Below are 115,343 nucleotides of genomic sequence, written 5' to 3'. Positions count from 1 at the left end.
CACCTTCTGACTATGTCGACCGTTGGAACAAAACGAGTCCGTTGCGACGAAACTTAACGATCACTGTAATCATTGCACTTTTGCTGATAGGTTTTATTTTGATCACCCCAATGGATTACCAAAATGGGCAATTGAATATGTATTTCAATCAAACATTCTTATTCGGTAATAACTAGCATGGAAAACATCATTTTTTTCATTATTATTATTGTCATTGGCTATATATTCATACGCTATCTAATTAATATTTATAACAACATTATCTTTTTAAAAAATAATTGCTACAAAGCATTTGCCAATATTGATGTATTATTAAAGAAACAAGTTGAATTACTTCCTGTACTGACACGGGTTGCAGATAAAGCGATGGCTCATGAAAAACAACTTTTTAATGAGCTAGTTGCAAGTCGTCAACGCTATTTATCCAGTACTGACATCGAAATAAAAGTCGATACGGCTAACCAATTAGCTCCAAAGATAAAACCGTTAATTGCTCTCGCAGAAAAATACCCAACACTGATCAGTAAAGCAGTATTGTTAGAGCTACAAACTCAAGCAAAAAATGTTGAAGACCAAATTGCAGATAGACGCGAATTTTTCAACCAAACTGTCACACTCTACAATACCGATATTCATATTTTTCCTAATCTTATTTTTACCGCGTTATTCCGCTTTAAAGATATTCCCCTGCTATATGGTAAACAGGAGCATTCACAATGATCAGCATTCCTTTTTCTTGGTTTGGTTTCACTGACTGGCTTATTACACAAGAGGCAGGGCTGATCATCATGTTTGCCACATTTGGCACGCTAATTTTATCCTTCATAATAATCGCCATCCTCGGTGCATTAGGGCTAAAGAAATATGTGGCTTATATTGCTGGTGCTTTATTGTGCTCTATTTTCATTAGCATGATGGTGATGATCCCGCTGTTACTGCTGTTCAATATTGAAAACTCGATCAAACTACAACTTGTCTGGATGGTGATTGTGGCCAGTTGCCTAATTTCATTTTTAAGCAACCGACATTATTTAGATATTTACTTCAATTCCACAAAAACTAAAGAGGATAAAGAAGTCAAAAAACAAAAAACGAAACGTAAAAACAAGAAATAGTGACTGTCTTTTTCATCTTAAGCTTGCTCTGTTTCTAAACGTTGCACATAACGATAGTGAGAAAACGTGACTAACAATGCGACGAATGCAATAGAAGCGCCTAGAATGAATCCGCCAGAATAGCCAACAGCCGCAGTTAACCCCACTAACATCATGGAACTCACTAACTCGCCAATATCCCGCGTACTTTGAACGGCCGTCATATCCGTTCCCGCTTGCTGATAACGAGAAGCAAACTGCATCCCAGCGGTCATAATGGCAACAGATGTGATCCCGGCAGATAATGACCCAAAGGTAATACAAAGTGCCACCATCCCAATTGAAACCCCATTGAATGATTGCAACATCCATAGCAATGAGGACACTAATGCAAACAATAAGCCAAATGAAAATGCACGCCACACACCGATTTTACCAATAAGCCACGCGCCACCCCCACAACCGAGGATCAAGGTCACCATTCCCCCAGCCATCCCCATCTTACCAATTTGCGCTAATGACCACCCTGCATCATTTAAAAACAGTTTTGCCAAACCAAAACCAGACACCGCAGTAACAGCGGAAAGTAAAGTGAGTAGCAATAAGCGGGGGGCTCCACGGCGTTTAAAAGTTTTTAATAAACTCGCTTTATCATTAGCCTGTGAAGCAATCTCCGTTTTTTTCAAAGGGCAAATACTGATAAACAGTAAGCTAAACAAAGGTACACAGGCTAATATGGCGAGCGCTATATGCTGACCTAAGCTTTCGCTCATAATCATCAATCCTGCCCCACCAATAAAAAAACCAGCCATCACCCCTGCAATTTGTACCGCATTAATTTTTGATAACATTGTGCCACTGACTTGCTCCGCAGCCATGCCATCTGTTGCAATATCTTGGGTGGCACTAGCCAGCGAAGCAACAAATAGCAGCACCACACAAGCCAAGGCATTTTCCACGGATAACCCAATCCCACTTAATGCAAACATGGTGACAGTGACGATCACCTGCATTGGAATAATCCAGCTTTTACGACGGCCGAGCTTTTTCCCCCAATGATTATCAACAAATGAAGCCCACAAAAACTTAATCACCCAAGGTAATCCCACCAAAGGCAAAAAAGCTAATACTTTCAATTCACCACCGTCATGACGCAAAAATGTCGGTAATGCATCCATCGCAATCCCCATTGGAATCCCTTGAGCCAGATAAAGTAAGCCTAAAGTTAATGCTAACTGTTTATTTTGTAATAGATCTTTCATTCTCACTCCGTACACGTTTTGGCGTATATGATAATTTTTGACAGCTAAATAAAATGACTAACAAACCCAAACCGCTGCATAGCAAAGCGAGGTCTATACGTGAGAATGGCAAGGAACCAAACCCATAAGTGGTTATGAATGTCGCTAGTAATAAAAGTGCAGATAACAAAGTAAATAGCATTAAACTATGCTGTGCATTTTTCACCGCTCCCCCCAAAATACAGGCGACTCCCCAGAGCATAAAAAAGTGCTCTACCTTTTGTAACAATGCCCACGGCATGGAAGCTAGTAGCACGCTCGTCGCAAATAATAACCCTCCACAACTTCCGACAATCAGTCTTGATGAGAGGCTATTCATTCGTCTCCAGCACCACATCCCAAGCCCCGACGAAACCAATAACAATGCACTAACACCCGCTAAAAAGTGCAGTGTGCTCAATGCAGTATCTAATTTAGGTAACCATTGATATTGACCGTAGTGCAGCGGTTGGATGGCAATAAAAGAACGTGTCCATCCCCCTTTTTCGGCAGAGTTACGCGTTGCGATAATCTGTTTTGTTTCACTATTAAATAGGTATTGCTCAAAGTTTGATGTCGATAACTGCCCCTCTCGCACCCCACCAATCACCCATTTCCCATTCTGAAACATGATAGTTTGGGGAATGAAATTCGTGACGGTTTGCTGCAATGTAGCGAGAGCGGCACTCACTGTTTTAACAGGAACCCTTAACGGGACATCGAGGGACGTAAATTCCCCCATTAATGTATTCATAATCACTTGAGGATCATCAGGGGCGGCTCTTTGCGCTAATGAAACGGTTCCAAGCGCCCCTAAACCAGATAAAGTCCCTGTCACCGCAAATAAGACTAACCACGGAGAGCTCCACAGTCCTAACCAGCTATGCACATCGCGTAAAAAAAGTGTTAAGTGAGTGAGCCGAGGAACACGCATCATCGAACGGAGCCGATGACGTTGGATAAACAATCCCGTTATCAGCAAAACGGCCAAAGCAAAACCAAAAAGGCTGATAAAAATACGCCCCGGAAAATCAAGAAATAAGTTTTTATGTAAGGTAACTAACCACATCACGGGGGACTCTGATACGATAGCCTTGCCTGAAATAGCGCTGTAACTGAGGCCACACTCCCCTCTCCCCCGACAGAAAGTGATCACCGGACTATGTGTCTGAGGTAATTGAATCATCGTTGCATCTGGTTGTAATTCAATAAGCTTTTCTAACGGTAATTGTTCTCCTGAAAGAGGAGCATGCGCCCACCATAGCCTTAGTGCATCACTGCCTAAACTCCAACACCCCGTAAATAAAATCACAAACAAAAAAACACCGAATAGGGCACCTGCACTACGGTGTAATTTATCTAACCGAGAGTTTAATGAGGGCGTTCGTTGGCGGCTCATATCCATCCCCCAACGATCAAAAGCAGCGGGAGTGGCCACCAGCCATAACTACGGAGTATTTTTTGACGCCCATTCACCGCACTTAAGTTATAAACCAATAACCCCATGGTGATCATAACGCTCAGAAATATAGCGCCATATAAGCGGTCAAGAGGGGAATTTGACGGATAAAAACGTGCTATCAACATCGATAGCACGATACCGCCGACCAACGTACCAATGACCGCAAGGCAACTCACTAATTTCATTAGAAATCAGCCTTCAAAGTAAACATCACATTGCGAGGATCACCATACCGGTTATTCCATTGAGGGGAGAACAGCCCCGAGTAGTAACGGCGGTCAAATAGGTTATTCACATTAACCGCAGCCGTCCAAGTTTCATCTATTTGGTAGCCTAAACGCGCATTGAAAATCGCGTACCCTCCTTGGCGTAAGGTAACGTTGCCATTGCTGGTGCTATAAGCACTTTGCGCTTGCATCCCCCCACCAAGGCTCCACTTACGCTCATCCCAAGGTAAGTCATAATTCGACCAAACACGTAGCATATGTCGAGGGGTTAACGTGTTATAGGACTCCCCCTTGTTCTGGTTATCATCACGATATTTGGTATCGGTATAGGTATAGCCTACAGACAAATCCCAAAAAGGGGTGAGATAGCCAATACCTTCCAACTCAAAGCCTTGGCTACGGACTTTACCGCCACTGATGAAGTAATTGTTAAACCCACCCGTCGGGTGTTCTGGGTCGATTTGTGGATTATTTTTAATATCGATTTGATAGATAGCCCCTGATAAATTTAAGCCACCGTTAAATAGCGCCCCTTTGATCCCAGTTTCAAGGGTCTGCCCTTCAACAGGTTTGAGCATTTTTCCACTCCATGTTTTACCTGTTTGTGGCTGATAAACCGTAGAGTAGCTGTTATACCAAGACCAGTGTGGTGAGAAATCCCAAATCACACCGCCATAGGGCGTAATACGACCATTTTCGGTAAAGTTTGCCGATGGCGTTTTCACATCCCACCAGCTATCACGCGCCCCTACAATCACAGTCACAGGCTCAATGACTTTAATTCTCCCCATGCCATACACGCCTTTTTGTGTTGTCTTAGTCGCCCCTGCTGAGCCATAAGCACCAATTTTTGGCTTAGGAACACTGTGTGGGTTCCAACGATACACATTCACAGGCACATTCAAGGCGGGGTCTAAATCGGCACTATATTGCTTTTCACTCGCATGGGAGTAACTTGCCCCCACAATGACATCATGGGTTAGCCCCCAGCCGTCAACCTTGCCATTTAAACTGGTATCTAAACTGGTTTGTTCATTACGGAACTTATAGGCCCCCCCCATCAGCATGGCACCATCACCGGTGACAGGGTCAATATTTCCCCATGCCCCTGCATACAATAAGCGCGCATTAACATGCTGATATTCGGCATTCAGCTTATATTGCCAATGGTCATTAATTTTGTGTTCAATACCGGCGAATGAACGCGATGTATCCCACTTAAAACGATCCCAATCAACATCTAAATAAGTTTTACGAGGTAGATGTAAATCCGTGCCATCTTTACCGAATGGCACACCCGCCATGTTAGTCACCGAATCAATAGTTTGGAACTGGGCTCCCAGACGTAGCAAGGTTTCAGGGGTCACATCAATATCAACGGTGCCATACATCAAACGCGTTTTTTGGTCGGAAACCTTATAAAAGTAATCTTTATCTTCCCACGCCATCACAAATCGCCCACGAACAGAACCGGATTTATTCAACAACCCGCCAACATCCGCTTCACCACGGTAGCGATTCCAACTTCCCGCACTCAGGCTTAATTTCGCCATATTTTCTTTTGGGGCATGCTTGCGCACCATATTCACGGTCGCAGCAGGATTACCCATACCGTGTAATAACCCGTTAGATCCCCGAAGAATTTCAACTCGTTCATAAACAGCCATATCCTGTGGAGAGCTGGCCATATTGCCAAGCAGAGCAGGAACCCCGTCAATTTCAAAGGAATCAATTTGGAAACCACGCACATAATAAGCGGTGGTTAATTTAACGTAAGGGGCACTCGTTACCCCTGTTGCACGTTGCATAACATCATCAAGGGTTTGCAGGTTTTGTTTTTCGATTTGCTCTCTATCTATCACACTCACCGATTGAGCCACTTCCCGCGGCTTGAGTGCCATTTTGCCCAATGTGGTGACACCCGGTGCAACATAGTCATCATCGGTTGCAGATGAAGCTGTCACCTGTAGTACGTCCTGTTTAGGTTGTGCCATTTCAGCGTTAGCCATAACAGACCAACTCGCGGTTGCACATAGCAGTGCACAAGGCGTAAAACGGAAGATCCCGCATGATTTGAGGTTATAGACAGACAGCATTTCCCACCCTAAAAAAGTTAAATGATAATTGTTATCAATTTAGCAATTAATGTGGTGGGTTACTTTCGACTGCCGGAATTTGTTTATAGTTATCCGGCTGAACTGATTTTATTTTTTCAGTTGATTGGGGGAAATGCCAAAGCGCTTACGAAATGCCACCGAAAAATGTGCGGGTGTATAGCCAACCTGATAAGCCACCGTCGAGATATTGGCATTATTCATACTTAATAGCTGGAAAGCGGTTTCTAAGCGGTATTCTTGCAGCCAGCCATAAATACTGTTGCCAAATACTTGGCGAAAACCTTGTGTCAGCTTGCGGGTATTCATCCCTAACCGCTTTGCTAACTCATCTAAACTCGGTGGGGATTCTATTTCTTGGATCAAGATGTCTTTAGCCATATGCAAGTTATCAATATCCCGTTGACGCAATGTCCCTATGAGGGAGGTATCCCGATGAGATAATGAATGATGTAAACACAATGCAGTAATTTCAGACACTTTCGCACCTAAATATAGCTGACGCAATGAAGCATGTGTTGGGCAGCTGAATAACTGGTGAGTCATGGCTAACACACTTGGCGGAATGGTCAGTTGTAGTAATTTCGGGGATTTTGGATGGTAACAGACATCAGGCAAACTTAGCTGTTGTTGCTCTAACCATTCATGAGAAATATCAATCATGGTGTATTTCATGGTTTGCTGACCATAGAACTGATTATTTAGCTGATAACTTTGCTGACCGCTCGATAAAATCAACGAGGGGGAGTTCACTTCCACCTTCTGGCCTGCACTACTACGACAGCCCATCGCCCCTTGATGGATAGCCACAATTTTTAACCCCGCAGTTTGCTGCTCTTCAATCCCTAAATCGCGGTTAATTAAAAACTCACCTCGGCAAATGCGGATAAACTCCCCCACGGACTGCTCTTGGCGAGTAGAATGTGCTTGAGTGAATTTTGCGTCAATAGGCTGCTGCATAGTGGCTCTTTCAAAAATAAACAAATAAACAATTATCTTGGCAAAAAAACACCATAATAACAATAATTATCATTCGCAATAAATGAAAGGAAAATTTACTATCTCAATGCAAAGATTTTACTGTAGCTTTTAGGGTTTAAACGCAAATAAAGCATCAATGTCACTAATACCAGTGCAACATGCATCGCCCACACCCATGTAAAACTTAGACTGACCTGATGCAACCAAGCTGCGGCTAGTGGCCCAAATGCCGCGATAATAAAGCCCCCTGCTTGCATCAATGACGTTAAAGCACCAGCCCAAAGCGGATGTGAAATATGATCCAAAGCGGTAATGATGCTTAAGGCAAAGCACCCCCCCAAGCCAATACCCAATAATGCAATCCATAACAATGGCAAATAACCGGCAAATAACATTAAGCCTGAAAAACCAAACAGCTGGCAGCAAAGCGTGACTATCAACCAAAAACGTCGATCGATATTATGTGAAGCAAGCACAGGGATCATCAATGCCGCCATCGCTTGAAATACGGTCAGTATCGCAACGAAAGAGCCACTTTGTGCCGCACTCATCCCTTGTTCTTGAAAGGAAGGGGCTAACCAAGTCACCACCGTACCATAACCTGCATTAATGAAGCCAAACCCCGCCATTAACAACCATGTTCTCGGCTTATTTAAAAAGTCCATAATGAAATTTTCTGTATTTCTGACGTATTTCTTGTCTTAATATTCGTAAAAATTGCTATCAGTGCCAGCAAGGCTGGCAATGCCAACCATGCCAAAGCGTTTTGCCAATGCCCCGTTAGTTCTGCCAGTATTGGGGTAAGCTGTGCTCCCACCGCCCCCCCCGCCATTAAGGTTGCGGAGTATAAACCCGTCATCATCGCCATTTTGTGTGGAAAATTCACTTTAATAAGCCCAGGAAATACCGACTGGATATAAGCAGCTCCCATACCACATAAAAACGCCGTCAGTAATAACGAGGAACCATCAACAATGAAGTAACGCGCCAATGAGCCAAATAGCAACAATACCATTGTTGCGCTGATCCCCAATCGATCCCCTACCCGTTGATTAATAATAGGGACGATTAACGCCCCTATTCCCATCAATAACATTGGTAATAACGTCAACAATGAAATGCTTTGATAGCTCATTCCTGTGGTTTGAATAATATCATCAATAACAGGCCCCGGGCCGGTCATAAAGGGACGTAAATTCAACCCAACTAAGACGATGGTGAGTAGTAAAGCAAAAGAGGATGAGGCCGTTTTATTCATCAAGACTGCTTTTCCCACCACAGTTGGTACAGTGTGCTGCGTGGTTGATTGTCGGGCCTTAATTGCTCAAAATGCAAACCTGCTTGATGCTCTGGTACAACTCTCAGTGCTTGAGCAATTGTCTCTGTTGATAACCCAAATGGCTGCGCATCTTGGTTTGAATATGCATAAATGACTCGAGAAATCCCCGCCATTCGCATTGCCGCCAAGCACATAGGGCAAGGCTGCCCACTCGCATACACCACACAGTCATCTAACTTAACTCGTTTGAGTGTTTTGCCCGCTTGACGTAATGCCATCAGCTCCGCGTGTGCAGTTGGGTCATTCAATTCCAGCATCTGGTTCACTCCAGTGGCAACCACATGACCATCACACACCACCACGGCACCAAAAGGGCGGCCTCCAGCTTGCACATTTTCTGTTGCTAAATTAATGGCTTGTTGTAAAAATTGTTTATCTGACATTACTTAGCTCCTGAGTTTTCAAGAATTTCAATCAGGTTGCGGTATCCCTTACTTTTCGCTAATGCTAACGGGGATCTCCCCTCAGCATCGCCTAAATTGACATCTGCGCCACCTGCTATCAATAACTTCACAATTTGCGCATACTTATCACTACCGTCACCTAGAATAATGGCTTCAATCAGTGCCGTCCAACCAAGGCGGTTTACATGGTTAACATCTACCCCTGCATCAATCAAAGTACTCACAGTTTGAACATGACCACGCTCCGCAGCAGGGATCAACGCCGTACCACCATAACGGTTTGTGCTTTTTAGATCCGCACCATTTTTGAGAGTCAACACAAGGATCTCTTGTAATCCACGCGCGCCTGAATATAAATAAGGAGAGTCTTGTATGCTATCTTTTGCATTCACATTAGCCCCTTGTTCAATCAGGTAGCGCGCCACATCAACTTGATTACTAAGCGTTGCCGCCATTAATGGCGTGCGTTGAAGAAGGCCACGTTGTTCAATATTCGCACCTTGCTCAACTAAAACTTTTATTCGTTGAAGATCACCTTGCTCTGCAAGTAAAACAAGGGAATCTGACTGCGAATTTGCCATTCCTTTCACCGTAAACATCAAAGAAATCGTAAAAATACCCAGTAAATAAACCAGCCACTTCATACGTAAAAATATCGTTTTCATGATTTATCTCCTCTATGACTCTTTAATCTACCCAAAAAGTATGCTATTTAAAAATTAAATAACTAAATGTCAGGTATTTAAAAAATGAATTCACTTCTTAATTTTGTATTATTAAAAACTTTTGTCACTATCGCTGAAACGGGTAACTTCACCGTCGCTTCGCAGCATTTAAACTCTACACAATCCACATTAAGTCAACAAATACAAAGACTTGAAACCCTTGTTGGGCACCCATTATTTATTCGAGGCCATAGAATACTCACTCTTACCGAAACCGGTGAAATTTTACTCAGTTACGCTAAAAGTATTCTTGCTTTGAACGACACATTCTTTATGAAAATAACGGGAAATGCAGTTATTCATACCATTCGACTGGGTTTCCCTGAAGATTTAGCATCTGGGCAGGTCACCCCGACTCTTGCTACTTTTATGCAAACACACCCAAACGTACGATTAGAAGTCACTAGTGGCTTAAGCCGACAATTACAACAGCGTTACCAACATGGCGAACTTGACTTAATTATTGTGAAACAGAAAAAAGGGGAATTTAAAAGTGATTACCATTGGCCTGAGCCTCTGTGCTGGCTAACCAGTAATCAGCAACAATTCTTGAGTAATGATTCCGTGCCATTAGTGGTTTTTCCTGAAAATGGCCTCTATCGCAATGACATGTTTAAATTATTAGATAACGAACAACGCCCTTGGCACATCACTTACACCTGCTCCAGCCTTGCGGGTATTCAAAGTGCTATCGCTGATGGGCTCGGCGTCAGTCTACTTCCTTTACGAGCAAAGCTCCCCCAACATCGAATTTTAACAGACGAGGAGGGTTTCCCTGCGGCCCAAGAAATGGAAATCGCCATGCATTTCCATGCTAATTCCTCGGATATTATTACACAGCTCGCTGAAAAACTGGCACAACAATTAGGAGAACGCTAAAAATGAATACACTGATTGAATTAGAACAAAAATTACATAACAGTACTGATCGGCACAATCGTGATTTGCTTAAAGAGCTCTTACATGAGGATTTTTTTGAGTTTGGCCGTTCTGGTTTTTCAACTAATAAGCTAGATACCTTAACTTCATTAGTCAATGAAACACCTAAAACCATTTATAGCGAAAATTTTCACTGCGCACAGCTAAGTGATAATACCGTACTGATAACCTATACCAGCTTTGAACAACAAGGTGGGGAAAAAACTAAGCTGACTAACCGCTCATCCATTTGGCTCAAAAATTCAGCAAATCAATGGCAATTAAGGTTTCATCAAGGGACGCCCGCAAACCTATGAGCGCTTTTTAACAACAACATAAACCACGTTACGGTTACGTCTTCCCAGAGTGACTACAATAATAAGCTGATTATCAACAAATTCGTATACTAGACGATAACCTGATGCTTTCAGCTTAACCTTATATAGCGCTGCAATAAATAACTATTCAGATCAACAAGCTTCCAATTTCTCCTCTCATTAACAATTTCAATCAGTTCTTCATCTTCAATTTGTTCCCATAAATGCTCATATACATCCTCTTAAAACACAAAAAATCCCCCAGCAAGTCACCTTACTGAGGGATTTCATCACAAAAAACTTAAAGCGTGTTAATTACAGAACATCAACACAGTTCAATTCTTTAAATGCTTGCTCTAAACGAACAACCATTGAATCTTGTGCTTTACGCAGCCATACACGTGGGTCGTAGTATTTTTTGTTAGGTTTATCAGCACCTTCCGGGTTACCTAACTGACCTTGCAGATAGCCTTCGTTCTTTTTGTAGTACTGTAAAATACCATCCCAAGTAGCCCACTGAGTATCAGTGTCGATGTTCATTTTGATAACACCATAGCTAACAGCTTCTTTGATTTCAGCAGCACTTGAACCTGAACCACCGTGGAATACGAAGTTTAAGCTGTTGTGTGGCAGATTATATTTTTCTGAAACGTAGTCTTGTGAGTTACGCAGAATTTTTGGTGTTAATTGAACATTACCTGGCTTATAAACACCGTGAACGTTACCGAAAGAAGCCGCAATCGTGAAACGAGGGCTCACTGCATTCAGTTTTTCGTACGCGTATGCAACGTCTTCAGGTTGAGTATACAGTTCAGAACTATCCATCCCTGTGTTATCAACACCATCTTCTTCACCACCAGTACAGCCTAATTCGATTTCCAGAGTCATATCGATTTTAGCCATACGCGCTAAATATTTACTACTGATTTCGATGTTTTCTTCCAGTGTTTCTTCTGACAAGTCAATCATGTGAGAAGAGAACAGTGGTTTACCGGTTTTCGCGTAGTGTTTTTCACCTGCGTCTAACAGGCCATCAATCCATGGTAGTAATTTTTTCGCACAGTGGTCAGTGTGCAAAATAACAGGAACACCGTAGTGCTCTGCCATTTGATGCACATGATACGCACCTGAAATTGCGCCTAAAACCGCAGCTTGTTGGCCTTCTGCCTTCAGACCTTTACCTGCGATAAATGCAGCACCACCGTTTGAAAATTGAACAATAACTGGAGCACGAACTTTAGCGGCCGCTTCAAGTACGGCGTTAATTGAATCCGTACCAACACAGTTCACCGCTGGCAATGCAAAGTTATTTTCTTTAGCAACTGCGAAAACTTTCTGTACATCATCACCCGTGAGAACACCCGGTTTAACAAAATCAAAAATTTTAGACATGTGAAAAGGTCCTGTGGTAAACAGGCAGCCTACGCTGCCTGTTGTGTATGAACAATTAATTACGCTTTAGCACGTTCTTCTAGCATCACAACAGCAGGGAGCTTTTTACCCTCAACAAACTCAAGGAAAGCACCGCCACCAGTAGAGATATATGAAATTTTGTCTGCAATATTAAATAAATCGATAGCGGCCAGCGTGTCACCACCACCTGCGATAGAGAATGCATCGCTATCGGCAATCGCTTTCGCAACAATTTCTGTTCCTTTACGGAAATTAGGGAATTCAAATACGCCCACTGGGCCATTCCACAAAATGGTTTTCGCATTTTTCAGGATTTCAGCCAGACGTTGTGCTGATTCATCACCTAAATCCAGAATTTGTTCTTCGTCTTTAATTTCAGTGCTGGCTTTCAATGTTGCTTCTGCAGTTTCAGAGAACTCAGTCGCAACGCGAACATCAGTCGGCACTGGGATTTGACAGTTTGCCAGTAATTTTTTCGCTTCAGGGATTAAGTCAGCCTCATATAATGAGCGACCAACATTATTGCCTTCTGCTGCAATAAAGGTATTTGCGATGCCGCCACCAACAATCAGTTGATCTGCGATTTTAGACAGGGAATCTAATACAGTCAGTTTAGTTGAAACTTTAGAACCACCCACAATCGCAACCATTGGGCGAGCAGGGTTATCTAATGCTTTACCTAATGCTTCTAACTCACCACTTAACAGCGGGCCAGCGCAAGCAACGGGAGAGAACTTAGCAACTCCATGCGTAGATGCTTGTGCACGGTGAGCTGTACCAAATGCATCCATCACATAGACATCACATAATGCAGCATATTGTTTTGACAGAGTTTCATCATCTTTTTTCTCGCCTTTATTAAAGCGAACGTTTTCCAAAACGACTAATTCGCCAGCCTCGATTTCGACACCGTTTAAGTAATCTTTGACTAAACGAACAGGGTAGTCCATTTTGTCGGCTAGGTAGTCAACAACAGGTTGCAGTGAAAACTCTTCGTTGTACTCGCCTTCAGTCGGACGACCAAGGTGAGAAGTGACCATGACTTTTGCGCCTTGCTTAAGAGCAGCTTCAATGGTTGGTAATGAAGCACGAATACGCGCATCAGAAGTAACTTTGCCATCTTTTACAGGAACGTTTAAGTCAGAACGGATGAAAACGCGTTTACCCGCTAAGTCTAAATCGGTCATCTTAATTACAGACATGGTGAATCCTCTTGTTGATTCTCTATAAAGTTTCTATCGATGACTGGGCAGGTACAAATACCCTGCTGTCTGTCAGTCACCAATTAGTTTAAACCTGTTCGTCGAAACCGACGGCAACCATCGCAAGAGTGGTATCTAGCATCCGGTTTGCAAACCCCCATTCGTTATCACACCAGACAAGGGTTTTAATTAAATGTTTGCCGCTAACTCGCGTTTGCGTACCATCAATAATAGCACTGTGTGGATCATGATTAAAATCCATCGACACGAGCGGCAATTCTGTATAGTCCACTATACCACGAAAACAGCCATGCGCAGCATTTCGCAATAATAGGTTAACTGTCTCAACGCAAACATCGTCATGTACGGTAACACTCAAATCAATAGCTGTCACATTCGTCGTCGGTACACGGACGGAAATCGCCTCAAAATGGTCTTTAAATTTCGGGAAAATTCGTGTAATCCCAGCCGCTAATTTAGTATCAACAGGGATAATTGATTGACTCGCAGCCCGAGTTCTACGTAAATCTTTATGATAAGCATCGATAACTGGTTGATCATTCATGGACGCGTGAATAGTTGTCACAGTACCCGATTCAATACCAAATGCTTCATCAAGTAGTTTGATAATCGGAATAATGCAGTTTGTCGTGCAAGACGCATTGGAAACAATGTTATCGCTAGCGGTTAGGCTATCATGATTAACCCCGTACACAATTGTCGCATCAAGGTCATCGGTACCGGGGTGCGAAAACAGCACCTTTTTCGCGCCAGCCGCAATATGTTTCAAACCATCGGCTCTTGAACCATAAACACCACTGCAATCTAGGACAACATCAATACTTAGCTCTTTCCAAGGTAACTCACCGATATCAGGTTGATGAAATAAGCGAATATTGTCATCCCCGACTTGCAATAGATCACCATTAAGCCGTACATCCCATGCAAATCGACCATGGCTGGAGTCATACTTTAGCAAATGAGCGATACCTTCCGGTTCAGCCAGTTCGTTAATCGCAACAACGACTATCTCTGCCCGACGGCTTGATTCATATAATGCTCTTAAAACACTTCGACCGATTCGACCAAAGCCATTTATTGCTATTCTGATAGCCATTACATACCTTGTATCTAAGCAAAATCACACGGTTGCTAAGGATAACTGACTCGCTCACTCTCTACTGCTCATTTTAGCTGTAAAACATCAAAAGTGTGCTCTAACCGACACTTTTTAAATATTTTTTCATTCCCTTTCATTTTACTGAAACGGTTCAGCTAATCTAGAATTAGATTAAGGGATAAAGTCACAGAACGCAATAGAAAATCGACAGCCGGTGCACAAAAAAACAACGCCTAATGATAAGTTAGGCGTTGTTACACAAAATATGATTACGTAGGGCATTCAGCATGTGAACACCCCTAAGTAAAGCTACTTATTTCAAAAGAGATTTTGCTGCATCAACCGCGTTTTCTACAGTGATACCGAACTCTTTATACAGTTCTTCTGCTGGTGCGGATTCACCAAAGGTATGCATACCAATGATAGCGCCATTTAGGCCTGTATATTTGAACCAGTAATCTGCAATACCCGCTTCAATAGCAACACGCGCGCTAACATTTGCAGGTAATACTGCTTCACGGTATGCCGCATCTTGTTTATCAAATGCATCCGTAGAAGGCATTGATACAACACGTACCTTACGACCTTCCGCTGTCAATAGGTCAGCTGCTTTTACCGCCAATTCGACTTCAGAACCTGTCGCAATAAAGATAAGCTCAGGTGTACCTGCGCAATCTTTCAGAATATAAGCGCCTTTCTCGATATTCGCTAATTGCTCCGCGGTGCGAGGTTGTTGCTCTAAGTTCTGGCGAGAGAAAATCAAAGCGCTAGGGCCATCTTTACGCTCAACCGCATATTTCCATGCAACTGCAGATTCGACTTGGTCACACGGACGCCACGTGCTGACGTTTGGCGTCACTCGCAGGCTTGCCAGTTGTTCAACCGGTTGGTGAGTTGGGCCATCTTCACCCAAACCAATAGAGTCGTGAGTATAAACAAAGATGCTGCGAACTTTCATCAATGCCGCCATACGTACCGCATTACGCGCATACTCAACGAACATCAGGAACGTTGCACCGTAAGGAATGAAACCACCATGTAACGCAATACCGTTCATGATAGCTGACATACCAAACTCACGCACACCGTAGTGAATGTAGTTACCTGCAGGGTCAACATTCAATGCTTTCGAACCTGACCACATGGTTAAGTTACTTGGCGCTAAGTCAGCAGAACCGCCCATAAACTCAGGTAATACTTTACCGAATGCTTCTAATGCATTTTGTGATGCTTTACGGCTTGCAATGTTAGCTGGATTTTGTTGCAGAGTTTCAACAAATTTTTTCGCTTCTGCATCAAAGTTTGCGGGTAATTCGCCGTTCATACGACGAGTAAACTCAGCCGCTAACTCAGGGAATTGTGAAGCATAAGCGGCAAATTTTTCATCCCACGCTTTCTGTTTTGCTGCGCCAGCGTTACGTGCATCCCAAGCTTCATAAATATCTTTAGGGATTTCGAACGGAGCGTAATTCCAACCTAATGCTTCGCGTGTTGCTGCGATCTCAGCATCACCTAATGGTGCACCGTGCACAGATTCGGAACCCGCTTTATTTGGTGAACCAAAACCAATAATGGTTTTACACATAATCAGTGTTGGCTTGTCTGATTTTTTCGCTTCATTTACCGCAGCATTGATTTGCGTAGCATCGTGACCATCGATATCACGAATAACATGCCAATTATAAGACTCAAAGCGTGCAGCCGTATCGTCAGTGAACCAGCCTTCAACTTCACCATCGATTGAAATGCCGTTATCATCATAGAATGCGATCAGTTTATTTAATTTAAGTGTACCCGCTAAAGAACATGCCTCATGCGAAATACCTTCCATCATACAACCATCACCCATAAAGACATAAGTATGATGGTTAACAACATCATGCCCAGGACGGTTAAATTGTGCGGCTAATGTACGCTCTGCAATTGCAAAACCGACTGCATTTGCAATACCTTGGCCTAAAGGACCGGTGGTTGTTTCAACACCTGGAGTATAGCCATATTCTGGGTGGCCCGGTGTTTTAGAGTGTAATTGGCGGAAGTTTTTTAACTCTTCGATAGATAAGTCATAACCAGTAAGGTGCAGCAAGCTATAAATCAACATTGAGCCATGACCATTTGACAATACAAAACGGTCACGATCCGCCCAGTGTGGGTTAGCTGGGTTATGATTCATATGGTCACGCCACAGCACTTCAGCAATATCAGCCATGCCCATTGGCGCGCCAGGATGCCCTGATTTTGCTTTTTGAACCGCATCCATACTTAGAAAGCGGATAGCATTAGCAAGGGTTTTACGAGTCGTCATCAGTATACTCCAGGTAGGATAAAAACGTACTTAAACCAATTTTTACAACGCAATATGAATAGTTCTACTTTCATTAGCGTCAACACGCCAATTATTGAATTTTCAATGCGTAACAAACTTGTCAGTCTTACAATATACGTTATACGTTGTATAGAGCAAAAGCCTTAACATCAAAACTCAAAGTATCACGAGCAGAGCGATTGAAAGTAACGCAAATCGATTCATACCGCAATATTTGCTATGTTCATGGCGGCAAATCGATAAAAATTAAAATGCCGCGAAGCTGAATCCATTCCATTGCGCAAAATATCCCTTAAGGCGTATCTTTTTGCGCAATTAACTAACCTTATTAAACCTGAGTTCACTGTCTGGGATCAAGGTGATTTATGCATCTTGAGCAATTAGCTGCTACATTAGTGATAATTGGCAAAGTTTTAAGCAAAAATAACATTAAAAACTTCCGAATCGTTCCGATTGCTTCATAAATCAAAAACAGCCGCCCTTTAAAACAAAAAGTAGAAACGATTTTTTGTTTTAAACCGCATTCTCCGATAAACCCGCTGCACTGACGGCAAAGATATCTTTAATCAAAATGATCAATAGAATGCTTCCAACCTAGCTGATGAGTAAAAGGGAAGTTAGCATGTCTGATATTTTTCAATATCAACGACAAAAACACTTTCACAGTGAATAATTACATAACAACATTTCTAGCGTTCATCCTAACCACAAGAAAAATTTTAAACTATCTTTTACCTTCATCGAAAATATAATGTTTTCTGATATTAATATTATTTTTTAAGATAGTTAATGGAAGTAACGTTTTTCTCTAATGAATAATTTATTTGGATTTATCAATATTTCTTACTAATTTACTTGCGCTATTTTTTGATATTAATTAAAAATCAATTATTGACGCTTGAACAAGCAGTGTAACAGCACTCACAACTGTAGAAAAAAACAGCAATCCATTTAAAGAGTAATAGATTTTTTGCCTATTAAACGCCTTATGTTATTTAATTTAAATAACATATAAAAATTACATAGCATAAAAAACACACGTCTAAATCGTCTAATAGAGAACAAAAAAAACTAACTGAAGCGTAATATTAATTATCGGAATAAAAAAATCACGTCTACAAATCAAAAAATAGTTACCCATTTTATCAAAAAGAAATGGGTAAATTATCAGCATTCGTTATTAATGATGGAGATTAACCAAACTTAATATTGAGAGAAAAAGAAAAAGCCCTGAGTTCAAAACTCAGGGCTTCAATATTTGGCGGAACGGACGGGACTCGAACCCGCGACCCCCTGCGTGACAGGCAGGTATTCTAACCAACTGAACTACCGCTCCGAATGTTCCTCTGTAGGAACGCGATGCATATTACGAATACTTCACAGGACAGTCAATACTTTTTCGTGGAAAAACGTGCAGTTGAACAGTTTTTCGCCTCAACTGACACACTCTGCCGGCTTATTTTCAATATCATTAATATATGTTTAATTATTTAATGTAGATTTTCATTTTCATCAGGTGATTGTCGCCAAAGACATGGCTTACCGCCTTTTTTATCAACAAGATCAAGCCGCGCCTCATGAGCTAAAATTTCATCATCAGTCGCATAGAGTACCTTTAACCCACTAGCAGGGCGCTCAATACGCTGAATTTCATATTCTTGCTCATTATTTGAAGATTCAGCATCCATCGAAAACGATAACGATGTTTGCCCGCCTGTCATCGCCAAATAAACGTCAGACAAAATCTCTGCATCGAGTAAAGCCCCGTGCAAAGTACGTTTTGAATTATCGATTAAATAACGGTCACATAACGCATCTAAGTTATTCCGCTTGCCGGGAAAAAGCTGACGAGCTAACACCAAGCTATCGGTGATAGTACAGAACTCCTGAGTTGGAGGGATACCTTTATTTAGCTTACGAAACTCATAATCCATAAATCCAATATCAAAAGGAGCATTGTGAATAACAAGTTCAGCGCCACGGATAAACTCAAGGAATTCATCTGCAATATCTGCAAGTACAGGTTTATCTTGTAAAAATTCGTCACTGATCCCATGCACTTCAAATGCTTCAGGGTCAACTAAGCGGTCAGGTTTAATGTAGACGTGAAAGTTACGTCCAGTCAAACGGCGGTTAATCACCTCAACCGCACCAATCTCAATAATGTTATGACCTTCATAATGAACCCCAAGCTTATTCATACCTGTGGTTTCAGTATCAAGAACAATTTGTCTGGTTATCACCGTGCTCATAATGTTTTTTTGTGTCAAACTAGAGGTGAATGAATAATATAGAGTGTACCAGAAATGACAAAGCAGGTAGAAATTTTCACGGACGGTTCCTGTTTGGGCAATCCAGGCCCTGGAGGATACGGGGTAGTTCTTCGTTATCAACAACACGAAAAAACATTAAGCGATGGCTATTTTATGACGACAAACAATCGAATGGAACTACTTGCTGCCATTGTCGCCCTTGAATCGTTAAAGCGCCCTTGTGATATTATTTTAACTACGGATAGCCAATACGTACGCCAAGGCATCACACAGTGGATACATAATTGGAAGCGCAAGCAATGGCGCAAAGCCGATAAATCACCGGTGGTCAATGTCGATTTATGGAAACGCTTAGATGAGGCAATTCAAAGGCATACAATTGATTGGCGCTGGGTCAAAGGACATGCAGGCCACCCAGAAAATGAGCAATGTGATGAACTTGCCCGCACAGCTGCGTCTGCTCCCACCAAAGAAGATACTGGCTACCAACCTGCAAAAGACTAACTGTTATGTTTACGTTTACTAAGCTCTTTTGCTGCCCCCAATGCAGTTCCGATCTTAACCTTAGGTTGTTTAAATTTTAATGGTGTCGGCGTGAGAGGGTATGTCCGCTTTCGCGCTACTATCACACTTAATACCCCCACCCCACCACAATTTTTATTAATTTTTCGTTGGGAATTCATCCAAGGAATAACATGGCAATTACGATGATATAAAACCTCATAATTTAACAAACTTAGCCAATCAAATACCCTAACGGATGGGAAAAAACGGCTGCAATAAGGCTGTTTTTTTCGCAAAATAGGAACTAGCTTCGCTAACCCAGCAATACTAAAAGGATTAAAACCAGAAATCACTAGCCAGCCGTCATCAATTAACACACGATCAACTTCTCTCAAAAGCCAATGAGGGTCATGGCTATAAGCTAAGCAATGTGTCAATAAGCATGCATCAATCGATTTTTCTGTAAATGGTAATGCTTCAGGCTGAGCAATAAGATTAAAACGAGGATCATTATCACCCACATTAAATTGATGGGAGATTAAACAGTCTTCAGTATGGATTTCAGTACTTAAATGACCTAACTTAAGTAAATGAAAACCAAACATCTTCGGCCACCAAGGTCGAAGCTGATTTTCTATAGCTTGGCGGTATTGTTCACCAAAAGGAATATCAGACCAACTAACGGGCATTTGAATTTTTTTATCAATACGCGCAGGCTTCATGACATTCCCCTTTTTTAACTAAGTATCGAGGTCACTATGGAGTTAATTCGAGTATCAGCTTTAAACGATAACTACATTTGGGTACTAGCTGATAACCATCAACAATGTATCATCGTCGATCCGGCTGAGGCAGAGCCTGTGCTCGAAACAATTGCGGCACGACATTTAACGCCAGTCGCTATTTTATTGACTCACCACCATAATGACCACACGGGTGGGGTCAAAGGAATTTTAAATAAATTTACAACTCTTCCTGTATTTGGCCCCAAAGAAACCCAAACCAAAGGTGCTACCGAACTCGTTGAAAATGGTGATAAAATTATAATTAACCATTTCAACCTACAAGTCATTTCATTATCAGGCCATACATCAGAACATATTGGTTTTTATCAAGCACCTTATTTATTTTGTGGTGACACTCTCTTTTCAGCAGGCTGCGGTCGTATCTTTGAAGGAACACCTGAACAAATGTTCGAATCTATTCAAAAAATTACCGAACTGCCCGATGACACTCTAATATGTTGTGCTCACGAATATACCTTATCAAATCTTAAGTTTGCTCACCACATTTGGCCTGAAAATAAGCCAATTTTCCAATATTTACAAAAAATAACTCAATTACGTAACAAACATCAACCTACAGTACCTACCACATTAAGAACTGAAAAAAAAATCAATATATTCCTACAGTGTGATAATCCACAATTGCAAAAAAAATTAAAGATTAGTACCCAAAATCCACCTTTAAGGGCTGTTTTTACCCTATTACGTCAATTAAAAGATGAGTATTGAAGTTTAATGATTGTCATCTCGGGGTGGGATAAGTATTATTGTTCGACTTTTAAACATCAAAACAAAGAACAATAGAGAATAATGAAGATAATCGCGACACTTATCGCCATTGTTCTGCTGGCAGGATGCCAAACTGCCCCGAAAAAAATTAAGCAGAACAAACCTTCAGCTAATCATACAATTGAAACAATAGCCCCTCATAACCAAGCAGCCAGTAGGCAACTACCTAAAGCTGATTATGACCTTTGGGGTTACATCAGTGATGAGCTAAAAATGAATATCCCTGACAACGCTCAAATCAGGGAATTGGCTAATAGTTATCAAAATAAACAAAGTTTTGTCTACGATGTGGCATTAAGAGCTGAGCCATACATGTACCTCATCGTAGACGAAATCAATGAACGCAACTTACCAATGGAATTAGCATTAATTCCTATTATTGAAAGCTCATTTAATCCCAAAGCAACCTCTCCGGCACAAGCAGCAGGGTTATGGCAAATTGTTCCAATTACGGCTCGCTCGTATGGCCTAAAGCAAACCCAATGGGTTGATGAACGCCGAGATGTTATTTCATCCACCAACGCAGCATTAGATTTACTTGAAAATCTCAATATTATGTTTGGTCATGATTGGGAGCTAACCCTCGCGGCTTATAATTGTGGCGAAGGCTGCGTACTAAATGCCATTAAAAAGAACGAAGCGGCGGGTTTACCTACCGATTTTTGGTCTCTTTCCTTACCAAAAGAAACCAAACTATATGTACCCAAAATACTAGCTCTTAGTAAGGTTCTAAAGACACCAGAAAGATACCAAGTTAGCCTGCCAAAAAGTAATAAAAGCAGAGCATTAACACAGGTTGATGTCGGTCAACAAATTACATTAACACAAGCGGCTGAATTAGCAGGTCTTACAGTAGAGTCAGTAAAAACATACAACTCAGGCTATACTCGAGGAGTAACATCGCCGACAGGCCCTCATTATATCATGTTGCCGACGGCTAAAGCTGAGCAGTTTAAAACTTCATTATCTGACCAAGATGTACTAGATACAATTCGTCTTGCTGTTGCGCAAAACCAGCAAGCCACAAGCCCTATTGCCAAAGCCCATCAAAACCGAACGAAAGCCTCTACATATAAAGTACGCCGAGGTGAATCGGTCGCCAGTATTGCCAAAAAGTTCAATACTACAGCGAAGACAATTCGCCAGTTAAATGGGCTAAAAACAACCAGTGTCATAAAACCTGGCCAAGTATTAAAAGTTTCAGGTACACAATCAGCGGTAAATAACCGTAAAACTAAAACTTATAAAGTTAGGAAAGGCGATTCCTATTATAGCATTGCCAAACGCCACGGTATAAAGCTCAATGATTTAATGAATTGGAATTCAGGCGTAAAAATGGCGGACTTAAAACCAGGTGTCACCTTAAACCTCTATCTGTAAATTGACTCATCTATAGGAACCTTTGTCATGTACTGACAAAGGTTTTTTCATATTAATGAAGTTGTCTCACGAATAAAGAAAATTTATTTAAATATGCTAACTGAGAAATAATTTTTATAACATTTTTTGTGTAAACATTTCATATTCACTGTACTAAAATAACCAAATAGTTAAATGTAATTTGGATCTTTCATCGAATTGAGTTTAGAAAGAACACACATGACAATCGTTCTAGCCACTTGCTGATAAATTAGAAAAAAATAGTTGATTAGGGGTGACTTATGTAATAATAATGCTATTATTATTTCGCGGCTAACCTAGTCCCAGCTGCCAGTCCGTATCGAATATCACTTATGTATAATATTAATAATCTTCGAAAGCTTAACGTACTAGCAAGAATCTTATATTTTTCAATATATTAGCATGTTATTTTTCTATATTTAACATAGGTGCTTTTAATTAGTTAACGTGACATTATTATTGATATAAAAATACACATAGCAAAAGTTTGATTCGCCTGCGGAGGTGACTATGGATGAATACTCACCCAAAAGACATGATATAGCAGAACTAAAATACTTATGTGGCAGCCTAAATCGAGATGCTATTCTAAGTTTACAAAAAACAAATACACATTGGATTAATGACTTAAGTTCTCCACAGAGTGCAGGCCTCAATGAACTTATTGAACATATCGCGGCTTTTGTATGGCGATTTAAAATCAAATATCCAAAAGAAAATCTTGTTATATCATTAATCGAAGAGTATCTCGATGAAACTTATGATTTATTTGGTAGCCCAGTTATTACCCTAAGTGAAATTAATGATTGGGAAACAATGAATCAAAACCTTGTTGCTGTGCTGGATGATGACCTAAAATGTCTCACCAGCAAAACATGAAGATATTATTTATCTTCGGCTAAACTATAACACCGTATAGTACTAAGTTATTTTCCATAAAAGAAAGGGTATTATGACCAAATCTGATTATCTGATGCGTTTAAGAAAATGCACCACCATTGAAACACTTGAGCGTGTCATTGAAAAAAATAAATATGAGTTATCTGATGATGAGTTAGAGTTATTTTACTCAGCTGCGGATCACCGCCTTGCTGAACTAACAATGAATAAGCTCTACGATAAAATTCCAGCATCTGTTTGGAAGTTTGTTAGATAATTTATTATTAACACGCGCAGATGGTAAATGGTTACAGCCGATAAATACACTTGTTTGTCGGCTAAACTCAATACAGCCTTGTTTCGTTATTAGCACTATCCATGATGCTAAGAGTACTTTTGATTTCTAATTTTCTCACCCTATTTCTTTTGAATCGATAATTAACAATTAATGCGATGCAATTAACTTTCATTTATTTTAAATTCCTATTTTAAAAATAAAAGCCAAATTTAAATTTATAAAGTAATTGAATAGATTATACGTTGTGAGGTAAATAATATTTATATAAGGAAATAAAATATATTTATATTACTTTGATAAATAATAGAAGAGCTAAGTGGGTGGGAGCCCTGCCAGCGACATCCCGGCACACACGACCCCTGCTATGGCTGCTTCCTTCCGGACCTGACCAAGTTAACAAGTTAGTGTTGCGGGAGAACCAACAGAGCCCCCATTGATTGCTTCTTTCAAAGCACGGGCATTATGCTTGATAGCCAATCAAATAGCAAGAAAGCCGCAGCTAAGTGCTGATTTATTACACAAAAAAAACACAAAGTAGCAAAATAGCCAACTGTAGCTTCACTGTATTGTTAGTTCGCAGGCTCCATCAATAACTCAATATTTTTTGTTATACCATTATTAATAACTTCAACGGCTGAATCACTAACATACAGTAATTTTCCACCTGAATTAATTGTTGCACTGACAGTTAATCGACCTTCTGGTCTAACTTCATTCTTATGGTAGGTTAACTCAAATGGAAGAGTTGGCCGATTATTCAATGAATTATAATTTTTTTTCGACAGTATTAATGCTGGCAAGTCCGCAACTGAATTATCCACTAATTTTACTGTGACTATTGCGTCAGGAGGTAAAATAGAATCTTGTAAAATCACAACTCGCCCATCGACTCTTCCCAAATCAACAGTTTGATTATTTTGAGAATTTAGTGCTTTTTCACTTGGGTTAGTACTGTTTCCTTCACAACCAATCAACGCAAAAATCACTAATAAACTAGCGATGTAACGAAGAGACTTCATAGTCATTACCTATAATACAATGTTTATTAAACATATCTAAAAACTAAGTTGACGAATCATTTTTAGATATGAAATTGAGGAAAGTATAACCAATATATATAGAATAACAAATTAATATTTCTAAATGTAACAATCGGTAAACGTCAATATATACAAACACAATCAGCCTACCTATTTTTAGTAAATAGTGGGAAAATACGGATATCTCATTAATGTATAGCTAAATCTAAGGTGACTATGAGCCCTGAATTAAAAAACTTAATTGGCCTGATTGAACTTGAGAAAATTGAGGAAGGTATTTTTCGAGGGCAAAGCGAGGACCTTGGTTTGCCACAAGTTTTTGGTGGTCAGGTTGTGGGTCAAGCGATGTATGCAGCAAAACAAACCACACCAGAAGACAGAGAAATTAACTCCTTTCATAGTTATTTCCTACGCCCAGGTGATAGCTTTCGTCCTATTGTTTACGACGTGGAAATTTTACGCGATGGCGGCAGCTTTAGTACACGACGAGTAAGTGCAATCCAAAACGGTAAGCCGATATTCTTTATGACGGCTTCATTTCAGTCACACGAGGAAGGCTATAGCCATCAGAATCTAATGCCAGATGTTGTAGCTCCTTCACAATTAATCTCGCAAGATGATATTGTGAAACGCTTAGCGGATAAATTGCCAGAGTCTGTCAAGAAATATGCTCTCAGGCCCACGCCATTTGAATTTCGCCCAGTAGAATTCTATAGTCCTTTTGATGCACCTCCTCAAGAGCCTTTCCGTTATATTTGGTTTAAAGCTAAAGGACAACTTCCTGACATCCCATCATTACACCAATATTTGCTTGGCTATGCTTCTGACTATAATTTTCTGCCCGCGGCTTTACAGCCCCATGGTCGAGGTTTTATGGAGCGAGACCTACAAGTAGCAACTATTGATCATTCAATGTGGTTTCATCGCCCATTTAAAATTGATAATTGGTTGTTGTATGCTGTCGAAAGCCCTTCGGCATCAGGTGGAAGAGGTTTTGTGAAAGGGCAAGTCTATACCCCTCAAGGAGAACTGGTTGCAACGGCGGTGCAAGAAGGAGTAATCCGCCATAGGCAACCTCGTTAACCAGTAGAAAGTAAGTAATCACTTACACTTGTAAAGAAAAGGTAATGGCAGTCAATAATAAACTGCCATTATCAATTCGAATTGAACACAGTTTTATCCTGTTTTCTTTGTGGGAAAATAGCAAAAAATTTCTTTAATTATAGGCACTTTCACCATGTGAAGTAATATCTAAGCCTTCTCTTTCTTGTTCAACATTAACTCTTAAACCTGTTGTTTTTTCTGCAACTTTAAAGGCAATAAAAGCAACTGTTGCAGTCCAAACAACACAGACTAAGATACTCACGGCTTGGGCTCCCAATTGTTTCATCATCGTTACCCCATCAGCGTAGCCACTCCCCCCTAATATACGAGAAGTGAAGACTCCCGTTAGCAAACACCCTAAAATGCCACAAACGCCGTGAACACCAAAAACATCACATACATCATCAACTTTTAGCCAGCGTTTTAAAATAACAACCCCCCACAAACCAGCAGCTCCCGAAAGGAGCCCAATAATTAAAGCGCCCCCAACACCAACGGTTCCGGCCGCAGGAGTCACTCCCACTAGCCCAGCCAAACAACCAGAGCAGGCACCTAAAAGTGACGGTTTATCTCTAAAAATCCATTCGGCTAGTGTCCAAGATAAAATTGCTCCCGCGGCAGCCGCGCTAGTATTTACAAAGGCTAAAGCAGCAATACTATCAGCGCTACCCGCTGAGCCTGCATTAAAACCAAACCAGCCAATAAATAGAATTGAAGTTCCCATAAATACCATAGGAAGATTATGGGGCTTAATGGCTTCCTTACCGAGTCCTGTTCGATAGCCAAGTAAGTAAGCACCAACTAAACCAGCAACGGCAGCATTAATATGTACGACTGTCCCCCCCGCAAAATCAAGAGCACCATCCTGTGATAAGATCCCTCCCCCCCATACCATATGAGCCATAGGGAGATAAGAGAATGTTGTCCAAATAAGGGCAAAAACCAATATCGCCGAAAACTTGATACGTTCACCTAACGCACCAACGACTAACGCAACGGTTAAACAAGCAAACGCCCCTTGAAATGCCACATGAACAAATTGAGAAATAGTGCCTGATAAACTTTCAACGTTTATCCCTTTTAGCATAACTTGGTTAAAACCACCGAAAAAAGCATTTCCATTGCTAAACGCTAAGCTATACCCATAAATAATCCAAATAACAGAAACTAACGCTAAAATCACCGTTGTTTGCGCCATTAATGAAAGTACGTTCTTACTCCTTAACAACCCTCCATAAAATAACGCAATACCGGGTACTATCATGAAAATCACGAGTGCTGTCGAAATCATCATAAAAGCATTGTCCGCTTTATCTAATGTCCCTTCTGATGCAAACACCGTCAAAGGAAAACTGACAACTATCAATAGAAGCCATTTACTCATAGCCATTCCCCTAAAGTGCATCATCTTGTTTTTCTCCGGTACGAATTCGCACCGCTTGCTCCAATGGTAAAATAAATATTTTTCCATCCCCCACTTGACCGGTATGAGCCTTTTTTTCAATTGTCCCAATGGCTTGATCGACCAATTCATCAGGAACAGCTATTTCTATTCGCACCTTTGGTAAAAAATCAACTGTGTATTCGGCTCCTCGATACAATTCAGCATGCCCTTTTTGGCGACCAAAACCACGCACTTCTGTAATTGTCATACCTTGAATACCAATCTCCGAGAGTGCCTCACGCACTTCATCTAGCTTAAATGGCTTAATAATTACGATGATATATTTCATTTCCACTCCTTAAGTCATGCAAAATGCATTAACTAAAGAGCAAATCTCATGCCAAAAAATTATTTTCTTTAAGATTCAATAGGAAAGAATAAAATAAAAAACCACTCGATTGAGTGGTTTTGTAGGCTGCATTATAACTGTGCAGAATAATTAACTGGTAATAGGCTCTACTTCAGCATCACAATGTGTATTCAGCGATTCACCAACTTGTTGCAACTGGTACATTTGATAATAACGCCCTTTTTGCTGCAAAAGTTGTTGATGTTTACCTTGCTCTACGATTGCACCACGATGTAGCACGATAACTTTATCTGCATCGACAATAGTTGATAGACGGTGGGCAATCACGACCAGCGTGGTGCGCTCGCGGATCATGCGCAGGGCTTTCTGTATAGCTTGTTCGGTACCTGAATCAATATTCGCCGTTGCTTCATCTAAAATTAAAATTTTAGGTGTGATAACAAGAACTCGAGCCATTGCTAATAACTGCCTTTGACCTACGGACAGTGTATTACCTTGCTCACCAAGTACCGTATCTAACTCATCAGGCAACCCGCGAACTAACTCTGCAAGTTGGACTATTTCAAGTACATCCCAGACTTTCTGCTGGCTAATATCGCGGCCTAATGCAACGTTATCAAAAAATGAAGCGGCAAGAACGACGGGATCTTGCTGCACCATCGCAATACTATTACGCAACACTTGGTGTGACAATGAGCTCAAGTCACGTCCATCTAGTAAAATTTCACCTTTTTGCCATGGGTAATAGCCCATAATTAAATTGGCAATAGTACTTTTCCCACTACCGGTATGTCCCACTAATGCAATAAAATTATTATCTGGCACATGTAAATTGATATCTTTAAGTACTATTTTGTCATCACGATAAGCAAACGAAAGATGATTAATCGTGATAGATCCACCTTGCAATGGAGCCTCATTCGCCCCATAAGCTTGCTGAGGACTATCCATCAGTTCAAATACTCTTTCCCCAGACACTACCGCTTGTTGTAACATGGATTGTTGGGATGTTAGCTCAATTAATGGCTCGTTGAGCCTACCTAAATAATTGATAAACGCATATAAAACTCCAACACCTATCGTTGTGGTTCCTTCAAATCCAAATAATAGCAATAAACCACATAAGACAGAGGCTGAAAGTAAACTGAGCAACGGTCTTAAAAGCAAACCATCGAGTTTGAGCGCCTTCATACGTGCCCAGTAGTGGTCTTGGCTCACAGCCTGCATTTTGGCCCCAAATCTCGCTTGCTGTAAAAATTGCTGGATAACGGTCATTCCATTGATAACCTCATTAAACCCATTATTAATATCAGCAAGATAAGACCTAACACGGCGTACTATTGGTGTACTAAGACGCTGGTAAACAATCATAACCACGAATACAAGAGGAAAAATCATTACCGCAACTGATGCCATACGCCACTCTAATGAGAACATCGCGACTAACATGGCACAAATTAATGCTAAGCTACGAAAAACAGTAGGTACAACCATGACAAATAGGTCTTTAATTACCTCAGTGTCATTCGTAACGCGTGAAATTAGTTGGCCAACAGGTTGCTTATCAAATGCGCTCAAAGGCTGCCTTAATGCCGCATTCATTACGTCAGTCCGCAATGTTTGAACGACGCCAACGGAAGCTTTATTAAATAAAATGATTTGATAATAATGTAGTAGTGCAGCAATAACCTGAAGCAATACAAACCCAATAACCATATACAAGGCCAATGGCATAATAATTTGCTTTTTAGCAACCATATTGTCAATGAAGTAGCTGATCAACAGTGGCCCGCTGACTTCTGCAATCGCAGCTAACCATAGCATCGCAATGGCGATCCCCATGGTGCCACGATATGCTTTTCCATATGATAGTAAGCGCTTTAGTGCTGGCCAAAGCGGTTTTTTCTGGCTCATAACTCACCATCCAAAGCGGCTTCAATTTGTTGATAATGATACATATCTTTATACCAGCCGGACTGACTGATTAAAGCATCATGCTTACCTTGTATAACAGTAGTACCTTGAGATAAGACTAAAATATTATCTGCCTCAACCAGTGCCGATAATCGATGAGCACTGATAATCAGTGTTCTTCCTTGACGCCAACGGCTTAGATTTTGCAAAATTGTAAACTCAGTTTGACCATCTACCGCAGACAAAGCATCATCTAACACCAGTATTTCTGCATTTTGTAAAATTGCTCGAGCAATTGAAATTCGCTGTTTTTGACCTCCAGACAACATCACGCCACGTTCACCTACTTCAGTTTGATACCCTTCAGGTAAACGTAAAATATCATCATGCACACAAGCAATGCGTGCCGCTTGTTCAATATCCTCTGGTGATGCATCTGGCCGCCCGAGCGCAATATTACCCGCTACAGTATCTGAAAATAAAAAAGGTGATTGATTCACTATAGACAACCTTCCACGCCATTCATCTAGCTTTATTTCTGGCAATGGTAGCCCTTGGTAACAAATCGAGCCTTCGGTAATATCAAACTGGCGCTGTAATAGTGTCAATAACGTTGACTTGCCGGCTCCCGTTGGTCCGCAAATCCCTAAAAACTGTCCGGGTTGTAAATCAAACCGGATATTATGTAATGCTGGTCGTGTTGTTTCAGGATAACTAAAATTGAGAATATTAACGTTCAGTGTACTTTTTTCTACTTGCAAAGAGTGGGTGCCATCTTGAATAACTAAAGGTTCATTCAATAAACTCAGGATACGGCTATATGCTGCACTTCCTCGTTCAACAATGTTAAACATCCACGCAAGGGCTAGCATTGGCCAAATCATCAACCCTAAATACATCACAAAACTCGTCAGTTCACCTAATGTTAAGCTTCCATTAAGTACCATCCAACTTCCACCAGCAATTGCGAGTAGGTTTGCCATTCCAATAGCAAGGAAAATAGTTGGATCAAAACGCGCATCAACCTTTGCAACGTGCATATTGCGACGTCCAGCTTCAGTTGCGACTTGTTCAAATTGATTAGATTGGTGGTCTTCAAGCCCAAAGGCCTTGATCATACGAATACTACTTAAACTTTCTTGCGCATGATTATTTAACGATGAAAATGCCCCTTGAGCATGTTTAAAGCGCTGATGAAGCAGGTCCCCATAGCGTTTAATCACTATCGCCATGATAGGCATCGGGATCAGAGCGAGTAAAGTCAGTTGCCAACTAATTTCGACACTCATCATAATAAGCACCGCACACCCCATCACCAACGAGTCGACTAATGTCAAAACCCCTTCGCCCGCAGCAAATACCACACGATCAACATCATTGGTTGTACGTGCAATTAAATCCCCTGTACGATATTTAAGATAAAATGCTTGATTTTGTAGGCTTAATTGCTGATAAAATTTTTGACGTAGCTGAACTGCCAACTTATAGGATGCACCGAACAACCATAAGCGCCAAACATATCGCAAGCCATAAACAATTAATGCGATAAATAACATGACTAAAATATAAATCATGAGCTGGCTTTTAGGCATGGTCTCTTTACTGATCCCATCAACGACAACACCAACAATACGTGGAGGAACCAATTGTAAAATAGCAATGATAATTAAAAAGCAAACTGCCCCAAGATAGCGCCGCCATTCACTCAAAAAATACCAACTTAGTTGTGAAAATAATCGCACGTATTACTGCCTTGAATGATGTTGATTGACTAAAGAATAATTAAAAATTTTTACCCTATCTGGGTTAATCTGGGATCGGTAATACCGTTGTATGCTTGATTTTTTCCATCACAAAGCTAGATGTCACATCAATTAAACCATGAACCCCATTAACCAGTTTTTTATAAAATAAGTCGTAGGACTGCATGTCATGAACTTCTACCTGCATAAGATAATCATATTCTCCAGCCATGCGATAAAACATCAAAACTTCAGGAAGCTGGCTAGCAAACGATACAAATTGTTCATACCACTCACTATTATGGTGTTGAGTTTTGATTGCCACGATAACGGTTAATCCTAAACCTAACTTTTCACCATCCAATAAAGTGACGCGCCCTCGAATATACCCCTCATCTTCAAGACGCTTCAATCTTTTCCAGCACGGAGTTGAAGTTAAATTAACAGCTTCTGCAAGGGTATTCAGGGATAAACTACTGTCGTTTTGTAATAAACAAAGCAGTTTTTTGTCTATTTTATCTAACATAGTTACTCTCTTGGCTTAGATGTAAATACTTTTTAGGCTGTCATTGAATAACAATATTATGCAAAATTGAAAGAGTTAAAAACAATTATAATGTTACTAATTCGTACTATTATAGAATAATTTTACACAAATAGCTCAATAAGAGTATAAATAACACCTTAATCAAGGGTAATTTATAAAAATAAGGCTATTAACTAAATTATTGTATCGCTAACATAATACATAAAATAATATCCACTATTGTTATATCAGCAAGGAGTCTTTATGAAACGTGCAGTTGTGGTCTTTAGCGGGGGCCAAGACTCAACAACCTGCCTTATTCAGGCTTTACAAAACTATGATGAAGTCCATTGTGTAACTTTTGACTATGGCCAACGCCATCGCCAAGAAATCGAAGTCGCACAACAATTAAGTGCATCACTTGGTGCTAGTGCTCATAAGGTTTTAGACGTTACCTTACTTAATGAATTAGCCATCAGTAGCTTAACGCGTGATAATATCCCAGTGCCTGATTTTGCAGAAAGTGAATCGAGCGGTCTGCCTAGCACTTTTGTTCCTGGGCGCAATATTTTATTTCTTACACTTGCAGCAATATACGCCTATCAAGTTCAAGCAGAAGCAGTAATCACAGGCGTATGTGAAACAGATTTTTCTGGCTACCCAGATTGCCGCGATGAATTTGTCAAAGCACTTAATCATGCAATTGACCTTGGTTTAGCTAAAAATATTCGTTTCGAAACGCCACTAATGTGGCTCAATAAAGCACAAACTTGGGCTCTTGCTGACAGTTATGGTCACCTTAATACCATTAGGCAACAAACACTCACTTGCTATAATGGCATTCAAGGGGACGGTTGTGGCGATTGTGCAGCCTGTCATTTAAGAAGCAAAGGTTTAAATGAGTATTTAAATAACCGAGATGCTGTAATGCAATCATTAAAACAGCAATTACAGCAAGCTAAATAAAGGCATCAAATATATTTTCCTACTTAATAGTATGCATATTAAGTAGGTTAGTTTTGAATAAAATCATCAACACCTGTCTTAAATGACTCCAATTTTTCGCGCAATTCATCGTCTATGACAATGGCTTTGTTCTCGATATTATCAATAAATACAAATGTCACATAGGCATCAGATACTACCTCAGATACCCCAGACTTATTACGGATAATTTGTTGATAACATACCGCACTCTTAGAGCCTATTTTATCCATACGTGTTACAACAGTAAGCTCATCACCTAGTAAAACTCCTTGAATATAATTTACGTTAATATTCACCGCAGCCATAGTAAGATTGTTTTTCAGCGCCCAACTTATGAAATTGTGTTTATTCATCCACTGCCAGCGATCAGCTTCATAGAACTCTAAATAGCGGGCATTATTAACATGCTGGAAAACATCAATATGATAACCATGAACTTTAATATGTGTAGTCATAACAACTCCGACCAGTCTATTTTCAAGTAACATAAAAATAACAAATGTACGGAAAATATGCTGAATGAATATCAATAATAAGACTTAGATCGCAAATTATTTTCAATATATTAGTTTATTAGCTTAATAATTAACCACCATCATTTAAACCCCATACAATAGTATGGGGTTCCTTTGGTCACAGAGCTAACTTATCTTTATTTTTTTCTAAGAATGACGGTCCAATCCCCTGAACTTCTAAAAGATTTTCAACAGAATTGAACGCACCGTATTTTTGCCGATATTCAACAATCGCTTTCGCTTTTTGCTTACCGATGCCAATCAGTTTTTGTGCCAGTTCCTCTTCACCTGCTGAGTTAATGTTTACTTTATCTGTTTGTTCATGGTTAATTGTTAGCGGGCTACTGTTTAGCTGCTTGCCTTGAACCACAGCCGTTGTCGTCTTTTCAGGTTCAACTTTCTTTGCAAAAGAAAGAGAAGAAAATGAGCATAATAAAGAAAGAAGCAGAACAATACCCAGTCTGCATTTATTTACTGTATTCCATAACATAATTGTTCTCCTGTGTAGATTGAAGAACAACATTGCCACAGAAAAATACCAAGTACTTTTCAATGGTTTCAAAAATACGAAAGGCCACCCAAAGGTGGCCTTAACTTCTTGAATATTGCAATGCTAGTTGCGAAGTAGCTCGCAGTTATTCCATATTCAGGATTTCAATTTTTGCATTTTCACGCAAGTTGAGCATTAACGCTTCATTAACAGCGGAACTCATCGCACCTTGGTATTCACGAGATAATTGTTTCAATTCGTCTTCTGTTGGTTGTCCTAATGTGACTTTATCCAACTGAATAACAACAAAATTATCTAATTCATCACGCGCCGTTGCATACGTTGGTTTGCCATCAATAGGTTCAGCCATTGCCATAGCCGCATTAATAATTGCAGTTTGTGGCATTAAGCGAGAGACCGTTTGAACATCTGTAAATTTAACACCAGCAGCGTTCAAAGCCTCTTCACCTTTCCCTGCTTTTAACTCAGACAGAAGTTTGTCACCTGCGGCTTTAAGTTCAGCATCCGCTTTCTGACGCTTAACCAACGTTTCGATTGCAGGTTTAACGGTATCAAAAGGCTCAACACTTTCTGGCTTATACTCGGTTACACGTACCACAAATGCACGATCACCTTCCACATTGATTACGTCAGAGTTAATGCCTTTAGTTCCATTTTTATCAACTAAACGATCGCTAAATACTTCATTAACGACTTTAGGGAAATTAAGTGCAGCAGGTGGATTATTACGATCAAACCAATCTGTAGTCACAGCTTTTAAACCTGATGCAGATTCAACAGAAACCAATGATTCCATATCACTGGTTGCAGCTTCACTGACTTTTTGCTGTAAGTCATAGAATTGCTTGATATTCTTATCTTGCAGTAAGCTCGTTTTAATGCTTTCTTCAACTTGCTCAAGTGGTTTAATTGACTCGGGCTTGATGTCATCTAAACGAAAAATAACATAGTTATTTCCCGATTTAATAGGCGCTGAAAGTTGGCCTTTCTCTGTCAATTTTGCATCCGCAATTTCACTCGGAGTCGATGCCGCTTCCATCCAACCAATCAGGCCTTTCTGACCTGCACTGAATTTATCCGTTGATTTTTCAGCTACCAATGTTGCAAAGTCAGCACCTGCTTTCAATTCATTAAGAATATCATTCGCCTCTTTTTCTGACGCCACTTGGAGCATGCTATACTGTTTTTGCTCTGCCTGAGTATAATTTTTCAGGTTTTGCTCATAATACGCTTTTACTTCTTCGTTAGATACTGTTGCACCTGGCATGGATGCAGCATCCATTTCTACATAACTTACCTTCACACTTTCAGGTGAAATAAAGCTGTTTTGGTTAGCATCATAATATGCTTTTAGCTCTTCTTCTGTAGCGGTTTGTTTAGCTTGAAGATCAGCTAAAGATAAGGTTGCAGTACGTATTTCACGCTCTTGCATGAACAATTGTGCATAAGCTTTTACTTCAGATGGCAAAGCGAAGTCAGTGCCCGTAAAAGTTTTACCTAACTGTGCGCGTGTTAAATCTTGGCGAATTTGCGCCGCAAAGTTATCTGCATTGATATTGTAACGATTTAAAATCTCACGATATTTATCACTATCAAACCGGCCATCAGTTTGGAACACAGGCATTGAGAAAATATATTGCTCAATTTGCTGATCACTTGCAGAGAGGTTTAATTCATTAGCATATTGATTAATTAATTCGTTATTAATTAAGTTATCAAGTGCTTGGCGGCGCAACATATTCATACTCTCTTCATTGCTAGCAACCTCTGAGAATTTATCTCCCAAATATTCTTGCAATGATTGGCGCTCCTGCTGGAAAGCCTGCTGGAGCTGCTCTCTACTTATTGGCTGGCCGTTAACCTCAGCGGCATTGTTTACACTATTGCCGCCAATTCCGCCCATCATAACGCCACCCAACACGAATGAAAGGATAATCAGCGCTAGTATTATTTTGAGCACAGGACTATTTGCCTTTGTGCGTAAATTTTCCATCATAAAAAGGCTTAACTCCGCTTTGTTGAATTCAATTTCCTAATAATACGCTAATCTTAACTCAGAAAGAAAAAAAAGCGCACCATTTCCATGATGCGCTCATATATTAGCTGATTAAAGGCATTCCGTCAGTTTGAGTTTTCGCAAAAATGCAAGAAAGACAAACTAAAATACTTAATTAGCTATTAACAGCGTCTTTAAGACCCTTACCTGGACGGAAAGCAGGAACTTTCGCCGCAGCGATTTTAATTTCTTTACCCGTTTGTGGGTTACGGCCTGTACGTGCTGCACGCTCACGAACAGAGAAAGTACCAAAGCCAACTAGAGCAACATCGTCTCCTTTACTTAAAGAACCCGTTACAGTAGCAACGAACGCGTCAACAACACGACCTGCTGCAGCTTTAGAAATATTCGCATCAGAAGCAATTTGATCAATCAGTTGAGCTTTATTCACTCTTATCATCCCCATATTAGTTGGAATATAAATCTCTTAATTAACTATAACTGTTATTAGTATAGTTGATTAATGATGCAGCCGTTATATCAATCCTGATTACCAATGGCAAGAGAACAGATTACATACAAACAAATTATCAGAATCATCGTTAAATTAGCGATGAAAAAAAAGGCTGACAAGCCCTAAATTAGCTGTCAGCCTTAATTTTATACAAACTTCTTGATTTAGCTCACTCTTTTAGCTTTCTTTTTGACAACTTCCGCCCCAAAAGGCGGGTTAACTAAAGCCAAAGAAAGTACTTCATCAATAGTTTTTACAGGATGAATCTCTAAATCAGCAATCACATTTTGAGGAATTTCTTCCAAATCACGTTCGTTTTCTTTAGGGATTAATACCGTTTTAATCCCTCCTCGGTGTGCCGCCAATAATTTCTCTTTTAAGCCACCAATTGGGAAAACAAGTCCTCTCAACGTAATTTCCCCCGTCATAGCAACATCTGCTCTAACTGGGTTCCCCGTTAAACAAGAAACTAGTGCGGTAGACATCGCAATACCAGCACTTGGGCCATCTTTTGGTGTTGCCCCTTCTGGCACGTGAACATGAATGTCACGTTTTTCATAGAAATCGCTGTTAATACCCAGTTTTTCTGCGCGAGCTCTCACAACCGTTAAAGCGGTTTGAATAGACTCTTGCATCACTTCACCTAAAGAACCTGTATAAGTTAGCTTACCCTTACCAGGCACACATGCTGTCTCGATGGTAAGTAAGTCACCACCAACCTCAGTCCATGCTAGACCAGTGACTTGCCCCACTCGGTTTTCAGTGTCAGCTTGGCCATAGTCAAAGCGACGCACCCCTAAGTAATCTTTTAAGTTGTCAGCATTGATTTCAATGTGCTTAAGTTTTTTGTCCATCAATAACGCTTTAACTGCTTTACGGCATAATTTAGAAATTTCACGTTCCAAACTACGCACACCAGCCTCACGAGTATAATAACGAATAATACTCATCAGGGCGCTATCATCGATGGTCAACTCACCTTTTTTCAAGGCGTTACGTTCAATCTGCTTAGACAACAAGTGTTTTTTCGCAATATTCAGTTTTTCATCTTCCGTATAACCAGAAAGGCGAATAACTTCCATACGATCTAACAATGGCGCAGGGATATTCATCGAGTTCGAGGTAGCGACAAACATCACATCAGACAGATCGTAATCAACCTCCAAATAGTGGTCGTTAAATGCGATATTCTGTTCTGGGTCAAGTACCTCTAACAATGCTGAAGCAGGGTCTCCACGCATATCAGACGACATTTTGTCTATCTCATCCAATAAGAATAGTGGGTTTTTTACCCCAACTTTAGCCATTTTCTGGATAAGCTTACCTGGCATCGAACCAATATAGGTACGACGGTGACCACGAATTTCCGCTTCATCACGTACACCACCAAGCGCCATACGGGTATATTCACGACCCGTAGCTTTGGCAATAGACTGCCCCAGAGAGGTTTTACCTACACCTGGAGGCCCGACTAAACACAGGATTGGACCTTTGATTTTACTCACACGGCTTTGTACCGCAAGATATTCAAGAATACGGTCTTTCACACGTTCTAAACCATAATGGTCAGTATCCAAAACCTCTTGTGCTTTGACTAAATCTTTTTTGACTTTACTGCGTTTATGCCACGGTACTTGTACCATCCAGTCAATATAACTGCGCACGACTGTCGCTTCAGCAGACATTGGAGACATCATTTTCAGCTTCTGCAATTCTGCTTCCGCTTTTTCTTGAGCCTCTTTTGGCATTTTCGCTTCTTCGATTTTACGTTTCAGCGATTCATATTCATCTGGTGCATCATCCATTTCACCCAGCTCTTTCTGAATCGCTTTCATTTGCTCGTTCAGATAATACTCACGCTGGCTTTTTTCCATCTGTTTTTTAACACGATTACGGATGCGTTTTTCCACTTGCAGCAACTCAGTTTCTGATTCCATCATGGCCATCAGAAATTCAACACGTTCAGCTATATTTGCCATTTCTAAAACGCGTTGTTTGTCTGCTAATTTCAGCGGCATATGGGATGCAATGGTATCCGCTAATTTATCCAGTTGATCCTGTTCTATCGCATGCAGTGCGGTTAATACTTCTGGTGGGATCTTTTTATTCAGTTTAATATAGCTTTCAAACTGGCTAACGATAGTACGGTATAATACTTCGTTTTCTTTTTCATCAAGTTCACTTGACGGCTGAGAACCCGCAGTTGTTTCATCGTAAACTGCGTTTTCAGCGTGTTTATCTTGCTCTGTCGCTAAATACTCTGCTTGCGCTAAGAAATATTCACCGTTATCAGTCAAACTCGTAATACGTGCGCGTTTTAATCCTTCAACAAGGACTTTTACTGTACCATCAGGTAGTTTTAGCATCTGAATAACCGATGCAACAGTACCTACAGCAAATAAATCATTCACCCCAGGCTCATCAGTCGAGGCTTCTTTTTGCGCAACCAACATTACTTGCTTGTCATGATCCATCGCTGCTTCCAGACTGTGAATGGATTTTTCACGTCCAACAAACAGTGGGATCACCATATGTGGGTATACCACTACATCACGCAGAGGCAATACTGGTATTTCAATGCGTTCGGAACGCTCAGGATTCATAAAGCTCTCTCTTCGTTTAGCTTTCGCTAGTTTAAGGGTTTCTGTCGCTTGCTCTAAACTTATTCATCAAAACTTATTCATTAAAACAAGGAAACCACACCTCAGAATATAAACTATATGGGGACAAGATTTTAGCATTCAATAGCTAGTTAAACATAAAAAACAAAATGAGGGAAAACCCTCATTTTGTTTGATTGATTATTGAACGCTTTTTGATAGATTAGTTATCACCAGATGCTTGTGCATCCGGTTTACTATAAATCAATAGAGGTTCAGACTGTTCGTTAATGACATTTTCATCAACAACAACTTTCTCAACATCACTCATTGATGGAAGATCATACATTGTATTTAGCAACGCAGCTTCAACAATTGAACGTAATCCTCGAGCACCGGTTTTACGTGCCATTGCTTTTTTCGCAATGGCTTTTAACGCGTCTTCACGGAACTCAAGCTCAGTTCCTTCAAGGCTAAATAGTGCTTGGTACTGCTTAGTTAAGGCGTTCTTTGGCTCTTGTAAAATTTGAATCAGTGCTTCTTCACTCAATTCAGTCAAGGTAGCCACGACTGGCAAACGACCGATAAACTCAGGGATTAAACCAAATTTGATTAAATCTTCTGGTTCAGCTTGAGTGAGTAACTCCCCCTCAGTCGCTTTATCTGATTCGCCTTTAACTTCAGCGGCAAAGCCAATTCCAGAGCGAGTGTTCAGACGTTGCCCGATAACTTTGTCAAGCCCTGCAAACGCACCACCACAAATAAACAGAATTTTTGATGTATCTACTTGCAAAAATTCTTGCTGAGGGTGCTTACGCCCCCCTTGAGGTGGAACTGCTGCAACAGTTCCTTCAATTAGTTTCAGAAGTGCTTGCTGCACACCTTCACCCGACACATCTCGAGTAATAGATGGGTTATCTGATTTACGTGAAATCTTGTCAATTTCATCAATGTATACAATACCACGTTGTGCCTTTTCTACATCATAGTCGCACTTTTGCAGTAATTTCTGAATGATATTTTCAACATCTTCACCGACATAACCTGCTTCAGTTAATGTCGTTGCATCTGCCATCGTAAATGGCACATCCAAGTAACGAGCTAAGGTTTCAGCTAATAATGTTTTACCACTCCCCGTAGGGCCAATGAGTAGAATATTACTTTTACCTAATTCAACGCCATCACTGGTTTTATCACCATTGCGTAGACGTTTATAGTGGTTATATACCGCAACAGCTAAGACTTTTTTCGCCTTTTCTTGACCGATAACATAATCATCAAGATGCTGCCTTATTTCATGTGGAGTCGGCAATTCACTGCGCTCGCGATGCGGTGCTAGCTCCTTGATTTCTTCACGGATGATGTCGAGACACAAGTCCACACATTCATCACAAATATAGACTGACGGACCGGCAATCAGCTTGCGGACTTCATGCTGACTTTTCCCGCAGAAAGAACAGTACAGCAATTTTCCCGTCCCCTCTTTGCGTTTTTCTGTCATCAGTTGACCTCACTTTTATTCATATTACTTTGTTTTATTAAGTTAAAAACCCAGAACAAAGCAACGATTTTCTTAAAATAGTTTATGGTATAAATTAATTATACCAAAAGTTAACCTATTAGCGGCTGCTATAAATTTGGTCGACTAAACCATACTCTTTCGCTTCATTTGCTGACAAGAAACGGTCACGTTCTGTGTCACGGCTAATTTCTTCAATTGATTTGCCTGTATGTAAAGCCATTAGCTCATTCATACGAGATTTTACTTTGAGGATCTCTTGAGCATGAATTTCAATATCCGTCGCCTGACCTTGATATCCGCCTAGTGGCTGGTGGATCATCACACGTGAATTTGGTAAGCAAAAACGTTTACCCTTTGTACCCGCTGTTAATAAAAAAGCCCCCATGGAACACGCTTGCCCCATACAAATAGTACTGACATCGGGCTTAATAAATTGCATGGTGTCATAAATTGACATCCCAGCGGTAATCACACCGCCTGGCGAGTTAATATACAGTTGAATATCTTTTTCAGGGTTTTCTGCTTCGAGGAATAACATTTGTGCGACAATTAAGTTCGCCATATGGTCTTCCACTTGACCTGTCAGGAAGATAATACGTTCTTTTAATAGACGTGAGTAAATGTCATATGAGCGCTCACCACGAGAGGTTTGCTCTATGACCATAGGCACAAGGGCCATTTGGGATGCTAGCTGTTCCTGACTGCCAAAATGTGACATCGAAATCTCCTATTAAAAACGTTCTGGTGCTTGCGCCTAATTTGCTGTCTGTCCGCTATATTGAGCAGAGATCGTGCCACAAACAACTGTCTTTAAAAAACTCCCTGTGTCTGCAGGCTGTAGATACCCTCTTATTTTATCTATTCTAGTTGTATTTAACCTAATAATGGATAAACAAGAAAGAAATGCAGCTAAGTTTACCGCAGTAAACAAGACGCTCATTAAATTAGTTTAACACAAGTCTATCTGGTTACACCGATTATCCCATCAGAAAACCATAACCGATTATCAAAAGCTGCGAAATAACCCATTTGGTTGGTATCATCACTTTCTACAATATTAAACTAATTAAACTAGTTCAAAGCACAATTAAAGCTCTCATCATACAGATCACTGTTCATGCTACTTGAAGTATAGAAGTTATAATTAGGGTTCAAATATGATTTTCAAGGCTAACCTAAGTCAAATTTATAAAAGTGATAATTTAAAGACATTAATCGACAAAAAACCCGTAGTAATACACCACGGGTTTCATTGTTTCATACAGCAAAAAGAAAATTAACCAGCTTGAACTTGGTTCATCAGTTCAGTGAAGTTAGTTTCTTTTTCTGTCACTTTAGCTACAGCAAGTATAGTTTCAACCGCTTGTTCTTCTAAAGCTAAGTTACGAACGCTGTTCATCAGCTCTTCGTTTTTGCTATAGTATTCGATGACTTCAGCTGGATCTTCGTATGCAGATGCCATTTCTTCGATCAGCACTTTAACGCGATCTTCGTCAGCTTTCAGTTCATTTTTGTTGATAACTTCGCCTAACAGCAGGCCAATGACAACGCGACGTTTTGCTTGTTCTTCAAACAGTTCACGTGGTAATTCCATAGCTTGTTTTTCGTTGCCACCAAAACGCTGTGCCGCTTGACGACGCAGAACATCGATTTCACCGTCAACAACCGCTGCTGGAACTTCGATGTCATTTGCTTTGATCAAACCATCTAAAACTTGCGCTTTAACACGGTTACGAACTGCATTTTTCAGTTCACGTTCCATGTTTTTACGAACTTCTGCACGCAGACCATCTAAAGAACCATCAGCGATACCAAAACGCTTGATGAATTCTTCAGTGAATTCTGGCAGTTCACGTTGTTCTACTTTCTTCAGAACGATAGCAAATTTTGCAGCTTTACCTTTCAGGTTTTCAGCGTGGTAGTCTTCAGGGAAGTTAACTTCGATGTCGAATTCTTCACCCGCTTTGTGACCAACAATGCCATCTTCAAAACCAGGGATCATACGGCCTTCGCCCATAACTAATGCGAAATCTTCAGCTTTTCCGCCTTCGAATTCTTCACCGTCGATAGAACCTGTAAAGTTGATAGTGATGCGTGAATCTGCAGTTGCAGCTTCTTCAACTTCTTTCCACTGCGCTTGTTGCTTACGCAGAGTTTCTAACATGTTTTCCAGATCTTCATCTTTTACTGAAACAGCGGGTTTTTCCACTTCGATAGTTTCTAAGCCTGCTAATTCGATTTCTGGATAAACTTCGAATTCAACTGAATAAACAAAATCTTTACCATCTTCGAGTTGCTCTGGCTTATAGCTAGGCGCACCTGCTGGATTAATTTTTTGTTCAATGATAGCGTTGATGAAGTTACGTTGCATCACATCGCCCAGAACGTCTTGCATAACAGACGCACCGTAACGTTGTTTAACGATGTTCATTGGTACTTTTCCTTTACGGAAACCATCAACACGTACTTTCTTAGCAACACTAACTAGCTCGCTATTTACTGCTTTTTCAATATCAGTGGCAGGAACGGTGATTGTTACACGACGCCCAAGGCCTTGAGTCGTTTCAACAGAAACTTGCATCTTCTTACCTCAAAATAAATCTTAGTGATCGGTCTACTCCAGAGTTATGCCATTAAATCATAATGGCTGTCTCCCTTCCAGAACCGGGGGCGTTACTTTCATAACGGTCAATCCCTGATATCAGAAGCGTCCCGAAACCTTACTGAAAATTAGACGCAGCATTATACCGATGCATGCGCCCTGAGTCGAGAAAAGCCGAGAAAAGAAGCGATTTTTCCTCTTTATTTGTGACTTTTCTGACTAAAATTCTTATTTTTTCACCCAAATTGAAGAAAAAATACCCACAAATCCCACGATGGGGTATGAGAAAAAACAGCAACTATCGCCTCAACTTATTTATTGAAACTAAAAATTACCGATTAGCACCGCCGACTCCACGACATGCAGGTGATTTTAACGCGGTATCAGCAAGCTCATCCCATTCTGTTTGGGTATAAGTATGCAAAGCAAGGGCGTGGATACCTCCCGATAATTCATCAGCTAAAATAGCATAAATTTCGCGATGGCGAGCAAGCATTCGTTTATTTTCAAAATGATCACTTACTAACACCACTTTAAAATGGCTTTCTGAACCCGGCAACACATTGTGTTGATGGCTTTCATTGATCACATCTAAATATGACGGCGTAAATGCCGCCTGTAATTTTTGGCTCACTCGTGATTGCATACTTTGGGATGCATTAGCGACCATAAAATACTCCTTAATTTAAGGTTATGCTCTAGCATTGCTAAAATCAGTAAACTCTATTGCGCACGATGATTATTGCTATCTTCTTTATTATAAAAATATCCGATATTGACGCGGAATGTTATGATAACGACACACCAAAGCGAATTTTTTCAAAAACTGTTGTCTAATAATTTAAGATAAATAAGCCGCAAAGCTTTATATTGCATGATGGCTACCCGCACCATAACGAAACATTATCAATTAGGAAAGATGAACTGGAAAAAATTATGTTAAAAAAACTGTGTTTTCCACTTTTAGGGTTATTTCTTCTTGCCGGCTGTGCAACCAGCAGCAATACATTATCACTTGAGCCAAAAATAGCTTTGCCTGCGAAAAATCCAACACTAAATGCCACTTCAATTAGTGTCAGTAGTGTCGATAACCGAACCAGTAAATCATTAGCAGAAGTCAACCGTAATGGTAGTTTAGTCGTGCTTAATCCTTCTCGTGACCCTCGCTACTTAATGCAAGAAGCAGTGGAAAAACAAATGGCTGCTCGCGGTTTCATGGTGACATCACCTGCCAATGTGAATTTAGTCGTCCAATTAAATAAATTAGACACTCAAGTTTCTGAAGGTAGCTTCCGTCATAATATTACCGTCAACTCCAGTGTCAGTATCACTGCGACAGCGCCAAATGGGTCAACAAAGACACGGTCGTTTACACGCAATTTTAATACCCAAGAATTGTTGGCCGCCAATAATGATAAAATCGAAGCTGCCATTAATAGTGCATTAGCTGACTTAATTGCAGATATGGCAACAGATCAAGAAATCACCGATTTTATCAGACAAAATTCACGTTATTAATCGAGTCATACAGACTATTACGTATTAAGCTGTCCAAGTTTTAAATGAAATGACTTGGATAGCATAGCGCGGCCAATACCTCTGCGGCGCAATGTATTGCAGCAATATCTCATCAGGTAAGAGGGCACGATGCCACGTTTTACACTACCCAATAATATTACTCTCATTCTTTTAGGCTTTGTCTCAGGTCTACCTTTAGCCTTAACAGCTGGCACATTGCAAGCTTGGTTAACCGTTGAAAATGTGGATATTAAAACCATTGGTTTCTTTTCCTTAGTTGGGCAAGCCTATGTATTAAAATTTCTCTGGTCACCCATGATGGACCGCTATACCCCACCATTTCTGGGTCGTCGCCGTGGCTGGCTGCTAACCACCCAAGTTCTTCTTATTATTAGTATTGCAGCTATGGGTTTCATGAATCCATCAGAACATCTATGGTACCTAGCAACTTTAGCCGTCACAGTTGCATTTTGCTCCGCTTCACAAGATATTGTTTTTGATGCCTATAAAACGGATTTACTCAGTGCCGAAGAACGGGGTATTGGTGCGGCAACATCGGTTATGGGTTATCGAATCAGTATGTTGGTTTCTGGGGGGCTTGCTCTTTGGCTGGCTGATAAATTCTTAACATGGAAGCAACTGTATATTGTCATGGCAGCCCTGATGCTAATCGGTGTAGTTGCTACTTTGCTCGCCAAAGAGCCAGAAGAGAATAGCGCTCCTCCTACCTCACTGAAAAAAGCGATTTATGACCCTCTCGCTGAATTTTTTAGCCGTAATAATGCTTGGTTAATTTTATTATTATTAGTTTTTTATAAGCTTGGTGATGCCTTTGTCATGGCACTCAACACTAACTTTTTATTAAATGCATTAGGGTTTAGCTTAAGTGAAGTAGGTACAGTCAATAAAACAGTGGGTATGTCAGCCACTATTATAGGTGCGTTATTGGGTGGCTATATCATGAAAAACATGAGTTTATTTAGGGCGCTGTTTCTATTTGGATTATTACAAGGCGGCTCAAATATTGGGTATTGGTTCCTTGCTGTCACCCCCCCTCATATCCTAACCATGGGATCAATTATTTTCCTTGAAAATCTTTTTTCCGGTATGGGAACCGCCGCCTTTGTCGCATTACTCATGACATTGTGTAATAAATCATTATCAGCAACCCAGTTTGCTCTACTTTCAGCACTTTCTGCTGTGGGGCGTGTCTATATTGGCCCTGTTGCCAGTATTTTTGTCAGTAACTACGGCTGGCCACTGTTCTATTTGATCTCTATTGGTGTTGCGGTTCCAGGTATATTACTACTGTTAGCCTGCCGTACCTCATTAATTTACACACAAACAACTGGGCTATTCCAGCGCCGTGAGCTGTTTGCTAATGGCTACCGTGTTGCCGTATACGCATTGATCGCCGGCGCAAGCTGCCTTGCTATTTGGCTGCTTTCATTACTCATATTTTCATTTAGTGGAGTGAAAATATATTTGTTCACCGAACAAATTGCGCTTTGGTTAGCTATCCCTAGCTACCAAAACCTTATTTTTAATACGGGTATCAGTATTGGAGCTGTCAGTTTGATCATTGGCGGTAGTTTAGATTTCCTTGCTGTCCGTAAAACTGTTCACCAGTAACCATATTATTAATTCCTTTTATTATCTATCTGACTAATTCCCTAAACTAATAAGTTATATTTAGGGAATTAACTCATTGCATTTCAAAAACCTAAAATAGACAACCTCACTGAAGCCACTACCCATCCGTGATACCGATCACCAAATAGATGTAAAATATTTCTTAATTGCAACTTTAAAGACTAATATATCAAAAGTTACAAATTAGTCAGTTAACACATTAACCAATGGCTTAACACTCAACCTTGTTAATTATTAAGAAAAATTATTCATTATGAGAAAAATAACTTATTTTGCCGCCTTAATTTCTATAGCAGGAACAGCGTATTCTGACGATATTATTGGCTATAAAAATGGCTTTGCTGATATCAATATTAACTATTTAGACTGGTCACACCGCACTGAAACTAAAACTGAAACCACCTCTCACAAAAAAGATTTTGCCTATATTGAGCTTGAAGGCGGTGCAAATTTTAAATGGGGTGAATTATACGGTTTTTTTGATGTAGAAAATCCGCTTCACACTCAGCACACCGATTCTGGGCGTAATCGCCGCTATACCATCAAAACCACCGGTCGCTTCTATTTAGGTGATACAGGTTTCAACCTATACGGTCATGTTTATGGAACTTGGTCACTACCGGGTGCTAAATACGGTGGGAATTTCCATGATGTAAACACTTTATATGGCATCGGTTATAACACGGCCTTTGGTAATTTATGGTTTAAACCGTTTATCGCACTAAATTACACAGACCAAACATTCTATTCAGGAAATAATGGTTACACCGCAGGTTGGGTTGCTGGTTACAATTTCAGCATATTAGAAGAAAATTTCATGATAACTAACTGGCATGAAATGGAGTTCGCAAGAAATAAGCGCTATAACGGAGGTAAGCGCGATGGGATAAATGGTGCCTTGGCTTTTTGGTGGAATGCGACAGAAAACCTTTCAGCTGGTGTCCAATATCGCTATGCTGACAATAAATTAGGCGATACTTTTTATCAAGATGCAATCATTTATACATTAAAATACACCTTCTAATCACTATTAGAAAACTGCATTACTTCTTTAATTATTTTTCTTTTTTATCAGCGAGGTAATCATTTTTCTTTACAATTTTGCCGATAAAGTTGCTAAAACGGCTTTATCGGCAACAAAAATAGTAATTTCCCTTAGCTCATTGCTTATGTTTCATATCAGTTTTGCTGTTTTTTTATTTCTTTTGTATATATTTTCCTTTGAAAAATTACCAAGATAATTTAGTATTAATTGAGTTTTATCAATGCATGCTTACAAATTGCACTAATTTTAACTTTTTCTTTATAAGCTCTTTACATGTGATCATATTAACATAAAGAGCTAACAATTCCGTTTCTTTACCTTACAATCATTTACACTCGCATAACCTTACCGTAAAATGCCCGCACTGATGAAACGACAATTAGATTCTTGTCATTTGGGGTCGTGGATGAGACTTATGAACTACAAAAAAAGCATCGGAGCAATCTCACTAGCTGTAGCAGCCTTATTACTAGGCGGTTGCGATATGGTGTTGATGGATCCAAAAGGCGCCGTTGGCGTCAAACAAAAAGAGCTAATTCTTATTGCAATTGGCTTAATGCTACTTGTTGTTATTCCTGTTATTTTTATGACGATTATCTTCGCTAGAAAATACCGTGAATCCAACACGTCAGCAACTTACCGTCCTAACTGGGCTCACTCGAATAAAATTGAGCTAGTCTGCTGGACAGTTCCTATCATCATTATCATTATTCTAGGTACTATCACTTGGAAGACGACACATGAGCTGGACCCATATCAGCCATTAGTGAGTGATCAGGAACCTATTACCATTGAAGTTATTTCAGCTGACTGGAAATGGATATTTATTTATCCAGAGCAAGGCATTGCAACAGTTAACGAAATCGCATTCCCTACCGGTGTGCCAGTTAACTTCAAAATCACGTCAGATTCGGTGATGAATTCATTCTTCATTCCATCTTTAGGTGGCCAAATCTACGCGATGGCAGGTATGCAAACAAAACTTCACTTAATCGCTAATGAACCTGGTACTTATAAAGGCTTCTCCGCAAGCTATAGCGGCCACGGTTTCTCAGACATGAAGTTCAATGCTATTGCAACACCTGACCGCCAAGGTTTTGATGAGTGGGTACAAAAGGTAAAAGCTTCTCCTAAAACAATGGATACCATGCAGGCATTCGACGAAGTCGCTAAGCCAAGCATGAACGTTCCTGTTACCTACTTCTCAAGCGTGAAACCTAATCTTTATAACGATATCGTTCTGAAGTTTGGTCATGAGCACCATAAAGGTCACGCTCCTGTAGAGTCAAAAGAAGAATCTACAGGTCATTCTATGCATATGAGCCATAACGCTCATGCAGCAGGCGCTGAGGAATAAGGGCATGTTCGGAAAATTAACACTAGATGCAGTTCCGCTCCATGAGCCGATTATCGTTGTTACGCTGATTGCTATCGTCCTAGGTGGACTTTGCTTGGTCGGTGCGATCTCCTACTTCGGTAAGTGGAAATGGCTGTGGAAAGAATGGTTAACCTCTGTTGACCATAAAAAAATTGGTGTCATGTACATCATCGTAGCTATGGTCATGTTGTTCCGTGGCTTTGCAGATGCGATCATGATGCGTGGTCAGCAGGTTCTTGCTTCTGCTGGCCAAGAGGGATTCTTAAACCCTCACCACTACGACCAAATCTTTACCGCACACGGCGTTATCATGATTTTCTTCATGGCAACGCCATTTGTTGTCGGTCTGATGAACCTCGTTGTACCTCTACAAATTGGTGCTCGCGACGTTGCCTTCCCATTCCTTAACTCATTGAGCTTCTGGTTCTTTGTAGTCGGTGTTGTTTTAATCAACATCTCTTTAGGGGTAGGTGAATTCGCGCAAACTGGTTGGTTGGCTTATCCACCATTGTCCGGCTTGGAGTACAATCCTGGAGTTGGGGTCGATTATTGGCTCTGGAGCCTTCAAATATCCGGTATTGGTACGTTATTAACAGGGGTTAACTTTATTGCGACTATTATCCGTATGCGTACGCCGGGTATGTCGATGATGAAAATGCCTGTATTTAGCTGGGCTGCATTATGTACTAACGTACTGATTGTTGCTGCATTCCCTATTTTAACGGTCACACTAACTCTTCTGACGTTAGATCGTTATTTAGGTACCCATTTCTTCACTAATGATATGGGCGGCAATATGATGATGTACATCAACCTGATCTGGGCATGGGGTCACCCTGAGGTATATATCCTTGTTCTGCCAGTGTTCGGTGTATTCTCTGAAGTTGCAGCAACTTTCTCAAGAAAACGTTTGTTCGGTTATACCTCGCTCGTTTGGGCTACAATCGTTATTACCGTAATGTCCTTCATCGTTTGGTTACACCACTTCTTTACGATGGGTTCAGGGGCAAACGTCAACGCTTTCTTCGGTATCGCTACAATGATTATCGCAATCCCTACTGGGGTTAAGATCTTCAACTGGCTGTTTACCATGTACCAAGGCCGTATCGAGTTTAAATCGCCAATGCTGTGGACTATCGGTTTCATCATCACCTTCTCAGTAGGTGGTATGACGGGCGTTCTGTTGGCCGTACCAGGTGCAAACTTCGTTCTTCACAACAGCTTATTCCTGATTGCTCACTTCCATAACGTGATCATCGGTGGTGTTGTATTCGGTTGTTTCGCGGGTATGACTTATTGGTTCCCGAAAGCTTACGGTTTCACACTGAATGAGAAATGGGGTGTTCGTGCCTTCTGGTTCTGGATCACCGGTTTCTTCTTAGCATTCATGCCGTTATACATTCTTGGCTTTATGGGTATGACTCGTCGTTTAAGTCAGAATATTGACCCGACTTATCACACAATGCTAGTGGTTGCAGCGGGCGGTGCAGCATTAATCGCGCTCGGTATTGCATGCCAAGTTATCCAAATCATTGTGAGTATCCGTGACCGTCATGAAAACCGTGATTTAACGGGTGACCCGTGGGGTGGACGTACACTTGAGTGGGCAACATCTTCTCCACCACCATTCTATAACTTTGCGATTGAGCCACATGTTCAAACCCGTGATGCTTGGTGGGATCTGAAAGAAAAAGGTCTTGCTCATAAGAAACCTACTTCATATGAAGAAATTCATATGCCAAAAAATACAGGCGCAGGCGTTATCATCGCTGCATTCAGCTTGATTTTAGGTTTTGCAATGATCTGGCACATCTGGTGGATGGCAATTATTGGTTTCGGTGGAATGATCGTAACTTGGATTGCAAAAAGCTTCGACGAAGATGTTGATTACTACGTACCTGTGGCTGAAATCGAACAAATCGAGAATAAGCACTTTGAAGAATTACGTAAGGCAGGTGTGAACGATGTCAACTAATACAATGACTAACCAAAATATTGCCCATGCAGAGCATGGGCACCACGATGCAGGTGGTACGAAAGTATTCGGTTTCTGGCTCTATATCATGAGCGACTTGATCCTGTTTGCTTGTTTGTTTGCTACCTATGTTGTTTTGGCCGATGGAACTGCTGGCGGTCCCGCTGGTAAAGATATCTTCAGTCTGAAATTCGTATTAGGCGAAACTTTCTTACTTTTAGTAAGTAGTATCACCTACGGTTTCGCAATGATTGCGATGCACAAAGGAAAAATCGGTGCAGTTAACTTATGGCTGTTCGCGACATTCCTGTTAGGTCTTGGCTTCGTTATCATGGAAGTCTACGAGTTCCATGAACTGATTGCTGAGGGCTTTGGCCCTGACCGTAGCGGCTTCTTATCTGGCTTTTTTGCTCTGGTTGCAACCCACGGTCTGCACGTATCTGCGGGTCTGATTTGGATTATTATTATGATGATCCAAGTGACTCGTCGTGGTCTGACTGACGTAAACCAAACACGTTTGAACTGCCTAAGCTTGTTCTGGCACTTCTTAGATGTGGTTTGGATTTGTGTATTTACCGTTGTTTATCTTCTGGGGGCTATTTAAATGAGTCATGCAAAAGATGCTCACACTGGAGCAAGCCACGGTAGCGTTAAGACATACCTGATTGGCTTTATTCTGTCAGTCATCCTAACGGTTATTCCGTTCTGGATGGTGATGGAAGGCACAGCGTCAACTTCAACCATTCTTTGGACTGTTGTTGGCATGGCAGTCGTGCAAATCCTAGTTCACTTAGTATGTTTCTTACATATGAATACCTCATCTGATGAGCGTTGGAACTTGGTTGCATTTCTGTTTACCATGTTAATTATCGGCATTGTTGTTGTCGGCTCGCTGTGGATTATGTACAACCTGAACATCAATATGATGCTCGACTAAAGAGTTGCCGATATGTTTAAGCAATACCTGCAAGTGACCAAACCAGGAATTATATTCGGAAACTTGATTTCTGTGATCGGTGGTTTTCTCTTGGCCTCAAAAGGGTCAATTGATTACCCACTGTTCGTTGCGACTTTACTGGGTGTATCGCTGGTCGTAGCTTCTGGTTGTGTTTTTAACAACTATATCGACCGTGATATCGACCGTATCATGGAAAGAACGAAGAATCGCCCTTTAGTTAAAGGGCTGATTGACCCGAAAGTTAGCCTGATTTACGCTACTGCATTAGGTATTGCTGGCATGGTGCTGCTACTCGTAGCAGCCAATGCCTTGGCAATGCTGCTTGCAGTTATCGGTTTCATTGTTTATGTAGGTATTTATAGCCTATATATGAAACGTAAGTCAGTTTATGGCACGTTGATTGGCAGCCTATCTGGTGCAGCGCCACCGGTTATTGGTTATTGTGCTGTTACAAATGAATTTGATGCAGGTGCTTTGATTCTGTTATTAATTTTCAGCTTGTGGCAGATGCCTCATTCTTATGCCATTGCTATCTTCCGCTTCAAGGATTATAAAGCCGCAAACATTCCTGTTTTACCGGTTATCAAGGGGATATCTGTCGCTAAGACACATATCTTCTTATATATCCTCGCATTCATGGTGGCGACACTCATGTTAGCTATCAGTGGTTATGCGGGCTATAAGTATTTAGTCGTCGGTGCAGCAGTCAGCTTATGGTGGCTCGGTATGGCAATTTCTGGTTTCAAAACCGAAAATGACGACCGTGTCTGGGCAAGAAAATTATTCATTTTCTCAATTGTTGCTATAACCGCATTGAGCGTAATGATGTCTGTTGACCCTACCATTTCAAGTGATACGGTGATAGCACTCGTCAGATAATTTACCTGTTAGCTCTTAAACGGCGGGATTCCCCGCCGTTTTCATTTGTTATTCACTGCGTTAGCAACTCATTTTTACTTATTCTGCCTACCCTTATGAATCAATTTTATGGTTAAATAGCCGCTTACTACCTATAAGCTAGATATTAAATACACCATTAAAGTATTAATCTGCTGATTTAAAAAGATCATAGCAGACGAAACATCTTAGAAAACATACATAAATGTGTGACTAAGAACAAAAGACCAATACCACACCGTTCGAATTATGAAGAATAAAGATGAATGATAACAAAATGACGTCAGCAGAACTTCGCTCAACTTGGGGATTAGGTTCTGTTTTTTCCTTGCGTATGCTTGGCATGTTTATGGTTTTACCCATTTTGACTAGCTATGGAATGCATTTACAAGGCGCCAATGAATTTTTAGTCGGTGTCGCTATTGGTATCTACGGTCTTAGCCAAGCCATTTTTCAAGTCCCTTTTGGTTTGATGTCAGATAAAATTGGACGCAAGCCGTTAATCATTATTGGCTTAGTCACTTTTATCATCGGTAGTATTGTTGCTGCGTTAAGTGACTCGATTTGGGGTATTATCATTGGTCGAGCTCTGCAAGGCGCAGGGGCTATTTCTGCTGCGGTAATGGCATTGCTTTCCGACCTCACCCGTGAGCAAAATCGAACCAAAGCGATGGCATTTTTAGGGATTAGCTTTGGTCTGACATTTGCTATCGCATTAGTTTTAGGTCCAATCATTACCCATATTATTGGTTTAAGTGGCCTATTTTGGGGAATTGCACTTTTGGCAGCCGGAGCTATTGCGCTTACTATTTTTGTAGTCCCAGATACAAATATCCATGTTTTAAATCGTGAGTCTGCATTTGTCCAAGGTAACTTAAAAACGGTATTAGCTCAGCCACAGTTACTTAAATTAAATATTGGCATTTTATGTTTGCATACCTTATTGATGTCGAGTTTTGTCGCGTTGCCATTAATTATGACAGAAGCCGGTTTTTTAGCACCTGATCATTGGAAAGCCTACTTAGTCACAATGCTCATTGCCTTTGTCACTGTTTTGCCTTTTATTATTTACGCTGAAAAGTACCGCAAGATGAAGCAAGTCTTCCTCTTCTGTATCGCATTGCTCGCCGCAGCTGAGGTGACATTATGGCTTTCAGGTAATCACTTATGGGTAATATTCTTAGGTATCCAACTGTTTTTTATCGCTTTTAATATTATGGAAGCCATTTTACCCTCACTGATCAGTAAGGAAGCACCTGCGGGTTATAAAGGAACGGCTATGGGGGTTTACTCCACCAGCCAATTTTTAGGTGTCGCCATCGGCGGTATTGTGGGTGGGTGGCTGTATAACTTTGAGGGCGCGAGTACGGTCTTTATTGGCGGTTTAGTTTTAACTATTATCTGGTTTATCATTAGCCTTACGATGCAACAGCCCCCTTATGTCAGTAGTATTCGTATCGAATTACCTAAACACATTAAAGATACCCGTGCTCTTGAACAGGAGTTACAGGCGCAAAATGGAGTCATGGAAGCATTAGTGATAGACGAAGAATTAAGTGCTTACGTTAAAGTGGATAGAAAAATTATCAATCGAGAACAACTTGAGGCCATCATTAATCAATAAGCCAAAGTTAGCCCGTAAAAACGGGCTAATATTTTCATGATTAATCACGAAAATTATTAAACTGGAAAGGTTGGCCTAAATTACCTCCACGCACTAATGCCATGACAGATTGTAAGTCATCACGCGCTTTCCCCGTTACTCGTACTTGGTCGCCTTGCACTTGGGCTTGAACTTTCAATTTGCTATCTTTGATAAGTTTCACGATTTTCTTAGCAACAGCGGCATCAATACCTTGTTTGAAGGTCACTTCAACACTGTAAGTTTTTCCGCTGTGAACAATATCTTCAGGGACGTTCAATACCGCCCCATCAATACCACGCTTAGCCATTTTTTCTCTTAAAATATCCACTAATTGAAGCACTTGAAAGTCAGATTCACTGGTGATTTTAACCGACTCACTTTTGTCATTTAACTCAAAGCTGGCCTCGACATTTTTAAAATCCCAACGACTCGTTAACTCACGCTGCGCATTTTCTACCGCATTACGAACTTCACTCATTTCAACTTCAGATACAATATCAAATGATGGCATAGCTAAAACCTCTACCAATAAATTTTTAGGTTATGTGCATAATAACGTCTTTACTTACCCCACTTCAAGTTATCGGAGGTATGCGCAGCTTCACTAACTACAATTACGCTCATTAAAAGGTTATACTGAGAAGAAATCACTTACGCCTTACTGAGAATAAGACGTTAGAGATTATTCAAAGGGGAAACAATGAAAATAACCCTAATTGGTTGCGGTGCAATAGGCAAACTATGGCTGGCTTCACTCACTTTGCAAGGGCATGATGCTCAAGGCTGGCTGCGTGTTGCTCAACCTGATTTATTTGTTGATGTGAATAAACCAGATGGTCGTGTTTTTCGAGAATTACTCCCTTGTAATAATATTCAACACTTACAAGCGAGTGAACTCATTATTGTTTGTTTAAAGGCATGGCAAGTTTCTGATGCCCTGTTACCGCTGCTAAGTCATATTCCAGAAAATACCCCTATTTTATTATTGCATAATGGCATGGGGACTATTGAAGAACTGGCTCCATTACGCCATCCCATCTTAGCCGGTGTTACAACCCATGCGGCTTGGCAAGAAAATAACCAAGTATTTCATGTCGCAAATGGGATCACGCATATCGGTGCTATCAATTCCCAAGCACAAGTTTACTACGCTATAGCGGATATCTTACATGAAGCCCTACCTGATGTGGCTTGGCATAACAATATCCTAACCACTTGCTGGCGTAAATTGATTGCCAACTGTGTCATTAATCCGTTAACGGTAGAACATAACTGTAAAAATGGCGATTTAATTCAATATCCCTCTCAGATTTCACAGATTATTGATGAAATCACACAGGTCATGGCTGCTGAAGGGTTACATACGGATAAATCAGAACTGACAGAGTATATTTACGGCATTATTAGTAATACGGCCGATAACTATTCTTCTATGTTGCAAGATATACGGAACAACCGTCGTACGGAGATTGATTACATCACCGGTTTTTTAATCAAACAAGCACGAGCTCATGGGCTCAGCACCCCTGAAAATGATCGTCTTTATCATTTAGTCAAAAATAGAGAGCAACAACATGACGACTTCCGTTCTAATTTGCATCGCACATGGTAGTGAAGAAATTGAAGCAGTAACGACCGCAGATTTACTGGTTAGGGCTGGTATTGATGTCACTTTAGCCAGTGTGACGGATGACGGCTCATTGCACATTACAGCCTCTAGAGGGCTAAAAATAACCGCAGATGTCCCATTGATTAAAGTGGCTGATGAGCCTTTTGACGCTATCGTGTTGCCAGGTGGCGTGGTAGGGGCTGAAACATTTCGTGATAGCCCTCTGGTTGTCGAAAAAGTTCGTCGTATGCATCTGGATGGTAAAATTGTTGCGGCAATCTGTGCTGCACCAGCTCTTGTATTAGAACACCACCAACTATTTCCCCTTGGTAATATGACCTGCTACCCGTCAATGAAAAATAAAATTCCAGCGAGTAAATGGGTTGATCGCCGAGTTTACTTTGATGAACGAGTCAATTTGTTAACTAGCCAAGGGCCCGCGACTTCCTTTGATTTTGCATTAAAATTAGTTGAAATATTAGTCGGTCGTGAAATAGCAGGACAAGTGGCAGCTCAGTTAGTTTTACCGAATGGGATCAACGATTATTTAGAGGATTAAGCGCGAAAATATAACCACAGAAAATGAATGCAATCTTAAGATTAACATATTGAATAAAAAGAAATTAAAAACAAAAATGGCAGTAAAAAAACTTTGAACGCCCCCATTTTTTGCTATTATCAGCGACGGGTGCTTGGATCATTTTGGTTCAAGCATTTGCCAGAGCCAAAAAGACGAAAGCCCCGAATTTAGATGTTAATCTTAATCCGAGGCAGTCTCAAACCCAAACAATTTGATTCTGTCTCCTTTTAGAAAAGGAGTCAAGAGAAATGGCCAAAATTGCCCTGATGGGGTTAGTTACCCTATGTTTAACGGCACTGTGTTTTTCAGGGTTGATGCGTGAAAGGTTGTGCTCTTTCAGCATCAGCAGCGGAAATACGTTGGTCCAAGCGACCTTATCATGCGATAAGTAACCTTGTGTGGGAGACTACTCCCCCACATTTCTCTTTCTGTTGTGGGTTTGTGGTACAAGCACCCTACTTTAATTTATGGGCGATAAACCTTTATATTTTCATAACCTTGCTCTTTTAGATATAGCGCTTGTAAGCGACTCATTACCCCACGGTCACAATATAATAAGTAGGTTTTATCTTTTGGTAGGTCACCAAATTGTGTACTCAGTTTATAGAATGGGATATGTTTGATCTCCATTCCTTCAACAAACAATGGCTTATCTTCAAATTCATCAATTGAGCGAATATCTAAGATCACTTCGTTATCTGCTGACAATTCACTGACCATTTCAACTTCTGCAACTTGCTCACGACTTTCTTGTGCAATTTGGCGAATATCAATGTTTTGTGCTTGTTCAACCACCGACTCTAAGATACCAAAATCAAAATTAGCCTCTTCCGCTTCAATGCGTGCTTTAACGGCTTTCACCGTTGGACTTTTTGAAATGACACCACAATACTCAGGCATCGTTTTCGCAAAATCTTCAGTCCCAATTTGGCGAGCTAATTTAATGATGTGTTCTTTATCGTGAGAAATCAAAGGCCTCAATACTAGCGTATCAGAAGCATTATCAATAAGGCGTAAGTTAGTTAAGGTTTGGCTTGATACCTGACCCAATGCTTCTCCGGTGACAATCGCTTGGACACCATAACGTTCAGCAACTTTAGACGCGGCACGAACCATCATACGTTTCAGTACAACGCCCATTTGACCGTCATCGACCTTTTCTAAAATTTCAGCCACGACAGGTTCAAAGTTAACCGCAATAAACCGGACTTTATGCGAGCTACCGAAACGATTCCATAAATAGTGAGCAATTTGTTTTACCCCGATTTCATGGGCTGCGCCACCTAAATTAAAGAAGCAATAGTGAACACGGCAGCCACGGCGCATCAACATATAGCTAGAAACACCAGAGTCAAACCCACCGGAAATCAAGGATAATACATCTTCTTGTGTGCCAATCGGGAAGCCCCCAATACCTTCAATACGGGCTTTGACTAAAATGAGCTTGTCATCTTCAATTTCTAAATGGACTGTCGTATCAGGATCTTTGAGTTTTACTTTTGCTGAGGCAATATGTTGATTTAGACCACCACCAATATAACGCTCAGCTTCAATAGAAGAGAACTCGTGTTTTCCACGACGTTTTACACGTACACAAAACGTTTTATTTTCTAATGACTCACCGTAAGCTTCGTGAGCCATTTCAAAAATATGATGCAAACTGGTAAACGGTTTTTCTTCCACTTCAAGAATATGATGAATGCCGGGGATACGCCCTAGCATGTCACAAATTTCGTCGTGTTTCGTCTCCCCTTTCACACGCACTTCAATGTTATCCCAATTACGGACAACCGAAATTTCTTCGCCAAGTGGTTTTAGCACGTTACGGATATTACTGGTTAAAATTTTAATGAAACGTAGCCTAACAGTTTGGCTTTTGATTGTAATTTCTGGGAATAACTTAATGATAAACTTCATAATAGCTGCATGTTCATGGTTGTTGGGGCAAACGAGTGTACCTTAACAATGAGACAGATACACGTTACCAATTGTCAATAAAGAGGCGTATTATAACACTATCTTGCGGAGTGAATCTAAAAACACCAATAATAAATTGTAACCGTAGCAAGACTACGTTAGTCTGCTCAATATTTAAAATCCCCCTGAATTAATAGATTTAACATTAGTGGCTAAACAACATGGCTAAAGAAAAATCACAAAAAACTTCGACTGTTAGTTTTGAAAACTCACTTCAAGAGCTAGAGCAAATCGTTGCTCGCTTAGAATCAGGTGAACTTCCTCTAGAAGAGGCACTTAATGAGTTTGAACGTGGCGTTCAAATTGCCAAACAAGGCCAAAAAGTTCTGCAACAAGCAGAACAACGTGTACAAGTCTTGCTTAGCGATGATGAAAATAAACCTCTTGCCGATTTTTCACCTGATACTGAATAAATTATGTCTGAACAACATCTAGATCGTTTTGCGTTGCAACAAAAGCAGGCTTATGACAGGGTCAATCAATATCTTTTGGATGCGTTAAATGCACTGCCTTTTGCAGAGCTTCCCTTAGCTAATGCCATGCGTTATGGCGCACTATTAGGTGGTAAGCGTTTACGTCCCTTTTTAACTTATACTGTTGGCGCCATGTTAGGCGTTCGCCAAGAAAACCTTGATGCTCCTGCTTCTGCAGTGGAATGTATCCACGCATATTCATTGATTCACGATGATTTACCAGCAATGGACAACGATGACTTGCGTCGAGGACAACCAACTTGCCACATTAAATATGGTGAAGGAAATGCGGTTTTAGCCGGAGATGCCTTACAAACTCTTGCGTTTCAATTACTTTCTTCAGCACAGATGCCAGACGTCAGCGATAAAGACCGTATCGCGATGATCGCTGAATTATCTTATGCAAGTGGGCTTGCAGGTATGTGTGGTGGCCAAGCACTTGATTTAGAAGCAGAAGGAAAGCACGTTAACTTAGCCTCCCTTGAACGCATCCACCAACACAAGACAGGCGCCCTTATTCGTGCCGCTATTCGTCTTGGTGCGTATGCCGCTGGCGAAAAAGGTCACCAATTATTGCCAGCTTTAGACAAGTATGCACAATCAATCGGGCTTGCCTTTCAAGTTCAAGACGATATCCTTGACGTCATTGGTGACAGTACCATCACAGGAAAACGTCAAGGCGCTGACGCTGAGCACGAAAAAAGTACTTATCCCTCTCTACTAGGCCTTGAAGCGGCGCAGGAAAAAGCGCGTGAGTTGTATCATGATGCAATCAGTGCTTTAGAGACGATCCAATCACATGGGTATAATATAGACATGCTAAGTGATTTAGCTAATTTTATTATTGAACGTAAAAGCTGACAATATGCTTTGCCTTTTAGCAGTAAGAAGGTCGATAATTACGTTATTTATTATCCAGATGATTCTTCAAATCATTCCTATAGCACAGAAAAATAGATAGATTAACTCTTAATCATTTGCGCTATAGGAAAAGGTAAACGAAGGCAACCCAGCAGCACAGGATTTAACTGTGTTCTTGTTAACAATAGCCGCTTAGTTATTGTGTTGGGTTTTTTATTAATTATAAGTGAGCACCTAATGAGTATTGATATCGCTAAATATCCAACGCTAGCACTCGCGGAGACACCCGATGAGCTTCGTCTGTTGCCAAAAGAAAGCTTACCAAAGCTTTGTGATGAGCTCAGACAATTTTTACTTAGTAGCGTTGGTCGTTCTAGCGGTCACTTTGCCTCTGGTCTCGGTGCGGTTGAACTCACCGTTGCCTTACATTACGTCTACAAAACACCGTTCGATAACCTTGTTTGGGATGTAGGGCACCAAGCCTACCCACACAAAATCTTAACGGGTCGTCGTGACCGTATCGATACAATTCGCCAGAAAAATGGTTTACATCCTTTCCCATGGCGTGGTGAAAGTGAGTATGACATTTTAAGCGTTGGCCATTCCTCAACATCCATTAGTGCCGGTTTAGGCATGGCCATCGCCGCAGAAAAAGAAAAACAAAACCGTAAAACTGTTTGCGTGATTGGTGATGGCGCAATTACTGCAGGGATGGCATTTGAAGCGATGAACCATGCCGGAGACGCAGCACCCGACATGTTAGTTGTGCTTAACGACAATGAAATGTCTATTTCTGAAAATGTGGGTGCACTGAACAACCACTTGGCACACATTCTGTCTGGCAAACTGTACACGACATTACGTGAAGGGGGTAAAAAAGTTTTCTCTAACTTACCACCTATTAAAGAACTACTGAAGAAAACAGAAGAACATATCAAAGGCATGGTTGTACCTGGAACCATGTTTGAAGAGTTAGGTTTTAACTATATTGGCCCTGTCGATGGGCATGATGTGGTTGCCTTAGTTCAAACGCTTAAAAATATGCGTGACTTAAAAGGGCCACAATTTTTACATATCATGACTAAAAAAGGTCGTGGGTATGAGCCGGCAGAAAAAGACCCAATCAGTTGGCATGCTGTGCCAAAATTCGATCCAAGCACTTTTACTTTACCTAAAAGCAAGGAAACAGGGCCGACTTTCTCTAAAATTTTTGGTGACTGGCTATGTGAAGAAGCCCAAAATGATGACAAATTAATGGCTATCACACCAGCGATGCGTGAAGGCTCGGGTATGGTTCGCTTCTCTAAAGAGTATCCTGAGCAATACTTCGACGTCGCGATTGCAGAACAACACGCAGTCACCTTTGCGGCAGGTCTTGCTATTGGGGGCTATAAGCCTATCGTCGCTATCTATTCAACTTTTTTACAACGTGGCTATGACCAAGTTATCCATGACGTTGCTATCCAGAAAGTACCTGTCATGTTTGCTATTGACCGAGCAGGTATTGTCGGAGCCGATGGGCAAACCCACCAAGGCTCGTTTGATATCTCATTCCTTCGCTGCATACCCACGATGGTTATCATGACACCAAGTGATGAAAATGAATGCCGCCAAATGCTGCACACGGGCTATCATTATCAAGAAGGCCCTAGTGCAGTCCGTTATCCACGCGGAACAGGGATAGGTGCAGCGTTACAACCTTTAGTACCGCTAGAAATTGGTAAAGGGGTTGTCCGCCGCCAAGGTGAAAAAATCGCTATCTTGTGTTTTGGAACGTTACTTAACCATGCATTAGAAGCAGCAGAGCAATTAAATGCTACCGTAGTGGATATGCGTTTTGTAAAACCATTAGATGAAGCATTGATCCTTGAAATGGCCAATAGCCATGATGTCCTCGTCACATTGGAAGAAAATGCCATCATGGGTGGTGCTGGCAGCGGTGTAAATGAGTTCCTCATGCAAGAGAAGAAAATCATCCCAACTCTCAACCTAGGCTTACCTGATTATTTTATTTCTCAAGGTAGCCAAGAGGAGATAATCGCTGATTTGGGATTAGATGCTGTTGGGATTATTAATTCAATTAATAACTATTTAGCTAAATAGTCCATTAGCCCGTAAGGCATGACATAAATACGGTAATGCCTTACGGAATAATAAAACTAATCTCTATCAGTTGATTTTCACATACACCAAAACTGTGTTTTAATCTCTTTTCTTCTTTCATTTCAAATACCGATTTTATATATCTCTTTTTTCACATATTACGTATATTTTTATATCATTATAATCAATTATAAAACCAAATATAATCAGCTTATATACAATGTTTTTTATTTATTTACCCAAAAATAGAACATAAACAAAATATTTATCTTGAATGTAAATTATTAAAATAAAAACATGCAAATCATTTTTAAATACATTAATATAAACTATACCACTGTATGACTACGTAACTTATACGTAACTTAGGCTCTAGCTTATAATCGTTGGTTGCTACATTAGACATGATGATTATTATTCTTTATACATCAAAGAATAATAAACTCATTAATAATAACCATATAGTTTTAACAATTTTAACCTTGCTTTAATGATTAATTATTTTGTTTTCTTTATTTAAAAACCAGAAAACAAATAAACGCTACTCTAACTAAAATTTACATATGGTTTCTCTTTATTTAGTCAATTTTAATAAATAGATTTTGGGAGCGCTTATGTGTGGACAATATATTAATGAGCCCTTGTATTTATCCATCGCTAATTGGGTAATGAAACAAGAGCGCTGGATTACCGCCAGAGAAATATCCAATAATTTTGATATCCCGCATCCTAATGCTATCAATATTGTTTCTTATATTCTATCTGACGTAGCTGAAATTCAATGTGAAGTTAAGATGATTCCGAATAAATTATCGGGCCGTGGCTGCCAATGCCAAAGGTTAATCAAAGTGACCAAAATTGATAATCAACTTTATTCGCGACTCAGAAACCATCAATCTGAGAAAGTCACGATAGCCTCCCCGGTGAAGACGCCCTCTTTGCCTCCAAGAGATTTGAATAGAGAGCAAAAATGGCAATGGATGCTATCAAAGTCACAACGCCGTTAACTTTTATTGTTATAACAATAAAAACGCAGGATTAGGCCTGCGTTAAGATCGCTGAATAAACCAAAGCAAAATTAATATTATAATTTTAAAAATATATTAGTTATGGCATGATAATAATCTACAGAAAAATAAATCTGTTCAGTATTATTACTTACCCAAGAGAGAAATGTTTACTGAATATTGGATTTAGTTAAAGGATTGCTAGGAAAACGTAGCTTTCATAGCAGAATATGGACGCAATTTATCACTTATAATCAATATGAAAAATAAATTATTTCTAATCCCGCTATTATTAATAGCGTCAAGCCATGCATATTCAGCTCCAGAGCTAAATGATAATATTTTTGAGAAAACGAAAATATTGGCGCAACATGGCAATATTAAGGCTCAAAATCAACTTGGGGCCATGTATTTCAACGGCACTGAGTCCAAACAAGACTATGTACAAGCAATGGAGTGGATTCAAAAAGCCGCTGAACAAGGGTATGACGTAGCACAAAACAATCTTGGAGTAATTTATTTTCAAGGTTTAGGAACCCAGCAGAGTGACACACTGGCAAAGGGCTGGTTTCAGAAATCAGCTGAACAGGGGTATGCACAAGCTCAATATAATCTGGGAATAATGTATAAGGAAGGAAAAGGAACCAATAAGGATCTCACTCAGGCAAAAGAGTGGTTTCAACAAGCAGCCGATAAAGGCAATCTTGACGCTCAGAGCCAACTCGGAGAAATGTACTTAAAAGGTAACGGAACCCAGAAGGACTATGCCCTCGCCTTAAAATGGCTCCAAAATGCCGCTAACAACAATATTGCAAATGCACAATTTAATCTTGCACTTATGTATTTAGACGGCTTGGGAATTGAACAAAATCATCAAGAAGCGCTGCAATGGTTTCAAAAAGCCTCTGAACAAGGAAATACTTCTGCTCAATATAATTTGGGGCTAATGTACCAAAATGGATTAGGCACGCCCCGCGACATTTCTCTAGCAAAGAAATGGTATCTAAAATCTGCACAACAAGGGCATGCACCATCTCAAAATAATCTAGGACTCATCTATACTCAAGGAACTGAAAAACAACGAAACTACACCGCTGCCAGAGAACTATTTCAAAGCGCGGCAGAACAAAACTATGTCTTAGCACAATATAATCTTGGCTTGATGTATAAAGACGGAAATGGCGGCGTTAAAAATAATGAGATGGCAATAAAATGGCTAAAAAAGGCAGCCGAACAAAATTATTCAAAAGCACAATATAATCTTGGAGTACTGTACCAAGATAAACAGAATAACCAGCAAAATTATACCCTAGCAAAAGAGTATTATCAAAAAGCCGCTGAACAAAACTATGCTCCTGCACAAAACCAATTGGCATTATTATACCTAAAAGGAATGGGTACAACGCAGAATTACCTCCTCGCAAAAGAATGGTTTCTCAAAGCTGCTGAACAAAATAATGTATCGGCACAATTTAATCTCGGTATGATGTATAAGAATGGTGATGGTGTTGAAAAAAATGGAAAAGTGGCTCAAGAGTGGCTTCTCAAAGCTGCTGAACAAAATAATGCATCGGCACAATTTAATCTCGGTATGATGTATAAGAATGGCGATGGTGTTGAAAAAAATGGAAAAGTGGCTCAAGAATGGTTTCTCAAAGCTGCCGAACAAAATAATGCTTCAGCACAATTTAATCTCGGTATGATGTATAAGAATGGTGATGGTGTTGAAAAAAATGAAAAAGCAGCTCAAGAATGGTTTCAAAAAGTTGAGCAGCAAAAAGCACATTAACCTCATTTTTTCCCACTAATCACTGCCAATGATGAAAACGCCCAGTTAAAAGCTAGGCGTTCAAACAACTCATTAATCCTTTTTTTATTACAGACCTTTCGATTTAACATCCGTTGTTCCCATAAGCCTAGGTCGCTCCTGCTCCATTTCTGCTAAAGGTAACGTTTCATGTAAACCTTGGCGGTAGCGAATGGCTAAGTCTTGATATTCTTTCGTATTCAGCTGCTTCCAATGTAGTTCTTCCTCACGAATTTGGCGTGTAAAACGCGCGGGGCTGCCAACTAGCAATTGGCGAGCTTCACCTTGAAAGCCTGCTTTAACAAAGCTCATCGCCGCAACAATACTTTGTTCGCCAATCACGGCTCCATCCATGACCACACTGTTCATTCCCACTAAAGCATCACGACCAATAATACATCCGTGTAAAATAGCGCCGTGGCCTATGTGTCCGCATTCGTGGACAATAGTTTCTACATCACTATAGCCATGCATAATGCAGCAGTCCTGAATATTTGCGCCTTTTTCGATGATCAATCGCCCATAGTCACCACGTAAAGAGGCGTTAGGCCCAACAAACACGCCTTCACCGATAATAACATCACCAATCACTACCGCTGATGGATGTACATATGCGGTAGGATGAACAACTGGGATCACCCCTTCAAAAGCGTAAAAACTCAAAATTCACCTCGCTGCTAGCTTAACTAGCGCCCTTTCCAGTTTGGAGAACGTTTTTCGGCAAACGCCAACGGACCTTCTGTTGCATCTTCGGAGTGTAAAACCGCAGGGTAATTTGTCAGCGCACCGCTGCGCATAAGTTTATACCCCTCTTCAACAGTGAGTTCCCCTGTCGCCCGAAAAATTTCTTTCAATGCAGCAACAGCAAGCGGTGCACTTTGCGTGATGTGTGCCGCCAGCTCACGCGCTTTGTCCATTAAGTTTTCAATGGGCACAACATCGTTAGCTATTCCCCAACGTAATGCTTCCTGCGCATCCATTCGTCTACCTGTCATCACCATTTCGTTCACGATTGGCGCCGGAAGAATCTTTGGTAAGCGTAAGACTCCGCCACTATCAGGCACAATGCCTAGCTGAGCCTCTGGTAAAGCAAAGCTGGCATTTTCAGAACAAATAATCATATCTGCCGCTAAAGCCAACTCGAAACCGCCTCCAAACGCATAACCATTTACAGCTGCAATGACAGGCTTGTTTAGATTGAAAATTTCAGTAAGCCCTGCAAATCCCCCCGGGCCAAAATCAGCATCTGGGGCTTCACCTTCTGCGGCAGATTTTAAATCCCAACCCGCAGAGAAGAACCGTTCTCCCGCACCGGTGATAATTGCAACCCTTAAGGATGGATCATCACGAAAGTTGAGGAAAACGTCGCCCATTTTGAAACTGGTTTTCGCATCAATTGCATTCGCTTTAGGTCTATCAAGTACGATTTCTAAAATGGAGCCATTGCGGGTAACTTTTAATGATTCACTCATAGTGCAATCCTTTAGTTATCATGCGTTGACGTCTTGGTTATAAATAGCTACAACCAAAACGTTTACGTAATTAATGGAATTTATTCGATTATTTCAGATGTTTTTTCAGCACTTTCCCAGAACAGTTACGCGGTAAATCCTTACGAACTTCAACCCATGATGGCACTTTAAATTTCGCCATTTGCTTTTCACAAAAGGCGAAAAACTCTTCCTGCGTTAAGGTTTCCCCCTCTTCTAACACAATAAAAGCTTTAATTGCTTCATCACGAATTTCATCAGCAACACCTATCACCGCTACGTCAACGATAGCCGGATGCGAAGCTATGATATTTTCAATCTCACTACACGAAACGTTTTCACCGCCTCGTTTGATCATGTTCATGCTTCTATCCACAAAGTAGAAAAAGCCATCTTCATCTTGATAAGCAAAGTCTCCGGTGTGCATCCAGCCTTGCTTATCAAAAACTTTCTCCGTCGCATCGGGGTTGTTGTAGTACTCTTTAAATAAAGTTTTACCACGCTCACCTTTAACACAAAGCTCGCCCATCACTCCTGCGGCAACAGGCTGGTTATTTTTATCCCTAATTTGCGCTTTATAACAAAAACCAGGGCGACCAATAGATGGCCAGCGACGGATGTCTCCTGGCCTATCGCCAATCAAGCCGACAATGGTTTCAGTCATACCATATGAAGTCAGGAAGCTTTTCACGCCAAAACGAGCCATAAATTGTTCTTTTTCTTCATCACTCAAATTGAGATAAAACATCGCTTCACGTAAACAATGGTCTTTTTCGTTATCCGCCAGAGGTTGACTTAATAACGTGCGGATCATCATTGGAATTAACTCAACTACCGTCGCTCGATGTTTCACAACTTGTTGCCAAAAACGTCTTGCACTGTACCTTTCGAGTAATACGAAAGTTGCCCCCACCGAAAAGGCGGCCATAGATACCGTGCATTGGCAATCAATATGAAAAACAGGCATGACGGTCAGATAAACATCATCTGAGCGCAGTGTGTTCTGCCAAGAAGAGTAGTACCCCGCAAAACGTAAGTTATAGTGGGTAATAATGACCCCTTTTGGTTTTGAGGTCGTGCCTGAGGTAAATAAAATTTCTGCGGTATCATCAACGCTTAGCTCAACGAACTGCGTTAACTTAATTGGCTGTTGCGCCTGCTCCAGCAAAAAGTCCGAAATCCCGTTTTGTTGTTTAACGAGGGTATCTGAAATTAAAAAAATATGTTCAAGGCTGGTACTTTCATCATCAAGTACACGTTGATAAATATCTAAAAAAGTCGCACAAGTCACAACCATCCGTGGTTGGCAGTTTTGCATGATCCAAGCGGCTTCATTGTATTTATAACGCGCATTAACAGGGACCATAATCGCCCCAATTTTTGCCAAGCCAAACCAGCAAAAGAAAAACTCAGGGCAATTATCTAAATGTAAAGCAACCTTATCCCCTTTTTGTATGCCATAAGCTAAAAAGAGATTTGCTGTGCGATTAATCTGTTCATTCATCTCTACATAGCTGAATTGACGAACACTTCCATCGCAGGATTCAAAGATAAGCGCCTTATTATTACCGTGGGTTAACGCTAAATCATCCCACATTTGACGCAAATTTTGTTTACCGATTACATCCATTAATTATTTCCCATCATTTCCTTAATGAATATTCAGGCCAATGGATTAATTGATCTGAATATTCATTCAATTAATCCACTATTTTGGCCAGCCCTTTGTCGACTAACCCCCGAATATCTGTTTCGCTATACCCAATATTTTTCAATATGTCACTGGTATCCATACCGTGTGATGGCATACCGCGCCATATTTGGCCCGGATTATTTTTGAATTTTGGCATGATATTTGGACCACGACATGTGCGTCCATCCATTGTCTGCCAACTGGTGATCGACTCTCTAGCGACATATTGTGGGTTAGTTTCTAACTCAGGGATCGTTAAGACTTTCGCACTAGCAATATTCAGCTCAGCTAATCTTGCTAATACCTCATCAATCGAGCGAGCCCCTAGCCATTCATCTAATTTTTCTTCCACTAAAGGCCCATAAGGACATTCAACTCGGTGAATAAGCTGAGTACCTTCGGGTATTTCAGGTGTTCCTAATAAATGGGCAAGACCAATGTCTTTAAATATTTCTTGTATTTGTGTGATACCGACGATTTCCATCACGATATAACCATCATTACAGCGATAAAGTCCACAACCTGCGTAGTATGGGTCCTTCCCTTTGGTCATACGTGGGCAAACTTCGCCACCATTGAAGTAATCCATCATGAAGTATCGCCCCATACGCAACATCACTTCATACATTGCCACATCAATACTTTCCCCTTTTCCTGTTTCACGCGCTTTATACAATGCCGCGAGCGCCGCCGTTGTGGCCGTCATACCCGAAAAATAATCTGCAGTGTAAGGGAAGGCTGGCATAGGCTGGTCTATATCACCATTTTGGATAAGATAACCACTGAAAGCCTGTGCAATAGTATTGTAGGCTGCTAGGTTGGTATATTGGGGGTCGCCGTACTGCCCGAAGCCTGATAAGTGAGCGATAACCAGTTTTGGGTTATGTTCCCAAAGCACTTCATCGGTGATCCCTCTTCGGGCAAATGCAGGTCCTTTACTGGCTTCAATGAATATATCCGTTGTTTCCATTAGTTTTAGAAACGCTTCACGTCCTTCATCCTTAAAGATATTCAATGATAATGCACGTAGGTTACGTCTTGATAATTGAGGGTAATTAGGTTGAACACGAATAGTATCCGCCCACGCGACGTTCTCTATCCAAATGACTTCTGCGCCCCATTCTGCAAACATTTGTCCCGCAAATGGGCCTGCAATTTCAATCCCCGAAAATACCACCCTGACCCCAGCTAATGGGCCAAATTCAGGCATGGGTAAATGCTCTGCCATGTTCTCGTCTCCTGTGAAACTTAGCTGTCCCTCCAAAGAAGGCCAGCCAATAAACATTCAGTTATTAGCGGTACTGTTTCAGTACACTGCGACCTAGTGTCAGTATTTGCATTTCATCTGAGCCACCAGATACGCGATCAACGCGTAAATCACGCCAGAAACGTGCAATTCGATGCTCGCCGGCAATTCCGACACCGCCGAGTACTTGCATCGCAGAATCTACGACTTCAAATGCCGCATTTGCACAGAAGTATTTACACATCGCTGCATCACCCGAGGTGATCAATCCGTTGTCACTCTTCCACGCAGTTTCATATAACATGTTGCGCATTGAATTGAGCTTGATCGCCATATGTGCAAATTTTTCCTGAATTAATTGGTAACGACCAATAGCTTCCCCAAATTGAACACGCTGATTTGCATAACGAGCTGCGTCTTCAAACGCGCACATTGCCGTACCGTAGTTAGTCAGAGCCACAAGGAAACGCTCGTGGTCAAACTCTTCTTTCACACGGTTAAAACCATTGCCTTCACGACCGAACATGTCTTTTTCATCAAGTTCAACATTATCGAACGTGATTTCACAGCAGCTATCCATACGTAGACCCAATTTCTCAAGTTTGTTCACCTTGATACCGGGTTTGGTCATATCCAAGAACCATTCAGTAAAGACAGGTTTATCTGGCGAATCTGCATCTCGGCTCATCACAACGATATACGGTGTATAGGCACTACTGGTGATAAAGCATTTGCTCCCATTGAGATAAACTTTGCCATTGCGACGTTGGTAAGTAGTTTGCAAGCTACCGACGTCAGAACCAGCCCCCGGCTCAGTAATCGCAGAGTTCCACATTTGTTTACCCGTGCCACGGAACGCCATAATTTTATCAATTTGCTCTTGAGTCCCTTCCCTCAGTACCGTGTTAAATCCCCCCGGCAATTGGTACAGCACGTAAGTTGGCGCACCCAAACGACCTAATTCCATCCATACTGCGGCTACCGTAATGAATCCTGCATTTAAACCACCGTGTTCTTCTGGGATCAGCAGGTTATCGATTTCCATGTCCGCTAAGGCTTTTACAAAACGCTCAGGATATTGGCTGTCGCGGTCACATTGTGCGAAATAGCTTTCCCAATTTTCACTGGCCATCAGTTCACGTATCCCAGCGACAAACAGCTCCTGCTCATCATTCAATCTAAAATCCATATCAATAACCTCTTACATGTTGTTTTTGAATAAATTAGTCATTTTTCCAATGCACTTTGGCATCTTTAATAAATGAAAGCGTTACCATGATGTTGACGAAAAAAAGTGGGCATCCTCCGGCAATTATCGCGGTTTGGATTGGTTTTAATCCGCCGAGTGCCAGCAATACAATGCCGATAACACCGACTAAGACAGACCAACCGATACGCACTAACAATGGAGGTTCATCGCCATCTTTCACTGCGCGACAAGTCGACATAGCGAGAGTGTATGAACAAGCATTAATCAGTGTGACCGTGGCGATAAAGCAGAGGATGAAGAAGCCCCAAATTGTTACAGTGCTCAAAGGTAAGGCAGCCCATGTCTCAATGATGGCGCGTGCAACGCCGAATTCTTCAATTAGTTTGGGAACATTAATAATGTTTTGGTCAACAAGTTGGAGTGTGTTACTGCCTAAAATAGTCCAAATTAACGTTGTTCCCGCGGTTAGACCTGCCACCATCCCAATACACAACTCACGGACAGTGCGCCCCTTCGAAATACGTGCGAGGAAGATACACATTTGAATGGCATAGATAACCCACCATGCCCAGTAAAATACGGTCCAGCTCTGTGGGAAACCACTATTACCAACCGCATCTGTATAGAACAGCATACGTGGCATATACATCAGTAGGACACCGATAGAATCGGTAAAATAGTTAACAATAAAGCTAGCGCCACCGACGATAAATACCCATCCCAACATCAAGAAACTGAGATAACTACGCACGTCACTGGCAATTTTCACCCCTTTTTGCAGGCCGAAAGCCACGCAAATCGCATTTAGGATGATCCAGCAGAAAATAATGATGGCATCGAGTTGTAAAGTATGCGGAATACCAAATAAATATTGAATACATTCAGTAACTAACGGTGTTGCTAATCCTAGACTGGTTCCCATTGCTAATATCAACGCAACGAGATAGAAGTTATCAACAATAGTACCAAACCAACCGTTTACTCGTTTTTCTCCGACCAGAGGAACTAGTGTGCTACTTGGACGAATAACATCCATTTTGCGAACAAAAAAGAAATAACCGAATGCGACAGATAAGAAGCTATAGGTTGCCCATGGTAATGGTCCCCAGTGGAACAAACTATATGCGAGCCCGATATTTTTGGCCTCATTTGAATAAGGTTCAAAGCCAAAAGGCGGCGCAGAAACGTAATAATAGATTTCAATCGACCCCCAAAACAGGACTGCGGCCGAGGTACAAGATGCGAACATCATAAAAATCCAGCTCGCTCGGCTAAATTCAGGCTTCTCTTCTCCTAAACGTTTTTTGGCATAAGGTCCTAAAATCAACCAAAACCAGCCACCAAACATCACAACCATGTACCATTCAAATGCCCAACCCCACACATTAGTGACATAGCTGAAGACTTGGTTGATAACTTCATTCGAAGCATCAAGGTCACGGACAGTTAGCCAACACAATAGTCCAACAATGATCAACGGTGGAAAAAAAACCTTTGGTTCTATTCCACCTTTTTTATTTTCTTTGCTCATAGTTCGATCCCAATTTATTATTTAATATATAAGCTTTCAGAGCAGATATTATTTAACACCTCATCACTTATTTATTATTAAACCCTATAAAACCCTATAAACTTAATTACGCATTAATCACACAAAACCTCACAAACTTAATTACGTATTAATCCAATCACTATTCAAATCATGTCGGCTAGTCATTAACAATTCTGTTATTAAGGTCACAATATTATTCGTGATAAATATTTGTTATTATTTTCTTGAGTTGAAAATGAAAAAATAATCAACAAATACATAATGATATAATATTGTGTAACGCTAATGTTATTAAATACATTCAGTATTGGTGATTAGGATAGCAATATTGAAAATTTAGTTGATAAGTTGATGATTTTTACAGTATTGGTGATTAGTGTATCAGTATGAATATTTAAACTGTCTTTATTTTAAGGTTTTCAATATTGGTGACTTAGGTTTTATTTTTAAATTACTAGTTCATGATAATTATATAATCCGAAACCAAAGCGGATCATCTTTATTAATTATATTTTAGGAGATGTAATGAATATTATTACATGTTATAAATCTGTTCCCGATGAACAAGATATTATTGTCAATAGCTCAGATGGTTCTTTAGATTTTTCACGTGCCGATAACAAAATTAGTCAATATGATTTAAATGCGATTGAAGCCGCTAACCTAATTAAAGCACAACACGCTGACAGTAAAGTGGTTGCATTAAGTGTCGGTGGTACAGCACTGACTAATATGAAAGCACGTAAAGACGTTTTATCTCGTGGCCCAGAAGAACTTGTGGTTGTTATTGATGACCAACTCGAACACGCATTACCACATCAAACAGCTATAGCCTTAAGCTGTGCGGCTAAAAAAGTCGGTTTTGATTTAATTATTTGTGGTGATGGTTCAGCTGATTTAAACGCACAACAAGTCAGTATTTTAATGGGTGAAGCACTGCAAGTTCCCGCTATCAATGGTGTGAAGAATATCGTTTCAATAACCGCTGACACAGTGATTGTAGAACGTGAGCTAGAAGATGAAATTGAAACACTATCCATGTCATTACCTGCCATTATCGCCGTTACCTCCGATATTAACGTTCCCGTTATCCCATCAATGAAAGCAATTTTAGGCGCTGCGAAAAAACCGGTTCAAGCATGGACTATGGCTGATATTGGTTTAGATAACATTGCCACACTGTCTGCGCAATCTATCGCAGCACCTAAGCAAAAAGTCCGCCAGCGCATCATCATTGAAGGTGACGGCGAAGACCAAATTGCACAATTTGCGGAAAATTTAAGAAAAATTATTTAATCGGAGGCGTTATGAGCAAATTATCAACCGTTTGGGTATTTAGTGACATGACTTCTCGCTTACCTGAACTTATCGGTGGCGCACTCTCGCTTGGAGAGCAAGTCAATGTATTCGCACTTGATGACGGACAAAGTTCACAAGCTTTCCAACTTGGTGCAACCCAAGTTTTTCAACTCGCAGGTAAGCCTGACGACCGGATTATTGAAGATTATGCGGACACTATCGTTTCAACCATCAAGCAACATGGCGATAACGGTTTATTGCTGCTACCTAACACCCGTAGGGGTAAGTTACTAGCAGCACGTTTAGGAGCAAGGCTGCAAGCTGCCGTTTCTAACGATGCGGCCACAATTACAGTCGAATCAGGAAAACCTGTTATTAAACATATGGTTTACGGTGGTCTCGCCTTTGGTCAAGAAACCTTAGAGAGCTCATTTTCAATTGCCACACTCGCAACAGGTACATTTGACGCAGCACAAAGTGATGCATCACGCAGCGGTACGGCTCAAGCTGTCCAATGGGTCGAACCAAAACAATCTATTGTACGTACCTCGGTTCAGCAAAAAGCAGGTAATTCCGTTGAATTAGATAAAGCACGGCTGGTGGTCAGTGTGGGTCGTGGGATCGGTAGCCAAGAAAACATCACGCTCGCTAAAGCATTGGCAGATGCGATTGGTGCTGAAATTGCCTGTTCACGCCCAGTTGCAGAAAACGAAAAATGGATGGAGCATGAGCGCTACGTTGGGATCTCCAATTTGATGATAAAACCAGAGTTATATCTCGCTGTCGGGATCTCAGGTCAGATCCAACATATGGTTGGCGCAAATGGTGCCCAAACTATCGTGGCCATTAACAAAGACAAAAATGCCCCTATTTTCCAATTCGCAGACTATGGGATCGTTGGAGATTTATTCAAAATCCTCCCTGTACTTACTCAACAGCTGGCTAAATAAACCAAATAACAGTGGGGCTTTAACCTCACTGCTTAGTGATCTTTGGAGAAACTATGTCCGATGATATTTTTGATGCAATCATTGTAGGTGCAGGCCTAGCAGGTTCGGTTGCTGCACTGGTACTTGCCCGTGAAGGTGCTCAAGTTCTCCTAATTGAACGAGGAAACTACGCAGGCGGTAAAAACGTAACAGGAGGGCGAATGTATGCTCACAGCTTAGAGCGCATTATTCCTGGTTTTACCCAAGAAGCACCAATCGAACGGATGATTACCCGCGAAAAACTGTCATTTATGACAGAAACAGGGGCGGTAACTGTTGATTTCCAAAATTCAGCAGAACAAAAACCAGAAGAAACCTCTTGGTCAGTACTACGTGGAAAGCTCGACCCCTGGTTAGTCGAACAAGCTGAAAATGCCGGAGCACAATGTATCACAGGTATTCGTGTTGATAGGCTAGTCGAACAGGATGGTAAAGTTGTTGGTGTCGAAGCCGATGGCGATGTGCTTGAAGCTAAAGTCGTTATCCTCGCTGATGGAGTGAATTCCCTACTTGCTGAACAGCTTGGCATGGCAAAACGTGTCAATGCAGAACATGTCGCCGTTGGTGTAAAAGAACTTATTGAACTCCCAAAAGATGTCTTAACGAACCGTTTTAACCTTAAAGAAAAAGAAGGCGTCGCTTGGTTATTTGCAGGCGCTCCTACCGATGGCCTAATGGGTGGAGGATTTCTATACACCAATGAAGATACCATTTCGTTAGGCTTAGTTTGCGGTTTACACCACATAAAAGACGCCAAAAACTCTGTTCCTCAAATGTTAGAAAATTTTAAAAATCACCCGACCATCGCACCACTGATTGAAGGTGGGAAAATGATCGAATATGCCGCGCACGTCGTCCCTGAAGCCGGTCTAAAAATGCAATCTGAGCTGGTACGCGATGGCGTTTTAATTGCCGGTGATGCTGCGGGTATGTGTATGAATTTAGGCTTTACCATTCGCGGAATGGACTTAGCGGTAGCTTCGGGTGAAGCCGCAGCAAATGCGGTACTTAATGCATTGAAAAATGAAGATTTTAGTCAAAAAGGGTTAAGTGAATACCTTAATTCGCTCAATACCGGTCCTCTTCGTGACATGAAAATGTATCAAAAAATGCCTGAATTTTTGGATAATCCACGCATGTTCGGAGCATATCCAGAAATGGCGGTAGATATTGCGAAAAAGCTATTCACAATTTCAGATGAAGCTCCTGTCCCGCTACGTAAAACCATGTTACAGCACGCGAAAAAAGTGGGCTTTATGAATTTGCTCAAGGATGGAATTAAAGGAGTCAGAGCAATATGAGTAATCCAGTCAATGTTGATGTCAAACTCGGCATTAATAAATTTAATGTCGATGAAGAAAACCCACATATTGTTGTGAAAGAGCATCCAGATATGCAAGTGCTCGAAACATTAACCAAAGCCTGCCCTGCGGGTTTATATAAAAAACAAGAAGATGGAACAATTCGTTTCGATTATGCAGGCTGCCTTGAATGCGGAACTTGCCGTATTCTAGGCCTAGATAGTGCATTAGAAAAATGGGAATACCCACGTGGCACATTTGGCGTTGAATTTCGTTACGGCTGATTATTTCGCATTACTCTCGAAGTGAAATGCTTCGAGAGCTTTTGAGCGTTAATTTGCGCTGCTTAGGGACACATACATAATGAAACCAAAAAGTTTTGATGACATTCAATTTTCTTCCGTTCATCGGCGGATCATGCTGTGGGGTAGCGGAGGGCCTTTTCTGGATGGTTATGTATTAGTCCTGATTGGCGTTGCTTTAGAGCAGCTTACCCCTCTATTAAGCTTAAGCAGCGAATGGGTTGGCTTACTCGGTGCAGCCACATTAGCCGGCCTCTTCATAGGAACCTCACTATTCGGTTATATCTGTGACCAAGTAGGTCGCCGTAAAATGTTCTTAATTGACATCGTTGCGATCGGCGTCATTTCTGTTGCAACCATGTTTGTCTCAACACCGATGGAGCTGCTTATCATGCGGTTCTTAATCGGAATTGTAATAGGCGCAGACTACCCAATTGCCACATCAATGATCACTGAATTTTCCAATACCAAACAACGTGCATTTGCAGTCGGATTTATTGCCGCTATGTGGTATATCGGTGCCACCTGTGCCAATCTCGTTGGTTATATGCTTTATGACATTCAAGATGGCTGGCGTTGGATGCTCGGCAGTGCAGTTCTCCCCTGCATAGTCATTTTAATCGGTCGCTTTGATTTACCGGAATCCCCACTTTGGCTTATTCGCAACGGTCGAGTCAAAGAATGTGAAAACATGATGGAAAAGTTGTTTGGTCAGCCTGTAGTCTTTGAAGCCGAAGATCAAGAGAAAACACATTTCCTACAGCTATTCAATAAACGACATTTCTCTTTTGTCATATTTACCGCCATTATTTGGACTTGCCAAGTGATCCCAATGTTCGCTATCTATACCTTTGGCCCGCAAATTGTTGGTCAATTGGGCTGGGATCAAGGGAAAAATGCGGCTCTAGGAAACGTCGTTATCAGCTTATTCTTTATGTTAGGTTGCGTTCCCGCCATGTATTGGCTAAATAAAATGGGAAGGCGACCACTTCTTATTGGCAGTTTTGCTTTGATGACGCTTGCATTAGCAGTACTAGGATTCTTCTCTAACCTCGGTATTTGCCTCGTGATTATCATGTTTGGTATTTACGCATTTTTCTCTGGGGGGCCGGGGATATTGCAGTGGCTTTACCCTAATGAGCTGTTTCCAACGGATATTCGCGCATCTGCCGTTGGCGTGATCATGTCTATCAGCCGTATTGGCACCATTTTCTCAACGTGGGCATTACCCTTGTTTATCACTCAATACGGGGTCAGCGCAGCAGTACTAATGGGAGCCGGTGTTTCGTTAGTAGGCCTGATAGTTTCTATTCTATTTGCACCAGAAACCAAAGGATTAACCTTAGCACAAACCTCTGTAATGGGGATTCGGCGCAAAACATGACGCGTCGTATTAATTAGTTGAAAATGGCATGATATCAGCCCAAACCAACAACCAAATAGTCACATAGGCAAAAATGGCGGCAATAATATCATCAATCATGATGCCAAAACCGCCACTTACCTTCCTATCAAAGATACGTATTGGCCACGGTTTCCACATATCATAAATGCGGAAAATGAAAAATGCGGTAACCACCCACTCAAAATCAACCACAGGAATAGCCATCAGCGTTATCCACATGCCAATAAACTCATCCCAAACAATACTACCATGATCATGAATTTTCATATCGTCGGAAGTGCGCTGGCAAATCATACAGCCCAACCAAAACCCAACGATAATCAAGACCCATAGGCTCCAAACTGGCATTCTCGCCATTAATAACCAAAAAGGTATCGCAGCAAGAGAGCCCATTGTGCCCGGCACAATAGGCGAAAGTCCACTGCCAAACCCTGTGGCCAATAAATGCCAAGGATTACGCATATTCAGCCGTTTTTTTGCTTCCGCTTTCTCTTGGCGAGTCGCCATACTACGCACCTTCCGAAACAAAATGATCAAAACCTTTAAGGTTTACATCAACTTCTTGATTATTGCAAAAATAGCGAATGCCTTCAGACTGTGGTTTGATTTGCCCAATACACGTAAATCCTGAGCCTGTATGGGCTAACGCCATTTCTAGTGCACCACGGTTTATCTCAGGTACGGTGAAGCATAACTCATAGTCCTCCCCCCCACCGAGCGACCATAAGCGGCTTTGCTCAACGCTGCAACTTTGTTTTAACGCCTCCGACTGAGGCAAAGAATCCAAATTAATTCGAGCCCCACACCCGCTGGCCTTCAATATATGGTTAAGATCAGAAATCAAGCCATCCGAAACATCAATCGCAGAGGACGCTAAATTGCGAAGTGCTTGGCCTTGCAAAATACGGGGTTGTGGGCGTAAATGACGGGCAAGTAGCCACTCTTTATATTCGCTATTTTTTACGTTTAACCTATCTTGTAAAATAGCCAGACCCGCCGCGCTATCACCTAATGTGCCCGTGACATAAATCCAATCACCATTATGTGCACCTGCGCGGGACAAGGCTTTTCCTTGTGGCACTAACCCATGAACAGTATAAGTTAGGCTCATAGGTCCGCGAGTAGTATCACCGCCAATTAGCTGCATACCGTAATAATGCAACTGCTCAAATAAGCTATCGCTAAACGACTGTAACCAAGCACAATCAACGCAAGGTAATGTGATCGCTAAAGAAACCCAAGCAGGATCAGCCCCCATTGCGGCAAGATCACTTAAATTAGACGCTAACGATTTATAAGCAAGATCATCAGGGGAAATAGTAGGTAGGAAATGAATCCCCGAAACGAGAGTATCAGTACTCACAGCAAGTTGCTGTTTTTCTGGAAGGGTCATCAACGCACAGTCATCCCCAATACCGATATTGACATCACGTCGGTTAGTTGTGTGACGGTTAAAATAACGCGCGATGAGGTCAAATTCGCCATATGACATGGTAGATTTTCCGTGTTCGCTATAACTATTTTCGTTTTAAGTAAAACAAGTAATTCATACTCTAACTAATTCAAATAACAGGTGAAATTATCAATCCGTATATCATCTCATTACAATAGAAATAACAAAAACCTACGATTTGAAATATCACAAGCATACAAATATGAAGGCAGACTGGAAACCAGCCTACCTTTTGACTACGGTGATCTTACAGGGGGGAACCCTGATTTTTTACTTTTTACGACGAACAGCAGGAGCTGCTTTATCCAGTACGCCATTGACAAACTTATGGCTATCTTCTGCGCCAAAGACTTTAGCCAGCTCAATACCTTCGTTAATTGCAACTTTGTAAGGAACATCTTCTCGGAAACTGAGCTCAAACATAGAAACACGTAAAATCGCTTTTTCTACTTGCCCTAACTCTTCGAGCTGACGAGATAAATACGGTGCCATCAGTTGATCAAGTTTTGTTGCGTTCGTTGCAACACCTGATAACAGTTCACGAAAATAGTTTACGTCAACGTCAGACATGTCCTGTTCAGCAATAAACTCATATTCGACGTCAGCAATTGGATTGCCAGATAATTGCCATGAATAAATGGCTTGCACAGCACACTCACGAGCGCGGCGACGAGCAGCAGGTTTCACAAGATTCCCCTTAAAATTAAAAACTGTACACGTAAATATTCGAGTGTATAGAAAGCTTAGCCTAACAATTAGCGTTAAGACAACACGATTACACTAATTATCAAAATAAAAAACTATACCTCTCGATATATGACGTGTATTATTTGCCTTTAATGGCTTTAATTACATTAATCATTTCTAGTGCAGTCAGCGCAGCTTCTGCACCTTTATTACCTGCTTTAGTCCCTGCACGTTCAATAGCTTGCTCGATATTTTCAGTCGTTAACACACCAAAAGTAACGGGAACTTCGCTGTTCATTGCAACGTGAGACAGGCCAGAGCTACACTCACCAGCCACGTATTCAAAGTGAGCTGTGCCACCACGAATAACCGTACCTAATGCAATGACTGCATCATATTTTTTCGTTTCCACCAGTGCTTTGGTGGTTAACGGCAGCTCATAGGCACCTGGAACCCAAACAATAGTAATATTGTCATTTGAAACCTGACCAATGCGTTCTAACGCATCAATAGCACCTTCCAGCAGACTATCATTAATAAAGTTGTTAAAACGAGCGATAGCGATAGCAATACGCGCTTTTGGCGCAGCAACGACACCTTTAATTACGTTCATAACCTTCCTCTAATATTAATTATAACCCGCGGGGCGCGGATTTTATCACATTCTTTTGTTACCGTACGCTCGATTTTCAAAAAAACGCACTTACCATACAGGACGAAGCCTGACTCGTAGGTCATCTCCGACTTTTTCCACATCTGTAAATTCAAACTTTGGGGCATCAGCTAATGCATTGAGTGGTGGGAAATCCACCAAACCTCGAGCACTGCTCCCTAATAATTTAGGCGCAATATACACAATTAATTCATCGACTAAGCCGAGCTTTAATAATGAACCCGCTAACTTTGCACCCGCTTCTACCCAGATGCTGTTCACATTCCGCTTAGCAAGCTGCATCATTAAAATCACAAGATCAGTCCCATTATCATCTGTGGGAATAGCTATTTGCTCAATATTCCCTTTATCTATGACTTGGTTGCTTGGATTGGCACTAACTAACCAACACTCGCCATCATGCTGCGTGACTTTATGGCTTGCCGTTACACGATGATGGTTATCTAAGATAATGCGGATCGGCTGGCGCAATTGTTCTTCTGGATAGCTTTGTTGAACGTCGGCAGGTAGTTCATCCCAACGTACTGTCAAAGAGGGGTCATCCGCAACCACGGTGCTACTGGTGCTTAAAATCGCACTAGCTTCTGCACGAAACGCCTGCACATCTTTACGGGCTGCTGGGCTCGTTATCCACTTACTTTCACCAGACTCAAGTGCCGTTCTACCATCTAGCGAGGCCGCTAATTTTAACTGGATATAAGGGAAGCCTGTTCGCATACGCTTTAAGAAACCACGATTAGCTGCTTCCGCTTGGTCTAAAAGGAGATTACTGCGAGTTTCAATTCCCGCTTGAGATAACATATACAGGCCGCGACCTGCAACTTGCGGGTTTGGGTCTTGCATGGCAGCCACCACACGGCTTACCCCTGCATTAATTAACGCTTCGGCGCAAGGCGGCGTTCTTCCATGATGGCTACAAGGCTCTAATGTTACATAGGCAGTTGCACCTTGAGCCTTTTCACCCGCCATTCTCAGCGCATGAACTTCAGCGTGAGGCTCACCCGCTTTTTGGTGATAACCTTCTCCGACAATAACGCCATCACGAACAATAACGCAACCGACATTCGGGTTTGGTGATGTGGTAAAGCGCCCCTTTTTAGCAAGCTCAAAAGCACGAGCCATATAAATGCTATCTTGTTCAGTCATTTGCGTTAATCCTGTAATTTAGCGATTTCTTCGCCAAACTCACGCACATCTTCAAAGCTACGGTAAACAGAAGCAAAACGAATATAGGCGACTTTATCAAGCTTTCTGAGTTCTTCCATTACCAAGCTCCCAATAAGTTTAGATGGAACTTCACGCTCCCCCGTGGCTCGTAACTGGGATTTGATTGAAATAATGGCTTGTTCAATGTCATCTGAGCTCACTGGGCGTTTTTCTAGTGCTTTTTGCATACCACGGTTAAGCTTTTCTTCATCAAACGGCTCACGAACTTCGTCACTTTTAATAACCCGGGGCATAACCAGCTCTGCAACTTCGAAAGTGGTAAAGCGTTCATGACAAAGCAAACATTGCCGGCGCCTGCGTACTTGAGAGCCTTCACCAACCAGACGCGAGTCGATGACTTTCGTATCTACAGCTGAGCAGAATGGGCAGTGCATAGCGTTTCCTGAATCTATTTACGGAGAGTTAGTTTACCCTACTATGCAAGAAAAAACACCCTGTAAGATAGTGCTTACAGGGTGTTCATAACGCATCATAATTTGTGCAAGAAGAAGGTTTAATTTTCCATCGACAACTCAAATTATATTGAGTCTGAGTTGATTTTAACTGACTAAAACCAACTCATTTTAACCTTGCTATCTAAGCTTAAGGCAGTAATGACTCGTGGTCTGCACCTTCTTTCTCGACTTTCGCTTGAATCAAGTGTTCACGCTTCATACCCATCTTCAGTGCTAATGCAGAAGCCACATAAATCGATGAGATAGTACCGATTGTCACACCAATTAACATAACCAATGAGAAGCCTTCCAGCATCGCGCCACCAAACAGGTACAGCATCAGAACCACTAATAATGTGGTCGCTGACGTCATGATGGTACGGCTCAATGTTTGTGTCAAAGAGACGTTCATGATTTCGTACGGTGTACCGCGACGAATTTTACGGAAGTTTTCACGGATACGGTCTGATACAACGATACTGTCGTTCAGCGAGTAACCGATTACTGACATCAATGATGCCACGATAGTCATATCTATCTCTATATGGAACAAGGACAGAATACCTAAAGTGATCACCACGTCATGCGCAAGAGACAATACAGCCCCTGCCGCTAAACGCCATTCAAAACGGAACCCGACGTAAATCAGGATACAAATCAGCGCAGTTAACAGAGCCAATGCCCCTGTTTGCGCCAATTCAGCACCGACACTCGGGCCAACGAATTCAATACGTTTTACCGTCGCTTTCTCATCCACATTTTGGTTGATAATGGTGATGATCTCTTTGCCAACTTCTTGCCCCGCAGTCCCTTCAATTGGCGGAATGCGGATCATGATGTCACGGCTGCTACCAAAGTTCTGAATTAATGGGTCTTTATGGTTTGAGTTAGATAAGCTATCACGGATCTTATCCAAATCAGCTGGCTGACTTAAGTTGATTTCAATTACCGTTCCCCCTGTGAAATCTAAGCCCCAGTTAAAACCTTTGACGCCAATAATCACAAAAGAAGCAATCAGTAATACGATTGAAATACTAAAGGCAACGTTGTCCCAGCGCATAAAGTCATAAACTTTACGACCATAGTTCAATTGTTCAACAGTATAATCCTGTGCCACAACGTGCTCCTTAAATTGACAGCTTGTTAATACGTTTACCGCCGTAAAGCAGGTTCACGATAGCACGTGTACCAACAATAGCTGTAAACATAGAGGTTGCGACACCAATCGCTGTCGTAATCGCAAAGCCTTTAATCGAGCCTGTACCCACTGCGTAAAGAATAATTGCAGTAATCAGCGTCGTTAAGTTTGCGTCTGTAATACTTGAGAAGGCGCCTTTATAGCCTTCATGAATCGCTTGCTGGACAGACCGCCCATTTCGCAGCTCTTCTTTTATCCGCTCATTAATTAGAACGTTTGCATCAACCGCAACCGCAAGGGTTAACACGATACCGGCGATACCTGGCATGGTAAGTGTCGCTCCTGGTAATAAGGACATAACACCCACAATTAACACCAAGTTTGCCAACAGCGCGCTACTCGCAATCAAACCAAATTTACGATAGTAGATAATCATAAACAGAATTGACGCTAACAGACCCGCGATACACGCCTTCAGACCTTGTTCGATATTTTGCAGCCCCAATGTTGGACCAATTGTACGTTCTTCAACGATTTGAATTGGTGCAATCAACGCACCTGCACGCAACAATAATGAAAGCTGACGAGCTTCATTCCCGTTGTTAATACCCGTAATACGGAATTTGCTACCGAAGCGTGCAGAAATACGTGCCGCATTGATAACTTTTTCGTCTTTTACCAAGATAGAACGGCCGGTTGCATCTTTTTTGCCACTGTCTTTATATTCAACAAACAATGTCGCCATCAGTTTGTCTTGGTTATCACGTGTAAAGTCAGACATGATAGAACCACCAGAACTATCAAGGCTGATACTCACTTGTGGTTGACCATTTTCATCAGCTTCTGATGTTGAGTCCGTAATGTGGTCACCCGTTAAAATAACACGCTTATACAGCACATAAGGCATGCCTTCACGGTCATATTTAACCTCTGAATCACCGGGAACACGACCACTTTCAGCCGCTGATGAGTCAATACTGGTATTAACTAAACGGAACTCTAACGTTGCCGTCGCGCCTAAAATCTCTTTTGCGCGAGCAGTATCTTGAATACCTGGTAATTCAACAACGATTCGGTCAGCACCTTGGCGTTGCACTAATGGTTCAGCAACCCCTAATTGGTTCACACGGTTACGAATGATGGTAATATTCTGAGAAACCGCATAGTTACGAGCTTCACGTAAGCGCTCGTCGGTCATGACAGCGATCATTGTGTTGTCACTGCCATCACTGAACACTAAATCAGGGTATTTACGTGCCAGTGCTTTTTCTGCTTTGCTACGATCGTCAGCGTTACGGAAGCGAACTTCAACGCTATAATCATTGCCTTTACGAATAGAAGAGTACGGAATGCCTTCTTGACGCAAGTCATTACGTAAACCATCCATGTTTTGTTCCTGCAATTTACCTAATGCAGTGTCCATATCAACTTCCATTAGGAAGTGAACCCCACCACGCAGGTCAAGACCCAGCTTCATCGGTTCGCCACCGATAGCTTCAAGCCACTTAGGCGTTGCAGGTGCAAGGTTTAATGCAACAACATACTGATCACCCAGTGCATTCATGATCACTTCACGTGCACGTAATTGAACATCAGAGTTGTTGAAACGGGCTAAAATGGCCCCATTTTCTAGAGAGATAGATTTACTCTCGATCTTATCGTCTTTTAACGATTTTTGGACTTGGATCAGCGTTTGTTCATTGGCGGCGGTTCCCCGCACGCCAGTGATCTGAACAGCCGGATCCTCACCATATAGGTTTGGAAGTGCATAAAGCAGACCGATGAGGATCGCAAAGATCAACATCAGATACTTCCACAAAGGATAACGGTTTAGCACGGCAGTTCCCTTCGGGAGAATCAGAATTAAATTGCTTTCATTGTGCCTTTAGGTAAAACAGCAGCAACAAAATCACGTTTGATGGTTACTTCTGTGTTCTCACTCAACTCAAGAACCACATAACCCGTTTCAGACACTTTAGTCACACGCCCGATTAAACCGCCAGTTGTTAAAACTTCATCACCTTTGGTGATAGATTCCATCAATTTGCGGTGTTCTTTCGCACGTTTTTGCTGTGGACGCAAAATCATGAAATAGAAGATCAGCGCAAAAACAACAAGCATGATAACCATTGTATATGGGCTACCTTGCGCTGGTGCTCCAGCTGATGCTGCTGCATCAGAAATAAAAAAACTCATTCAACTTTCCTCATTGTTTTATTGAAAGCAATTTTACCTACAAAAAAGCTAAGTTTGATATGCTACACAGATTAATCGCATTTCGCACTTAAATTCATTCGTTATTTAGTGAAGGCTCGGGTTTACCTATCTTCTGGTAAAAATCTTTTGCGAACTCTACAAAATTTCCATTTTCAATGGCTTGACGAATACCCGCCATCAAGCGTTGATAATAACGCAAGTTATGAATGGTATTTAGCCTTGCACCAAGAATTTCGTTACATCTATCAAGGTGATGTAAGTAAGCGCGGCTATAATGACGACAAGTATAGCAGTCACAATCTGCATCCAGTGATGAGGTGTCAGATTTATACTTAGCATTACGAATTTTTACCACGCCGTTTGTAACAAATAAATGTCCGTTTCGTGCATTTCGCGTTGGCATCACACAATCAAACATATCAATACCGCGACGGACACCTTCCACCAAGTCTTCCGGTTTCCCTACCCCCATTAAATAACGTGGTTTCTCTGCCGGAATTTGCGGGCAAACGTGTTCTAAAATACGATGCATATCTTCTTTCGGTTCACCGACAGCAAGGCCGCCTACAGCGTAACCATCAAAGCCAATTTCCACCAGCCCCTTAACCGAAATATCTCGTAAATCTTCGTAAACACTGCCTTGAATAATACCAAATAACGCATTTTTATTGTTTAACTCGTCAAAACGTTGACGACTACGTGCAGCCCAACGCAGTGACATTTCCATTGATGTCTTCGCATAATCCCAATCCGCGGGGTATGGCGTACACTCGTCGAAAATCATGACAATATCTGAGCCGAGGTCATATTGAATTTCCATCGACTTTTCAGGGCTTAAGAAGACCTTCTCACCATTAATTGGATTACGAAAGTGCACGCCTTCTTCTTTAATTTTACGCATTGCGCCAAGACTAAAGACTTGAAAGCCCCCTGAATCCGTTAAAATTGGCCCTTGCCATTGCATGAAATCATGGAGGTCGCCATGCAATTTCATAATTTCTTGCCCCGGACGCAACCACAAGTGGAATGTGTTACCCAACAGAATTTGAGCGCCCGTTTCTTTAACTTCTTCAGGCGTCATTCCTTTCACCGTGCCGTAAGTTCCTACGGGCATAAACGCAGGTGTTTCTACGACGCCTCGGTCAAACACTAAGCGACCGCGACGAGCATTGCCATCGGTCGTTTGTAATTCGTATTTCACATTTGCCTCCTAGCAGCAGAAAAACAGTCTGGTGCTATCAATAATATTAATTTACTAAGCAAGCAGCCGATGCCGCCGCTTAGAACTGATTATTCGCCAATTTTCTCGGAGCTTGCATGCGTATTTGGCGTGATAAACATCGCATCACCATAACTAAAAAAACGATATTTTTGTTCAACCGCTTCTTTATACGCATTCATAGTATTTTTATATCCAGCAAATGCAGAAACCAACATAATTAATGTCGATTCTGGTAAGTGGAAATTGGTGATAAGTGCATCTATCACTTGATATTTATAACCGGGATAAATGAATATCTGGGTATCATCGAAAAATGGAGCAATGAGTGCATCTTGGCTAGCTTTTGCTGCACTTTCAAGAGAGCGAACAGACGTCGTCCCGACAGCAACAACCCGACTACCTCGTGCTTTACAGGCTAAAACAGCATCCACAACTTCCTGTGGTACTTCTGCATATTCTGAATGCATGATGTGGTCTTCGATAGTATCAACACGTACAGGTTGAAAAGTACCGGCTCCCACATGCAAAGTCACAAATGCCATTTCAACACCTTTTTGGCGCAATTTTTCAAGCAGAGGTTCATCAAAGTGCAAGCCCGCCGTTGGTGCTGCTACAGCCCCTGGTTTTTCACTATACACTGTTTGATAAAGCTCTTTATCCGCTTCTTCATCAGGCCGGTCGATGTATGGAGGCAGTGGCATATGACCAATTTGGTTCAAAATGCTCAAAACGTCCCGCTCATCATCAAAACGCAGTTCAAACAGTGCGCCGTGGCGCGCTACCATCGTTGCATTAACGCTTTCATCTTCACCTAACAAAAGTTCAGAGCCTTCTTTCGGTGCTTTTGATGCTCTGACATGAGCCAGTACGCGGTGTTCATCCAACATACGTTCAATAAGAACTTCAATTTTGCCGCCACTAACTTTGCGACCAAATAACCTCGCAGGGATCACTCGGGTATTATTGAATACCAGTAGATCTCCTTTCTCCAATTTTTCTAAGACATCCGTAAAAATACCATGCGTTAGCTGCCCTGAACTGCCATCAAGACTCAATAATCGGCAAGCGCTACGCTCTGCCTGTGGATAGTGGGCAATCAGTTCTTCGGGTAATTCAAAAGTAAAATCAGAAACACGCATTGTATTGACATCAATCTAAAAAAAACAGGCAACTAGTCTAGTGCCACACCGACTTTGGCGCAAGAAATAAGCGCAAAAACGAACAAAAAAACACCATTATTTAACAAATATTTTGTTAGCAAAAAATTCTGGATGTTATTTATCCATTTACAGAATGGATCATTTCAATTTCCCTAAGCTTTCATGACAAGTTGATTTCTACCTTTTTCCTTTTATCTCTCAATACGGATACCCATGAATTTCAAAGTAGAGGAATTATTTATTTCTCTACCAAGTAATGTCCTATGGATTTCGAATCACAGCTAGGCAAATTACCTATGACTCTAACTATCAAAAACATTTTTTCTTTTGCTTCTCAATACTGATACCCATAAATTTCAAATTAGAGGAATTATTTATTCCCTCCACCAAGTAATGTCTTATGGATTCCGAATCACAGCTAGGCAAATTACATACAATTCTAACTATCAAGAACATTTTCTCTTTTGCCTCTCAATACTAATACCCATGAATTTCAAATTAGAGGGATTCATTATTCCTCTACCAAGTAATGTCCTATGGATTTCGAATCACAGCTAGGCGGCAAACGAGTGAAGCCCTAGGAGCATACACCAGTATGTGACTAGGGTTCGCGAGTGCAGCCAACAACGCGGTGGTTTGAAAGACGACGGACATTAGGTATATTATTAGGATATGAACTACCTAGCCCACCTCCACTTAGCCCATCTCGCTGACAGCTCCTTGCTCGGTAATATCATGGCTGACTATGTTCGCGGTAATCCTACTGGCCTTTACTCGCCTGAGATTGTAGCGGGTATTTTCATGCATCGAGCCGTGGATAGAACGACAGATACCCACCCGCTGGTCAAAGAAGCTAAAGCCCTATTTCGTGATGAATATCGCCGGGTTGCCCCTATTACATTAGATTTAGTCTGGGATCACTTTTTGTCACGACATTGGTCAACCATTGAGCCTACCATTTCATTAATTGATTTTGTCCATAATTGCCGAACAATTATTGAGCCACAGCTCTGTCATACCCCTGAAAAATTTCAAGAGTTAAATGAATATTTGTGGCCTCAGCAATGGTTAATTCGCTATGCAGACAAAAGTTATTTGGGAAAATCGCTCAATGGCATGGCGAAAAGGCGACCAAAGTTAAGCGCACTAAGTGGCTCATTTAATGACTTTTTATTACAATATGACAAGCTTGAAAATATTTTCTTTCAATTTTATCCACAAATGATGGATAACGCACTGCAACATTTTTTTGCACAAAATGTCACAATAAACACAAAGGAATAAATTAAAGCTTGTACTTTGGTAGAATAAAACTATCTTATTGATATTAGTTTCATAAACCAATATCATTAATAGGTAAAAACTATCACAATAATCGGTTTAAATGTCTTTATTATCAAAAGATATTTTCTTATTCTTTTGGGAGTCTACGCCCTCATATCCATTCGACATGGAATAGAAAGGGCAACAAACCTTTAATTCAAACTCATAGGAGTAAATTATGGTTCTGGTAACACGTCAAGCCCCTGACTTTACTGCTGCAGCTGTTTTAGGTAACGGTGAAATCGTTGATAACTTCAATCTGAAACAACACCTGAACGGCCGCCCAGCAGTGATCTTCTTCTGGCCAATGGACTTTACTTTCGTTTGCCCTTCAGAGCTGATCGCATTCGATCATCGCTACGAAGAATTCAAAAAACGTGGTGTTGAAGTTGTTGGTGTGTCTTTTGACTCTGAATTCGTTCATAACGCATGGCGTAAAACACCTGTAGATAAAGGTGGTATCGGTGAAGTTAAATATCCGATGGTTGCTGATGTTAAACGTGAGATCATGAAAGCATACGGCATTGAGCACCCAGAAGCGGGTGTTGCTCTTCGTGGTTCTTTCCTCGTAGACAAAAACGGTGTTGTTCGTCACCAAGTCGTTAACGACCTGCCATTAGGCCGTAATATCGACGAAATGCTGCGTATGGTTGACGCACTGCAATTCCACGAAGAGCACGGTGACGTTTGTCCTGCTCAGTGGGAAAAAGGTAAAGAAGGCATGAACGCATCTCCGAAAGGCGTTGCTGACTACCTGACCAAAAACTCTACAAAACTGTAATCAATTCTGATTCTGTTTTTAGAAAGCGGGTTCGATACCCGCTTTTTTCTTTTTTTGTGAACCATCGTCTATTTTGTTCTCTTCCCATTATTAATAATTCCACCCAGTTAACATTTCTTAACTCAAATAATCTTCACTTCACACCATTGTATGTTATACATTTAGAACGCAAATAATTAACAAATTATTAATATTACTATTTGTGTGCTTAAACATCTTACCTAACCTAAATTGGGAGATATGCATGTTCAAAACTTCATTACGACCTACGGTATTATTGCTTTCCTTATTTGTTTCAACCCATCTATATGCTGCCTCTGAACCTGCTGTTGAAGCAAAAAAAGGCATGGTTGTTTCCTCTCAACACTTAGCCTCCCAAATTGGTGCGGATATTCTTAAATCCGGGGGAAATGCCATTGATGCTGCCGTAGCAGTTGGCTATGCACAAGCCGTTGTTAATCCATGTTGCGGTAATATTGGTGGAGGTGGTTTCATGACCATCCACTTAGCCGATGGAAAAGATCTATTTATTAATTTTAGAGAGACCGCTCCTGCCGCCTCTAACGCTGACATGTATTTGGATAAAGAGGGTAAACTCATTAAAGATGCTAGCCTTTATGGCTATTTGGCCTCTGGTGTGCCAGGAACGGTCAAAGGCCTAGACTATGCGTTAGAAAAATACGGAACCATGAGCCGCCAGCAAGTCATGGAGCCTGCTATCAAACTTGCCAGAGAAGGTTTTGTGCTCACCCGTGCAGACACTGACGTCCTAGATACAACGACCGAGCGTTTCAAACAAGACCCTGAAGTCGCACGTATTTTTCTGAAACCGAATGGCAGTGCTTATCAGCCCGGAGATTTGTTAGTCCAAACAGATTTAGCCAATACTCTTGAGAAAATAGCAAAAAATGGCCCATCAGCCTTTTATGAAGGTGAGATCCCTAAAATTGTTGAAGAGGCGTCAAAGAAAAATGGGGGGATCTTAACCGCCAAAGACTTTGCCGAGTACACCATCACCGATACCACACCTGTCACCTGTACTTATCGAGGCTATAAGTTTATTTCAGCGCCACCACCGAGCTCTGGGGGCGTGACGATTTGCCAAACCTTAAATATTTTAGAAGGTTATGACCTTAAAGAAATGGGCTTTAATTCTGCGGATTATATTCATACGCTAACCGAAGCGATGCGCCATGCTTATATGGACCGAAATACCTTCCTCGGTGACCCTGAGTTTGTCGATAACCCAACAGAAAAACTACTCAGCAAGGCCTATGCAGAGGAATTACGTAAAGAAATAAAACCAAATCAAGCCACGCCATCAACCCAAGTTCAACCGGGAATGGGGCCTCATGAAAAGCCTGAAACGACTCACTACTCTGTCGTCGATGATAAAGGAAATGCAGTATCAACCACTTACACCATTAATGGCCGTTTTGGTTCTGTCGTGATCCCGCCAGGAACAGGCTTTTTCTTAAATGATGAAATGGATGATTTCACGACCAAAGTGGGCGAAAAAAACCTGTATGGTTTAGTACAAGGTGAACGCAATTCTATTGCTCCAGGTAAACGACCACTTTCATCCATGAGCCCAACTATCGTAACGAAAGATGGCAAAGTGTTCTTAGTGCTTGGCTCACCGGGAGGCTCAAGGATTATCTCCATCACCTTACAAACCGCCTTGAATATTATTGATCACGGCATGCCACCACAGGAAGCCGTTAATGCACCACGTATTCACCATCAATGGTTACCAGACGAAGTCTATTATGAGCAAAGAGGGCTATCTAAAGACACCTTAGGATTATTGGATAAAATGGGATACAAAATGGTTGAACAAACGCCTTGGGGAGCCGCTGAATTGATTATGGTTGCCATTCCAGAAGGCGCTGGCGTCAGTGCAACCTCTTCAGGTAATGACTCCGCCGTCTCAGGGAAAGTGCGCGAAGGCTTTATCTACGGCTCTAACGATGTACGCCGCCCAGCAGGTAGTGCGGTTGGAGTTGATTGACAAATAACTAACATAGGAGGGCCGCAAAGTAGCGGCCTTTCTATTCAATACGTAAAATTACTAGACTTGCTTATGTTGCGTAGCGGGTGACACAAACTTATCACATAAGATAGCGACCACCAAAACAACGAGCGTTGGCAAAACCCATACTAAATCCTGTTTATACAGTGGCATCACAGTCATCCACTCTGGAATGTAGACTTTCAAATGTTCAGAAGCTTTCACCGCGCCAATTAAGCCCACAACAAAGCTGACTAACATGGTTGGGGCAATCACCACCGTTGGGTTCCTCCAAAACTTGAGTGTGAAGCTCAGTAAGATCAACACAATACAAGGGGGATAGATGGAAACCAATACTGGTAGAGAAAAGGCAATTAACTTACTTAACCCTAAGTTTGAGATCACCATAGAGAAAACACCAAGGATCAACACTAGTGTACGATAAGAAATTGGCACATAACGGCTAAAGAATTCAGCACACGCACAGGTTAAACCCACGGCCGTTACCATACAGGCAACAAAAATTAATACAGCGAGGAAAAAGCTACCGTAACCACCAAAAGTGTACTGCACATAGGTATGCAGAATATCAGCACCATCTTCTGGATTCGGGATCAGAGAACCACTGTTTTCACCCAACTTAAACAGCGATAAATACACCAGAGTCAATAACACTCCCGCAATTAAGCCAGCCCACATCGTATAACGAGTCAGTAACGAAGAGTTCTCAATACCTCGTGAGCGAGCCGCATTGACAATAACAATACCAAACACCATCGCTCCAAGGGTATCCATGGTAAGATAGCCGTTAATGAAACCGTTAGAAAACGCCATATCACGGTATTCAATGGTCGAAGGAATTGGCTCACCCGCAGGCCACATTACCGCAGCCACACCTAGAATGGCCAAAGCAATCATTTTCACTGGCGCAAGAATATGCCCTACGCTATCAAGTAACTTGCCCGGATATAACGAAATACCGATGACTAAAACAAAGTAAACTACGCTATAAATCAGAAGCAACATGTCTGATTCACCACCAAATAATGGTGCAATTCCGACTTTATAAGATACAGTGGCTGTTCTTGGGGTGGCGAATAGCGGCCCAACAGATAAATATGCCACGACCGCCAGCAATAACCCAGCCGCTTTACCTACTGGCGTACTGAGAGCTTCAATGCCGCCCCCTACTTTAGCCAACGCGATGACGGTTAAAACCGGTAGACCAACACCCGTAATAAGAAAACCTAGCGCGGCGGTCCAAACGAGTTCCCCCGCCTGTAAACCAACCATTGGAGGGAAAATGATATTTCCTGCCCCAACAAATAACGCAAAGGTCATAAAACCTAATGCAATGATATCTCTTGATGATAAACGATGAGCCATATTATGTTAATTTTCAGTAACGGAAATAGAAGATTAGGGATATACACTTAGCAACCCTTTGAAATATATATAGCGAGATAGAATTCTGATAAACATACTGTTAACAATATAAAAAAGTATGTTCTTTTGTATCTAACAAATGAAAAATCAAAAAACAGAAAAATTCGCCAATAACTGACAACAAGTAGAACTTTTATAGGGCAAAAAGGCAATAGCAAACCTGAAAACAAGAGGAAATAACTAAACTAACTTTCAGAACCAGTGATTCCTTTCAGGAAAATTACAATCTCCGTTATATGATTTGTTCGAAAAATAAACAACTCACCATTTTATCATTAAATTTTACCGATAATTAGCAGTATATCGCTTCTTAAAATCACCTATTCATAAAATAATATATAAAAAGAATGTATTAATAGAGTTAATTAATTAAATGATGAGAGGAATTCACTTTACTAATATTTTAATTTTATTAATAAAGTGAAGTTAATTATGCTTTTTTTAGCTTTTTATCATCAACAATTAAAACCGGAGGTAAGGTAAATGAAAACTCACTACCTTTACCGAGCTGGCTAGTCACAATTAACTGGCTACTGTGGTGTTGAACTGCGTGTTTAACAATCGCTAAACCGAGCCCTGTCCCACCCCCACCTTGGCGTGAGCGTGCTTTATCCACACGATAAAACCGTTCTGTTAAGCGAGGAAGGTGCTCTGCGGAGATCCCGGGGCCATTATCCCTCACACTAAAGCGTGCGCCATTGCTATTTCTTTGCCAATCGACCCAAATTTTGCTTCCGTCAGGCGTGTGGCTGACAGCGTTATAGATTAAATTTGCCACCGCACTACGCAGTTGCTCCTCATTGCCATGAACCCGTAGCTTTTCATCAATATTAAATTCAAACTGATGACGACCTTGGCTTAAACTTAGTGCTTCTTGTTCAATCATTTTGAGGATAACAGGGATATTTACTTGCTCATCTAGATTAATTTGGGGGGCGATTTCAATGCGAGATAACTGTAATAGCTGTTTAACTAAGTTATCCATTCGATGAGTTTGATCTTGCATTACATGTAAGGCTTTTTTATTAACGGCAGGAATATCCTCTTGATCATCCATCACCTCAAGATATCCTTGAATAACCGTCAAAGGCGTACGTAGTTCGTGGCTTACATTCGCAAAAAAGTCCCTGCGTGCTTTTTCCAAACGACGTTTTTCAGTGACATCACGAGCCACCATCAATAACTGCCCTTCGGTATATGGTAAAATACGAAACTCAACGATTTCACCGCTGTTGAGTTCGATGGTCAGCGCCTGTTCATAGCTTTTAATCGAAAAATAACGGCTAAAATCAGGGTAACGTAATAAGTTAAAAATGTGCTGACCATTATCTTCCGGCCATCGAAAACCAAGTAACGCTTGAGCGTGGCGGTTACACCAGAAAATATTGCCTTCCGTCGTCATCATCACCACTGCATCAGGTAAAGATTCCGCCCCGCTACGAAAACGTTTAATTAACTGGCCTAACTCACGGCGGCGTTTACGGTTACGTTGCTGCATTTGATAGATGCCATAAAATATTGGCGCCCATCCCCCTTTACCTTCTGGCGGCAGCATACTTTTATCAAGCCATAACCAGTAGGAAAGTTTTAGTAAGTTATATCCATGCCAACCTAATGCTGCCAATAATGATATCACCAAAAGCCACGCGAGGTGGCCGATAAAAATGGATAATATCAATGCGGGTAAGATAAATAAAAACAGCCCCCAAATCAGCTGTTTAATTGATAAGCGTTCAAGCACGCTGGCCTCTCCCTAGGTGGTATCAATAACGGACTGAAAAACGGTAACCTGTACCGCGTACGGTTTGTACCATTCTATCATGCCCTTCCGTTTCCAGTGCTTTTCTTAAGCGTCGAATATGGACATCCACTGTTCTGTCTTCCACATAAACATTCGCCCCCCACACATAATTAAGCAGTTGTTCGCGACTATACACGCGCTCGGGGTGGGTCATAAAGAAATGCAGTAACTTATATTCCGTCGGCCCCATGTCGATAGGAATATCATTGCTGGTAACACGATGAGATGTGGGATCTAATGTTAACCCATTCATTTCAATAATATCCTCTGTCGCCATCGGTGAAATACGGCGCAAAATGGCTTTCACTCGTGCAATTAACTCTTTTGGGGAAAATGGCTTAATTAAATAGTCGTCAGCCCCGACTTCTAAGCCTTTTACGCGATCTTCTTCTTCCCCTCGCGCTGTTAGCATCATGACAGGGACATCGCGTGTTGCGCTATCGCGTTTCATATGCTTAATGACTTGGATACCTGAGCCACCAGGGATCATCCAATCCAGTAGCACTAAATCGGGTAGTGGGTCGACAAGCTGAGCTATTGCGCTGTCATAATCATCAGCTTCAATAGATTGAAAACCATTCTGTTCTAATACAAAACAAACCATTTCTCGGATGGGCGCTTCATCTTCAACAACTAGAATGCGTCTTGCCATGATTGTTCCTGTAAATAAGAAGACATTTTTAATGTGAAAGCATTATGCGTCACTTTTATGACAGAATTATGAACCCCCACCGGTAAAGCATATATTCCGCTTTATTTTAGCGGCTAAATGTCATCTAAGTGAAATATTTCAGTCATGTTACGATAAATGCACCGACTTTGCCCAACCAATTAGATGGATAAGGTATACTGTTTCTTAGAATATTCATTACACTTAATAATGAAAGGAATTGATAGCTCATGCGCATTATTCATACCTCTGACTGGCACCTTGGTCAGTATTTCTTTACCAAAAGCCGTGCGTCTGAGCACCAGCATTTCTTAAATTGGCTAGTCGAACAAGTCGAACTCCACCATGTAGATGCGGTTATTGTTGCAGGTGATATTTTTGATACCGGCTCACCACCCAGTTACGCACGTGAACTGTATAACAAGTTTGTCGTCGACCTGCAAAAAACAGGCTGCCAGTTAGTCATTTTAAGCGGTAACCATGATTCCGTATCCGTGCTTAATGAATCAAGTTCTCTACTCAGCTATCTTAATACCCATGTGATCACATCAGGAACAGAGCCCAATGTTATCACTTTACGCAATAAGCAATCACAACCAATTGGGCTAGTTTGCGCGATCCCATTCCTGCGCCCTCGGGATATACAACAGAGCGTTGCAGGACAAAGCAGTGAAGAAAAACAACTTTCACTGCAAACCGCTATTCATGACTATTACAAAATGAGCTATCAACTCGCCCTAGAGCAACGCGCGACATTAGGTCTCGATATCCCGATTATTGCGACAGGGCACTTAACAGTTATCGGTGCTGCACTCACAGATTCAGTGCGTGACATATATATTGGTACCTTAGATGCTTTCCCATCAGGGGCATTTCCCCCAGCAGATTACATTGCATTAGGGCATATCCATCGTCCACAAGTTATTGGTGGACAACAACATATTCGTTATTGTGGCTCTCCAATTGCACTGAGTTTTGATGAAGCGACACAGCAAAAAAGTATTTGTTTGGTAGAATTCGACGGGAGTGCACTTTCACACGTTATCCCCTTAGAGATCCCTATCACTCAGCCACTGCAAAGTCTCACGGGATCTTTAAAAGAGATAGAACAACAACTTGAGATCTGGAAAGATCATCAAGGGGAAAAGCCAGTCTGGCTGGATATCGAAGTGGCTTCTCAAGATTATTTGGTCGACATTCAACAACGCATTGAGTCTTTAACTCACAACCTTCCCGTTGAAGTGGTGCTATTGCGCCGTGCACGTAAGCAAAAGCAAGGGCACTCCCCTGTACTGCCCAATGAAACGCTTAGCGAGCTGAATGCAGAAGAGGTATTCCTACGCCGCTTGGCGGAAGAATCTCTTGATGATCCAGAGCGTGAACAGCGTCTAATCCAACTATTTAAACAATCTGTTGCTGAATTGAGCCAAGAGTAACGGGATCAATATGAAAATTTTAAGCCTACGTCTAAAAAATATTAATTCTCTCAAAGGTGAATGGAAAATTGACTTCACACAAGAACCCTTTGCTAGTCAAGGATTGTTTGCTATTACCGGTGCAACTGGAGCAGGGAAAACCACATTATTGGATGCAATTTGCTTAGCGCTATATCATCAAACACCACGATTAGGCCCGATTTCAAAAAGCAAAAATGAATTGATGACCCGCCATACGGGGGAATGCCTTGCTGAGGTAGAATTTGAAGTCAAAGGCGTGGCTTATCGCGCCTTTTGGAGCCAACGACGTGCAGGAAATAAAGCAGATGGTAACTTGCAAGATGCAAAAGCCGAGTTAGCTCAGGTTTCTGACGGTAAAATATTAGCCGTCAAAATCACGGAAGTTCGTGATAAAATAGCCAAAATTACTGGACTTGATTTCGGTCGTTTCACTAAATCCATTTTGCTTTCCCAAGGGGATTTTGCGGCATTTTTAAATGCTTCCGAAAAAGAAAGAGCCGATTTATTAGAAGAAATTACGGGCACTGAAATTTATAGTCAAATTTCGATTTATATATTTAATCAATATAAACAAGCAAAAACCAATTTAGACTTATTAAAAGCCAGAGCCCAAAGTATTAATTTACTTACGGAATCAGAGCATCAGGAATTGCTGAAAAGGCAAAGTCAATTAACTGAGCAAGAAACTCAACTGAAGAAAAAACAACTTCACCACCAAAAAGGGGTTAATTGGTGGCAACAGCATCAGCAGCTCACCCAGAGAATGCAATCCCTTGATAATGAAATAAAAAAAGCTGAGCTTGAATGGCAAACTGCCCAGCCTCAATTGAAGAGGCTGGCTGACAATGCCCCAGCAGAATCACTTCGTCCGTTATGGCAAGAGGTTGAACGCCAGCAGCAATTGATCATTGAATATACCGCTAAACAAAATCTATTACAGCAAAGCTTACAAGCTCAGCAGGAAAAACAAGCCCCACTACAGAACCAGCTCATCCAATCACAGGAACAATATCGCCAACACATGGATTTTGTGAAGCAACAGAATCAATTGATAGAAGACGTTGTCCGTCCCCTTGATAACCAACTGGCTCAATTGAAGCAGCAATATCTAGAGTTCTCTCAACAGCTTATTGAGAAGCAAGCTGCATTTGATCAAAAACAGCAGCGAGTTAATCAAACCCAACTGCAAATCCAAACCGCTAATCATCAATTAAATCAACTTAATGCTTTTCTAGACGCTAACCCTATAGATGCTGAAATTAGCGCGCAAGTAGGAAGCTGGAAACAGCAAGGTCGTTTGGTCTTTGAATTAGCGGATAAACTTACAAACTTAAACCGAAAACAGCAAACACTCTCGAAAGAAATAGAAACGTTACAAAGCGATAAACAGCAACGCACCCAGCAACTATCTGAAAAGCACAGCGCCTTACAACACAGTTCAACCGCATTTAGCCAATTAGAAGGAAATTATAAAAATAGTCAAGAAAAACAAAATATTAATACTGTTCATCAACATATTGAACAATTACAATCCCAATTGCAGCATGCGAAACTATTGCCATTGCTATTATCCCAATGCATAACAACACAAAAGCAATTGCAACAACAGCACCAACAACAAAGTGAATTAACTGACTCAATTACTCAAACCCAAAAAGAACAAGACATTACTGCCAACCGTATCAATGAACTTGCGCCGCTTATTAAATTAACCAATGAAAAGCGGCAACTAGAACAGAAAATTGTCAGTTTAGAAAGTGAACGCCAACAATTACTTGCGGGTCAGCCATGCCCATTATGCGGTTCAACCGAACACCCAGCGGTAAAGGACTATCAGTCTATTCAGCTAAGTGAAACCCAGCAGCAACTCATTGAACTCACTGAGAAGCTTGATAACCTCAAGCAACATCATGCGGGGCTAGTTTCACTGTTAGCGACACAGAATCAACGCCTGAGCGAAAATGCCGAGCTACAACAAAAATCCATAGTTCAATTAGATGTTCTCAACCAGAAATGGAAGCAAACCTGTCAGCAAGCACTCACTCCAGATTTAGCCCAAAACGAACAGTCTGTCAGCGAATTGATTGATAACTTAACAGCTAGACTCACTACGCAGCAAAAAATCATTACCGATTTCACCTTACTTGAACGTGAATATCAACAAGCTAAGCAACAGCAACAAGAGCAGCAAGCTCACCTTAAACAATTACAATCCGACCTGTTATTAGTTGAAGAGCGTTTGAAATACCAAACCCAACAGCTTGATGATACGCAGATAGAACTAAATCAACTAAAACAACGTTGGCAGGCGCAAACAATGCAATTAAATGCATTACTAACCCCGTTTAACCTTAAGTTGCCTGAGAGCGAAAAATTCGATGAATGGGTTGATGAGGTCACTCAACGCGGTGAATTATTCAATCGTCAAAAAATAGCTGCACAAGCCCTCAACCAGCAAATTGAGGTCAATAATGCTACATTGAAATCTGAGTCTGAACAATTACAACTGCTTAGCCAACAACTCGAGTCTGAGAAAGAACTACTTACAAAAATAAAAAGTGATTTAGAACAAAAAGATAGCCAGCGAAAAACATTACTTTCTGGGCTTCCTGTAAGCCAATTTATTCAACAACTAAATATTCAACAAGAGCAGCTTTCACAGACACAAGAGCAACTGAGTAAGCAACTTATCGAGATTGATAAGGCTATTGCTGCGATGAATGGAAGTTATCAGGAGCTTGAGGCAGCACGCCAAAAAACCATGTTGGCACAAACACAAGCCCAAACACAATTCACTCAAGCATTAGAAATTAGTCCATTTACTCACCAACAAGAATTTCTTGCTGCATTATTAAATAACGAGGAAAAACAACAACTTAAAGAATTAAAACTGCAACTTACCCAGGCGCAGGTGCAATGTGAAATCCGCCATAAAGAAGGGCGACTGGCAATCGAAACACTGAATCAACAGCGTATCCCTGATTTAGCAGAACTCTCCGAAGCTCAATTACACACTATTGTGGCCTCTTTAGAGGAAGAAATAAAACTGTTAAACCAAGAACAAGGGCAAATAATCAATCGGTTAGATACCGATAAACAGCAACGCCATCAACAACAAGATTTACTGCAAGAAATACAAAAAAGCCAATTAAGTTATGACGATTGGAGCTATTTAAATTCACTTATCGGATCGGCTGAAGGGGATAAATTCCGCCGATACGCCCAAGGTTTAACCCTTGATTGCCTAGTATCTCTTGCCAATCAACAATTGGATAAACTGTATGGGCGCTACTTATTACAGCGCAGTCATCAAGCTAATCTTGAATTGCAAGTGATTGATGGTTGGCAGGCTGACACAGTCCGAGATATTAAAACGTTATCAGGCGGAGAAAGCTTTTTAGTCAGCCTAGCATTAGCTTTAGCCTTGTCAGATATGGTGAGTAACCGAACGCAGTTGGAATCCCTATTCTTAGATGAGGGCTTTGGCACACTAGATTCAGAAACCTTAGACATAGCGCTTGATGCGTTGGAAAGCTTAAATGCATCAGGCAAAACTATTGGAGTGATCAGCCACGTTGAAGCGATGAAAGAGCGTATTCCAGTACAAATAGCCGTGAAAAAAGCCAATGGACTTGGCTTTAGCGAGTTACCCGCACAATACCGCGTAAATTAAAGCTTATTTTGGTGGGGGCGCCTCCCCCACCCGAGGTTTACACTGACTCCAATGCTAACTCTAGTGCATGTTTGAGATCATGTACATTTTCTATGCCAATAGATAAGCGAACTAGGTTATCACTGATTCCAATTTTTTCACGTACCGATTGAGCTATCCCTGAATGCGTTGTTGACGCCGGATGACTGGCTAAAGATTCTGTTCCACCTAAGCTAACAGCCAATTTAAAAATGGCTAAGTTATCTAAAAAGCGAAATGCGTCCGCTTCATTTTCTCCCACATTAATTGAGAATGTTGACCCTGCCCCCGAACATTGTTTTTGATAAATTTGATATTCCACACTCTCTTTCGGAAAAAATGCAGGAAAATGCACTTTACTAACTTTCGGGTGCTGGTATAAATATTCAGCTAACGTTTGAGCACTGTCATTCGCACGTTCCATCCTTAACTGCAATGTTTCTAACGAACGACCTAACATCCAACTCGAATGCGGGTCTAATTGGGTGCCAATCGCATTACGTTGTGCTTTGACTTTTTTAATTAACTCATATCGACCGACTACCGCTCCTGCCACAAGGTCTGAATGACCGCCCACATATTTAGTTAGTGAGTACACACTTAAATCCGCACCGAGAGCGAGTGGTTTTTGAAATATAGGGCCAAGTAATGTGTTATCACAGATTAACAATGGAGCTTCTCCACCTTGCTGCTGGGCAATCTTTTTCGTGACTTGACTCAATAAGGCAATATCTACCAGTGTATTAAGCGGGTTAGAAGGTGTCTCAATATAAATCGCAGCAATCTTTTTACCTTTTTCAACACGATTTGCCACTGCTAAAATAGCATCGAAATCGCAACCATTTTGAAAAGGAACCGACGTAATACCAAAACGCGTCAGAGTATTTAAAAATAACGTTTCCGTTCCACCGTATAAAGGCTGAGAGTGCAGCATGACATCCCCAGGCTTTAGAACTGCCATCAAGCATGTTGTGATAGCCGACATGCCGGAAGAAAATAACGCCGCACTTTCAGCCCCTTCATAGAGCGCCAACCTATCCTCAACAATTTCACTATTTGGATGGTTAAATCGAGAATACACGAGTCCTTGCTTTTGATTATCAGGTGTTTGTGTGCGCCCACTAACCAAATTGAAAAAGTCTTTTCCTTCCTGAGCCGTTTTAAATACAAAAGTCGATGTCAGAAAAACAGGAGGTTTAATCGAACCTTCTGAAAGTTGAGGATCATATCCATAACTCATCATCAAGGTTTCAGGGGATAGCGCTTTTCCTTTTAAATCCTTTTTATAACTTTGTTCTGACATACTTGGCTCCAATCAGGTTTATTCTCATTATCTATTCTAACAATCAAATAATATTACTATTACTAATTATTTGCTCATATTCTTTAGGATAAAAACGACGTGTCACGGCTAAATGTGAGCGCAAGCGCCCTTTAATCACATTTTTTCCGAGATTGCTAAATAATGGATTCAAGGGATCACTATCTGGCCCTAAAGCCTGATCAGCTAGATAGCTAGGTAATTTTAATAGTGGAACTTCGTCCGCAAATACACTGGGGGTAATAAAATAAGCAATAGAATAACGCGAATGACTATTTTTACGTCTGACAACCTGATGAACATTCGCACGTAAATACCCGTTTGTTGCTAATTCAAATACTTCCCCAATATTGACAACAAACGCGTTTTCAAGTGGCTCTACATCTATCCAACCATTATCCGTTTCAACTTGTAAACCACCACTATTATCCTGCCATAATAACGTTAAGATACCTGCATCTTTGTGCGCACCGACCCCTTGCTCACCGTCATTATTATCTTCCCGTGCAGGGTAATGAATGAGTTTTAAGAGGTGTTGCGCTGGTTCCGCAATAATTTTTTCAAAGCTATTTTCTGGCATTTCTAAGGCAACTAAAAAAGCTTTAATCAACTTTACCGCTATTGCTCGCATATCCGCTTGCCATGCGAGTGCTTGGACTTTTAGTTCAGGCAATGATTGTGGCCACTGGTTCGGCCCATGTAAATTAAACCAGATCGGGTCTGTTTCTGTCAGGGGTAAAGCAGGTAATTCTTCACCAATATCAATTTGCTCACGATAATCAGGTTGGTTGCGAGTACTTTCTTCTGTGGATGCGGTATAACCACGAAAGTGTCGAGAATATTCCATTGAAATAGATTCTTTTTCTGCTTTAGGTAAGGCAAAAAAACGCTTGGTCGTCGTTAATAATTGCTCACGAGTTTCAGCAGAAATATTGTGTCCAACCAAATAGAAAAAACCAATTTCACGAGCAATAAAACGCAGTTTCTTATAAAAATTTTCTCTACTTGCAGGATCATCAAGTTCCTGTAGATCAATAATCGGTAATTGTGTTAAAGCCATAATTAATCAACCTTCTAAAATAGTTTTTTAAATAATAATGAAAAAAACTCATGATGTTATTAGCTGATTAAATACCATATTAAATATTACCAAAAATAATTTAAAACTATAACGATATAACTATTTTTCATAGTATGCTTATTTACACACATATAACTAAAAAAATAAAAAACCAATAAAATATTATTTATAAAAATGCGTTTTTATTTGATTAGATAATAACAACAAAACTATTAGAGATAATCATATGAAAAAACTACCTGCATTATTACTTGCGATGTCGTTTTCTGCTTTAACAGCTTGCTCGCAAGAGGAAAATATCGATGATAAGACGGCTAACATTGCGCAATCACCACAAAAAATTATTATTGGCAGCCACGGCAGTGATGCAGATATTTGGCGTTTTATCGCCCAATCACCAAGTGCCAAAGAAGCTAATTTAGATATTGATGTAAAAATTATTGATGATGGAATCACACTTAATATTGCAACCATTGATGGAGATGTGGATGTTAATGCATTTCAATCTTGGGGCTTTTTAAAAGATTTCAATAAAAGCCACAACCACCAGTTAACAGCTATTTCAACGACTTATTTTGAGCCAATGGGAATATATTCGGCAAAATATAAAAACCTCGCAGATATACCACAAGAAGCTATTATTGCTATACCTAATGATGCTGCGAACCATATTCGTGCACTGAAATTACTTGAAAAAGCCAATTTAATTACCTTAAAACCTGATTTCAACCAAGCGACAGGATCAATCAACGACATTATTTCGAACCCAAAAGATCTTGTTTTCCGCCAAATAAAATACGCTCATGGTCCAAGAGCATTACCTGATGTTGATATTGCCGTTATTGGAAATACCGCGGCTCAAGAAGGTGGCCTAAATGTATTAACAGATTCGCTTTTTCGCGAACAAAATGATGAAACAATTACGAATAATATTAATTTATTAGTCGTAAAAACGGCAAACAAAGATAATCCTAAATTTGCTAAATTAACGCAGTTATACCATACAGAAGCAGTAAGAAAGTACATATCTGATAACTTTGGCGGAACAAAAATAGACATAACCAAAGATGTCAGCGAACTTGATTAAACAAGTTGCCATTCTTACCTAGCGAGGTTATGCACCTCGCTAGGCACGTTTATTATTGAACACAGTTTATTTATCTTACTCAATTATTTTCTGCGCATTTTGTGCAATTCGCCTTATTCATTCCCTATTTTCTATTAAAACCTCTCAATGAAACCGTTATTATATTGATTTCATTTAATATTTTTGAATTTAAAACTTAAAGCAAAAATTTGAACCTTACGGTTAAATTTTTTTTCTATGATTTTGCCTTCATCCCGCTATAGTAATAATCATTGAAACAAACGACGGCTTCTGAAATTGACTCAACAAAACGCCGTGTGCTAATAAAGAGTTAGGAGACCTATATGTCTAATGCATTTATCGAAATGATTAAAAATCGTCGCACTATTTATAACCTTGGCGATGCTTTACCTGTATCTGAAGAACACGTTACTAAGTTAATTAAGGAAGCTGTAAAACACTCACCATCATCTTTCAACTCACAAACTTCAAGAGTTGTGATTTTATTTGGTGCTGAGCACAAAAAATTATGGGATCTGACTAAAGAAGCATTGCGTAAAATTGTCCCTGAGCAAGCATTCGCAGCAACTGAACAAAAAATAGATAGCTTTGCAGCAGGCGCAGGGTCAATTCTATTTTTCGAAGATAAAGATATTATCACAGGCTTACAAGAGCAGTTCCCTTTATATGCTGAGAATTTCCCTATTTGGTCGGAACAGGCAAGTGGTATTGCACAATTTGCGGTGTGGACAGCCTTATCACAAGAAAATGTCGGTGCATCATTACAACACTACAATCCATTAATTGATAATGATGTGCAAAAAACATGGAATGTCCCAGCTAATTGGATATTACGCGCTCAGATGGTCTTTGGCTCTATTAATGCGCCGGCTGGTGATAAAGCATTTATGGACGATGATGTCCGCTTCAAAGTTTTCAAATAATATAACATATTAATATTCCACCAAAATCCTTTGCATATATCTCTGCAAGGGATTTTATTTACATAATGTTTTTTAACTTTTATTTTTAGTCATCACCAGGGATACCTAATCATATTAAACATAAAAAAATATAAAAAATTTACTTATTCTAAATTTATTTAACTTAAGCCAAGAAATATACCAATAACATCCAGTCATATTATTTTATCATTTCACTTAATACCTAATAATTAATCAAATAGTATTTTCTTTAAATTTAAAATTGATATTTATCAATAAACTACAACATACCACCCCTAAATTTTAAGTATATTTGCATTTTTCACTTTGCATTGTCCATATTTGAACTACACTAAAAGTGAAGGCACAAAAACACGAAATGACGTGTTCAGTGTTATTAGTGAGGTGGACTATGAAATATTTATCTTTATTAACATCTGTTGTTGCAATAATCATTTCAAGTTATTCTTTCACCTATGCAAGTAATAATTCGTCAGGAGGCACAATTACATTTTCAGGTGGTGTCTATGAACCTCAATGTTCCGTAAGCATCCAAACTAAAGAGCACATTAATGTTAAGTGTTACAGAAAAGGTAAAGACATTTCAATAACTCAATCCTTAAAAGATGGCAAAAAAATAGAATCTGAATATGTCAAAGTTGAATATGATAAATACAGTAAGTTACCTATGTTGAATATGTTCTATGAATAATTTATTTATTTTTACCATAATGAGACAAGCTCGGAGTATTTAACTTAAACCTTGCATTAACGTTCCGAGCTTTAATCTACTCACTTTGAATTTTAACTTTTCAACTATTAAGCACGACCTTCCATTATTAATACCCTATTTTTTAGCGATATAAAAAAAGCCTACCTAAATTTTTGGCAGGCTTAAATTAATATCACACCGAAATAACTATTTCGCCGTCAAATCTACTTGATAAATGGCAAAACCAATGTCATCAGTACCCACTTGCTTCATTGGATATTGTGAATTTTCTTTAATAAATTTAGCTGCCTTTTCACTTGGCGAAGTTTCAAAACGAACATCTAATTTTTTGTCCGTTTTAATTGGAGTAAATGACCAATTGTTTGCTGCTTTAGTTGAGATCTCACCTTTTTCTTTTGAAACCTTAGCGATATAGGCCGCTAAAATTGAACGGTTTTCATCTGGTGATGCAAACGCAATGTTATTCTCTCCCGTTCCTGCGAACTTGCCACCGTAACCACGATAGTTGTTGGTTGCTACTAAGAAAGTGGCTTTTGGATCAATTGGTTTACCTTGGTAAGTCACATTTTTGATACGGTTAGCATCTTTATTAATAGTTTGGCAGTCAACATCATATTTCGCAGGCTGAGTCAGGTCTATCTGATAGTTTACGCCACTAATAGTATCAAAATTATAAGTTCTAAAACTATTCCAATTCAGTAAGCTTTGTGGAGCTGTTGATTGAGGATCGATTTGATTGAACATCCCCGCTGAACACTCTAACCACTCAATGACATCCGCACCTGTTGCTTTAACAACAACTAATGTATTTGGATACAAATATAAATCGGCCGCATTACGGAAAGTTAAATCACCTTTTTCTACTTCAATAAATTCGGTTGGTGAGTTTTTACGACCGCCAGCCTTAAATGGTGCAGCAGCAGCAAGAACCGGTAAATCAGCAAGATCTGGGTCACCTTGAATGAAGTTTTTGGTGTAATCAATTTGCGCATCATTAACAATTTGCACTGTTGGGTCACTTTGCACCAATGCCAAGTAACTGTACATATTTTCGGATGCTTTACCAATGTGCTTACCTACAAACTCACGCGTACCTTCATGTTCTTTTTCTATAATTTGAGCAAGAGCAGCATCACGCTCAACAAGCGCTTTCTTATTTGGCTTATCATAAACAGGACGTGCATGTGCAGTTGCATCAACGACTTTCCACGCACCATCATCATTGTTAACCACTAAATCAACGACACCTAAGTGGTCACCCCACTGGCCTGGCATTACAGCAGGAATACCATTAACCGTACCTTTTGCAACATCTACTCCTTTGATATCGCTAAAGTCTTTGCTTGGGAACACGCCGTGTGAATGCCCAAACATGATTGCGTCGATACCAGGAACCTCACTGAGGTAGTAAACTGAATTTTCAGCCATTGCTTTATAAGGTTCTTGTGAAAAGCCTGAATGAGGAATAGCCACCACTAAATCTGCTCCCTCTTTTTTCATTTGAGGCACAAATTTTTTCGCTGTTTCAGTAATATCGTTAACTAAAACTTTGCCTTCTAAATTTGGCTTATCCCAAATTAAGATTTGTGGTGGGACAAAACCGATGTAACCAATTTTAATGGTATGCGTTTTACCGTCTCTGTCTTTCACTGGGGTATCAACAATAATGTACGGATTAAAGTAGTTTTTCCCCGTTTTCGCATCGATAATATTCGCATTGATATATGGGAACTTGGCGCCTTCAATTGCTTTGTGCAGGAAATCTAATCCAAAGTTGAATTCATGGTTACCAAAGTTACCTACGGTATAGCCCATCGTATTTAAAAGCTTATGAGCAGGATGAGACTCACCATCTTTTAAGCCTTCACCTACAATATAGTCTGCCAGCGGACTACCTTGGATTAAGTCTCCGTTATCCACTAATACTGAGTTCGTTGCCTCTTTCTTAGCGGCTTTAATTAATGTTGCTGTACGCACATATCCAAATTGCTCTGTTGGCTTGTCTCGATAATAGTCAAAGTCAATCATGTTGCTATGAACGTCTGATGTTTCCATAACACGTAAATCAACCGTTGCCGCACCTGCATTAAATGCGACTAGCATAGCCAGTGTCGAAAGCTTCAATACTTTACTCATGTAATCCCCTTAGTTGCCATTATTGAGAGAAAATCACCTCTCAAATTTGTATACTCATCCTGTTCTATTGAACAAATAACCAACAAAAATAGCGTTAAAATTTTACACTATGTGCATGACGTCAATTTTTAATGATATTACAATGCAAACACTAACCATTTTTTGTGACTAAATCACGGTTTTCATCTTTTTATCGAGCCTGATTTTTATATCGGTCACAAAAATGAATTATTAGTGGCAATTCATGCCAAATATCTGACGTTACTTTTTTAAAATATTGTAAATAATTTTTCGCAGAAAAAAGAATTGAGTTTTAATTTACATCGCCTTAATAAGTTTATTTAACTTAAATTTAGTGTCTTATAAATATACTATTCAAATTATTTTCAATTAATCTAAATTTAATTTAAGTAATAAAAGATGATGAATTAAACATTAAAAATACAACACAAGTCCCCTATCGATTTTTATTACATACGTTGTTCTTCTAAATAATTCGAATTATGGCAATATAAAGTAACTGAATGAAGCCAATACAGCCACAGCGCTTGTGGTATAGCGAAAAAAAGTGGCAGGATTAGCCTAGAGCAAGCGCCCTACCACAGCACATATTAGGACGAAAATAACCAAGCCGCCCCGCGTACCCCACTCGAATCACCATGTATTGCTTTACGAATCGGCGTATCACATTCACGACCAAATACCCATTTTCGAATACGTTCTGGAAGCTGTTCATATAAGATATCAACATTACTCATACCACCGCCGAGCACTATGACATCGGGATCAAGCATATTAATCGCTTGAGCAAGGGCTTTAGCTAGGCGGTTTAAGTAATTTTCCATTGCTATCTCAGCAAACTTATCTCCCGATAACGCTAACTGCACAATCTCTAACCCATCCTTTTGTTTACCGGAAAGTTTATAATAATCAGCCATAAATCCTGTACCTGACACAAATAACTCAGTGCAACCTGACAGCCCACAGTAACAAGTTTCAGCGGCAAGAAATTGCCTGTCTTGCTCATCTTGCCAAGGTAAGGGATTATGCCCCCATTCACCTGCAACACCATTTCCACCTGAGTGGACTTGCCCATTAATCGCGATCCCCGCCCCACAGCCCGTACCAATAATGACAGCAAAAACGACTTTGGTTCCCGCCCCTGCACCATCTACCGCTTCCGACACGGCTAAGCAGTTGGCATCATTCGCCACTTTCACTTCACGTCCTAGCAATTGGCTTAAATCAGCATCAAAAGATTGCCCATTTAGCCATGTCGAGTTGGCATTTTTAACTTTCCCTGTTATGGGAGATAACGTTCCTGGTATTCCAACACCAACCGTTCCTGTTTGAACGGTCGCCTCCTCAGCATCTTTAACTAGACTTGCAATAGCGCTGAGTGTTGCCTCATAATCCCCTCTAGGAGTAGGAATACGCTTACGAAATAAGATATTTCCACTATCATCTAATGCAACCACTTCAATTTTTGTGCCACCAAGATCAATCCCAATTCTCATTACCCTACTCTCTTTATTGATCATTATTGATAGCCGCTATCATGGCGTGCTTTGCTAATTATGATCAAGAGCTAGCCAATAAAATTGCTAAGTTGTTCAATACGATTCATAGGGCATAGCTCCCTATACTCATTTTTTTTCGCTTAATAACAGACAATTCGTTATCATAGCCCCTTGCTCTAACTGGCTATTTATCAACAAAGGTAGGTTTTTCATGTGGTTCAAGAATATATTGGTCTATCGCCTGAATCGAGATTTGGCACTCTCCGCAGATGATCTGGAAAAACAACTTGCCACACTTGCCTATCACCCTTGTGGCAGCCAAGACATGATGCAAACAGGTTGGGTCGCTCCAATGAATGGGGCGAACGCTTTAACTCATGCCGCTGGCAACCAGATTTTAATTTGTGCCAAAAAAGAAGAAAAAATGCTGCCATCTCCTGTAATAAAGCAGGAACTACAAGATAAAATTGAAAAACTAGAAGCAGACCAAGGCCGAAAACTGAAAAAAACAGAAAAAGATGCCTTAAAAGACGAAGTGGTTCACGCTTTGCTACCTCGCGCATTTAGCAAATTCAGCAAAACGTATATTTGGATTGATACCGTCAATCAATTAATCATTGTTGACGCAGCAAGTGCAAAACGAGCAGAAGACAACCTTGCACTGTTACGTAAAAGCTTAGGATCATTACCTGTTGTGCCGTTAACTTTCAAAGATCCTATCGAACTTACGTTAACTGAGTGGATACGTTCTGGTTCATTACCACAAGGTTTTGCGGTCATGGATGAAGCTGAGCTAAAAGCGATTTTAGAAGAAGGAGGTATCATCCGTTGCAAAAAACAAGACCTCATTTCTGATGAAATCGCCACTCATATAGAAGCAGGTAAATTAGTCACCAAACTCGCGTTAGATTGGGAAGAACGGATACAATTTATGCTGTCAGATGATGGTTCGCTAAAAAGATTAAAATTTAGTGATACATTAAAAGACCAAAATGATGATATTGCTAAAGAAGACTTTGCTCAAAAATTTGATGCTGACTATGTCTTAATGACAGGTGAATTGAGCGCCTTAATTTCTCGCTTGATTGATGTATTAGGTGGCGAAGCAGAACACTAGTTTTTCTATTCATCTTATCTCAATGGCAATGAATAATTTTGTTCATTGCTATTTCTTTTTAGACCCTGCTTACATAGCCGCCATTAAGTCATTGACTGACACCCCAATCTCTGGTTGATTAAATTATATCCCTATCACAAATTTATTTTATGCTTCATTTGTTAAACAAAAATAATAAATACACATCTCCATGATTGGAGTTATGGTCAATATTCTGTTGAAGGACAAGTTATGAAAGAGCTCATCGAACCAGAAGTGGATGAAAATTCACTCGTCAGCCTACAAAAAATTACCGCAGATAATTTTTCTGAAATTTGTTTGTTAAGCCATACACTAAGTGAAGCCCAGCGCAGTATGGTCGCTGATAATGCTTACTCGATGGTAGAGGCTCAATTTTCTGACTGTGCATGGTACCGAGGCATTTATGCCGATGATGTTCCTGTTGGGTTCATCATGCTGCACTCTGGTTTAGATGATGACGAGTTAGAATATGATGGCATTATGCTTTGGCGCTTCATGATAGCAGAACCCTATCAGAAGCTTGGTTTTGGCCGTGAAGCATTAATTCAAGTTATACGTTATTTAAAAAAGAAAGGGTATCCTCGCCTCTATAACAGCTGTGGTGAAGGCGAAGAAAGTCCATTTGAATTCTACAAAAAGCTCGGTTTTGTTCCAACCGGGGGATATATCGATGACGAATGTGAATTGGTTATAGACATCACTAATTGGCAGGATGGCGAATAAACTCAGTAGGATGGCGGAAAATCGCCATCCTTACCGCCACTATTTTTGGATCAAATAGCGAATAGTCGGCCCATCTTGTTGAATATCCAACACGGTGTAACCATAGTTTTTTGCATCAAGAGGAATGTTATTAATTGACTGCGGGCAGTCACTCACCACTTCCAATATTTCTCCACTCTTTAGTGACGGCATCGCTTCCAGAGTCGCAACCGCAGGATATGGGCAAGGTTCTCCAACCATGTCTAAACGGTAATCAGGAATAATTTCTTTCTTACTCATATTGCCTCCACAGATGCATTCGTTGTTTTTTGAGCGCGTTTACGGAAAAAGTGCTTTTCCCATAACAACATTAGAACAAATGCTAAAGCTAACAATGCATAAGTCACCAATAGCCCCCCTTCAGGCCCAAAGGTTTCTAGTAGGTTTACTTTATCAAAATCAGTTGCTAACCAAGGGCCTAGGTCGTCCCAATAGTAAGCAAGAATAGTGGCACCAATGATATTACCAAAGCCAACCCACCAATAGTGAACCTGTCCTTCTACAGCCCGATACATCCAACCCGTTTCACAGCCGCCGGCCAATACGATACCGAAACCGAATAGCAAACCACCGATCACAGCATTCGGACCCGCCCATAAAATTTTAGGTGTTGCCCCCAACTGCACATAGCTGAAAATTCCAATGGCGCTAACCGCCATACCTATAAAAATCGCTTTTGCCATATGAGTACGGCCAGTGATCCAAAGGTCACGAAATGCAGAGGTAAAACAAATTTGTGCTCGCTCAATTAATAAACCAAAGCCTATTCCACACAAAATTGCAAAGCCCATTACAGGGGAGTCTAATAACGTATAAAAACCCCAAGCAATGGCTAAGGTGAAAATCACCATCCCAAGTTTAAAACGTTTTTTCGCCGCTTCATGGTTTTGTGTCAAAGGAGATGCAGTATTGACCTTCTTCAATTTCACTGGAATACGAAACATGGGCATTAAGGTAAATTTGGCTCCAAAATATGAACCAGCCGCCGTCGCAACCGCAAAGAACCATGCGTGTAATGAAAACTGAGGGATCCCCGTAAAGAATGCCGCAAGGTTACATCCCATCGCTAAACGCGCACCAAACCCTGCGATAATACCGCCTAAGATAGCTTGAAAAATACGGATTCTATGTTGAGGCATACGTAATTTAATATTATTGGCCCATAATGCAGCCGCAAAACACCCTGCAAACATACCAATAATCATGACACCATCGATACGGTCTAAAGGCGTTCCTTCAAAGCCAATAACTTTAAAATAACCCCATGTTTCAGGCTCGGCACCAAACAATTGTGCTATATGCCCTCCCCAACGAGTAAATTCCCCTGTAACGGCCCAAAATGTTCCCGTCAAACCAAAGTAGTATGTAGATAAGATCCCTGCTGCAATAACTGCGGGTAATGGTTTCCAAAAACCGATGAGATAGTGAGATTTAAAATCAGACCAAGTCATTGTTACTTCCAAATTCGTTCACGCCAGCCCCTGGCAGAGATACTCGCCGTTGTATAATTATCTTCATAAGTCATTTATATAGATACCCCACCGCGAGGAGAAAACATCATACCTTGATAAATTTTTTCGTGAAGTTATTTCCTCAAAAAACAGAGAAAAGATTGATTCTCATGGTATAAATACCCATATGTCATACGAACAAACACAGGTGGTACTCTGTTTCGATGAATACCTGCACGTAAGAAATATACAAATAAAAAAAAAGCGTTATCGCAATGATAACGCTGGAAGTGTAGTCTTATTTTATCTATAGAGGAGTATAATATGAAATTGCCGTATTACGGCGACGCTTGCTATGCGTAGTCTGCAGTCAGCCCATTTGACTCCAGTCATAACACTTATTCACTACATAAATACACTAAATTATTTAAGCTATCTGATTAAATATTTATATCTATTTTTAATATAAAGCCGAACAACTCACTAACTCTGTATTATTTCAAAATCAGTTATGGCTTTATTTATTCCCGAGCGTACATAAATTAAAAAAATAGACAACTCTGTATAATAAAGTATTTAAAAGTATTTCTAAATGTTATGACTCGTATTATAACGCAACACTTCTATTGAGCAAGCTTTTTTTAACTTAAATCATGAACATACAGGATAAAAGACAAAACCATTAAAAATCAATAAGTTAAAAGATAATCAATAAAATTAACAAAATAATAAACCTATAGTTAAGATATTACAAACTATTTACAGTCACTATAGATATATTTACTTAAATCATTTGTGAGTTAATTTAGCTCATAAGTTTAATCGTAACTAACTTACCCACTAAAAATGAGAAATATATTTTTAGCATATAAACTAATATCTAGTCATTAATAAACCTTACCTATATTAATATTCAAGTTAATAGTTATATATACTTATGTTATTTTAATATTATTTATAATCACAATTAAATAGATACTAGCTTCATGATAAATAATCAATTTCTGATTTATTCAGCTAAAAATATTAACCACCTATATTATATGGATATATTTGGTTAAGTTTAAAAATTAATAAAAGTAAATTCCCATATAAATAGAATGGTTTATTTTTAATTAAGCTTCTCTTTTAATCACTTTTAAAATTAATCAAATAAATAGAATAAATAACCAGTCTAACTGGTATTTTTAAACTAAAAAACCATAATTGATATTTAATCACTCTTATGCAAATTCAGAAGAAAAAACAAACATACATCAAACGCTCAATTAACTGAGACAATAAAGACAGAAATCATTCATTATAATAATTAATGTTAATTACTCTTTTTTGCTGCTAACACATAAAAAAAACCCACACAACGAGTAAGAAAATACCTATAACAAGCTTTCAAACCAAAATCATTACAAATAAAATGCATAAAATAAGAATAAAAAACTTATAATAAGATAATAATCAGTAAAATAATTATAATAAGAGATATAAAATAAGAAAATCAGAGGGCTATATCTTATTAATAAAAGAGAATGAATTTAAAGAATTAAAAAACGCGTTTTATCTTGATAACAATAAAACGCGTTAATGCAATAGAGCTGCTCTACTTAGAGGAAGTCGCTTCCATTCCAACTAAACCAATCTTTAGATATCCTGATTGACGCAATGCATTCATCACATCCATCATGGTCTCATAGTCAACACTCTTATCGGCTTGGAAAAAGATTGTCGTATCTTTATTAGAGCTAGTTGCTTGATCTAACGTTGCTGATAGCTGCTCTTTGGATATAGCTTGATCACCAATAAACAATTGACTATCCGCTTTAACGGTCAAAAATACCGGCTTTTCTGGTCGAGGCTGTGGCTTCGCTGTCGAGGCAGGTAAGTCAACTTTAATATCAACAGTTGCCAGTGGTGCAGCAACCATAAAGATAATCAATAAAACCAACATAACATCAATAAATGGTGTTACGTTAATTTCATGCATTTCACCGCTATCGTCTTGTTCGTCACCTAAACGCATTGCCATAATAATTACCTTGCTTTGCTATTTGCCAGATCGAGGTCACGCCCGAGTAATAAAGCAGATTGAGCAGCGACATCCCCTACTTGACCACGATAGTTGTTGATCATACGAGCAAAAATGTTGTAAATCACAACAGCAGGAATCGCTGCGATAAGACCAATTGCTGTCGCTAAAAGCGCTTCTGCAATCCCTGGGGCAACAACAGCAAGGTTAGTGGTTTGTGAGTGAGCAATCCCAATAAAACTATTCATGATCCCCCAAACAGTACCGAATAAACCGACAAATGGAGAAATTGCACCAATAGTTGCTAAGTAACCATTCCCACGCCCCATATAACGGCTAATCGCTGCAACAGCTCTTTCTAGACGGAATGATGTACGTTCTTTGGTACCAGATAAGTCAGCGCTATTTGCTGACAGCGCTCTTTCACTCACCGCTTCATTTAATAACATCCGAGTAACACTGTTTGATTTGAAACTTTCAGCAATACTCACAGCCTCATCAAGGGACTTCACTTCTGCAATCGCTTTGGCTTCTTCTTTCAAACGGCGGCGTGCAAATAAGATTTCGATACCCTTAGAGAAAAATATCGCCCAAGTAATTATCGA

General features: G+C 40.6%; 104 protein-coding genes, 1 tRNA gene and 1 other RNA gene (2 of these 106 cut by a window edge). 44 read left to right on the top strand and 62 right to left on the bottom strand.

Annotated elements, in window-relative coordinates; all coding sequences use genetic code 11:
* The 3 genes in view from ACLPIE_RS08535 to ACLPIE_RS08525 are tightly spaced (at most 1 nt apart) and all read left to right on the top strand, a layout consistent with a single transcriptional unit that may run on beyond the window.
* Window positions 1-176, top strand: partial view of a hypothetical protein gene (locus tag ACLPIE_RS08535; protein WP_430261155.1) — the end only. It extends 865 nt beyond the left edge of the window; only the last 176 of its 1,041 coding nucleotides appear in the window; the start codon falls outside the window, past its left edge; it ends in the stop codon at window positions 174-176.
* A gap of 1 nt (window position 177) precedes the next feature.
* A complete protein-coding gene (locus tag ACLPIE_RS08530; RefSeq protein ID WP_430261122.1) occupies window positions 178-720 on the top strand; it encodes a LemA family protein in 543 nt (180 codons plus the stop codon).
* Complete coding sequence (locus ACLPIE_RS08525; protein ID WP_430261120.1) at window positions 717-1,115, top strand: hypothetical protein; 399 nt, start codon at window positions 717-719, stop codon at window positions 1,113-1,115. The genes ACLPIE_RS08530 and ACLPIE_RS08525 overlap by 4 nt, the downstream gene beginning before the upstream one ends.
* Window positions 1,116-1,132: 17 nt before the next feature.
* Here ACLPIE_RS08525 and ACLPIE_RS08520 read toward each other — a convergent pair whose 3' ends face one another.
* From ACLPIE_RS08520 to ACLPIE_RS08480, 9 genes are all read right to left on the bottom strand, one after another.
* Window positions 1,133-2,356, bottom strand: coding sequence for a RhtX/FptX family siderophore transporter (locus ACLPIE_RS08520; protein ID WP_430261118.1), 1,224 nt, complete (start codon window positions 2,354-2,356; stop codon window positions 1,133-1,135).
* Window positions 2,334-3,773 carry a PepSY-associated TM helix domain-containing protein gene (locus tag ACLPIE_RS08515; protein ID WP_430261116.1) on the bottom strand — a complete coding sequence of 480 codons (1,440 nt, stop codon included), beginning with the start codon at window positions 3,771-3,773 and terminating at the stop codon, window positions 2,334-2,336. Before ACLPIE_RS08515 ends, ACLPIE_RS08520 begins: the two co-directional genes overlap by 23 nt.
* On the bottom strand, window positions 3,770-4,021 hold the full coding sequence (locus ACLPIE_RS08510; RefSeq protein WP_430261114.1) for a hypothetical protein: 252 nt from the start codon (window positions 4,019-4,021) through the stop codon (window positions 3,770-3,772). The genes ACLPIE_RS08515 and ACLPIE_RS08510 overlap by 4 nt, the downstream gene beginning before the upstream one ends.
* Window positions 4,021-6,159 carry a TonB-dependent siderophore receptor gene (locus ACLPIE_RS08505; RefSeq protein WP_430261112.1) on the bottom strand — a complete coding sequence of 713 codons (2,139 nt, stop codon included), beginning with the start codon at window positions 6,157-6,159 and terminating at the stop codon, window positions 4,021-4,023. Before ACLPIE_RS08505 ends, ACLPIE_RS08510 begins: the two co-directional genes overlap by 1 nt.
* Before the next feature lie 108 nt (window positions 6,160-6,267).
* Window positions 6,268-7,137: a helix-turn-helix transcriptional regulator gene (locus tag ACLPIE_RS08500; RefSeq protein WP_430261110.1), complete on the bottom strand. Its 870-nt coding sequence runs from the start codon at window positions 7,135-7,137 to the stop codon at window positions 6,268-6,270.
* A 98-nt stretch (window positions 7,138-7,235) separates the two neighbouring features.
* Window positions 7,236-7,823, bottom strand: a complete 588-nt coding sequence (locus ACLPIE_RS08495) for an MFS transporter (protein WP_430261108.1) — start codon at window positions 7,821-7,823, stop codon at window positions 7,236-7,238.
* The gene (locus ACLPIE_RS08490; RefSeq protein ID WP_430261106.1) at window positions 7,811-8,416 is read right to left on the bottom strand and encodes an MFS transporter; all 606 of its coding nucleotides are present in this window, start codon (window positions 8,414-8,416) and stop codon (window positions 7,811-7,813) included. The genes ACLPIE_RS08495 and ACLPIE_RS08490 overlap by 13 nt, the downstream gene beginning before the upstream one ends.
* Window positions 8,416-8,880: a nucleoside deaminase gene (locus ACLPIE_RS08485; protein ID WP_430261104.1), complete on the bottom strand. Its 465-nt coding sequence runs from the start codon at window positions 8,878-8,880 to the stop codon at window positions 8,416-8,418. Before ACLPIE_RS08485 ends, ACLPIE_RS08490 begins: the two co-directional genes overlap by 1 nt.
* Complete coding sequence (locus tag ACLPIE_RS08480) at window positions 8,880-9,566, bottom strand: ankyrin repeat domain-containing protein (RefSeq protein ID WP_430261102.1); 687 nt, start codon at window positions 9,564-9,566, stop codon at window positions 8,880-8,882. The genes ACLPIE_RS08485 and ACLPIE_RS08480 overlap by 1 nt, the downstream gene beginning before the upstream one ends.
* An 84-nt stretch (window positions 9,567-9,650) precedes the next feature.
* Here ACLPIE_RS08480 and ACLPIE_RS08475 point away from each other — a divergent pair, with 84 nt between their 5' ends.
* Both ACLPIE_RS08475 and ACLPIE_RS08470 read left to right on the top strand, forming a co-directional pair.
* Window positions 9,651-10,505 (top strand): LysR substrate-binding domain-containing protein, encoded by an 855-nt coding sequence (locus ACLPIE_RS08475; protein WP_430261100.1) that lies wholly within the window; start codon window positions 9,651-9,653, stop codon window positions 10,503-10,505.
* Between the two features lie 2 nt (window positions 10,506-10,507).
* A complete protein-coding gene (locus tag ACLPIE_RS08470) occupies window positions 10,508-10,861 on the top strand; it encodes a nuclear transport factor 2 family protein (protein ID WP_430261098.1) in 354 nt (117 codons plus the stop codon).
* Window positions 10,862-11,176: 315 nt separating this feature from the next.
* Here the strand turns inward: ACLPIE_RS08470 and fbaA are convergent, their stop codons facing one another.
* The 6 genes from fbaA to dnaQ form a co-directional block, all read right to left on the bottom strand.
* Window positions 11,177-12,253 carry a class II fructose-bisphosphate aldolase gene (fbaA, locus tag ACLPIE_RS08465; protein ID WP_430261096.1) on the bottom strand — a complete coding sequence of 359 codons (1,077 nt, stop codon included), beginning with the start codon at window positions 12,251-12,253 and terminating at the stop codon, window positions 11,177-11,179.
* A gap of 59 nt (window positions 12,254-12,312) precedes the next feature.
* Window positions 12,313-13,476: a phosphoglycerate kinase gene (pgk, locus tag ACLPIE_RS08460; RefSeq protein ID WP_430261094.1), complete on the bottom strand. Its 1,164-nt coding sequence runs from the start codon at window positions 13,474-13,476 to the stop codon at window positions 12,313-12,315.
* An 88-nt stretch (window positions 13,477-13,564) separates the two neighbouring features.
* Entirely contained in the window at window positions 13,565-14,593 is a 1,029-nt protein-coding gene (gene epd, locus ACLPIE_RS08455; protein WP_430261092.1) for an erythrose-4-phosphate dehydrogenase, read from the bottom strand.
* A gap of 316 nt (window positions 14,594-14,909) precedes the next feature.
* Entirely contained in the window at window positions 14,910-16,901 is a 1,992-nt protein-coding gene (gene tkt / locus ACLPIE_RS08450) for a transketolase (protein WP_430261090.1), read from the bottom strand.
* A 1,280-nt stretch (window positions 16,902-18,181) separates the two neighbouring features.
* Window positions 18,182-18,258: transfer RNA gene (locus ACLPIE_RS08445), tRNA-Asp, on the bottom strand.
* A 154-nt stretch (window positions 18,259-18,412) separates the two neighbouring features.
* Window positions 18,413-19,174 (bottom strand): DNA polymerase III subunit epsilon, encoded by a 762-nt coding sequence (dnaQ, locus tag ACLPIE_RS08440; protein ID WP_430261088.1) that lies wholly within the window; start codon window positions 19,172-19,174, stop codon window positions 18,413-18,415.
* A 54-nt stretch (window positions 19,175-19,228) separates the two neighbouring features.
* Here dnaQ and rnhA point away from each other — a divergent pair, with 54 nt between their 5' ends.
* Entirely contained in the window at window positions 19,229-19,699 is a 471-nt protein-coding gene (rnhA, locus tag ACLPIE_RS08435) for a ribonuclease HI (RefSeq protein WP_430261086.1), read from the top strand.
* Here the strand turns inward: rnhA and ACLPIE_RS08430 are convergent.
* The gene (locus ACLPIE_RS08430; RefSeq protein WP_430261084.1) at window positions 19,696-20,421 is read right to left on the bottom strand and encodes a class I SAM-dependent methyltransferase; all 726 of its coding nucleotides are present in this window, start codon (window positions 20,419-20,421) and stop codon (window positions 19,696-19,698) included. The two genes, rnhA and ACLPIE_RS08430, sit on opposite strands and share 4 nt — an antisense overlap.
* A gap of 36 nt (window positions 20,422-20,457) precedes the next feature.
* Between ACLPIE_RS08430 and gloB the strand changes: the two genes are divergently transcribed.
* The 4 genes from gloB to ACLPIE_RS08410 all read left to right on the top strand — a co-directional run bounded on the left by gloB (window position 20,458) and on the right by ACLPIE_RS08410 (window position 23,830).
* Complete coding sequence (gene gloB / locus ACLPIE_RS08425; protein ID WP_430261082.1) at window positions 20,458-21,213, top strand: hydroxyacylglutathione hydrolase; 756 nt, start codon at window positions 20,458-20,460, stop codon at window positions 21,211-21,213.
* 81 nt (window positions 21,214-21,294) lie between these two features.
* Window positions 21,295-22,653: a murein transglycosylase D gene (mltD, locus tag ACLPIE_RS08420; protein ID WP_430261080.1), complete on the top strand. Its 1,359-nt coding sequence runs from the start codon at window positions 21,295-21,297 to the stop codon at window positions 22,651-22,653.
* A gap of 531 nt (window positions 22,654-23,184) precedes the next feature.
* Window positions 23,185-23,553 (top strand): Hha toxicity modulator TomB, encoded by a 369-nt coding sequence (gene tomB, locus ACLPIE_RS08415; RefSeq protein ID WP_430261078.1) that lies wholly within the window; start codon window positions 23,185-23,187, stop codon window positions 23,551-23,553.
* Window positions 23,554-23,626: 73 nt separating this feature from the next.
* On the top strand, window positions 23,627-23,830 hold the full coding sequence (locus tag ACLPIE_RS08410) for an HHA domain-containing protein (protein ID WP_004905417.1): 204 nt from the start codon (window positions 23,627-23,629) through the stop codon (window positions 23,828-23,830).
* A 348-nt stretch (window positions 23,831-24,178) separates the two neighbouring features.
* Here ACLPIE_RS08410 and ffs read toward each other — a convergent pair.
* Both ffs and ACLPIE_RS08400 read right to left on the bottom strand, forming a co-directional pair.
* Window positions 24,179-24,275: signal recognition particle sRNA small type (gene ffs / locus ACLPIE_RS08405), an RNA gene on the bottom strand.
* Between the two features lie 145 nt (window positions 24,276-24,420).
* On the bottom strand, window positions 24,421-24,870 hold the full coding sequence (locus ACLPIE_RS08400; RefSeq protein WP_430261076.1) for a YbaY family lipoprotein: 450 nt from the start codon (window positions 24,868-24,870) through the stop codon (window positions 24,421-24,423).
* Window positions 24,871-25,107: 237 nt separating this feature from the next.
* Here ACLPIE_RS08400 and ACLPIE_RS08395 point away from each other — a divergent pair, with 237 nt between their 5' ends.
* Entirely contained in the window at window positions 25,108-25,974 is an 867-nt protein-coding gene (locus ACLPIE_RS08395) for an acyl-CoA thioesterase domain-containing protein (RefSeq protein WP_430261074.1), read from the top strand.
* 133 nt (window positions 25,975-26,107) lie between these two features.
* Here the strand turns inward: ACLPIE_RS08395 and amtB are convergent, their stop codons facing one another.
* The 5 genes from amtB to ACLPIE_RS08370 all read right to left on the bottom strand — a co-directional run bounded on the left by amtB (window position 26,108) and on the right by ACLPIE_RS08370 (window position 31,931).
* A complete protein-coding gene (gene amtB / locus ACLPIE_RS08390) occupies window positions 26,108-27,379 on the bottom strand; it encodes an ammonium transporter AmtB (RefSeq protein ID WP_430261073.1) in 1,272 nt (423 codons plus the stop codon).
* Between the two features lie 10 nt (window positions 27,380-27,389).
* Complete coding sequence (locus ACLPIE_RS08385; protein WP_430261071.1) at window positions 27,390-27,728, bottom strand: P-II family nitrogen regulator; 339 nt, start codon at window positions 27,726-27,728, stop codon at window positions 27,390-27,392.
* A 150-nt stretch (window positions 27,729-27,878) separates the two neighbouring features.
* Window positions 27,879-29,663 carry a SmdB family multidrug efflux ABC transporter permease/ATP-binding protein gene (locus tag ACLPIE_RS08380; RefSeq protein ID WP_430261069.1) on the bottom strand — a complete coding sequence of 595 codons (1,785 nt, stop codon included), beginning with the start codon at window positions 29,661-29,663 and terminating at the stop codon, window positions 27,879-27,881.
* A complete protein-coding gene (locus ACLPIE_RS08375) occupies window positions 29,660-31,405 on the bottom strand; it encodes a SmdA family multidrug ABC transporter permease/ATP-binding protein (RefSeq protein WP_430261067.1) in 1,746 nt (581 codons plus the stop codon). The genes ACLPIE_RS08380 and ACLPIE_RS08375 overlap by 4 nt, the downstream gene beginning before the upstream one ends.
* 64 nt (window positions 31,406-31,469) lie before the next feature.
* Window positions 31,470-31,931: an Lrp/AsnC family transcriptional regulator gene (locus ACLPIE_RS08370; RefSeq protein ID WP_430261066.1), complete on the bottom strand. Its 462-nt coding sequence runs from the start codon at window positions 31,929-31,931 to the stop codon at window positions 31,470-31,472.
* A gap of 264 nt (window positions 31,932-32,195) precedes the next feature.
* Between ACLPIE_RS08370 and queC the strand changes: the two genes are divergently transcribed.
* Window positions 32,196-32,897 carry a 7-cyano-7-deazaguanine synthase QueC gene (queC, locus tag ACLPIE_RS08365; protein ID WP_430261065.1) on the top strand — a complete coding sequence of 234 codons (702 nt, stop codon included), beginning with the start codon at window positions 32,196-32,198 and terminating at the stop codon, window positions 32,895-32,897.
* 47 nt (window positions 32,898-32,944) lie between these two features.
* Here the strand turns inward: queC and ACLPIE_RS08360 are convergent, their stop codons facing one another.
* The 9 genes from ACLPIE_RS08360 to bolA all read right to left on the bottom strand — a co-directional run bounded on the left by ACLPIE_RS08360 (window position 32,945) and on the right by bolA (window position 43,848).
* Window positions 32,945-33,373, bottom strand: a complete 429-nt coding sequence (locus ACLPIE_RS08360; protein ID WP_430261064.1) for an acyl-CoA thioesterase — start codon at window positions 33,371-33,373, stop codon at window positions 32,945-32,947.
* Between the two features lie 178 nt (window positions 33,374-33,551).
* The gene (locus ACLPIE_RS08355) at window positions 33,552-33,923 is read right to left on the bottom strand and encodes a ComEA family DNA-binding protein (protein ID WP_430261063.1); all 372 of its coding nucleotides are present in this window, start codon (window positions 33,921-33,923) and stop codon (window positions 33,552-33,554) included.
* Between the two features lie 145 nt (window positions 33,924-34,068).
* Window positions 34,069-35,940 (bottom strand): peptidylprolyl isomerase, encoded by a 1,872-nt coding sequence (gene ppiD, locus ACLPIE_RS08350; RefSeq protein ID WP_430261062.1) that lies wholly within the window; start codon window positions 35,938-35,940, stop codon window positions 34,069-34,071.
* Between the two features lie 175 nt (window positions 35,941-36,115).
* Entirely contained in the window at window positions 36,116-36,391 is a 276-nt protein-coding gene (gene hupB, locus ACLPIE_RS08345; protein ID WP_004914513.1) for a nucleoid-associated protein HU-beta, read from the bottom strand.
* A gap of 227 nt (window positions 36,392-36,618) precedes the next feature.
* Complete coding sequence (lon, locus tag ACLPIE_RS08340) at window positions 36,619-39,057, bottom strand: endopeptidase La (RefSeq protein ID WP_430261061.1); 2,439 nt, start codon at window positions 39,055-39,057, stop codon at window positions 36,619-36,621.
* Between the two features lie 220 nt (window positions 39,058-39,277).
* Window positions 39,278-40,555: an ATP-dependent protease ATP-binding subunit ClpX gene (gene clpX, locus ACLPIE_RS08335; RefSeq protein ID WP_430261060.1), complete on the bottom strand. Its 1,278-nt coding sequence runs from the start codon at window positions 40,553-40,555 to the stop codon at window positions 39,278-39,280.
* 118 nt (window positions 40,556-40,673) lie between these two features.
* The gene (clpP, locus tag ACLPIE_RS08330) at window positions 40,674-41,294 is read right to left on the bottom strand and encodes an ATP-dependent Clp endopeptidase proteolytic subunit ClpP (protein ID WP_430261059.1); all 621 of its coding nucleotides are present in this window, start codon (window positions 41,292-41,294) and stop codon (window positions 40,674-40,676) included.
* 558 nt (window positions 41,295-41,852) lie between these two features.
* Window positions 41,853-43,157, bottom strand: coding sequence for a trigger factor (gene tig / locus ACLPIE_RS08325; protein WP_430261058.1), 1,305 nt, complete (start codon window positions 43,155-43,157; stop codon window positions 41,853-41,855).
* A 352-nt stretch (window positions 43,158-43,509) separates the two neighbouring features.
* Window positions 43,510-43,848 (bottom strand): transcriptional regulator BolA, encoded by a 339-nt coding sequence (bolA, locus tag ACLPIE_RS08320; protein WP_430261057.1) that lies wholly within the window; start codon window positions 43,846-43,848, stop codon window positions 43,510-43,512.
* Between the two features lie 266 nt (window positions 43,849-44,114).
* Between bolA and ACLPIE_RS08315 the strand changes: the two genes are divergently transcribed.
* From ACLPIE_RS08315 to ACLPIE_RS08275, 9 genes are all read left to right on the top strand, one after another.
* Window positions 44,115-44,696, top strand: a complete 582-nt coding sequence (locus ACLPIE_RS08315; RefSeq protein WP_430261056.1) for a YajG family lipoprotein — start codon at window positions 44,115-44,117, stop codon at window positions 44,694-44,696.
* Window positions 44,697-44,825: 129 nt separating this feature from the next.
* Window positions 44,826-46,328: an AmpG family muropeptide MFS transporter gene (locus tag ACLPIE_RS08310; protein ID WP_430261055.1), complete on the top strand. Its 1,503-nt coding sequence runs from the start codon at window positions 44,826-44,828 to the stop codon at window positions 46,326-46,328.
* 274 nt (window positions 46,329-46,602) lie between these two features.
* A complete protein-coding gene (locus ACLPIE_RS08305; protein WP_430261054.1) occupies window positions 46,603-47,373 on the top strand; it encodes a nucleoside-specific channel-forming Tsx family protein in 771 nt (256 codons plus the stop codon).
* A gap of 427 nt (window positions 47,374-47,800) precedes the next feature.
* Window positions 47,801-48,751 (top strand): cytochrome o ubiquinol oxidase subunit II, encoded by a 951-nt coding sequence (gene cyoA / locus ACLPIE_RS08300; RefSeq protein ID WP_430261053.1) that lies wholly within the window; start codon window positions 47,801-47,803, stop codon window positions 48,749-48,751.
* 4 nt (window positions 48,752-48,755) lie between these two features.
* The gene (gene cyoB, locus ACLPIE_RS08295) at window positions 48,756-50,747 is read left to right on the top strand and encodes a cytochrome o ubiquinol oxidase subunit I (protein ID WP_430261052.1); all 1,992 of its coding nucleotides are present in this window, start codon (window positions 48,756-48,758) and stop codon (window positions 50,745-50,747) included.
* Window positions 50,737-51,351, top strand: a complete 615-nt coding sequence (locus tag ACLPIE_RS08290) for a cytochrome o ubiquinol oxidase subunit III (RefSeq protein ID WP_430261051.1) — start codon at window positions 50,737-50,739, stop codon at window positions 51,349-51,351. The genes cyoB and ACLPIE_RS08290 overlap by 11 nt, the downstream gene beginning before the upstream one ends.
* Complete coding sequence (locus ACLPIE_RS08285; RefSeq protein ID WP_430261050.1) at window positions 51,352-51,684, top strand: cytochrome o ubiquinol oxidase subunit IV; 333 nt, start codon at window positions 51,352-51,354, stop codon at window positions 51,682-51,684.
* Window positions 51,685-51,696: 12 nt separating this feature from the next.
* A complete protein-coding gene (gene cyoE, locus ACLPIE_RS08280; RefSeq protein ID WP_430261049.1) occupies window positions 51,697-52,584 on the top strand; it encodes a heme o synthase in 888 nt (295 codons plus the stop codon).
* A 280-nt stretch (window positions 52,585-52,864) separates the two neighbouring features.
* Window positions 52,865-54,226 (top strand): MFS transporter, encoded by a 1,362-nt coding sequence (locus tag ACLPIE_RS08275; protein ID WP_430261048.1) that lies wholly within the window; start codon window positions 52,865-52,867, stop codon window positions 54,224-54,226.
* A gap of 40 nt (window positions 54,227-54,266) precedes the next feature.
* Here ACLPIE_RS08275 and ACLPIE_RS08270 read toward each other — a convergent pair whose 3' ends face one another.
* Window positions 54,267-54,758, bottom strand: a complete 492-nt coding sequence (locus tag ACLPIE_RS08270; RefSeq protein ID WP_430261047.1) for a YajQ family cyclic di-GMP-binding protein — start codon at window positions 54,756-54,758, stop codon at window positions 54,267-54,269.
* A 189-nt stretch (window positions 54,759-54,947) separates the two neighbouring features.
* Between ACLPIE_RS08270 and panE the strand changes: the two genes are divergently transcribed.
* The 3 genes from panE (at window position 54,948) to ACLPIE_RS08255 (ending at window position 56,828) form a co-directional block, all read left to right on the top strand.
* Complete coding sequence (gene panE, locus ACLPIE_RS08265) at window positions 54,948-55,859, top strand: 2-dehydropantoate 2-reductase (RefSeq protein ID WP_430261046.1); 912 nt, start codon at window positions 54,948-54,950, stop codon at window positions 55,857-55,859.
* Window positions 55,822-56,415: a protein deglycase YajL gene (gene yajL, locus ACLPIE_RS08260; RefSeq protein ID WP_430261045.1), complete on the top strand. Its 594-nt coding sequence runs from the start codon at window positions 55,822-55,824 to the stop codon at window positions 56,413-56,415. The genes panE and yajL overlap by 38 nt, the downstream gene beginning before the upstream one ends.
* Window positions 56,416-56,684: 269 nt before the next feature.
* Window positions 56,685-56,828 (top strand): Hok/Gef family protein, encoded by a 144-nt coding sequence (locus ACLPIE_RS08255; protein ID WP_430261044.1) that lies wholly within the window; start codon window positions 56,685-56,687, stop codon window positions 56,826-56,828.
* 73 nt (window positions 56,829-56,901) lie between these two features.
* Here the strand turns inward: ACLPIE_RS08255 and thiI are convergent, their stop codons facing one another.
* Entirely contained in the window at window positions 56,902-58,353 is a 1,452-nt protein-coding gene (gene thiI / locus ACLPIE_RS08250; RefSeq protein ID WP_430261043.1) for a tRNA uracil 4-sulfurtransferase ThiI, read from the bottom strand.
* Window positions 58,354-58,574: 221 nt separating this feature from the next.
* Here thiI and xseB point away from each other — a divergent pair, with 221 nt between their 5' ends.
* From xseB to ACLPIE_RS08225, 5 genes are all read left to right on the top strand, one after another.
* Window positions 58,575-58,826, top strand: coding sequence for an exodeoxyribonuclease VII small subunit (gene xseB / locus ACLPIE_RS08245; RefSeq protein WP_430261042.1), 252 nt, complete (start codon window positions 58,575-58,577; stop codon window positions 58,824-58,826).
* A 3-nt stretch (window positions 58,827-58,829) separates the two neighbouring features.
* The gene (gene ispA / locus ACLPIE_RS08240) at window positions 58,830-59,747 is read left to right on the top strand and encodes a (2E,6E)-farnesyl diphosphate synthase (protein ID WP_430261041.1); all 918 of its coding nucleotides are present in this window, start codon (window positions 58,830-58,832) and stop codon (window positions 59,745-59,747) included.
* A 237-nt stretch (window positions 59,748-59,984) separates the two neighbouring features.
* Window positions 59,985-61,850: a 1-deoxy-D-xylulose-5-phosphate synthase gene (gene dxs / locus ACLPIE_RS08235; RefSeq protein ID WP_430261040.1), complete on the top strand. Its 1,866-nt coding sequence runs from the start codon at window positions 59,985-59,987 to the stop codon at window positions 61,848-61,850.
* 614 nt (window positions 61,851-62,464) lie between these two features.
* Complete coding sequence (gene caiF, locus ACLPIE_RS08230; protein ID WP_430261039.1) at window positions 62,465-62,857, top strand: carnitine metabolism transcriptional regulator CaiF; 393 nt, start codon at window positions 62,465-62,467, stop codon at window positions 62,855-62,857.
* 259 nt (window positions 62,858-63,116) lie between these two features.
* The gene (locus ACLPIE_RS08225) at window positions 63,117-64,646 is read left to right on the top strand and encodes an SEL1-like repeat protein (protein ID WP_430261038.1); all 1,530 of its coding nucleotides are present in this window, start codon (window positions 63,117-63,119) and stop codon (window positions 64,644-64,646) included.
* A gap of 87 nt (window positions 64,647-64,733) precedes the next feature.
* On the opposite strand, the gene caiE is transcribed toward ACLPIE_RS08225, so the two are convergent.
* The 6 genes from caiE to caiT all read right to left on the bottom strand — a co-directional run bounded on the left by caiE (window position 64,734) and on the right by caiT (window position 71,834).
* Window positions 64,734-65,327, bottom strand: coding sequence for a carnitine operon protein CaiE (gene caiE, locus ACLPIE_RS08220; protein ID WP_430261037.1), 594 nt, complete (start codon window positions 65,325-65,327; stop codon window positions 64,734-64,736).
* A 23-nt stretch (window positions 65,328-65,350) separates the two neighbouring features.
* Window positions 65,351-66,136 carry a crotonobetainyl-CoA hydratase gene (gene caiD, locus ACLPIE_RS08215; protein ID WP_430261036.1) on the bottom strand — a complete coding sequence of 262 codons (786 nt, stop codon included), beginning with the start codon at window positions 66,134-66,136 and terminating at the stop codon, window positions 65,351-65,353.
* 88 nt (window positions 66,137-66,224) lie between these two features.
* A complete protein-coding gene (gene caiC, locus ACLPIE_RS08210) occupies window positions 66,225-67,784 on the bottom strand; it encodes a crotonobetaine/carnitine-CoA ligase (protein ID WP_430261035.1) in 1,560 nt (519 codons plus the stop codon).
* Between the two features lie 70 nt (window positions 67,785-67,854).
* Complete coding sequence (caiB, locus tag ACLPIE_RS08205; protein ID WP_430261034.1) at window positions 67,855-69,075, bottom strand: L-carnitine CoA-transferase; 1,221 nt, start codon at window positions 69,073-69,075, stop codon at window positions 67,855-67,857.
* 64 nt (window positions 69,076-69,139) lie between these two features.
* The gene (gene caiA / locus ACLPIE_RS08200) at window positions 69,140-70,282 is read right to left on the bottom strand and encodes a crotonobetainyl-CoA dehydrogenase (protein ID WP_430261033.1); all 1,143 of its coding nucleotides are present in this window, start codon (window positions 70,280-70,282) and stop codon (window positions 69,140-69,142) included.
* Between the two features lie 34 nt (window positions 70,283-70,316).
* On the bottom strand, window positions 70,317-71,834 hold the full coding sequence (gene caiT, locus ACLPIE_RS08195; RefSeq protein ID WP_430261032.1) for an L-carnitine/gamma-butyrobetaine antiporter: 1,518 nt from the start codon (window positions 71,832-71,834) through the stop codon (window positions 70,317-70,319).
* A 546-nt stretch (window positions 71,835-72,380) separates the two neighbouring features.
* On the opposite strand from caiT, the gene fixA reads away from it, so the two are divergent.
* The 5 genes from fixA (at window position 72,381) to ACLPIE_RS08170 (ending at window position 77,130) form a co-directional block, all read left to right on the top strand.
* Entirely contained in the window at window positions 72,381-73,151 is a 771-nt protein-coding gene (fixA, locus tag ACLPIE_RS08190) for a putative electron transfer flavoprotein FixA (protein WP_430261031.1), read from the top strand.
* An 11-nt stretch (window positions 73,152-73,162) separates the two neighbouring features.
* A complete protein-coding gene (locus ACLPIE_RS08185; RefSeq protein ID WP_430261030.1) occupies window positions 73,163-74,104 on the top strand; it encodes an FAD-binding protein in 942 nt (313 codons plus the stop codon).
* A gap of 53 nt (window positions 74,105-74,157) precedes the next feature.
* Window positions 74,158-75,444 carry an FAD-dependent oxidoreductase FixC gene (gene fixC / locus ACLPIE_RS08180; protein WP_430261029.1) on the top strand — a complete coding sequence of 429 codons (1,287 nt, stop codon included), beginning with the start codon at window positions 74,158-74,160 and terminating at the stop codon, window positions 75,442-75,444.
* The gene (gene fixX / locus ACLPIE_RS08175; RefSeq protein WP_430261028.1) at window positions 75,441-75,728 is read left to right on the top strand and encodes a ferredoxin-like protein FixX; all 288 of its coding nucleotides are present in this window, start codon (window positions 75,441-75,443) and stop codon (window positions 75,726-75,728) included. Before fixC ends, fixX begins: the two co-directional genes overlap by 4 nt.
* 79 nt (window positions 75,729-75,807) lie before the next feature.
* Window positions 75,808-77,130 carry an MFS transporter gene (locus ACLPIE_RS08170; protein ID WP_430261027.1) on the top strand — a complete coding sequence of 441 codons (1,323 nt, stop codon included), beginning with the start codon at window positions 75,808-75,810 and terminating at the stop codon, window positions 77,128-77,130.
* A gap of 9 nt (window positions 77,131-77,139) precedes the next feature.
* Here ACLPIE_RS08170 and pgpA read toward each other — a convergent pair whose 3' ends face one another.
* The 11 genes from pgpA to queA form a co-directional block, all read right to left on the bottom strand.
* Entirely contained in the window at window positions 77,140-77,658 is a 519-nt protein-coding gene (pgpA, locus tag ACLPIE_RS08165; RefSeq protein ID WP_430261026.1) for a phosphatidylglycerophosphatase A, read from the bottom strand.
* A 1-nt stretch (window position 77,659) separates the two neighbouring features.
* Window positions 77,660-78,643 (bottom strand): thiamine-phosphate kinase, encoded by a 984-nt coding sequence (gene thiL / locus ACLPIE_RS08160; RefSeq protein WP_430261025.1) that lies wholly within the window; start codon window positions 78,641-78,643, stop codon window positions 77,660-77,662.
* A gap of 231 nt (window positions 78,644-78,874) precedes the next feature.
* Window positions 78,875-79,291 carry a transcription antitermination factor NusB gene (gene nusB / locus ACLPIE_RS08155; RefSeq protein WP_430261024.1) on the bottom strand — a complete coding sequence of 139 codons (417 nt, stop codon included), beginning with the start codon at window positions 79,289-79,291 and terminating at the stop codon, window positions 78,875-78,877.
* A 139-nt stretch (window positions 79,292-79,430) separates the two neighbouring features.
* A complete protein-coding gene (gene ribH, locus ACLPIE_RS08150; protein WP_430261023.1) occupies window positions 79,431-79,904 on the bottom strand; it encodes a 6,7-dimethyl-8-ribityllumazine synthase in 474 nt (157 codons plus the stop codon).
* A gap of 90 nt (window positions 79,905-79,994) precedes the next feature.
* Complete coding sequence (gene ribD, locus ACLPIE_RS08145) at window positions 79,995-81,110, bottom strand: bifunctional diaminohydroxyphosphoribosylaminopyrimidine deaminase/5-amino-6-(5-phosphoribosylamino)uracil reductase RibD (RefSeq protein ID WP_430261022.1); 1,116 nt, start codon at window positions 81,108-81,110, stop codon at window positions 79,995-79,997.
* Window positions 81,111-81,115: 5 nt separating this feature from the next.
* On the bottom strand, window positions 81,116-81,565 hold the full coding sequence (nrdR, locus tag ACLPIE_RS08140; RefSeq protein WP_430261021.1) for a transcriptional regulator NrdR: 450 nt from the start codon (window positions 81,563-81,565) through the stop codon (window positions 81,116-81,118).
* Window positions 81,566-81,773: 208 nt separating this feature from the next.
* The gene (secF, locus tag ACLPIE_RS08135; protein ID WP_430261020.1) at window positions 81,774-82,742 is read right to left on the bottom strand and encodes a protein translocase subunit SecF; all 969 of its coding nucleotides are present in this window, start codon (window positions 82,740-82,742) and stop codon (window positions 81,774-81,776) included.
* A gap of 10 nt (window positions 82,743-82,752) precedes the next feature.
* A complete protein-coding gene (gene secD, locus ACLPIE_RS08130; protein WP_430261019.1) occupies window positions 82,753-84,600 on the bottom strand; it encodes a protein translocase subunit SecD in 1,848 nt (615 codons plus the stop codon).
* Between the two features lie 26 nt (window positions 84,601-84,626).
* Complete coding sequence (gene yajC, locus ACLPIE_RS08125; RefSeq protein WP_430261018.1) at window positions 84,627-84,959, bottom strand: preprotein translocase subunit YajC; 333 nt, start codon at window positions 84,957-84,959, stop codon at window positions 84,627-84,629.
* Between the two features lie 94 nt (window positions 84,960-85,053).
* Complete coding sequence (tgt, locus tag ACLPIE_RS08120; RefSeq protein WP_430261017.1) at window positions 85,054-86,181, bottom strand: tRNA guanosine(34) transglycosylase Tgt; 1,128 nt, start codon at window positions 86,179-86,181, stop codon at window positions 85,054-85,056.
* An 89-nt stretch (window positions 86,182-86,270) separates the two neighbouring features.
* Window positions 86,271-87,341 (bottom strand): tRNA preQ1(34) S-adenosylmethionine ribosyltransferase-isomerase QueA, encoded by a 1,071-nt coding sequence (gene queA / locus ACLPIE_RS08115; protein WP_430261016.1) that lies wholly within the window; start codon window positions 87,339-87,341, stop codon window positions 86,271-86,273.
* Between the two features lie 693 nt (window positions 87,342-88,034).
* Between queA and ACLPIE_RS08110 the strand changes: the two genes are divergently transcribed.
* From ACLPIE_RS08110 to ggt, 3 genes are all read left to right on the top strand, one after another.
* Window positions 88,035-88,646 carry an acyl carrier protein phosphodiesterase gene (locus ACLPIE_RS08110; protein WP_430261015.1) on the top strand — a complete coding sequence of 204 codons (612 nt, stop codon included), beginning with the start codon at window positions 88,035-88,037 and terminating at the stop codon, window positions 88,644-88,646.
* Between the two features lie 217 nt (window positions 88,647-88,863).
* Window positions 88,864-89,466 carry a peroxiredoxin C gene (locus ACLPIE_RS08105; protein ID WP_430261014.1) on the top strand — a complete coding sequence of 201 codons (603 nt, stop codon included), beginning with the start codon at window positions 88,864-88,866 and terminating at the stop codon, window positions 89,464-89,466.
* Window positions 89,467-89,710: 244 nt separating this feature from the next.
* On the top strand, window positions 89,711-91,477 hold the full coding sequence (gene ggt / locus ACLPIE_RS08100) for a gamma-glutamyltransferase (RefSeq protein ID WP_430261013.1): 1,767 nt from the start codon (window positions 89,711-89,713) through the stop codon (window positions 91,475-91,477).
* Between the two features lie 60 nt (window positions 91,478-91,537).
* Here the strand turns inward: ggt and brnQ are convergent, their stop codons facing one another.
* The 3 genes from brnQ to phoB form a co-directional block, all read right to left on the bottom strand.
* A complete protein-coding gene (gene brnQ, locus ACLPIE_RS08095) occupies window positions 91,538-92,863 on the bottom strand; it encodes a branched-chain amino acid transport system II carrier protein (RefSeq protein ID WP_430261012.1) in 1,326 nt (441 codons plus the stop codon).
* A 490-nt stretch (window positions 92,864-93,353) separates the two neighbouring features.
* Window positions 93,354-94,664, bottom strand: a complete 1,311-nt coding sequence (phoR, locus tag ACLPIE_RS08090; protein WP_430261011.1) for a phosphate regulon sensor histidine kinase PhoR — start codon at window positions 94,662-94,664, stop codon at window positions 93,354-93,356.
* A 22-nt stretch (window positions 94,665-94,686) separates the two neighbouring features.
* Window positions 94,687-95,376, bottom strand: a complete 690-nt coding sequence (phoB, locus tag ACLPIE_RS08085) for a phosphate regulon transcriptional regulator PhoB (protein WP_430261010.1) — start codon at window positions 95,374-95,376, stop codon at window positions 94,687-94,689.
* Window positions 95,377-95,624: 248 nt separating this feature from the next.
* Between phoB and sbcD the strand changes: the two genes are divergently transcribed.
* Together sbcD and ACLPIE_RS08075 are read left to right on the top strand one after the other, a co-directional pair.
* On the top strand, window positions 95,625-96,830 hold the full coding sequence (gene sbcD / locus ACLPIE_RS08080; RefSeq protein WP_430261009.1) for an exonuclease subunit SbcD: 1,206 nt from the start codon (window positions 95,625-95,627) through the stop codon (window positions 96,828-96,830).
* 10 nt (window positions 96,831-96,840) lie between these two features.
* On the top strand, window positions 96,841-100,524 hold the full coding sequence (locus tag ACLPIE_RS08075; protein WP_430261008.1) for an SbcC/MukB-like Walker B domain-containing protein: 3,684 nt from the start codon (window positions 96,841-96,843) through the stop codon (window positions 100,522-100,524).
* A gap of 37 nt (window positions 100,525-100,561) precedes the next feature.
* Here the strand turns inward: ACLPIE_RS08075 and ACLPIE_RS08070 are convergent, their stop codons facing one another.
* Window positions 100,562-101,845, bottom strand: a complete 1,284-nt coding sequence (locus ACLPIE_RS08070) for a cystathionine gamma-synthase family protein (protein WP_430261007.1) — start codon at window positions 101,843-101,845, stop codon at window positions 100,562-100,564.
* 43 nt (window positions 101,846-101,888) lie between these two features.
* Window positions 101,889-102,923, bottom strand: coding sequence for an isopenicillin N synthase family dioxygenase (locus ACLPIE_RS08065; protein WP_430261006.1), 1,035 nt, complete (start codon window positions 102,921-102,923; stop codon window positions 101,889-101,891).
* A 247-nt stretch (window positions 102,924-103,170) separates the two neighbouring features.
* On the opposite strand from ACLPIE_RS08065, the gene ACLPIE_RS08060 reads away from it, so the two are divergent.
* The 3 genes from ACLPIE_RS08060 to ACLPIE_RS08050 all read left to right on the top strand — a co-directional run bounded on the left by ACLPIE_RS08060 (window position 103,171) and on the right by ACLPIE_RS08050 (window position 105,687).
* Window positions 103,171-104,031, top strand: coding sequence for a MetQ/NlpA family ABC transporter substrate-binding protein (locus ACLPIE_RS08060; protein ID WP_430261005.1), 861 nt, complete (start codon window positions 103,171-103,173; stop codon window positions 104,029-104,031).
* 344 nt (window positions 104,032-104,375) lie between these two features.
* Window positions 104,376-104,975 carry a nitroreductase family protein gene (locus tag ACLPIE_RS08055; protein ID WP_430261004.1) on the top strand — a complete coding sequence of 200 codons (600 nt, stop codon included), beginning with the start codon at window positions 104,376-104,378 and terminating at the stop codon, window positions 104,973-104,975.
* A gap of 412 nt (window positions 104,976-105,387) precedes the next feature.
* On the top strand, window positions 105,388-105,687 hold the full coding sequence (locus ACLPIE_RS08050; RefSeq protein WP_430261003.1) for a hypothetical protein: 300 nt from the start codon (window positions 105,388-105,390) through the stop codon (window positions 105,685-105,687).
* A gap of 207 nt (window positions 105,688-105,894) precedes the next feature.
* Here ACLPIE_RS08050 and ACLPIE_RS08045 read toward each other — a convergent pair whose 3' ends face one another.
* Window positions 105,895-107,844 (bottom strand): bifunctional 2',3'-cyclic-nucleotide 2'-phosphodiesterase/3'-nucleotidase, encoded by a 1,950-nt coding sequence (locus ACLPIE_RS08045; RefSeq protein WP_430261002.1) that lies wholly within the window; start codon window positions 107,842-107,844, stop codon window positions 105,895-105,897.
* 611 nt (window positions 107,845-108,455) lie between these two features.
* Window positions 108,456-109,361, bottom strand: coding sequence for a fructokinase (mak, locus tag ACLPIE_RS08040; RefSeq protein WP_430261001.1), 906 nt, complete (start codon window positions 109,359-109,361; stop codon window positions 108,456-108,458).
* 214 nt (window positions 109,362-109,575) lie between these two features.
* On the opposite strand from mak, the gene rdgC reads away from it, so the two are divergent.
* On the top strand, window positions 109,576-110,481 hold the full coding sequence (gene rdgC / locus ACLPIE_RS08035; protein WP_430261000.1) for a recombination-associated protein RdgC: 906 nt from the start codon (window positions 109,576-109,578) through the stop codon (window positions 110,479-110,481).
* A gap of 231 nt (window positions 110,482-110,712) precedes the next feature.
* Entirely contained in the window at window positions 110,713-111,225 is a 513-nt protein-coding gene (locus tag ACLPIE_RS08030; protein ID WP_430260999.1) for a GNAT family N-acetyltransferase, read from the top strand.
* A gap of 39 nt (window positions 111,226-111,264) precedes the next feature.
* Here the strand turns inward: ACLPIE_RS08030 and yedF are convergent, their stop codons facing one another.
* From yedF to exbB, 4 genes are all read right to left on the bottom strand, one after another.
* The gene (yedF, locus tag ACLPIE_RS08025; RefSeq protein WP_206084545.1) at window positions 111,265-111,504 is read right to left on the bottom strand and encodes a sulfurtransferase-like selenium metabolism protein YedF; all 240 of its coding nucleotides are present in this window, start codon (window positions 111,502-111,504) and stop codon (window positions 111,265-111,267) included.
* Window positions 111,501-112,715 (bottom strand): selenium metabolism membrane protein YedE/FdhT, encoded by a 1,215-nt coding sequence (yedE, locus tag ACLPIE_RS08020; protein WP_430260998.1) that lies wholly within the window; start codon window positions 112,713-112,715, stop codon window positions 111,501-111,503. Before yedE ends, yedF begins: the two co-directional genes overlap by 4 nt.
* 1,597 nt (window positions 112,716-114,312) lie before the next feature.
* Entirely contained in the window at window positions 114,313-114,738 is a 426-nt protein-coding gene (gene exbD / locus ACLPIE_RS08015; RefSeq protein WP_430260997.1) for a TonB system transport protein ExbD, read from the bottom strand.
* A 5-nt stretch (window positions 114,739-114,743) separates the two neighbouring features.
* A protein-coding gene (exbB, locus tag ACLPIE_RS08010; protein ID WP_430260996.1) for a tonB-system energizer ExbB crosses the window boundary here: on the bottom strand, window positions 114,744-115,343 show its 3' portion. It continues 324 nt past the right edge of the window; 600 of the gene's 924 nt are visible here — the last part of the coding sequence; its start codon lies off the right edge, out of view — the gene reads right to left on this strand; the stop codon is at window positions 114,744-114,746.

Source organism: Providencia sp. Me31A (genome assembly GCF_050487165.1).
Lineage (GTDB): Bacteria > Pseudomonadota > Gammaproteobacteria > Enterobacterales > Enterobacteriaceae > Providencia.
Note: the sequence above shows the minus strand (reverse complement) of the source record. Positions and strands in the feature narration are given on the sequence as shown.

What these genes read in the sequence shown, in the direction of transcription:
- ACLPIE_RS08530 (WP_430261122.1), top strand. Translation starts at nt 178, where the DNA reads ATGGAAAACATCATTTTTTTCATTATTATTATTGTCATTGGCTATATA.
- ACLPIE_RS08525 (WP_430261120.1), top strand. Translation starts at nt 717, where the DNA reads ATGATCAGCATTCCTTTTTCTTGGTTTGGTTTCACTGACTGGCTTATT.
- ACLPIE_RS08520 (WP_430261118.1), bottom strand. Translation starts at nt 2,356, where the DNA reads ATGAAAGATCTATTACAAAATAAACAGTTAGCATTAACTTTAGGCTTA.
- ACLPIE_RS08515 (WP_430261116.1), bottom strand. Translation starts at nt 3,773, where the DNA reads ATGAGCCGCCAACGAACGCCCTCATTAAACTCTCGGTTAGATAAATTA.
- ACLPIE_RS08510 (WP_430261114.1), bottom strand. Translation starts at nt 4,021, where the DNA reads ATGAAATTAGTGAGTTGCCTTGCGGTCATTGGTACGTTGGTCGGCGGT.
- ACLPIE_RS08505 (WP_430261112.1), bottom strand. Translation starts at nt 6,159, where the DNA reads ATGCTGTCTGTCTATAACCTCAAATCATGCGGGATCTTCCGTTTTACG.
- ACLPIE_RS08500 (WP_430261110.1), bottom strand. Translation starts at nt 7,137, where the DNA reads ATGCAGCAGCCTATTGACGCAAAATTCACTCAAGCACATTCTACTCGC.
- ACLPIE_RS08495 (WP_430261108.1), bottom strand. Translation starts at nt 7,823, where the DNA reads ATGGACTTTTTAAATAAGCCGAGAACATGGTTGTTAATGGCGGGGTTT.
- ACLPIE_RS08490 (WP_430261106.1), bottom strand. Translation starts at nt 8,416, where the DNA reads ATGAATAAAACGGCCTCATCCTCTTTTGCTTTACTACTCACCATCGTC.
- ACLPIE_RS08485 (WP_430261104.1), bottom strand. Translation starts at nt 8,880, where the DNA reads ATGTCAGATAAACAATTTTTACAACAAGCCATTAATTTAGCAACAGAA.
- ACLPIE_RS08480 (WP_430261102.1), bottom strand. Translation starts at nt 9,566, where the DNA reads ATGAAAACGATATTTTTACGTATGAAGTGGCTGGTTTATTTACTGGGT.
- ACLPIE_RS08475 (WP_430261100.1), top strand. Translation starts at nt 9,651, where the DNA reads ATGAATTCACTTCTTAATTTTGTATTATTAAAAACTTTTGTCACTATC.
- ACLPIE_RS08470 (WP_430261098.1), top strand. Translation starts at nt 10,508, where the DNA reads ATGAATACACTGATTGAATTAGAACAAAAATTACATAACAGTACTGAT.
- fbaA (WP_430261096.1), bottom strand. Translation starts at nt 12,253, where the DNA reads ATGTCTAAAATTTTTGATTTTGTTAAACCGGGTGTTCTCACGGGTGAT.
- pgk (WP_430261094.1), bottom strand. Translation starts at nt 13,476, where the DNA reads ATGTCTGTAATTAAGATGACCGATTTAGACTTAGCGGGTAAACGCGTT.
- epd (WP_430261092.1), bottom strand. Translation starts at nt 14,593, where the DNA reads ATGGCTATCAGAATAGCAATAAATGGCTTTGGTCGAATCGGTCGAAGT.
- tkt (WP_430261090.1), bottom strand. Translation starts at nt 16,901, where the DNA reads ATGACGACTCGTAAAACCCTTGCTAATGCTATCCGCTTTCTAAGTATG.
- dnaQ (WP_430261088.1), bottom strand. Translation starts at nt 19,174, where the DNA reads ATGAGCACGGTGATAACCAGACAAATTGTTCTTGATACTGAAACCACA.
- rnhA (WP_430261086.1), top strand. Translation starts at nt 19,229, where the DNA reads ATGACAAAGCAGGTAGAAATTTTCACGGACGGTTCCTGTTTGGGCAAT.
- ACLPIE_RS08430 (WP_430261084.1), bottom strand. Translation starts at nt 20,421, where the DNA reads ATGAAGCCTGCGCGTATTGATAAAAAAATTCAAATGCCCGTTAGTTGG.
- gloB (WP_430261082.1), top strand. Translation starts at nt 20,458, where the DNA reads ATGGAGTTAATTCGAGTATCAGCTTTAAACGATAACTACATTTGGGTA.
- mltD (WP_430261080.1), top strand. Translation starts at nt 21,295, where the DNA reads ATGAAGATAATCGCGACACTTATCGCCATTGTTCTGCTGGCAGGATGC.
- tomB (WP_430261078.1), top strand. Translation starts at nt 23,185, where the DNA reads ATGGATGAATACTCACCCAAAAGACATGATATAGCAGAACTAAAATAC.
- ACLPIE_RS08410 (WP_004905417.1), top strand. Translation starts at nt 23,627, where the DNA reads ATGACCAAATCTGATTATCTGATGCGTTTAAGAAAATGCACCACCATT.
- ACLPIE_RS08400 (WP_430261076.1), bottom strand. Translation starts at nt 24,870, where the DNA reads ATGAAGTCTCTTCGTTACATCGCTAGTTTATTAGTGATTTTTGCGTTG.
- ACLPIE_RS08395 (WP_430261074.1), top strand. Translation starts at nt 25,108, where the DNA reads ATGAGCCCTGAATTAAAAAACTTAATTGGCCTGATTGAACTTGAGAAA.
- amtB (WP_430261073.1), bottom strand. Translation starts at nt 27,379, where the DNA reads ATGAGTAAATGGCTTCTATTGATAGTTGTCAGTTTTCCTTTGACGGTG.
- ACLPIE_RS08385 (WP_430261071.1), bottom strand. Translation starts at nt 27,728, where the DNA reads ATGAAATATATCATCGTAATTATTAAGCCATTTAAGCTAGATGAAGTG.
- ACLPIE_RS08380 (WP_430261069.1), bottom strand. Translation starts at nt 29,663, where the DNA reads ATGAGCCAGAAAAAACCGCTTTGGCCAGCACTAAAGCGCTTACTATCA.
- ACLPIE_RS08370 (WP_430261066.1), bottom strand. Translation starts at nt 31,931, where the DNA reads ATGTTAGATAAAATAGACAAAAAACTGCTTTGTTTATTACAAAACGAC.
- queC (WP_430261065.1), top strand. Translation starts at nt 32,196, where the DNA reads ATGAAACGTGCAGTTGTGGTCTTTAGCGGGGGCCAAGACTCAACAACC.
- ACLPIE_RS08360 (WP_430261064.1), bottom strand. Translation starts at nt 33,373, where the DNA reads ATGACTACACATATTAAAGTTCATGGTTATCATATTGATGTTTTCCAG.
- ACLPIE_RS08355 (WP_430261063.1), bottom strand. Translation starts at nt 33,923, where the DNA reads ATGTTATGGAATACAGTAAATAAATGCAGACTGGGTATTGTTCTGCTT.
- ppiD (WP_430261062.1), bottom strand. Translation starts at nt 35,940, where the DNA reads ATGATGGAAAATTTACGCACAAAGGCAAATAGTCCTGTGCTCAAAATA.
- lon (WP_430261061.1), bottom strand. Translation starts at nt 39,057, where the DNA reads ATGAATCCTGAGCGTTCCGAACGCATTGAAATACCAGTATTGCCTCTG.
- clpX (WP_430261060.1), bottom strand. Translation starts at nt 40,555, where the DNA reads ATGACAGAAAAACGCAAAGAGGGGACGGGAAAATTGCTGTACTGTTCT.
- clpP (WP_430261059.1), bottom strand. Translation starts at nt 41,294, where the DNA reads ATGTCACATTTTGGCAGTCAGGAACAGCTAGCATCCCAAATGGCCCTT.
- tig (WP_430261058.1), bottom strand. Translation starts at nt 43,157, where the DNA reads ATGCAAGTTTCTGTTGAAACGACTCAAGGCCTTGGGCGTCGTGTAACA.
- bolA (WP_430261057.1), bottom strand. Translation starts at nt 43,848, where the DNA reads ATGGTCGCTAATGCATCCCAAAGTATGCAATCACGAGTGAGCCAAAAA.
- ACLPIE_RS08315 (WP_430261056.1), top strand. Translation starts at nt 44,115, where the DNA reads ATGTTAAAAAAACTGTGTTTTCCACTTTTAGGGTTATTTCTTCTTGCC.
- ACLPIE_RS08310 (WP_430261055.1), top strand. Translation starts at nt 44,826, where the DNA reads ATGCCACGTTTTACACTACCCAATAATATTACTCTCATTCTTTTAGGC.
- ACLPIE_RS08305 (WP_430261054.1), top strand. Translation starts at nt 46,603, where the DNA reads ATGAGAAAAATAACTTATTTTGCCGCCTTAATTTCTATAGCAGGAACA.
- cyoA (WP_430261053.1), top strand. Translation starts at nt 47,801, where the DNA reads ATGAGACTTATGAACTACAAAAAAAGCATCGGAGCAATCTCACTAGCT.
- cyoB (WP_430261052.1), top strand. Translation starts at nt 48,756, where the DNA reads ATGTTCGGAAAATTAACACTAGATGCAGTTCCGCTCCATGAGCCGATT.
- ACLPIE_RS08290 (WP_430261051.1), top strand. Translation starts at nt 50,737, where the DNA reads ATGTCAACTAATACAATGACTAACCAAAATATTGCCCATGCAGAGCAT.
- ACLPIE_RS08285 (WP_430261050.1), top strand. Translation starts at nt 51,352, where the DNA reads ATGAGTCATGCAAAAGATGCTCACACTGGAGCAAGCCACGGTAGCGTT.
- cyoE (WP_430261049.1), top strand. Translation starts at nt 51,697, where the DNA reads ATGTTTAAGCAATACCTGCAAGTGACCAAACCAGGAATTATATTCGGA.
- ACLPIE_RS08275 (WP_430261048.1), top strand. Translation starts at nt 52,865, where the DNA reads ATGAATGATAACAAAATGACGTCAGCAGAACTTCGCTCAACTTGGGGA.
- ACLPIE_RS08270 (WP_430261047.1), bottom strand. Translation starts at nt 54,758, where the DNA reads ATGCCATCATTTGATATTGTATCTGAAGTTGAAATGAGTGAAGTTCGT.
- panE (WP_430261046.1), top strand. Translation starts at nt 54,948, where the DNA reads ATGAAAATAACCCTAATTGGTTGCGGTGCAATAGGCAAACTATGGCTG.
- yajL (WP_430261045.1), top strand. Translation starts at nt 55,822, where the DNA reads ATGACGACTTCCGTTCTAATTTGCATCGCACATGGTAGTGAAGAAATT.
- ACLPIE_RS08255 (WP_430261044.1), top strand. Translation starts at nt 56,685, where the DNA reads ATGGCCAAAATTGCCCTGATGGGGTTAGTTACCCTATGTTTAACGGCA.
- thiI (WP_430261043.1), bottom strand. Translation starts at nt 58,353, where the DNA reads ATGAAGTTTATCATTAAGTTATTCCCAGAAATTACAATCAAAAGCCAA.
- xseB (WP_430261042.1), top strand. Translation starts at nt 58,575, where the DNA reads ATGGCTAAAGAAAAATCACAAAAAACTTCGACTGTTAGTTTTGAAAAC.
- ispA (WP_430261041.1), top strand. Translation starts at nt 58,830, where the DNA reads ATGTCTGAACAACATCTAGATCGTTTTGCGTTGCAACAAAAGCAGGCT.
- dxs (WP_430261040.1), top strand. Translation starts at nt 59,985, where the DNA reads ATGAGTATTGATATCGCTAAATATCCAACGCTAGCACTCGCGGAGACA.
- caiF (WP_430261039.1), top strand. Translation starts at nt 62,465, where the DNA reads ATGTGTGGACAATATATTAATGAGCCCTTGTATTTATCCATCGCTAAT.
- ACLPIE_RS08225 (WP_430261038.1), top strand. Translation starts at nt 63,117, where the DNA reads ATGAAAAATAAATTATTTCTAATCCCGCTATTATTAATAGCGTCAAGC.
- caiD (WP_430261036.1), bottom strand. Translation starts at nt 66,136, where the DNA reads ATGAGTGAATCATTAAAAGTTACCCGCAATGGCTCCATTTTAGAAATC.
- caiC (WP_430261035.1), bottom strand. Translation starts at nt 67,784, where the DNA reads ATGGATGTAATCGGTAAACAAAATTTGCGTCAAATGTGGGATGATTTA.
- caiB (WP_430261034.1), bottom strand. Translation starts at nt 69,075, where the DNA reads ATGGCAGAGCATTTACCCATGCCTGAATTTGGCCCATTAGCTGGGGTC.
- caiA (WP_430261033.1), bottom strand. Translation starts at nt 70,282, where the DNA reads ATGGATTTTAGATTGAATGATGAGCAGGAGCTGTTTGTCGCTGGGATA.
- caiT (WP_430261032.1), bottom strand. Translation starts at nt 71,834, where the DNA reads ATGAGCAAAGAAAATAAAAAAGGTGGAATAGAACCAAAGGTTTTTTTT.
- fixA (WP_430261031.1), top strand. Translation starts at nt 72,381, where the DNA reads ATGAATATTATTACATGTTATAAATCTGTTCCCGATGAACAAGATATT.
- ACLPIE_RS08185 (WP_430261030.1), top strand. Translation starts at nt 73,163, where the DNA reads ATGAGCAAATTATCAACCGTTTGGGTATTTAGTGACATGACTTCTCGC.
- fixC (WP_430261029.1), top strand. Translation starts at nt 74,158, where the DNA reads ATGTCCGATGATATTTTTGATGCAATCATTGTAGGTGCAGGCCTAGCA.
- fixX (WP_430261028.1), top strand. Translation starts at nt 75,441, where the DNA reads ATGAGTAATCCAGTCAATGTTGATGTCAAACTCGGCATTAATAAATTT.
- ACLPIE_RS08170 (WP_430261027.1), top strand. Translation starts at nt 75,808, where the DNA reads ATGAAACCAAAAAGTTTTGATGACATTCAATTTTCTTCCGTTCATCGG.
- pgpA (WP_430261026.1), bottom strand. Translation starts at nt 77,658, where the DNA reads ATGGCGACTCGCCAAGAGAAAGCGGAAGCAAAAAAACGGCTGAATATG.
- thiL (WP_430261025.1), bottom strand. Translation starts at nt 78,643, where the DNA reads ATGTCATATGGCGAATTTGACCTCATCGCGCGTTATTTTAACCGTCAC.
- ribH (WP_430261023.1), bottom strand. Translation starts at nt 79,904, where the DNA reads ATGAACGTAATTAAAGGTGTCGTTGCTGCGCCAAAAGCGCGTATTGCT.
- ribD (WP_430261022.1), bottom strand. Translation starts at nt 81,110, where the DNA reads ATGACTGAACAAGATAGCATTTATATGGCTCGTGCTTTTGAGCTTGCT.
- nrdR (WP_430261021.1), bottom strand. Translation starts at nt 81,565, where the DNA reads ATGCACTGCCCATTCTGCTCAGCTGTAGATACGAAAGTCATCGACTCG.
- yajC (WP_430261018.1), bottom strand. Translation starts at nt 84,959, where the DNA reads ATGAGTTTTTTTATTTCTGATGCAGCAGCATCAGCTGGAGCACCAGCG.
- queA (WP_430261016.1), bottom strand. Translation starts at nt 87,341, where the DNA reads ATGCGTGTTTCTGATTTTACTTTTGAATTACCCGAAGAACTGATTGCC.
- ACLPIE_RS08110 (WP_430261015.1), top strand. Translation starts at nt 88,035, where the DNA reads ATGAACTACCTAGCCCACCTCCACTTAGCCCATCTCGCTGACAGCTCC.
- ACLPIE_RS08105 (WP_430261014.1), top strand. Translation starts at nt 88,864, where the DNA reads ATGGTTCTGGTAACACGTCAAGCCCCTGACTTTACTGCTGCAGCTGTT.
- ggt (WP_430261013.1), top strand. Translation starts at nt 89,711, where the DNA reads ATGTTCAAAACTTCATTACGACCTACGGTATTATTGCTTTCCTTATTT.
- brnQ (WP_430261012.1), bottom strand. Translation starts at nt 92,863, where the DNA reads ATGGCTCATCGTTTATCATCAAGAGATATCATTGCATTAGGTTTTATG.
- phoB (WP_430261010.1), bottom strand. Translation starts at nt 95,376, where the DNA reads ATGGCAAGACGCATTCTAGTTGTTGAAGATGAAGCGCCCATCCGAGAA.
- sbcD (WP_430261009.1), top strand. Translation starts at nt 95,625, where the DNA reads ATGCGCATTATTCATACCTCTGACTGGCACCTTGGTCAGTATTTCTTT.
- ACLPIE_RS08075 (WP_430261008.1), top strand. Translation starts at nt 96,841, where the DNA reads ATGAAAATTTTAAGCCTACGTCTAAAAAATATTAATTCTCTCAAAGGT.
- ACLPIE_RS08070 (WP_430261007.1), bottom strand. Translation starts at nt 101,845, where the DNA reads ATGTCAGAACAAAGTTATAAAAAGGATTTAAAAGGAAAAGCGCTATCC.
- ACLPIE_RS08065 (WP_430261006.1), bottom strand. Translation starts at nt 102,923, where the DNA reads ATGGCTTTAACACAATTACCGATTATTGATCTACAGGAACTTGATGAT.
- ACLPIE_RS08060 (WP_430261005.1), top strand. Translation starts at nt 103,171, where the DNA reads ATGAAAAAACTACCTGCATTATTACTTGCGATGTCGTTTTCTGCTTTA.
- ACLPIE_RS08055 (WP_430261004.1), top strand. Translation starts at nt 104,376, where the DNA reads ATGTCTAATGCATTTATCGAAATGATTAAAAATCGTCGCACTATTTAT.
- ACLPIE_RS08050 (WP_430261003.1), top strand. Translation starts at nt 105,388, where the DNA reads ATGAAATATTTATCTTTATTAACATCTGTTGTTGCAATAATCATTTCA.
- ACLPIE_RS08045 (WP_430261002.1), bottom strand. Translation starts at nt 107,844, where the DNA reads ATGAGTAAAGTATTGAAGCTTTCGACACTGGCTATGCTAGTCGCATTT.
- mak (WP_430261001.1), bottom strand. Translation starts at nt 109,361, where the DNA reads ATGAGAATTGGGATTGATCTTGGTGGCACAAAAATTGAAGTGGTTGCA.
- rdgC (WP_430261000.1), top strand. Translation starts at nt 109,576, where the DNA reads ATGTGGTTCAAGAATATATTGGTCTATCGCCTGAATCGAGATTTGGCA.
- ACLPIE_RS08030 (WP_430260999.1), top strand. Translation starts at nt 110,713, where the DNA reads ATGAAAGAGCTCATCGAACCAGAAGTGGATGAAAATTCACTCGTCAGC.
- yedF (WP_206084545.1), bottom strand. Translation starts at nt 111,504, where the DNA reads ATGAGTAAGAAAGAAATTATTCCTGATTACCGTTTAGACATGGTTGGA.
- yedE (WP_430260998.1), bottom strand. Translation starts at nt 112,715, where the DNA reads ATGACTTGGTCTGATTTTAAATCTCACTATCTCATCGGTTTTTGGAAA.
- exbD (WP_430260997.1), bottom strand. Translation starts at nt 114,738, where the DNA reads ATGGCAATGCGTTTAGGTGACGAACAAGACGATAGCGGTGAAATGCAT.